General features: G+C 66.3%; 96 protein-coding genes, 3 tRNA genes and 2 pseudogenes (2 of these 101 running past the window's edge). 45 read left to right on the forward strand and 56 right to left on the reverse strand.

Going from position 1 to position 115,343, the window contains the following annotated elements; genetic code table 11:
* Positions 1 to 239, reverse strand: the 5' portion of a protein-coding gene (locus tag SROT_RS13700) for a DUF3052 domain-containing protein (protein WP_013139616.1). 184 nt of this gene lie to the left of the window's left edge; only the first 239 of its 423 coding nucleotides appear in the window; it begins with the start codon at positions 237 to 239; its stop codon lies off the left edge, out of view.
* A gap of 392 nt (positions 240 to 631) precedes the next feature.
* Between SROT_RS13700 and aceE the strand changes: the two genes are divergently transcribed.
* The 5 genes from aceE to SROT_RS13725 all read left to right on the forward strand — a co-directional run bounded on the left by aceE (position 632) and on the right by SROT_RS13725 (position 7,436).
* Positions 632 to 3,358, forward strand: coding sequence for a pyruvate dehydrogenase (acetyl-transferring), homodimeric type (gene aceE / locus SROT_RS13705; RefSeq protein ID WP_013139617.1), 2,727 nt, complete (start codon positions 632 to 634; stop codon positions 3,356 to 3,358).
* Between the two features lie 21 nt (positions 3,359 to 3,379).
* Complete coding sequence (locus tag SROT_RS13710) at positions 3,380 to 4,708, forward strand: PucR family transcriptional regulator (RefSeq protein WP_013139618.1); 1,329 nt, start codon at positions 3,380 to 3,382, stop codon at positions 4,706 to 4,708.
* A 78-nt stretch (positions 4,709 to 4,786) separates the two neighbouring features.
* Positions 4,787 to 5,698, forward strand: a complete 912-nt coding sequence (locus SROT_RS13715) for an ACP S-malonyltransferase (RefSeq protein ID WP_013139619.1) — start codon at positions 4,787 to 4,789, stop codon at positions 5,696 to 5,698.
* Between the two features lie 84 nt (positions 5,699 to 5,782).
* On the forward strand, positions 5,783 to 6,169 hold the full coding sequence (gene acpM, locus SROT_RS13720) for a meromycolate extension acyl carrier protein AcpM (protein WP_013139620.1): 387 nt from the start codon (positions 5,783 to 5,785) through the stop codon (positions 6,167 to 6,169).
* Positions 6,170 to 6,176: 7 nt separating this feature from the next.
* Positions 6,177 to 7,436, forward strand: coding sequence for a KasA/KasB family beta-ketoacyl-ACP synthase (locus tag SROT_RS13725; RefSeq protein ID WP_013139621.1), 1,260 nt, complete (start codon positions 6,177 to 6,179; stop codon positions 7,434 to 7,436).
* A gap of 93 nt (positions 7,437 to 7,529) precedes the next feature.
* Here SROT_RS13725 and SROT_RS13730 read toward each other — a convergent pair whose 3' ends face one another.
* The 3 genes from SROT_RS13730 to SROT_RS13740 form a co-directional block, all read right to left on the reverse strand.
* Complete coding sequence (locus tag SROT_RS13730; protein WP_013139622.1) at positions 7,530 to 7,958, reverse strand: nitroreductase family deazaflavin-dependent oxidoreductase; 429 nt, start codon at positions 7,956 to 7,958, stop codon at positions 7,530 to 7,532.
* 130 nt (positions 7,959 to 8,088) lie between these two features.
* The gene (locus SROT_RS13735) at positions 8,089 to 8,622 is read right to left on the reverse strand and encodes a DUF3145 domain-containing protein (RefSeq protein WP_013139623.1); all 534 of its coding nucleotides are present in this window, start codon (positions 8,620 to 8,622) and stop codon (positions 8,089 to 8,091) included.
* Between the two features lie 114 nt (positions 8,623 to 8,736).
* Positions 8,737 to 9,573, reverse strand: a complete 837-nt coding sequence (locus SROT_RS13740) for a serine hydrolase domain-containing protein (RefSeq protein ID WP_013139624.1) — start codon at positions 9,571 to 9,573, stop codon at positions 8,737 to 8,739.
* Positions 9,574 to 9,602: 29 nt separating this feature from the next.
* On the opposite strand from SROT_RS13740, the gene SROT_RS13745 reads away from it, so the two are divergent.
* On the forward strand, positions 9,603 to 10,127 hold the full coding sequence (locus SROT_RS13745; RefSeq protein ID WP_013139625.1) for a hypothetical protein: 525 nt from the start codon (positions 9,603 to 9,605) through the stop codon (positions 10,125 to 10,127).
* 257 nt (positions 10,128 to 10,384) lie between these two features.
* Here SROT_RS13745 and SROT_RS13750 read toward each other — a convergent pair whose 3' ends face one another.
* Positions 10,385 to 10,768, reverse strand: coding sequence for a hypothetical protein (locus tag SROT_RS13750; RefSeq protein ID WP_041408072.1), 384 nt, complete (start codon positions 10,766 to 10,768; stop codon positions 10,385 to 10,387).
* Positions 10,769 to 11,746: 978 nt separating this feature from the next.
* Between SROT_RS13750 and SROT_RS13755 the strand changes: the two genes are divergently transcribed.
* Positions 11,747 to 14,206 (forward strand): N-6 DNA methylase, encoded by a 2,460-nt coding sequence (locus SROT_RS13755; RefSeq protein ID WP_013139627.1) that lies wholly within the window; start codon positions 11,747 to 11,749, stop codon positions 14,204 to 14,206.
* A 1,653-nt stretch (positions 14,207 to 15,859) separates the two neighbouring features.
* Here the strand turns inward: SROT_RS13755 and SROT_RS13760 are convergent.
* The 3 genes from SROT_RS13760 to SROT_RS13770 are packed head-to-tail and all read right to left on the reverse strand — an operon-like array spanning position 15,860 to position 17,901.
* The gene (locus SROT_RS13760) at positions 15,860 to 16,273 is read right to left on the reverse strand and encodes a hypothetical protein (RefSeq protein WP_013139629.1); all 414 of its coding nucleotides are present in this window, start codon (positions 16,271 to 16,273) and stop codon (positions 15,860 to 15,862) included.
* Positions 16,267 to 17,556: an amidase domain-containing protein gene (locus SROT_RS13765; RefSeq protein WP_013139630.1), complete on the reverse strand. Its 1,290-nt coding sequence runs from the start codon at positions 17,554 to 17,556 to the stop codon at positions 16,267 to 16,269. Before SROT_RS13765 ends, SROT_RS13760 begins: the two co-directional genes overlap by 7 nt.
* A gap of 18 nt (positions 17,557 to 17,574) precedes the next feature.
* The gene (locus SROT_RS13770; protein WP_013139631.1) at positions 17,575 to 17,901 is read right to left on the reverse strand and encodes a hypothetical protein; all 327 of its coding nucleotides are present in this window, start codon (positions 17,899 to 17,901) and stop codon (positions 17,575 to 17,577) included.
* A gap of 455 nt (positions 17,902 to 18,356) precedes the next feature.
* Here SROT_RS13770 and SROT_RS13775 point away from each other — a divergent pair.
* Positions 18,357 to 18,430: transfer RNA gene (locus SROT_RS13775), tRNA-Ile, on the forward strand.
* A gap of 74 nt (positions 18,431 to 18,504) precedes the next feature.
* Here the strand turns inward: SROT_RS13775 and SROT_RS13780 are convergent.
* Positions 18,505 to 19,128 carry an LGFP repeat-containing protein gene (locus SROT_RS13780; RefSeq protein WP_013139632.1) on the reverse strand — a complete coding sequence of 208 codons (624 nt, stop codon included), beginning with the start codon at positions 19,126 to 19,128 and terminating at the stop codon, positions 18,505 to 18,507.
* A gap of 728 nt (positions 19,129 to 19,856) precedes the next feature.
* Here SROT_RS13780 and SROT_RS13790 point away from each other — a divergent pair.
* The 4 genes from SROT_RS13790 to SROT_RS13805 all read left to right on the forward strand — a co-directional run bounded on the left by SROT_RS13790 (position 19,857) and on the right by SROT_RS13805 (position 22,978).
* A complete protein-coding gene (locus tag SROT_RS13790) occupies positions 19,857 to 20,234 on the forward strand; it encodes a DUF2599 domain-containing protein (RefSeq protein ID WP_013139634.1) in 378 nt (125 codons plus the stop codon).
* Between the two features lie 197 nt (positions 20,235 to 20,431).
* The gene (locus SROT_RS13795; protein WP_148223455.1) at positions 20,432 to 20,746 is read left to right on the forward strand and encodes a hypothetical protein; all 315 of its coding nucleotides are present in this window, start codon (positions 20,432 to 20,434) and stop codon (positions 20,744 to 20,746) included.
* 2 nt (positions 20,747 to 20,748) lie between these two features.
* Positions 20,749 to 21,663, forward strand: coding sequence for a 1,4-dihydroxy-2-naphthoyl-CoA synthase (locus SROT_RS13800; RefSeq protein WP_013139636.1), 915 nt, complete (start codon positions 20,749 to 20,751; stop codon positions 21,661 to 21,663).
* Between the two features lie 70 nt (positions 21,664 to 21,733).
* Positions 21,734 to 22,978, forward strand: coding sequence for a serine hydrolase domain-containing protein (locus SROT_RS13805; RefSeq protein WP_083777933.1), 1,245 nt, complete (start codon positions 21,734 to 21,736; stop codon positions 22,976 to 22,978).
* Here SROT_RS13805 and SROT_RS13810 read toward each other — a convergent pair.
* Genes SROT_RS13810 through SROT_RS13820 form a run of 3 tightly spaced genes read right to left on the reverse strand, consistent with a single transcriptional unit; the run spans position 22,965 to position 25,911 of the window.
* A complete protein-coding gene (locus tag SROT_RS13810) occupies positions 22,965 to 23,624 on the reverse strand; it encodes a histidine phosphatase family protein (protein WP_013139638.1) in 660 nt (219 codons plus the stop codon). The genes SROT_RS13805 and SROT_RS13810 overlap by 14 nt on opposite strands.
* 12 nt (positions 23,625 to 23,636) lie before the next feature.
* Positions 23,637 to 24,692, reverse strand: a complete 1,056-nt coding sequence (locus SROT_RS13815; protein ID WP_013139639.1) for a phosphotransferase family protein — start codon at positions 24,690 to 24,692, stop codon at positions 23,637 to 23,639.
* Complete coding sequence (locus SROT_RS13820; RefSeq protein WP_013139640.1) at positions 24,682 to 25,911, reverse strand: acyl-CoA dehydrogenase family protein; 1,230 nt, start codon at positions 25,909 to 25,911, stop codon at positions 24,682 to 24,684. The genes SROT_RS13815 and SROT_RS13820 overlap by 11 nt, the downstream gene beginning before the upstream one ends.
* 74 nt (positions 25,912 to 25,985) lie before the next feature.
* Between SROT_RS13820 and SROT_RS13825 the strand changes: the two genes are divergently transcribed.
* Positions 25,986 to 26,741 (forward strand): SDR family oxidoreductase, encoded by a 756-nt coding sequence (locus SROT_RS13825; protein ID WP_013139641.1) that lies wholly within the window; start codon positions 25,986 to 25,988, stop codon positions 26,739 to 26,741.
* Between the two features lie 43 nt (positions 26,742 to 26,784).
* On the opposite strand, the gene SROT_RS13830 is transcribed toward SROT_RS13825, so the two are convergent.
* Positions 26,785 to 29,877: a bifunctional [glutamine synthetase] adenylyltransferase/[glutamine synthetase]-adenylyl-L-tyrosine phosphorylase gene (locus SROT_RS13830; RefSeq protein WP_013139642.1), complete on the reverse strand. Its 3,093-nt coding sequence runs from the start codon at positions 29,875 to 29,877 to the stop codon at positions 26,785 to 26,787.
* Positions 29,878 to 29,978: 101 nt separating this feature from the next.
* On the opposite strand from SROT_RS13830, the gene SROT_RS13835 reads away from it, so the two are divergent.
* Entirely contained in the window at positions 29,979 to 30,893 is a 915-nt protein-coding gene (locus SROT_RS13835; RefSeq protein WP_013139643.1) for a D-alanyl-D-alanine carboxypeptidase family protein, read from the forward strand.
* 39 nt (positions 30,894 to 30,932) lie between these two features.
* Here the strand turns inward: SROT_RS13835 and SROT_RS13840 are convergent, their stop codons facing one another.
* Positions 30,933 to 31,409 carry a DUF4334 domain-containing protein gene (locus SROT_RS13840; protein WP_013139644.1) on the reverse strand — a complete coding sequence of 159 codons (477 nt, stop codon included), beginning with the start codon at positions 31,407 to 31,409 and terminating at the stop codon, positions 30,933 to 30,935.
* 134 nt (positions 31,410 to 31,543) lie between these two features.
* On the opposite strand from SROT_RS13840, the gene SROT_RS13845 reads away from it, so the two are divergent.
* Together SROT_RS13845 and SROT_RS13850 are read left to right on the forward strand one after the other, a co-directional pair.
* Complete coding sequence (locus tag SROT_RS13845; protein WP_013139645.1) at positions 31,544 to 33,307, forward strand: hypothetical protein; 1,764 nt, start codon at positions 31,544 to 31,546, stop codon at positions 33,305 to 33,307.
* Positions 33,308 to 33,907: 600 nt separating this feature from the next.
* Positions 33,908 to 35,188 (forward strand): glycoside hydrolase family 27 protein, encoded by a 1,281-nt coding sequence (locus tag SROT_RS13850; protein WP_245535312.1) that lies wholly within the window; start codon positions 33,908 to 33,910, stop codon positions 35,186 to 35,188.
* Between the two features lie 1,549 nt (positions 35,189 to 36,737).
* Here the strand turns inward: SROT_RS13850 and SROT_RS13860 are convergent.
* The 10 genes from SROT_RS13860 to SROT_RS13905 form a co-directional block, all read right to left on the reverse strand.
* A complete protein-coding gene (locus SROT_RS13860; RefSeq protein ID WP_013139647.1) occupies positions 36,738 to 38,324 on the reverse strand; it encodes an acyl-CoA carboxylase subunit beta in 1,587 nt (528 codons plus the stop codon).
* A 50-nt stretch (positions 38,325 to 38,374) separates the two neighbouring features.
* A complete protein-coding gene (gene pks13, locus SROT_RS13865) occupies positions 38,375 to 43,774 on the reverse strand; it encodes a polyketide synthase Pks13 (protein ID WP_013139648.1) in 5,400 nt (1,799 codons plus the stop codon).
* A 53-nt stretch (positions 43,775 to 43,827) separates the two neighbouring features.
* Positions 43,828 to 45,744, reverse strand: a complete 1,917-nt coding sequence (fadD32, locus tag SROT_RS13870) for a long-chain-fatty-acid--AMP ligase FadD32 (RefSeq protein WP_013139649.1) — start codon at positions 45,742 to 45,744, stop codon at positions 43,828 to 43,830.
* A 289-nt stretch (positions 45,745 to 46,033) separates the two neighbouring features.
* A complete protein-coding gene (locus SROT_RS13875; RefSeq protein ID WP_013139650.1) occupies positions 46,034 to 47,071 on the reverse strand; it encodes a TIGR03621 family F420-dependent LLM class oxidoreductase in 1,038 nt (345 codons plus the stop codon).
* 102 nt (positions 47,072 to 47,173) lie between these two features.
* A complete protein-coding gene (locus SROT_RS13880) occupies positions 47,174 to 48,217 on the reverse strand; it encodes a cutinase family protein (protein WP_013139651.1) in 1,044 nt (347 codons plus the stop codon).
* 140 nt (positions 48,218 to 48,357) lie between these two features.
* Complete coding sequence (locus SROT_RS13885) at positions 48,358 to 48,810, reverse strand: hypothetical protein (protein ID WP_013139652.1); 453 nt, start codon at positions 48,808 to 48,810, stop codon at positions 48,358 to 48,360.
* Positions 48,807 to 50,756, reverse strand: coding sequence for an alpha/beta hydrolase-fold protein (locus tag SROT_RS13890; RefSeq protein ID WP_148223456.1), 1,950 nt, complete (start codon positions 50,754 to 50,756; stop codon positions 48,807 to 48,809). Before SROT_RS13890 ends, SROT_RS13885 begins: the two co-directional genes overlap by 4 nt.
* A gap of 104 nt (positions 50,757 to 50,860) precedes the next feature.
* Positions 50,861 to 51,919: a polyprenyl synthetase family protein gene (locus SROT_RS13895; protein WP_013139654.1), complete on the reverse strand. Its 1,059-nt coding sequence runs from the start codon at positions 51,917 to 51,919 to the stop codon at positions 50,861 to 50,863.
* A complete protein-coding gene (locus tag SROT_RS13900; protein WP_041407367.1) occupies positions 51,919 to 52,611 on the reverse strand; it encodes a demethylmenaquinone methyltransferase in 693 nt (230 codons plus the stop codon). Before SROT_RS13900 ends, SROT_RS13895 begins: the two co-directional genes overlap by 1 nt.
* Before the next feature lie 87 nt (positions 52,612 to 52,698).
* The gene (locus SROT_RS13905) at positions 52,699 to 53,880 is read right to left on the reverse strand and encodes a glycosyltransferase family 4 protein (protein ID WP_049773463.1); all 1,182 of its coding nucleotides are present in this window, start codon (positions 53,878 to 53,880) and stop codon (positions 52,699 to 52,701) included.
* A 137-nt stretch (positions 53,881 to 54,017) separates the two neighbouring features.
* Here SROT_RS13905 and SROT_RS13910 point away from each other — a divergent pair, with 137 nt between their 5' ends.
* The 3 genes from SROT_RS13910 (at position 54,018) to SROT_RS13920 (ending at position 61,881) form a co-directional block, all read left to right on the forward strand.
* Complete coding sequence (locus tag SROT_RS13910) at positions 54,018 to 57,260, forward strand: arabinosyltransferase C-terminal domain-containing protein (RefSeq protein WP_013139657.1); 3,243 nt, start codon at positions 54,018 to 54,020, stop codon at positions 57,258 to 57,260.
* Positions 57,260 to 60,559, forward strand: coding sequence for an arabinosyltransferase domain-containing protein (locus SROT_RS13915; protein WP_013139658.1), 3,300 nt, complete (start codon positions 57,260 to 57,262; stop codon positions 60,557 to 60,559). Before SROT_RS13910 ends, SROT_RS13915 begins: the two co-directional genes overlap by 1 nt.
* 395 nt (positions 60,560 to 60,954) lie before the next feature.
* Positions 60,955 to 61,881: an aldo/keto reductase gene (locus tag SROT_RS13920; RefSeq protein ID WP_013139659.1), complete on the forward strand. Its 927-nt coding sequence runs from the start codon at positions 60,955 to 60,957 to the stop codon at positions 61,879 to 61,881.
* 196 nt (positions 61,882 to 62,077) lie between these two features.
* On the opposite strand, the gene SROT_RS13925 is transcribed toward SROT_RS13920, so the two are convergent.
* The 4 genes from SROT_RS13925 to SROT_RS13940 all read right to left on the reverse strand — a co-directional run bounded on the left by SROT_RS13925 (position 62,078) and on the right by SROT_RS13940 (position 66,166).
* Positions 62,078 to 63,175 (reverse strand): YhjD/YihY/BrkB family envelope integrity protein, encoded by a 1,098-nt coding sequence (locus SROT_RS13925; protein ID WP_013139660.1) that lies wholly within the window; start codon positions 63,173 to 63,175, stop codon positions 62,078 to 62,080.
* A 3-nt stretch (positions 63,176 to 63,178) separates the two neighbouring features.
* Positions 63,179 to 64,198 carry a tryptophan--tRNA ligase gene (gene trpS / locus SROT_RS13930; protein ID WP_013139661.1) on the reverse strand — a complete coding sequence of 340 codons (1,020 nt, stop codon included), beginning with the start codon at positions 64,196 to 64,198 and terminating at the stop codon, positions 63,179 to 63,181.
* Positions 64,195 to 64,998: an exodeoxyribonuclease III gene (locus SROT_RS13935; protein WP_013139662.1), complete on the reverse strand. Its 804-nt coding sequence runs from the start codon at positions 64,996 to 64,998 to the stop codon at positions 64,195 to 64,197. The genes trpS and SROT_RS13935 overlap by 4 nt, the downstream gene beginning before the upstream one ends.
* 61 nt (positions 64,999 to 65,059) lie before the next feature.
* Positions 65,060 to 66,166: an EamA family transporter gene (locus SROT_RS13940; RefSeq protein WP_245535313.1), complete on the reverse strand. Its 1,107-nt coding sequence runs from the start codon at positions 66,164 to 66,166 to the stop codon at positions 65,060 to 65,062.
* Between the two features lie 126 nt (positions 66,167 to 66,292).
* Here SROT_RS13940 and SROT_RS13945 point away from each other — a divergent pair, with 126 nt between their 5' ends.
* Positions 66,293 to 66,868, forward strand: coding sequence for a CGNR zinc finger domain-containing protein (locus SROT_RS13945; RefSeq protein ID WP_013139664.1), 576 nt, complete (start codon positions 66,293 to 66,295; stop codon positions 66,866 to 66,868).
* Between the two features lie 65 nt (positions 66,869 to 66,933).
* Here the strand turns inward: SROT_RS13945 and coaD are convergent, their stop codons facing one another.
* From coaD to SROT_RS13960, 3 genes are all read right to left on the reverse strand, one after another.
* A complete protein-coding gene (coaD, locus tag SROT_RS13950) occupies positions 66,934 to 67,416 on the reverse strand; it encodes a pantetheine-phosphate adenylyltransferase (protein ID WP_013139665.1) in 483 nt (160 codons plus the stop codon).
* Between the two features lie 129 nt (positions 67,417 to 67,545).
* Entirely contained in the window at positions 67,546 to 68,733 is a 1,188-nt protein-coding gene (locus SROT_RS13955) for a PDR/VanB family oxidoreductase (protein ID WP_013139666.1), read from the reverse strand.
* Entirely contained in the window at positions 68,726 to 69,637 is a 912-nt protein-coding gene (locus SROT_RS13960; RefSeq protein WP_013139667.1) for a metal-dependent hydrolase, read from the reverse strand. The genes SROT_RS13955 and SROT_RS13960 overlap by 8 nt, the downstream gene beginning before the upstream one ends.
* A gap of 163 nt (positions 69,638 to 69,800) precedes the next feature.
* Here SROT_RS13960 and SROT_RS15815 point away from each other — a divergent pair, with 163 nt between their 5' ends.
* The 5 genes from SROT_RS15815 (at position 69,801) to SROT_RS13985 (ending at position 72,113) form a co-directional block, all read left to right on the forward strand.
* Positions 69,801 to 70,334: a hypothetical protein gene (locus SROT_RS15815; RefSeq protein ID WP_148223457.1), complete on the forward strand. Its 534-nt coding sequence runs from the start codon at positions 69,801 to 69,803 to the stop codon at positions 70,332 to 70,334.
* Between the two features lie 198 nt (positions 70,335 to 70,532).
* Positions 70,533 to 70,886, forward strand: a complete 354-nt coding sequence (locus SROT_RS13970) for an MmpS family transport accessory protein (protein WP_013139669.1) — start codon at positions 70,533 to 70,535, stop codon at positions 70,884 to 70,886.
* A gap of 177 nt (positions 70,887 to 71,063) precedes the next feature.
* Entirely contained in the window at positions 71,064 to 71,354 is a 291-nt protein-coding gene (locus tag SROT_RS13975) for a metal-sensitive transcriptional regulator (protein WP_041408088.1), read from the forward strand.
* Between the two features lie 8 nt (positions 71,355 to 71,362).
* The gene (locus tag SROT_RS13980; protein ID WP_013139671.1) at positions 71,363 to 71,566 is read left to right on the forward strand and encodes a heavy-metal-associated domain-containing protein; all 204 of its coding nucleotides are present in this window, start codon (positions 71,363 to 71,365) and stop codon (positions 71,564 to 71,566) included.
* Positions 71,567 to 71,681: 115 nt separating this feature from the next.
* Entirely contained in the window at positions 71,682 to 72,113 is a 432-nt protein-coding gene (locus SROT_RS13985; RefSeq protein ID WP_013139672.1) for a hypothetical protein, read from the forward strand.
* On the opposite strand, the gene rsmD is transcribed toward SROT_RS13985, so the two are convergent.
* The 4 genes from rsmD to ettA all read right to left on the reverse strand — a co-directional run bounded on the left by rsmD (position 72,110) and on the right by ettA (position 77,062).
* Positions 72,110 to 72,670, reverse strand: a complete 561-nt coding sequence (gene rsmD, locus SROT_RS13990; protein WP_013139673.1) for a 16S rRNA (guanine(966)-N(2))-methyltransferase RsmD — start codon at positions 72,668 to 72,670, stop codon at positions 72,110 to 72,112. The genes SROT_RS13985 and rsmD overlap by 4 nt on opposite strands.
* A 7-nt stretch (positions 72,671 to 72,677) precedes the next feature.
* Positions 72,678 to 73,667: a proline dehydrogenase family protein gene (locus tag SROT_RS13995; protein ID WP_013139674.1), complete on the reverse strand. Its 990-nt coding sequence runs from the start codon at positions 73,665 to 73,667 to the stop codon at positions 72,678 to 72,680.
* Positions 73,664 to 75,292 carry an L-glutamate gamma-semialdehyde dehydrogenase gene (pruA, locus tag SROT_RS14000; RefSeq protein ID WP_013139675.1) on the reverse strand — a complete coding sequence of 543 codons (1,629 nt, stop codon included), beginning with the start codon at positions 75,290 to 75,292 and terminating at the stop codon, positions 73,664 to 73,666. Before pruA ends, SROT_RS13995 begins: the two co-directional genes overlap by 4 nt.
* A 93-nt stretch (positions 75,293 to 75,385) precedes the next feature.
* Positions 75,386 to 77,062 (reverse strand): energy-dependent translational throttle protein EttA, encoded by a 1,677-nt coding sequence (gene ettA, locus SROT_RS14005; protein ID WP_013139676.1) that lies wholly within the window; start codon positions 77,060 to 77,062, stop codon positions 75,386 to 75,388.
* 116 nt (positions 77,063 to 77,178) lie between these two features.
* On the opposite strand from ettA, the gene SROT_RS14010 reads away from it, so the two are divergent.
* Both SROT_RS14010 and SROT_RS14015 read left to right on the forward strand, forming a co-directional pair.
* The gene (locus SROT_RS14010) at positions 77,179 to 78,393 is read left to right on the forward strand and encodes an FAD-dependent monooxygenase (RefSeq protein WP_013139677.1); all 1,215 of its coding nucleotides are present in this window, start codon (positions 77,179 to 77,181) and stop codon (positions 78,391 to 78,393) included.
* Positions 78,394 to 78,529: 136 nt separating this feature from the next.
* A complete protein-coding gene (locus SROT_RS14015; RefSeq protein ID WP_013139678.1) occupies positions 78,530 to 79,927 on the forward strand; it encodes a DUF2252 domain-containing protein in 1,398 nt (465 codons plus the stop codon).
* 140 nt (positions 79,928 to 80,067) lie between these two features.
* Here SROT_RS14015 and SROT_RS14020 read toward each other — a convergent pair whose 3' ends face one another.
* Entirely contained in the window at positions 80,068 to 80,304 is a 237-nt protein-coding gene (locus SROT_RS14020; RefSeq protein WP_013139679.1) for a hypothetical protein, read from the reverse strand.
* A 633-nt stretch (positions 80,305 to 80,937) separates the two neighbouring features.
* Here SROT_RS14020 and SROT_RS14030 point away from each other — a divergent pair.
* Positions 80,938 to 81,486, forward strand: coding sequence for a recombinase family protein (locus SROT_RS14030; protein ID WP_013139680.1), 549 nt, complete (start codon positions 80,938 to 80,940; stop codon positions 81,484 to 81,486).
* A gap of 168 nt (positions 81,487 to 81,654) precedes the next feature.
* Here SROT_RS14030 and SROT_RS15820 read toward each other — a convergent pair whose 3' ends face one another.
* The 9 genes from SROT_RS15820 to SROT_RS14075 all read right to left on the reverse strand — a co-directional run bounded on the left by SROT_RS15820 (position 81,655) and on the right by SROT_RS14075 (position 88,015).
* Entirely contained in the window at positions 81,655 to 82,104 is a 450-nt protein-coding gene (locus SROT_RS15820; protein ID WP_049773374.1) for a ParB N-terminal domain-containing protein, read from the reverse strand.
* Positions 82,105 to 82,198: 94 nt separating this feature from the next.
* Entirely contained in the window at positions 82,199 to 82,633 is a 435-nt protein-coding gene (locus SROT_RS14040; RefSeq protein WP_013139682.1) for a YbaB/EbfC family nucleoid-associated protein, read from the reverse strand.
* Positions 82,630 to 83,523, reverse strand: a complete 894-nt coding sequence (locus SROT_RS14045) for a hypothetical protein (RefSeq protein ID WP_148223459.1) — start codon at positions 83,521 to 83,523, stop codon at positions 82,630 to 82,632. Before SROT_RS14045 ends, SROT_RS14040 begins: the two co-directional genes overlap by 4 nt.
* Before the next feature lie 20 nt (positions 83,524 to 83,543).
* Positions 83,544 to 84,056, reverse strand: coding sequence for an ankyrin repeat domain-containing protein (locus tag SROT_RS14050; protein WP_013139684.1), 513 nt, complete (start codon positions 84,054 to 84,056; stop codon positions 83,544 to 83,546).
* Positions 84,057 to 84,062: 6 nt separating this feature from the next.
* Complete coding sequence (locus tag SROT_RS14055; protein ID WP_013139685.1) at positions 84,063 to 85,544, reverse strand: HNH/ENDO VII family nuclease; 1,482 nt, start codon at positions 85,542 to 85,544, stop codon at positions 84,063 to 84,065.
* Entirely contained in the window at positions 85,541 to 85,831 is a 291-nt protein-coding gene (locus SROT_RS14060; RefSeq protein ID WP_041408094.1) for a WXG100 family type VII secretion target, read from the reverse strand. The genes SROT_RS14055 and SROT_RS14060 overlap by 4 nt, the downstream gene beginning before the upstream one ends.
* Before the next feature lie 5 nt (positions 85,832 to 85,836).
* Positions 85,837 to 86,151 (reverse strand): WXG100 family type VII secretion target, encoded by a 315-nt coding sequence (locus tag SROT_RS14065; protein ID WP_013139687.1) that lies wholly within the window; start codon positions 86,149 to 86,151, stop codon positions 85,837 to 85,839.
* A 544-nt stretch (positions 86,152 to 86,695) separates the two neighbouring features.
* Entirely contained in the window at positions 86,696 to 87,568 is an 873-nt protein-coding gene (locus SROT_RS14070) for a hypothetical protein (protein ID WP_013139688.1), read from the reverse strand.
* A 207-nt stretch (positions 87,569 to 87,775) separates the two neighbouring features.
* Positions 87,776 to 88,015 carry a helix-turn-helix transcriptional regulator gene (locus tag SROT_RS14075; RefSeq protein ID WP_013139689.1) on the reverse strand — a complete coding sequence of 80 codons (240 nt, stop codon included), beginning with the start codon at positions 88,013 to 88,015 and terminating at the stop codon, positions 87,776 to 87,778.
* Positions 88,016 to 88,151: 136 nt separating this feature from the next.
* Between SROT_RS14075 and SROT_RS15825 the strand changes: the two genes are divergently transcribed.
* Positions 88,152 to 88,766, forward strand: a complete 615-nt coding sequence (locus SROT_RS15825; protein WP_013139690.1) for a helix-turn-helix domain-containing protein — start codon at positions 88,152 to 88,154, stop codon at positions 88,764 to 88,766.
* Between the two features lie 47 nt (positions 88,767 to 88,813).
* The gene (locus tag SROT_RS14085) at positions 88,814 to 90,088 is read left to right on the forward strand and encodes a site-specific integrase (RefSeq protein ID WP_013139691.1); all 1,275 of its coding nucleotides are present in this window, start codon (positions 88,814 to 88,816) and stop codon (positions 90,086 to 90,088) included.
* Between the two features lie 90 nt (positions 90,089 to 90,178).
* On the opposite strand, the gene SROT_RS14090 is transcribed toward SROT_RS14085, so the two are convergent.
* A tRNA-Arg gene (locus SROT_RS14090) sits at positions 90,179 to 90,255 on the reverse strand.
* Positions 90,256 to 90,343: 88 nt separating this feature from the next.
* Here SROT_RS14090 and SROT_RS14095 point away from each other — a divergent pair.
* Positions 90,344 to 91,174: an SDR family NAD(P)-dependent oxidoreductase gene (locus tag SROT_RS14095; RefSeq protein WP_013139692.1), complete on the forward strand. Its 831-nt coding sequence runs from the start codon at positions 90,344 to 90,346 to the stop codon at positions 91,172 to 91,174.
* Positions 91,175 to 91,295: 121 nt separating this feature from the next.
* Positions 91,296 to 91,493, forward strand: coding sequence for a CsbD family protein (locus SROT_RS14100; protein ID WP_013139693.1), 198 nt, complete (start codon positions 91,296 to 91,298; stop codon positions 91,491 to 91,493).
* A 166-nt stretch (positions 91,494 to 91,659) separates the two neighbouring features.
* Here SROT_RS14100 and polA read toward each other — a convergent pair whose 3' ends face one another.
* The 4 genes from polA to SROT_RS14120 all read right to left on the reverse strand — a co-directional run bounded on the left by polA (position 91,660) and on the right by SROT_RS14120 (position 96,642).
* Positions 91,660 to 94,371 (reverse strand): DNA polymerase I, encoded by a 2,712-nt coding sequence (gene polA, locus SROT_RS14105; protein ID WP_013139694.1) that lies wholly within the window; start codon positions 94,369 to 94,371, stop codon positions 91,660 to 91,662.
* Positions 94,372 to 94,390: 19 nt separating this feature from the next.
* Positions 94,391 to 95,062, reverse strand: a complete 672-nt coding sequence (locus SROT_RS14110; RefSeq protein WP_245535314.1) for an ANTAR domain-containing response regulator — start codon at positions 95,060 to 95,062, stop codon at positions 94,391 to 94,393.
* 138 nt (positions 95,063 to 95,200) lie between these two features.
* A complete protein-coding gene (locus SROT_RS14115; protein WP_013139696.1) occupies positions 95,201 to 96,088 on the reverse strand; it encodes a hypothetical protein in 888 nt (295 codons plus the stop codon).
* Between the two features lie 481 nt (positions 96,089 to 96,569).
* Positions 96,570 to 96,642: transfer RNA gene (locus tag SROT_RS14120), tRNA-Leu, on the reverse strand.
* 127 nt (positions 96,643 to 96,769) lie between these two features.
* Between SROT_RS14120 and dprE1 the strand changes: the two genes are divergently transcribed.
* The 9 genes and pseudogenes from dprE1 (at position 96,770) to SROT_RS17315 (ending at position 105,887) form a co-directional block, all read left to right on the forward strand.
* Positions 96,770 to 98,176: a decaprenylphosphoryl-beta-D-ribose oxidase gene (dprE1, locus tag SROT_RS14125; RefSeq protein WP_013139697.1), complete on the forward strand. Its 1,407-nt coding sequence runs from the start codon at positions 96,770 to 96,772 to the stop codon at positions 98,174 to 98,176.
* Between the two features lies 1 nt (position 98,177).
* Entirely contained in the window at positions 98,178 to 98,933 is a 756-nt protein-coding gene (gene dprE2, locus SROT_RS14130) for a decaprenylphospho-beta-D-erythro-pentofuranosid-2-ulose 2-reductase (protein WP_013139698.1), read from the forward strand.
* Positions 98,930 to 100,789 carry an arabinofuranosyltransferase gene (locus SROT_RS14135; protein WP_013139699.1) on the forward strand — a complete coding sequence of 620 codons (1,860 nt, stop codon included), beginning with the start codon at positions 98,930 to 98,932 and terminating at the stop codon, positions 100,787 to 100,789. Before dprE2 ends, SROT_RS14135 begins: the two co-directional genes overlap by 4 nt.
* A gap of 125 nt (positions 100,790 to 100,914) precedes the next feature.
* Positions 100,915 to 101,730 (forward strand): annotated as a pseudogene (locus tag SROT_RS17465) (SAM-dependent methyltransferase); the annotation flags it as partial.
* 132 nt (positions 101,731 to 101,862) lie between these two features.
* Positions 101,863 to 102,765: an SAM-dependent methyltransferase gene (locus SROT_RS17470; RefSeq protein ID WP_041408102.1), complete on the forward strand. Its 903-nt coding sequence runs from the start codon at positions 101,863 to 101,865 to the stop codon at positions 102,763 to 102,765.
* A 26-nt stretch (positions 102,766 to 102,791) separates the two neighbouring features.
* Positions 102,792 to 103,694 (forward strand): SAM-dependent methyltransferase, encoded by a 903-nt coding sequence (locus tag SROT_RS14150; RefSeq protein WP_013139701.1) that lies wholly within the window; start codon positions 102,792 to 102,794, stop codon positions 103,692 to 103,694.
* Positions 103,695 to 103,745: 51 nt separating this feature from the next.
* Positions 103,746 to 104,990 carry a glycoside hydrolase family 3 N-terminal domain-containing protein gene (locus SROT_RS14155; protein ID WP_013139702.1) on the forward strand — a complete coding sequence of 415 codons (1,245 nt, stop codon included), beginning with the start codon at positions 103,746 to 103,748 and terminating at the stop codon, positions 104,988 to 104,990.
* A 49-nt stretch (positions 104,991 to 105,039) separates the two neighbouring features.
* Positions 105,040 to 105,459 (forward strand): annotated as a pseudogene (locus SROT_RS17310) (oxidoreductase); the annotation flags it as partial.
* A 110-nt stretch (positions 105,460 to 105,569) separates the two neighbouring features.
* Positions 105,570 to 105,887 (forward strand): oxidoreductase, encoded by a 318-nt coding sequence (locus tag SROT_RS17315; RefSeq protein WP_281042099.1) that lies wholly within the window; start codon positions 105,570 to 105,572, stop codon positions 105,885 to 105,887.
* A gap of 64 nt (positions 105,888 to 105,951) precedes the next feature.
* Here SROT_RS17315 and SROT_RS14165 read toward each other — a convergent pair whose 3' ends face one another.
* Complete coding sequence (locus SROT_RS14165; RefSeq protein ID WP_013139703.1) at positions 105,952 to 107,100, reverse strand: MBL fold metallo-hydrolase; 1,149 nt, start codon at positions 107,098 to 107,100, stop codon at positions 105,952 to 105,954.
* Positions 107,100 to 107,828, reverse strand: a complete 729-nt coding sequence (locus SROT_RS14170; protein ID WP_013139704.1) for an enoyl-CoA hydratase — start codon at positions 107,826 to 107,828, stop codon at positions 107,100 to 107,102. The genes SROT_RS14165 and SROT_RS14170 overlap by 1 nt, the downstream gene beginning before the upstream one ends.
* Positions 107,829 to 108,079: 251 nt before the next feature.
* On the opposite strand from SROT_RS14170, the gene SROT_RS14175 reads away from it, so the two are divergent.
* The 4 genes from SROT_RS14175 to SROT_RS14190 all read left to right on the forward strand — a co-directional run bounded on the left by SROT_RS14175 (position 108,080) and on the right by SROT_RS14190 (position 110,083).
* Positions 108,080 to 108,481 (forward strand): hypothetical protein, encoded by a 402-nt coding sequence (locus SROT_RS14175; protein WP_013139705.1) that lies wholly within the window; start codon positions 108,080 to 108,082, stop codon positions 108,479 to 108,481.
* A gap of 97 nt (positions 108,482 to 108,578) precedes the next feature.
* On the forward strand, positions 108,579 to 108,941 hold the full coding sequence (locus SROT_RS14180) for a hypothetical protein (RefSeq protein WP_013139706.1): 363 nt from the start codon (positions 108,579 to 108,581) through the stop codon (positions 108,939 to 108,941).
* Positions 108,942 to 109,089: 148 nt separating this feature from the next.
* Positions 109,090 to 109,461 (forward strand): hypothetical protein, encoded by a 372-nt coding sequence (locus SROT_RS14185; protein WP_041407373.1) that lies wholly within the window; start codon positions 109,090 to 109,092, stop codon positions 109,459 to 109,461.
* Positions 109,462 to 109,693: 232 nt separating this feature from the next.
* A complete protein-coding gene (locus SROT_RS14190; protein ID WP_013139708.1) occupies positions 109,694 to 110,083 on the forward strand; it encodes a hypothetical protein in 390 nt (129 codons plus the stop codon).
* Positions 110,084 to 110,332: 249 nt separating this feature from the next.
* On the opposite strand, the gene SROT_RS14195 is transcribed toward SROT_RS14190, so the two are convergent.
* The 4 genes from SROT_RS14195 to SROT_RS14210 form a co-directional block, all read right to left on the reverse strand.
* A complete protein-coding gene (locus tag SROT_RS14195; protein WP_041408104.1) occupies positions 110,333 to 112,141 on the reverse strand; it encodes a phosphoenolpyruvate carboxykinase (GTP) in 1,809 nt (602 codons plus the stop codon).
* A gap of 89 nt (positions 112,142 to 112,230) precedes the next feature.
* Entirely contained in the window at positions 112,231 to 112,602 is a 372-nt protein-coding gene (locus SROT_RS14200; RefSeq protein ID WP_013139710.1) for a DUF6802 family protein, read from the reverse strand.
* A gap of 70 nt (positions 112,603 to 112,672) precedes the next feature.
* Positions 112,673 to 114,214 carry a hypothetical protein gene (locus SROT_RS14205; protein WP_013139711.1) on the reverse strand — a complete coding sequence of 514 codons (1,542 nt, stop codon included), beginning with the start codon at positions 114,212 to 114,214 and terminating at the stop codon, positions 112,673 to 112,675.
* Positions 114,211 to 115,343, reverse strand: the 3' portion of a protein-coding gene (locus SROT_RS14210; protein WP_013139712.1) for a hypothetical protein. The gene runs 25 nt beyond the window's last position; 1,133 of the gene's 1,158 nt are visible here — the last part of the coding sequence; its start codon lies off the right edge, out of view; its stop codon occupies positions 114,211 to 114,213. Before SROT_RS14210 ends, SROT_RS14205 begins: the two co-directional genes overlap by 4 nt.

Raw genomic sequence — 115,343 nt, forward strand, 5'->3', positions numbered from 1 at the left:
AGCTCGATCGCGTCCACCAGCGCGTCCACGAGATCGCCGTCCCCTTCGCGCCACCACAGCAGCACCACGTCGACGACTTCCCCCGCGTCCTCGTCCAACAGGTCCGCCCCCAAAGCGTCCTGGATGTCCGTCCGGATTTGCTCGTCGACGTCCTCGTCCCAACCGAACTCTTGCACCACCATGTCCGGAGCAATGCCCAGCTTCTGGGCGGCGTGCTCGTTCGTCTGCGCCGCGCTCACGGCAGTGTGTCTCCTTCTGTTCGGCGTTGCAGTCTCCCTTGATCGTGCTCTATCAACGCCCAGTGGTCAACTGGGGCAAAAGTGACGTACATCAAATTTCACCCTTCGGCACAGGTCAACGCCGCAACGGCAAGCATGCGCGCAGCGCGCGCAACAGCAGAGCGCCGATTGTGCATGCAGTTTTTCACCGCGCTTGCGCAATTTTTTCGCCTCGCTTGCACACACCGCCGCCCGCCAGAACACCCGGCCTGCATAATCCCCGGCCCGAGCCTCGGGGCTCTTGCGCCCGCGCCGAGACAACGCGGGCGAGGCGCCCGATCCGCTGTTCCCAGCGACGGCCCGGCGAACCTGCCACTAGAGGCCCGGCGAACCTGCCACTAGAATTGTGATCTGTGACAGACAAGCACCACGTCATCCGAGAAGGCGTCGCCTCATACCTCGCCGACCACGACCTGCAAGAGACCGAAGAGTGGCTGGAGTCCCTTGACGAGCTGGTCGAGCGCGAGGGCCATGAGCGCGCGCGGTTCGTGATCTTGCGCCTGTTGGAGCGCGCCCATGAAAAAGGCGTGGCGGTCCCCTCGCTCACCTCGACCGACTACGTCAACACCATTCCGACCGAGCTGGAGCCGACGTTCCCCGGCGACGAGGAAATCGAGCGCCGCTACCGGGCTTGGATCCGGTGGAACGCCGCAGTGATGGTGCACCGCGCCCAGGCTCCGGGGATCGGCGTCGGCGGCCACATCTCCACCTACGCCTCCGCGGCTTCGCTGTACGAAGTGGGGTTCAACTGGTTCTGGCGCGGCAAGTCCCACCCATCGGGCGGCGATCAGGTGTTCATCCAAGGCCACGGCTCCCCCGGCGTGTACGCCAGGGCTTTCCTGGAAGGGCGCATCCCCGCGGAACAGCTCGACGGCTTCCGCCAGGAGCGCAGCCATCAGAGCAGGGGCGGGGGGCTGCCCTCGTACCCGCACCCTCGCCTGTTGCCCGGGTTCTGGGAATTCCCGACCGTCTCGATGGGCCTCGGACCCGCCAACGCGATCATGCAGGCGCGGTTCAACCATTATCTGCACGACCGGGGCATCAAAGACACCTCGGAACAGCATGTGTGGGCGTTCCTCGGCGACGGCGAGATGGACGAGCCCGAGTCGCGCGGCCTGTTGCAGATCGCGGCGACCGAGGGCCTGGACAACCTCACCTTCGTGGTCAACTGCAACTTGCAGCGCCTCGACGGCCCGGTCCGGGGCAACGGGAAGATCGTCCAGGAGCTCGAAGGCTTTTTCCGGGGCGCGGGCTGGAACGTCGTCAAAGTCGTGTGGGGCCGCGAGTGGGACGACCTCTTGCGCGCCGACGAGGACGGCGCGCTGGTCAAGATCATGAACGAGACTCCGGACGGGGACTACCAGACATACAAGGCCAATGACGGCGCCTACGTGCGCGAGCACTTCTTCGGGCGCGATCCGCGCACCAAAGAGCTGGTGAAGAACTACAGCGACGAACAGATCTGGAACCTCAAACGAGGCGGGCACGACTACCGCAAGATCTACGCCGCCTACCAGCGGGCGCTGGCCCACAAAGGCCAGCCGACCGTTGTGCTCGCCCACACGATCAAGGGCTACGGCCTCGGCACGAACTTCGCGGGCCGCAACGCCACCCATCAGATGAAGAAACTGGCCCTTGACGACCTGAAACAATTCCGCGACTCGTTGCGCATCCCGATCTCGGACGAAGCCCTCGAGCGCAACCCGTACCTGCCTCCGTACTACCACCCCGGCCCGGACGCTCCGGAGATCCAGTACCTCGTCGAGCGCCGCCGCGAGCTCGGGGGATTCCTGCCGCACCGGCGGACCAGCTCGAAAGCGCTCGCCCTGCCGGACGACAAGCCATACGCGACGCTGAAAACCGGCTCCGGGAAACAGCAGGTCGCGACGACCATGGCCCTGGTGCGCCTGTTCCGCGAGCTGCTCAAAGACAAGGAAATCGGCCACCGGATCGTCCCGATCATCCCCGACGAGGCCCGGACTTTCGGCATGGACTCGTGGTTCCCGTCGCTGAAGATCTACAACCGGCTGGGGCAGCTCTACACATCGGTGGACGCGGAACTCATGCTCGCCTACAAAGAGAGCCCGACCGGCCAAATCCTGCACGAGGGCATCAACGAGTGCGGATCGACCTCGTCGTTCACCGCGGTCGGCACCTCGTACGCGACGCACGACGAGCCGATGATCCCGATTTACATCTTCTACTCGATGTTCGGCTTCCAACGCACCGCCGACAGCATCTGGGCGGCCTCTGACCAAATGGCCAGAGGCTTCCTGCTCGGCGCGACAGCGGGGCGGACCACCCTCACCGGCGAAGGGTTGCAGCACGCGGACGGGCACTCCCTGCTCATCGCGCACACCAACCCGGCCGTGGTCGCCTACGACCCCGCGTTCGCGTACGAGATCGCGCACATCGTCCAATCGGGGCTGAGCCGCATGTACGGGCCGCACCCAGAGGACCTGATCTACTACATCACGCTGTACAACGAGCCGATCCATCAGCCGCAGGAGCCCGCCGACCTCGACGTCGACGGCCTCATCAAGGGCATGTACCTGTTCCGCCACCCCGAGTCGGACACCGGCCTGCAAGCGAACATCCTCGCTTCGGGCGTCATCCTCCCGGAGGCGCTGCGGGCGCAGGAGCTGCTCCGCGAGCATTGGCAGGTCGGGGCCACCGTCTGGTCGGTGACCTCCTGGGGCCAGCTCGCCCGCGACGGGGAGCTGAGCGACCAAGGCGCGCTGCGCCACCCCGACCAGCCGCACCACACACCGCACGTCACCAGCGCGCTCAAATCCGCCGTCGGGCCCGTGGTCGCGGTCTCGGACTGGGCCCGAGCGGTCCCGAACCTCATCCGCCCCTGGGTGCCGAACCGGTTCACCGCGCTCGGCGCGGATGGTTTCGGCTTCTCCGACACCCGCAAGGCCGCGCGCCGCGTGTTCAACATCGACGCCGAGTCCATCGTGGTGGCCGTGCTGCTCTCGCTGGCCGAGGACGGGAACTTGGACCGCTCGGTCGCAGTCCAGGCGGCGGAGCAGTACCACATCGACGACGTTCTCGCTGTGGTCGGCGATGAGCATTAGCGAACACGTCGGAAGCGGCGCATGAGCCCGGCCGCGCGGGGGGGCCCTCGGCCGAGGCGGTCGAAAAAACGCAACCGCGAGCCGCTTCCGGAGAATTTGCTTCGCAGGATTAAGCACTTCTCCGGGCATTTGGCCACCGACGCGGTCCGGTCTATGGATGTGCAACTGCCGTACTTCGCCGAGCTGGACACGAACCAGCGGGCCAATGTGCAGCTCGTGGTGCAGACCGCCGTGGTGAACTTTGTGGAGTGGCTGCAAAACCCCTCCACACAGGTGGGTTTGGCCCTGCAGCCCTTCGAGGTCGTGCCCCAAGACCTCGCCAGACACATCACCCTGTCCCAGACCGTGGATATGATCCGGGTTTCGCTGGAGCATTTCGAGCTGTATCTGCCAGCGCTCGCCAAGGACGAGGCACAGCTCGTCAACCTCACCGAGTCCGTGCTGCGCTACGGCAGGGAGATCGGCTTCGCCGCCGCCGCCGCGTACGCAGAGGCCGCGGAAGCCCGAGGCTCCTGGGACAACCGGCTCGAAGCCGTCCTGGTCGACGCCGTGATCCGAGGCGACGCGAGCGGCGAGCTGCAATCCAGGGCGGCGACCTTGAACTGGGACGCGAACGCGCCCGCGACCGTGATCGTCGGGGAGGCCCGGACCGACTCTCCGACGAGCATCCCCGTGCTCATCCACAACATCGCCCAACGCCACTCGGGGGCCGCGCTCTCGGCGGTGCACGGGCGCAAGCTCATCACGGTCGTCTCTGGCGCGCTGCCGTCCAATCAAGCGTTCCTCGCCGAATTGCTCAAAGTCTTCGAAGACTCGCCGGTGGTGATCGGGCCGACCGCGCCGTCGCTCGCCGAGGCCAGGATCTCCGCCACGGATGCCCTCTCCGCGCTCGAAGCGGTGGCCGGATGGCGCGGAGCGCCTCGGCCGGCCCACGCCGACGAGCTGCTGCCGGAGCGTGTGCTCAACGGAGACATTTCGGCGGCGCGCGCGCTGACCGAACAAGTGGTGTCGCCGTTGCTCGCCGCAGGGGCGAGCCTCTTGACCACGCTCGAATCCTATTTGGACACCGGCGGCGGCGTGGACGCCTGCGCGCGGGAGCTCTTTGTGCACCCGAACACCGTCCGCTACCGGCTCCGGCGGATCGCGGCGGTCACCGGGCTCGACCCCACCGATCCTCGGGACGGGTTCGTGTTGCGCGTGGCCAGCATCATCGGCAGGATCAGCGCGAGCCCGGGGCCGAGGGACGTCGGTTTCACATCGACATGGGCCGTGGAGCACAGCGACTCCCTCGGGTCCAGCGAGCAGAGAGCTTCCGCTGATTCGTCGTCGAACAGCACAAGCGATTTGTAGAAATCTACAAATTACTCGGCAGGATTTCGTCATGTCGCACACCGCAAACCAAGCCGACTTTAGTGTTCTCTTAAATTCATGCGCTCATTAGTTGCCCCCGGGCAAGGATCCCAGTCCGCCGGGATGCTCACGCCGTGGCTCGCCATCCCCGGCGCCGCAGAACGTGTCGCGACCTGGTCTGAGCAAACCGGGCTCGACCTGGAGCACCTGGGGACCTCCGCCTCCGCCGAGGAGGTCACCGACACCGCGGTGGCCCAGCCGCTCATTGTCGCAGTGGGCCTGCTCGCTTGGGAGAAACTCCGCCAGGACGGCTTCGGGATAGAAGCCGACACCCTCGTGGCGGGCCACTCCATCGGCGAGCTCACCGCGGCGGCCGTCGCCGGCGTCATCACCGCGGACGAGGCCGTGCAACTCGCCGCCGTCCGGGGCCGCGAAATGGCGAAGGCCTGCGCGATCGCCCCGAGCGGCATGTCCGCGTTGCTCGGCGGCGACGAGGAGGACGTGCTCGCTCGGCTTGATGAGCTAGACTTAGTCCCGGCGAACCGCAATGCCAAGGGACAGATCGTCGCCGCGGGATCCCTTGCGGCACTTGAGGAGCTGAAGGCGAACCCGCCGCACGGCGCCCGGGTCCGTCCCTTGTCGGTCGCCGGAGCGTTCCACACGGAGCACATGGCCACTGCGCGGGAGGCGGTCGCGGCGGCGGTCGCCGAGCTCACGCCGAGCGACCCGCTCGTGGCATTGCTGTCCAACGCAGACGGCGAGGTCGTGCGATCGGGAGCCGACGCGCTCACGAGGATCGTCAACCAGGTCACGTCCCCTGTGCGCTGGGACCTTTGCCAAGCGAAGATGCGCGAACTCGGCGTGGACACGCTCACCGAGCTGCCACCAGCCGGTACGCTCACTGCGATCGCGAAGCGGGAGCTGGCGGAAGTGCAAACGCACGCCGTGAAAAAAGTAGAAGATTTGGCGCTCGTCGCCGAGCTCGGGTGACGCGTTCGCGTCATCCCTGACCAAAGCGGCAACGGGCAAAGCGCCCGACAAACCTGCCGCGAAAAGAAAGAAGGAGACGGCCAAGTGCCTACCAGTGAAGCCGAAATCATCGCCGGAATCGCCGACATCATCGAAGAAGTGACCGGCATCGAGCCCTCGGAGATCACCCCGGAGAAGTCCTTTATCGACGACCTCGACATCGACTCCCTCTCCATGGTGGAGATCGCGGTGCAGACCGAGGACAAGTACGGTGTCACCATCCCCGACGAGGACCTGACCTCCCTGCGCACCGTTGGCGACGTCGTCGCCTACATCCAGAAGCTGGAAGAAGACAACTCCGAGGTCGCCGAGAAGATCCGCGCGTCGCTGCAGTCCGGCGGCAAGGACTCCGACGAGGCCAAGGAAGCCATCCGCCAAGCCGCGGCTGAGATCGAGGCCAAGAAGAAGGCCGAAGCCGCCGAGGCTAAGTGAGGCAGCGATGAGTTCTGCAACCACCCTCAACGGCGGTTATCCCAGTATCGTCATCACCGGCATGCACGCTGTGTCGGGGCTCGGCCACGATGTCGACACGACATGGAACAACCTGCTCGCGGGCAAGAGCGGTGTCGAGAAGCTGGAAACCGCTCGGCTGACCGGGCTCTCCTTGGAGGGCCTGCCGGCGCAAATCGGCTCTCAGCTGAAGTTCGACCCGACTGAGACTCTCAGCAGGGTGGAAAAGCGCCGGATGAGCTACACCCAGCAGCTCGGCGTGGTCGTCGCCCGCCAGCTCTGGGAAGAGGCCGGCAAGCCCGAGGTGGACGGCGACCGGCTCGCCGTCATCGTCGGCAGCGGCCTCGGCGGCGGCGACGCGATGCTCGACACCATCGACCGGATGCGCGACGGCGGGTACAAAAAAGTGTCCCCGCTGTCCGTGCAAATGATCATGGCGAACGGCACTGCGGCTGTGATCGGGCTCGAGCTCGGCGCGCGCGCTGGCGTGGTCACCCCGATCTCGGCCTGCGCCACCGGCACCGAAGCGCTGGTGCACGCATGGCAGATGATCGCCATGGGCGATGCCGACATGGTCATCGCCGGTGGTGTGGAGAGCACGATCGACGCGATCCCGATCGCATGCTTCTCGATGATGCGCGCGCTCTCCACCCAGAACGATGATCCGAAAGCGGCCTCCCGCCCGTTCGACAAAGACCGCAAGGGCTTCGTCTTCGGCGAGGGCGGCGCGTTGCTCATCATCGAGCGGGAAGAGCACGCCAAAGCGCGTGGCGCGAAGATCCTTGCCCGTCTCATGGGCGTTGGCCTCACCTCGGACGCCTTCCACATGGTCGCCCCCGACCTTGAGGGCAAGGGAGCCGAGCGGGCCATGCGGCGCGCCATCGAGCGAGCCGGTGTCACCGCCTCCGACATCACGTATGTCAACGCGCATGCCACCGGCACCGACGTCGGCGACCCGGCGGAGGCAATGGCGATCAACCGGGCCATCGGCGACCACCCCGCGGTGTACGCTCCGAAGTCCGCTCTCGGCCACTCCATTGGCGCGACCGGCGCTCTCGAGACGATCCTCACCGTCAAGGCTCTGGAGGAAGGGATTTCCCCGCCGACGCTGAACCTCGACAACAAGGATCCGGAGATCAACCTGGACGTCATTCATGGCGAGAACCGCAAGGGCGACTTCCAATTCGCGATCAACAACTCCTTCGGGTTCGGCGGCCACAACGCCGCCGTCGTGTTGGGCAAGGCCTGATCCTCACGGACCAGGGCTCGCCCTGAACAGGGCGTGGCTTGCATATGCGAATCCCCCCGGCAGCTGCCGGGGGGATTCGCATATGCGCGTTCCTTAGGAGGTCGGCCTGAGCTCGACAATCGGAATCGGGCGGCTGGTTTTCTTCTGGTACTCGGTGTACCGATTCTTGTTGGCCGCGTTCACGATCCGCCAGCGCCGCGCGTAGTCCGGATCGTCCGGAAGGGTCGCCTTCGCAGTCACAGCGCGCGTGCGGCGGCCGATCTGGATCTCACAATCCGGTTTCGCGCGCAAATTGGCCAACCACCCAGGGGGCCGGTCCGCCCCTCCGTTCGAAGCGACGACAAGATACACGCCTGCGTCTTCGGCGTACGTCAACGCGTTGGTTCTGGACAGGCCGCTCTTCCTGCCGGTCGTGCGCAACAACAGGCAGGGCACTCCCAAGAGTTTGTGGCCGACCAAGCCACCGCTTTTCTCATACACCCACTGATGCGCCTGCAGGACGCGGTGCAACACAGTCGTCATGGGACTTCTTTCTGACGGTTCGGCTCTTGCTCCTTGCAAGTAGCATGCGGGCAATCCGGCGGACCGTGCCGCGCCCAACCAGGTTGCGCTCGAAGAGCAGTTCGGCCTGATCCCGCGAACGAGAAGAGACCTAGCCCGCCGAACGTTCCCGGCCAGCAGAAACGGCGCCGCCTTCACGGTAGGGCTCCAGCGCCCGGTCCCATGCCGCGCCCAACGCCTCGTCCAATTGCGCCGCGAACCACATGCCATCGCGCCGCCCATGCTCCATGAGCGCGCGCAGATACGATTCCCCGAGGATGACATCGCCGTTCGCGCCGGTCTCGCCATGCCACAGGCCGATGCCGGGGACATAGCTGAACCGTTCGCCGTTGACACCGGGGCTGGGGTCTTCCGTCACTTCGAAACGAAGCATGGGCCATTGGCGCAAGGCGTTGACAAGCCGAGCGCCGGTTCCCACCGGACCACGCCAATCCACAACAGCGCGCTGTGCTCCGGGAGCAGCCGCCTGGTCTCGCCAGACGAGGTCTGCTGGCGAGCCAAGGGCAGTGGTGAGCGCCCATTCCACGTGTGGACAGACCGCCGCAGGAGCGTAGTGGATGTACACGACACCACTCGCCGACTGCGCGGACGTATTGAGCGCTGCATTATGAAGTTGATTGCGCACACGTACCTCCTGCATCGACGAGCTTCGTCTTCCCCAACGAACTCTGCGGCGGTACATCGCGTGCGCGTAATTCCAGTATTGCACGAAACACGCGCAGGCGCTAGGGCCAATCCTTCAAGCAGGCACGCTGGTTCCGGCGAATTCCGCGAGGACAGCATCAGAGAAGCCCGGCCACAAAGGCTTCGCCCATCCCCCGTCCTGGAACGGCCGGTCGGTCAACACCACACAAGCAAGCTGCGCGTTCGGGTCCACCCACAGGAATGTGCCGGAGGCCCCGAAATGCCCGAACGTCTTCGGAGAATTTCCGGCGCCCGTCCAATGCGGGCTCTTCGCCCCACGCAGCTCGAAACCCAGCCCCCAATCGTTGGGCTTCATATTGCCGTACCCGACAAGCACGCCGTCCAATCCCGTGAACTGGACGTTCGTCGCCTCCACGAGCAATTCTGGCGCGAGAAGCCTCGGCGCGAGCAGCTCACCGGCGAACCGGGCGAGATCCCGGCAATGCGCCCCCGCCCCCCACGCCGCCGAACCGGTGAAAGACACATCGCGCATGCCCAAGGGGTCGAAAACCGCTTCGGCGGTGTATTCGTGGAAACCTATGCCGGTTTCCCGCGCAACCTGTTCCGCCAACATCTCGACACCCGCGTTCGAGTAGATCCTTCGAGAGCCAGGCCGAGCGAACGGCACCCGGCTGTCAAACGGCAGACCCGAAGCATGGGCGAGCAGATGACGCAGCGTCGACCCCGGCGGACCCGCCGGATCGTCAAGCCCCAACGCGCCCTCTTGCACAGCAAGAAGCGCCGCGTAGCCACTGAGGATCTTGGTCACCGAGGCAAGCGGGAAAACCCGCTCCACCTCGCCGTGCTCGGCGACCACCCCCGAAGGGGCGATCACCGTCGCGGCCACGTGGTCGACAGGCCACGCGTCGAGCAACGAAAGGGCGGTCGTCACGTCCGGCGCCCGATCAATTGATCGGAGGGATGTCCTCGATCGGCGGCGGGAAGGCCGGTCCGGACTGCGTGGTCGGAGCGGCCGATGTGCTCGGCGCGGGCGTGTCCGGACGGACAGGGGCCGTTGCCACCGGAGGCTGCGGCGGGCGAGGCACACTCGTGGTCCGGGGCGGAACCGGAACCGCAGGGACCGGCGGCGGCGTGTACACCGGCGGCGCGGCGCTGGTCTCCGGCGCGGGCGGCGTCTCAGCAGGAGGCACGGGAGACGGGGCCTCGTTCAAAGGCGACGTCTCCGGGTTCTCCGGAGGCGGAGGAAGCTCCGACTCGTCCGAGGGCACGGGAAGAACGTCCGACTCCTCCGAAGACGGAGCGGCAGGAGCCTCAGACGCGGGGGTCTCGGGCACCTTCTTGTCGTCCGTGGAGCATCCGAGCACAGCGATCCCCGCAAAAGTCGCAGCCGCGACCGCTTGCAACGTCAGCTTCGAGATCGACTTCTGCGTCGACTCTGAATCAGGTCCGATCACCCAGCACCTCACTTTTCATCCTGAATGTTGACCACCGCACGCCCCACATGTGCGCAGACACGCCCGGTTAAGGACACATCCTAACCATGCATGATCGAAACAGTCCGCAGGGGGGTGTTCGCGGAGCCGCGCGCCGGAGCGCGACGGGGCTGCCGCCGCCGAGCTTCAACGCCCGCAGAACTCGCCGGAGATCAAACGACGCCCTGTTCAGGACGCACGCGGTGGAGAGCAACAAGAGATTTTTTGGAACGCCGCGCCCTCATGGAACAGCGAGAAAACGTGTGAAAATCAGACGTTTTCCTTCCCCCCGCGCAGAGCCGCCAGGAACGCGTCCGGCTTTTCGAGGCTGACGAGCACACAACGAACCGGCCATGCGCCCAGCGGGGCTTTCACTGGTTTGACCGGGGTGGCGAACCGGACGATCACGACACCGTCCCGCGACCCGTTGACGAGCCAACCGTCTTCGGCCCCATGAACTCCCCAAGCCAAAGGGCGCTTGCCGTACAGGCGCGCTGATGCGATGTTCCCCAGCGGCACGTCGATCTGGAACGCCCAGCCGTGCTTGACGCGGAGCATGTTGTCATCGACGCGGATGACGGCGCGCTTCGGACCCATCCCGAACACAGTCGAGAGCGGTCTGCACCACCGGTCGTATCGCATTGCGAAGTCCATAGGAGCATTGTCGTCCTCATCGGCACTGCTCGCCGCGGAGCCCTTCGCGACCCGCGCGGGCGCGCGACGGAGCAAGAAAATTCCAGCCTTGTCGCACACAGCGCACACAGACCCGCGCACGACGCGATCCTAGGATTTCGGAACGCCCGACCAGGGGCACGCTGCGGGAACGCAAGGAATTCGATGTGTTCTGCTGGTGCTCGTCAATAACTCGCTTGGCCCAGCACCGGCTACGCCACGTCACAGTGTTCTTCATGAGCGTCATGAACGGTTCTTCATGAGCGTCATGAACGAAAGGGCTCGGCCCCATGCGGGCTCGTGAACCCGCACCGCCCACCGCGACGAGCCGCCGTCACCGCGCTCGATGACCGCTCCCGGGCCGTGACCCTGGAACGACGAGACTGGCGCGTCACGACATGGTGGAACAGCCGCACCCCTTAGGCGTGAAACCGAACGGCGGCGAGAAGCCTCCATCAACGGCGAAAACCACCCGCCTGAGCCTGTAGAATCCTGCCCTGGGCGACTGGCTTCGCATTTCCAGCCAGTCCCAGGGGCTGTGGGACTGGCTGGAAATTGATCCGGCCCTGTTCAGGGGGCACGGCCCGGAACGCACGGGAACGTGATCATGGGGTTTTTGGAACGCCTGACGGGGATTGAGCTGCGACAATGGGCGCAAAACCCCGCTGGAACACGCCTTGCCACGACACATCCGACCCGTCGCTCCGCGAGACGACCCCCGGACAGCCAGGAACAGATCAACTCGTACAGAGAACCGAGAACATACCAAGTCGGGGCGCGAAGCACGGCTATATTGGACCAACTGGGTCATGCCCCCAACGTGTGCCAAGATAGAGTGGCACCGCCGCTTGCGATGGCTTGACGCAGCGTTTCTTGCACTGTGTGTCTCGCAGGGCCGCCAGATTGGTACCTGGCAGACGCAATATACTATCCGACGCTTGCTGAGACGAGAGGAGTCCGTTGCCCGCGAAGCCCAAGGCCCCGAAAACTGACTTCGCCGAGAACGGTAGTGCCTGCCATCGATCAGGATCGCTGATCTGGCAACCGCTTCGCTCGACCTGGGTCGATATCACCCACCGCCCGGAAGAGGTGGTCCGACAGGAATGGGTCCGCCGTTTAGCCGTAGACGGCCGATTCGATCTGGCACAGATGGATCAGGAACGCCGAACGCTGTCACACGGTCTGGGCAGCCCGCGCGCCGACATCGTGGTGTGGCCATCTGCGGATGCCAAAGCTGACGGCGCGGGTGCAATTCTAGTGGTTGAGACCAAAGCTGCTGCGGGACCTGTGATCCTTACCGATTTCCGGCAGGGTGAATCCTATGCGCGGGCAGGGGGTAGTTCCTTTCTGATCGCCGCGACAGCCAATGCGCACGCGGTGTACGAGTTGACACCTGGCTTCCCCGGCAAGGCGCGTCAGATCAATGACTGGCCCACCCGTGCAGATTTCACTGACGAGAAGAAACTCGCAGCCCTTAGGGATTCGCTGCGGTCCTTCGACCGCGAAGAGTTTCAGAAGCTGCTGTTCGATTGTCATTCATTGCTACGTGATCACCATGCCATGACACCGGACCGGGCATTCGACACGATCTCGAAAGTCCTGTTCATAAAACTCCACATCGAACGGTCGGGCGCCCATGGAACGTTCACAACCAATTTTCTCGATGATCGAGAAAAGACACGACTCACTGGCGATGCACCGGTTCATGAACTCTTATTTGAGGCTACTAAGGATGCCTACAAGACCGATGAATTGTTCGATTTCACTGACGTGCTGGACATATCTGATGCCACATTCCGCGCCTTGGTGCAACGACTCCAACGGTTTAACTTATCTAAAACCGGCGACGATATCAAGGGGATTGCCTTCGAGCGGTTCCTTGGTCGCACATTCCGTGGTGAACTTGGACAATTCTTCACGCCTCGTCCTGTTGTAGACTTTATGATTGAAGCGCTCGACCCTCAAGAGGGTGAACTAATCTGCGACCCGGCAGCTGGATCGGGCGGGTTCTTGATCCGAGCGTTCGACCATGTACGCTCATCGATTGCCTCCGATATAGAGCGGCAGAAGAACGATGCTTATGCGACTATTACTGCCGAGTACGCCCAGTCCAGCACCGAGGAGCAATTGGAGCAGCGAGATCGGCAGATCGACGCCGCTTTCGCCAAACTAAATGAAGAGCTTTCCCCGACCGACTCGACTGGCGCACCAGCGCGCACACGTGTCGGCCTCCTTTCCTGGGATTGCATCTACGGCACCGACAAGGAGCCGCGCGCGGCACGCACCGCGAAGATGAATATGATCATGCATGGCGACGGCCACGGTGGCATCCATTGGCACGACGGGCTAGTCAACATCAATGGGATATTCCCCGGCCGATTCCATGTAGTAGTGACCAACCCGCCGTTCGGAGCATCGGTCACTAGTGCACAACGGATCGGTGCCACCACCGAGTCCGACGTGCCCAATGATCCGGCCTACGCCCGCAGGCAATTTAAGCGTTATGGCGATGACTGGAAGATCAGCCACGATGCCGTCGTTAACGCTCGGGGCACACCGATCCTCGATCAGTTTGAAATTGGACGAGGCAAGAACAGCAGACAGACCGAGACGCTCTTTGTGGAGCGCTGTCTGAATCTTCTGAAACCAGGAGGCCGACTGGCGATCGTGCTGCCCAACGGCAACCTTAACGCCATGTCGTTGGACTGGCTGCGTCGATGGGTGGAAGGAAAAGCGTTCTTGCGTGGCGTAGTCGCACTGCCGCCAGAGACCTTTAAGTTTTCCAAGGCCAGCGTCTCGGCCTCTATCGTCTTCCTCGATAAGTTCACTGATGTCGACGCTGCCGCCTGGCAAGCAGCCTGGATGGATGCCGAGAAGTCTACAACACCGCAATTCGATGCACAGCGAAGTGCAACCGTACAGTCGCACGAACAGCAGGTCGTTACGGCATTCGGCGATGATGCCCTCACCAAGATTCTTACCCAGCTCGATGAACTAGGGATAACTCGCGCTCTCCCACCTTATGTCCGGAGCCCAGCGGCTGGTCTCGACTACGGCGCAGGGCGCACCACGATTGGGGTACCTCGTTGGACTGATTCATCCAATCGCAGCCGTATCGTCATCGATCTCAAGAAAGAGTACACTGATCGCGCACGGAGCCTAAGTTCTGTAATAACCAGAGCAGTAACCGATTTACGAGCCTCCCTAAAAGGGATCGATGATGCCCACACTGCAGCCATGTGGGAATTCGTGCGCGTGGCGTTTGATTACCCGGTTTTTATGGCCACTCCAACCAACGTCGGGATCACCGCTACGGGTGAAACTGGAGAGCGTGTCGCTAACGATCTTCCCGACATTTTGAAAGAATGGCACCGTTTCCGGATCTGGTGCAATAATGGCTTCCCCGATGTGGGGTTCTAATGCCTGTCACACAAATTACCAGGTGGAGAAAACTGAACGTTTGGTCACCGCAGTTAACTCCGGTTACAGGTTCGTGGCCCATGATCGCATTTGCAGACTTTGCTACCGAGGTTCACCCCGATCCCCATCGCCCAGCACCCAGCGAACATGTCAAATTAGCAGGCGTTCGCTGGTACGGGCGAGGGCTCTTTGTGCGTGAAGAACGGTTGGGCTCGGAGATCAAGGGGCGCTGTTATCCGCTGCAACCTGGAATGCTCGTTTACAATCGGTTGTTCGCATGGAAATCAGCATTCGCAGTAGTAACACCTGAATTCTGCGGGGTGCATGTATCTAACGAGTTCCCACAGTTCCAACTTGACGAGCTTACCGTCGATGCAGGGTTCATCCAGGTCCTTTGCGCCTCTGAACCATTCGCCGCGATGGCGGCAGGCAAGTCAACCGGCACTACCGCAGTTAGCCGGAACAGGCTTAGGCAAATCGACCTGATGTCGCTGACTATTCCGCTGCCACCACTGAACGAGCAACGGGTAATGCTGCGCGCATATCAGATCAAGATCGATAGAGCTGATGCCCTGAGCAGGCGTGCAACACGAATACGCTCCGCCGCGTGGATGGCGTTCGAAGAGGTGCTCGGTGCAACTTCGTCACCAGTTGCAGTTAGCCGTGCAGTGTCTATCTCACGATTCGCCAGTATGTCTCGATGGGATGATGCTCGTGTCGATTCCGGTCCTGCTTTGCGCTGGCCCGTAGTATCCTTGGGGGACTACGCGGATATCCGTCTAGGTTGCCAAGTCCCACGCCGAGGAACGCATGGGCCTGGCGTTTCCCGCCCCTACTTGCGGGCAGCTAACGTCCAACGGGGCAGATTCGACCTCTCTGATGTAAAAAATATGCGTGTCACTGAGCGCATCGCTACTGCACTTACAATCAGACATGATGATCTGTTATTTGTAGAGGGAAACTCCCAGGAGGAAGTTGGACGTGCAGCTGTGTGGAATAGGCAGGGCGAGTACATCTTCCAGAACAGCCTCATCCGGGCGCGAACAAACCGCTCGATGCTAGACCCTTGGTTCACATGCGCGTGGTTCAACTGTGAGGCAGGTCGGCGCTACTTTCAGACCAGCGCTACCACAACCACCGGCACCCTCTGGCATATCGGAGCAGGAAAGACCGCGAACGCGCCAGTGCCTTTACCGCCCATCAGTATCCAGCGCAAACTCGCGAAAGACTTGTGGTCAGCGCTTGACGATGCTGCCGACAACGAGCAGCAAGCTCACGCATTACGAACCCACGCGTCAGCGGAGCTTGCCAACAGTGTATTCGGTCAAGCGGCGCCTGGACCAGCATAGAGACTGGTGGCAACTAGTGTTCTGAACCGTAAGCAACGGCTATAAGGGCTATCGTTCCGATAGGTTTGCTACCACCCGATTTCCAGTTCGCTGGCAGATACCCTAAGGTGAAGAAGACTCGCGCCCAAGCAGAACTTTCGCTGCCCTCTACCACTGTGTTCGAAGCACAGCCCTATCTTTCCTAGCATCAGTTCCCGTGACCGGTCATGCCAGAACACATCAACCCTGGCCGATAAGGGGGAGTCAGCGGCGAGGAAGATGCGCAACACCCACTGCTTGGGGATTCCCATACAAGCGATCTCATTTAAGGGCTGGCGACGCGTCCGCCGACGCATTCGTTGGGGCCATCGGGTCCGCCGAGGTAGCCCTGCCCGTAGACGTCCGCGAGGAAGACGAGGGGCAGTGCCGCGACGAGCGCCCAGAACACGCAGAGCACGGTGAGGGTTTTCTGCGACGACCACGCGAAGAACCCCGTGGCGACGATGGCGATTATCGCGGCTGTGAACAGCCCGAAGGCGAGGAACCATGTCGCCTGGACTGTCCACGGCACGGGCGGCGTCGGGCACGGATGCTTCACGTACTCTTTGCCAGCAGTATCGGCTGCGAACATGTAGAGGACGAGGCTGGCGATGCCCGCGAGGCAGAGCGCGAGCGCGGCCTTCCCCCATCCCCGGCGCTTGCGGGCCTTCGGCTCGGATGCCTCAGTTTGGTTCACCATGTGCGTTTCGGCCTCACTGCGACGACTTCCGCGCCGCCGACGTCGTTCTGCTCGTAGTAGTGCTCGCGGTCTTGGAGGCTGCGGTTGTAGCCGTCCGCGTCATGCTGCGTGTAGAGGACTTCGCCATCGGGGAGCACGCCCGTGGCGATGGCGGCGTGGAACGCCTTTCCCTCTTCGTGGTTGCCGCCGTGCCCGTTCCAGTAGAGAACGTCGCCGGGGAGCGCCTGCGAGACAGGGTGCTGCTCGCCGCCGTGCTGGAGCCAGAACTGTTTGTTGTTCTCCGCTCCGGCCCATGTGTGGGTCATGGCGTACTGCTCACCGAGCCAGTGATTCTCGGCTGCGCCGGAGAGCATCCAGTTGTCCGTGTCATCGAGGTCGCCCAGCCAGCTCGTTTTATACGGCAGCCCGCCGCCGAAGTGCAGCACGTTGGACACGAAGTCCGTGCACCGACTGTTGTCCACATGATCAATGGAGTCGTCGTTCCAATGGTCCCGCGCGTACCGCAACGCGTTGATATTGCTGTAGCCCCGACTCCTATCGTCCAGGGCGTCTTTGACTTGTTGGGGAACACCAGGCAGATCGAAGAGTTCGATGGGGCAAGCCTTCTTGAACATGTCCTGATCGGCTTGGCTGAGCGAGCCCCACCATTTCGCCACGTCCTCGGGCGGGAGCCCATCGGGGAGCAGGTCGCGTATCTGGTTGAGCGATTTCGTCACCGCGTCGGCTTGACGATCACGGATATCGTTCACGAACTCATCGACTTTGTTCGGGTCGGTCGATGGTGGGACCACATCGACATCGAGTTCCTTCAACCCGTCTTTGGCGAGGCCGTCCGCCTGAGTCGCGGCTTCCACGGCCTCGCTGATGAGCCGCTGCGCCTCCTGCTGGTAGTGGACGAGCTGATCGTATTCCGTGTACGGGGCGTTCGCGGGAATGCTCACCTGCCCCGAGTCCGAGACCTCCAACCCCTTGCCCTTCGCGAACTCGACGTACGAGCGCAGTTCGCCCTGCGCGGTCGTGATCGCATGGGAGAGAGTGTCGAGGACGGTGGCGGCGCCCCGGTCCTCGACACTGATCGCCGTGAGTTCGGCCGTCCCGATGATCAGCTTGTCTTTCGCCATCGCACCGAGGTGGTCGGCCCAATGCTCCTCGACCTTCTTCGTGCCGTTGTCGTGAATCTCGTCCACAGCCCGCTCCAACTTGTCCGCCGCTGAGCGCAGATCGTTGGCTGTGGTCATCCACTTCTCGGGCTTCGCGTCCCGTAACTCCGCGAAACTCACCATCAGGCAACCCCCGCAAGGTCAGTGCCCGAGGTCATCGAGGCCGCTCGCAGTCCTGCTCAACCCGTCCGCGCTCCCCTGATCGGTCGCGTGGATCAGCTGGGCGCTCTCCACGATCTTCTGCCCGGTGTCCCGCAGCAGGGTGATCGCCGTCGTGGTCTTCTCTCGCTTGTTCGTCGCGAACGACACCAATGCGTTCCCGGTGGCGAAACCCGCGTTGCCGTCCTTCGCAGTCAGCCCGGACTCGTATAGGCTCGACATCTGCGTGTTCGCCTCGTCCGCCTTCTGTTGCACGAGACCGCCAGCGTCCTTAACCTGCTCGACGTTGATCTTGATGTGCGGAGGCATCAGAGCACAACTGACCAGCCCGCCACCCGCGAGGAGCGGTCAGGCGCTGTGGGGAATCCGCTGCGCATCAGGCTATTAAAACACGAGCGCCAAGGCCCCGCGAGCTGGTGCCATAGAATCCGGCAACTGCTCCCATCGGGCCTGCCGAAACACACAGAACGCCTCCCATCCTGCGCGATCTGCACATTTCGCAGTCTGATCAGTATCCGAGGCGGCACATCGAGTGATCTTGCCTCATTCCGGGTAAAGCACTTGCGACACTTTGCGTCCCTCGTAAGCGGCGACCGTTCCCGCTGGGTAGCATCCCAGATAGTAGTAGCGGGTCCATAAGGTCCGAAGACCGTTCGCACACCCGATTTTTGGCCGGAACCGGGCGAACGAGGAGGTGAAAACCGCCCTCACGACCCTGTACACTCGCAACCCGGCGACTGGCTTCGCATTTCCAGCCAGTCCCAGGGGCTGTAGCTCAGTCGGTTAGAGCCGGGGACTCATAATCCCTTGGTCGCGGGTTCGAGCCCCGCCGGCCCCACACCTCGCTTTCGGGCCTTCACAACGAAGCAAGCCGCCCCGCGTGCGCGGGGCGGCTTGCTTCGGAAAACCGGTTTATTTCTGGGTTACGTTCCCCTTGAACATGCCGTCGCCCTGGTTGAGCCAGGTGACCGTGCCGTGCTGGAATTCGCTGATCCAGCCGCCGTGGGCCGCATGCGGGCCGCCTGCGGTCTCAGCCTCGTCGGCTGTCGGGAACCCCAACGCTCCGGCAGGACCGCCGTGGGCCTTGTAGATCTTCAAGATTTCGCCCCGCACGAGGCGCGCTCCGGTCTCCTTCGACCAATAGATGGCGTTGCCGTGTTCGAAGGCTTGCACAGTGCCGTCGCCGACCTTCTCCGGCTGGGCCGTGGGCAGTCCGAGCTTCTCTTTGCCGCCCGCCTTCGCGTAGGCGGAGGCGATCGGGCCGTCCAGCACGACGTTGCCGACACCCGGCGCGTCGATGGTCGTCGGCGAGGAGAGCGCCGACGACACCACGCTCGACACCGAGCTTCCTGCGGACGACACTGCGCTCGATGCGCTGGTGAGGGCGTTCGTCGCGCTCGTCATGGCTCCGCTCGCCTTGTCAGCGGCTTGTTTGTTGTCGGAACAGCCGACAACCACACCGACGCCTGCCGCGAGCGCGGCGAACGCGCCGACGGCACGAAGAACTGTCTTTCGAGTCATTGTGTTCTTGATCATACTTTTCACCCTAACCCGAACTGGAAGATATTGAAACCCCTTTGGCAATATTTATATTTTTCTTCGCGGCGCGTACGAGGATACGGTCATGCGCGCGTTCGCAGTTCTGCCTTCCTGTGTGGCTCTGGGCGCCGGCACGGAGCTCGTCGACACAGACCAAATGACCAGAGATTTCTCATGGCGGCTTCAAGAGCTCACACTCAAAGACGGGTTCAAACCCGAACGGGAGTCGAAGCGTGCCCCTGTCTGCGTTTGATCTGCCTATTGGCCACAAGTGCCGTCCCATCTGGCGAACAGCTTGCCTTGCGCCTGCCAAGACGAGAACAAATCTCCTCTTGCCGCTCATCCCCGAACTTGGCGCGCAGCTTCAAGCTTAGACGGAGCGAACACCGAGAGGGATGGGCGGTTTGATCTTTTGCAGGCCAAACGGCAAGCCGATCCGGCCGGAACATGACGGCGGCGCCTGGCGTGAAAGATTCGCTGCGGCGCGGGTGCGGCATGCGGGAACACAACTCAACAGGCACACGGCAAAGACGTTGTTGCAGCAACACGGCGTGCCAGAAGACGTGCGAATGATGATTCTTGGACACTCCACTGCGGCAGCGAACAAGATCTAGACCCACCGCGACCGTGAGCACGCGCGAAGAACACTGGCGAAGCTCGGCGATCTGCTGCCGTCATCACATGGGTGATGGCGGTGCGCACCCCGGTCATGGGATGATAGAGACGTGCGCGCGCTGTTTTCGGCCTTGATTGTTTGCGCGTTCGGCGGCGAGGCGGCCTGGGCGGACCCCGCTGATCGTGGGGGACGTTGGATCGAGCATGTGGTTTGGGCGCGCGCTTCGGACGGGCCGAGTTTGCATGTTTTCCCGACGCGGGCGGGACGGGACGCGCCAGCTGAGCTGCAGGGCGCGGAGTGGGATGAGGTGCTGTCGCTCGCGCCGGAGGCGGACTCCCCCGGTATGCGGGAGCAGTTCGACTGCCACCAGAGTTTTGCGAAATCCAAGGAGAGCTGGAATCTCGAGCCGTGGCGGCCCGCGGTCGGGGGCGTGGAAATGTTGGCTTCTGGCTGCAATCCCGGCAAAAGGGAGAACCCGGCGACCTGAACCGCGATCGGTCCAGTACGATATTGGCGACTGGGAGGACGCCGCTGAGGGAATTGTTGCCTGCGGCGGAAGAGACAGGGGGATGCATGATGCGGTCGGGGGAGAACGCGCAAGGACAGGCAGGTGCGCGGCGTCCGGCGTTGCGCTGCCCGGCGGATGGGTTGCGCAAGGAGGCGGATGCTTTCGTCTTTTTTCTGATGCGGCGGCTGCGGGAGACTCTGAATCACGGCCGTCCGAGGAGTCAGCTGCTCGGCCTGTGCGCCAAACCAGCCCAGGCGGAGGTGGCGAGGCTGGTCCGTTCGCTCGACGCCCGGCTGTTCATCACGAATGTCGCCTCGCGTTCTTTCGCGTTGGAAGGACAGGCGGCTGTCCATGACTTCGTGTGCAGATTGGACTGCGCGCGCGATGTGGTGCGCGTGCTGTTGGGCCGGGTCCAGCTGGGCCCGCAAGGCTGGCGGCTGCTCTCGCTGCACCAGTTGCCTGCTGTGGTTCGCGCTCGAACTAGAGTCTGAGCATGCCCGATTCGACTGCACCGAGCCCGTTCGACCCGACGCAATGGCGGGACGTCCCCGATTTCCCGGACCTCACGGACATCACGTACCACAGGCATGCGGAAATCGGCGCGGTGCGCATCGCGTTCGACCGGCCCGAGGTCCGCAATGCGTTCCGGCCGCACACGGTGGACGAGCTGATCGCCGTGCTGGACCACGCCCGGACCAGCCCGGATGTCGGGGTGGTGTTGCTGACGGGCAATGGGCCGAGCCCGAAGGACGGCGGGTGGGCGTTTTGCAGCGGGGGGGACCAACGTATCCGAGGCCGGACGGGGTACCAGTACGCGAGCGGCGAAGACTCGTCGACTGTGGAGAAGGGTCGCGCGGGGCGTTTGCACATTTTGGAGGCGCAACGTTTGATCCGGTTCATGCCGAAGGTGGTGATCGCGCTGGTGAACGGATGGGCGGCGGGCGGCGGGCACAGCTTGCACGTGGTGTGCGACCTCACGCTCGCGAGCCGCGAGCACGCCAGGTTCAAACAGACTGACGCGGACGTCGGCAGTTTCGACGGCGGTTACGGCAGCGCCTATTTCGCCAAGCAGGTCGGACAGAAGTTCGCCCGCGAGATCTTTTTCCTCGCCCGCCCCTACAGCGCCGAGGAGATGCGCGGTATGGGCGCGGTGAACGCCGTGGTCGAGCATGGGCGGCTCGAAGCCGAGGGCATTCAGTGGGCTCGGGAGATCCTCGGCAAATCCCCGCAGGCGATCCGCATGCTGAAGTACGCGTTCAACCTCGCCGACGACGGTTTGGTGGGGCAGCAGCTTTTCGCGGGAGAGGCGACGCGCTTGGCCTATCAAACAGACGAGGCGGTGGAGGGCAGGGACCAATTCCTTGAGAAACGCGCCCCCGACTGGTCCCCGTATCCGTGGCATTACTGAGCCGAAGCCGCTGCGCGCCCACGACCCCGAAAATGGGTAATGCACGTCACTGCTGCTAAAATTTATGACCATGGTCACTGTCATGTCTGCCCCCGACGCCCAACAGGGCCTCCCGGAAGGGGTGCAGGGGACGGCGGACCGGCATTTCGATCCAGTCGTCAAGGCTTTCGCGAAGCTGTACACAGGACGACGGGCCGGCGGCGGCGCGTTGACGGTGCGCTTGCACGGGGAAACGGTGCTCGACATTTGGGCGGGGCACTCGGACCGGGCCGGGCGCGCGGCGTGGACGCGCGACACCGCTCCGATCGTGTTCTCGGTGTCCAAGGGGCTGTCCAGCACGATCATCCACCGGTTGGCCGACAGGGGCCTGATCGAATACGACAAGCCGGTGGCCGAGTATTGGCCCGCGTTCGGGAAAAGCGGCAAGCACGCCGTCACGGTCCGCAAGGTCATGGCGCACGAGGCGGGCCTGTCCCAGCTGGGCGGAATCATCAATGAGTACGCGGACTACTTCGACCACGAGCTGATTGAGGACCGGCTGGCGTCGGCATGGGCGGACCGGTTCGCGGGCAAGCCTGCCTATCACGCTTTCACATATGGCTGGATCTTGTCGGGGCTGGCTCGCGCAGTCACCGGCAAAGGGATGCGCGATCTGTTCCGCCAGGAGTTGGCCGAGCCGCTCGGCGTGGAGCACATTCACCTGGGCCGACCGCCCGAAAGCTCGCCGACGCAGTTGGCCGCGTTCGTCGGGGCGCGGATTCCTTCCACCTCCCCGGCCCAACAAGTGATCCAATTCGGCAGAAAGTGGACTCCATTCAAAAGGCTGATAGAAGCCTGCATCCCAGAGCCGGGGATGGAGAAAATCCTGCACGGGGACCACCCGCCGATCTTGGACGGCGAGATGCCCGCGGCCAGCGTTGTGGTCACCGCGCCCGTGCTGGCCACGGTGTACGCGGCCCTGGCGGGGGGCGGCAGCGTGGACGGGACCCAGCTGTTGCAACCGGAGACTGTGCGGCAGCTGTCGGCGCGGCGAGATCCCCGCAATCGCGCCACCTACCAGCCGGACCGCGTGCTCGGCGTGCCGATGATGTGGCATCTGGGCTATCACTCGCTCCTCACGCCGGTGACGCTCACCGGTTTCGGCCACATCGGCATCGGCGGTTCGGCCGGCTGGGCGGACCCGAGCAACGGGATCGCCGTCGGCTACGTCCACAACCGGACTCCGGTGACCATGCTCACCGACCAGGCGAGCTTCCCTTTGCTCTGGCCTTTGATCCTTCGCGCGGCCAAACGGCGCGACGCTAGCGGTAGGTGAGCAGCCCGGAGGATTCCCCTTCGAGATGGGCGTGCTCGTTGAACGAGACCATGCTGACCCCGGAGCGCCCGACGATGAGTTTCGTGATCCCCGTATTGCACACCACGCGGTGCAGCGGCAAGAAGACACGGCCCCAGTCCGGCTCCGCGCCCCCAGAGAGCGCCAGCGCGGCCAACGCGCCGATCACTCCTCCTGAGGTGAAGACGACCGCGTCCTCCCCTTGGCCGAGGCTTGCGACGAGTTCGCCCAAGGCGCTTCGCGTGCGCGCGGCGAATGCGGCCCAGCTCTCCTGGCAGGGGCTCGACGCGCCAGCCTCGACCCAACGCGCGAGGGCGCTGTCCAATCCGCGTTGGAAGGAGCGCGGATCGGCGCCGGTCCCGTCGGCGGCAATCCCGTGGCCTGCGAGCACGTCATGGACGTCGTACTCGTCCCAGCGGATGTCGTGCTGGGGCGAGAATCCGGCGGCCTGCGCGGTGCCGCGCTGACGCGCGAACGTCCCGCACCACGCCTCGCCCGAACCGGCGCCTCGCCTGCGCAACTCGTCGCCGACGACATGGGACTGCCGGACCCCGAGCTCGGAGAGCTGGTCGTAATCCGCGGAGCCGAACGAGGCCTGGCCGTGGCGAACGAGGTACACGACTCCCATGCGGCGGCCGCCTCAGATCCCGAGCAGGTTTTCGCAGCGGCGTTCGAGGTAGTTCACGAACAACCAAAAATCTTTGAACGCCGGGTTGGTCGTCTGGCCGTTGTGGTACCGGAAGTAGATCTGCTGCACAATGCCAGCCAGCCGGAAGAGGCCGAAGACCTCGTAGAATGTCCAGTTCGCCGGGGCGAAACCGGTCCTCTCGACATAATAGTCGAGCACTTGCGCGCGAGTCAGCATCCCCGGCAGATGCGTGGGCTGGCGCCGGTGGCGCAGGGCCGTGTCGTCATCGTCGGCCTGGGTCCAGTAGGCGAGCGCCCCGCCAAGGTCCATGAGCGGATCGCCAAGGGTGGACATTTCCCAGTCGAGCACCCCGATCACGTTGAGGGACACAAGGTCGTCGATCACCAGATTGTCCAACCGGAAGTCGTTGTGGAGGACCACTGTCGCCACGTCCTCGGGCTGGTTGCGGTCAAGCCACCGCATGACCTTCTCGAAATCGCCGACGTTCTCGGTGCGCGCCGCAGGGTAGCGCCGCGACCAGCCGGAGACCTGGCGGCTGACGTAGCCGTCGCCTTTGCCGAGGCTTCGCACACCGGCCTGCTCGGGATCGACCTTGTGCAGCTCGATCAGGCTGTCCACCGCGCGCACGGAGAGCGCGCGGGCTTCGGCCTCGGCGAGCGACGCCCCTGCGGGAAGGTCCCGGCGCAGGATGACGCCGCGCAGGCGCTCCATCACATAGAACTGCGAGCCGAGCACCGTGTCGTCCTCGCAGAGCGCGAGGACCTCGGGCACGTACCGGTACACCGGCTTCAGGCGCTGTTGGACGAAAAACTCGCGCTTCATGTCGTGCGCGGAAGCGGCTTTGCGCCCTGCCGGGGGGCGGCGCAGGATGAGATCGCGGCCGGGGTAGCGCAAAAGGTACGTGAGGTTCGAGGCCCCGCCAGGGTATTGCCGCACTTCGGGGATGCCGCCGAGCCCGGGAAGGCGTTCGTGGAGCCAGGCGGCGACCGCCTCGACGTCGAAGCGGTCCTCGTCGCGCAGCTCCGCCGGCTGATCCTCAACGCCCATCGGCGGCGCTCCCTTCGTAGCGTTTGAGCTCTTGCCGGGCGACCACGCCCAAATGCACTTCGTCCGGGCCGTCGACGAACCGCAGGGCGCGGGTCCAGGCGTACGCCTCGGCGAGCGGGAAGTCCCCGCTGAGGCCCGCCGCACCGTGCAATTGCAGCGCGGTGTCCACGACCGAGTGCATGGCTTTGGGGACGACGGCTTTGATTTGGGAGACTTCGCTGCGCGCCCAGTGGACGCCCTTGGTGTCGATGAGCCACGCGGTGCGCAGCACCAAGAGCCTGGCCTGCTCGATGGCGAGGCGCGCCTCGGCGATGCGCTCCCGGTTGCCGCCGAGGTCGACGAGCGGCTTGCCGAAGGCGCTGCGCGCGCTCGCGCGTTTGCAGCCGAGCTCCAAAGCATGCTCGGCGAGCCCGATGGTGCGCATGCAGTGGTGGATGCGCCCCGGCCCGAGGCGGCCCTGGGCGATTTCGAAACCCCGCCCAAGCCCGGCGATCACGTTCGCCAGGGGCACGCGCACGTCGGTGTAGCTGACCTCCGCATGGCCGACGGGGGCCTCGTCGTAGCCGAACACGGTGAGCATGCGCTCGACCTTCACCCCCGGGGAGCCGACGGGGACGAGCACCATGGAATGCCGCTGGTAGGGCTGCGCGTTCGGATCGGTCAAACCCATGAAAATGATGACTTCGCAGTCCGGATGCCCGATCCCGGTGCTCCACCATTTACGCCCGTTGAGCACGACCTCGTCGCCGTCCAGGACGGCAGTGGCCTCCATAGTCGTGGCGTCGGAGGACGCGACCTGCGGCTCGGTCATGCCGAACGCGGAGCGGATCTGTCCCGCGAAGAGCGGTTCGAGCCACTGTTCCTGTTGTTCGGGGCTGCCGTAGCGCAGCAGCACTTCCATATTGCCGCTGTCGGGGGCGCTGCAGTTGAAGATCTCGGAAGCCCAGCTCCACCGGCCCATGATCTCGGCGAGCGGCGCGTACTCCACATTGCTGAGGCCTGCGCCCCGGCCGTCGCCCGCGTCCGGGGGGAGGAACAAATTCCACAGTCCGGCGGCTTTGGCCTTGGCTTTGAGCTCCACGATCATCGGGGGCACGGACCAGGGCTGCTCGGCGACGGCTTCGTAGTACTCCCGCTGGCGGGGTTCGACCTCCTCGCGCAGAAAGCTGTCCAGTTCGGCGATGTAACGCTCCGCCAGCTTCGAGTGGCCGAAGTCCATGATGTCTCCAATACGATGCCTGTTATGTTGTCCCCATCACCGTAACAAGACGGCTGTCGCGTAGTCTCCCACGTATGGACCTCGACGGACGCAGCGCGCTCATCACAGGCGGCAGCAGAGGCATCGGCAGAGCCATCGCGGCAGAGCTGCTTCGGCGGGGGGCGGCCGTGACGATCACCGCGCGCAAGACCGAGCAGCTGACGCAGACCGCGCAGGAGCTGCGCGACGAGTTCCCCGAAGGAAAGGTCCACGCCGTTGTGGCGAACGCCGGCCGGGACGAGGACCGCGCCCAGGCCGTCAAGGAAGCCGTGTCCGAGCACGGCTCGCTGGACATCCTGGTCAACAACGCCGCGACCAACCCGGCCTTCGGTTCGCTCATGGAGGCGGATTTGAACGCGGTGCGCAAGATCTTCGACACGAACGTCGTCGCGGCGCTCGGTTTCATCCAGGAGGCGCACCGGGCCTGGCTCGGCGAGCACGGCGGGACGGTGGTGAACCTCGCGAGCGTCGGGGGTCTGCGCTCCACCGGGGTCATCGCGGCGTACGGGGCTTCCAAAGCCGCGCTCATCCGCCTCACCGAGGAGCTGGCCTGGCAGCTCGGCCCGAAGATCCGGGTCAACGCGGTCGCCCCGGCGGTGGTGAAGACCGACTTCTCGGCGCTGCTCTACGAGGACGAGGCCGCGCGCGCGGCGGGCTACCCATTGGGCAGGCTCGGCGTTGCGCAGGACGTGGCGAGCCTGGTGGGCTTCCTCGTCTCCGACGAATCCTCGTGGATCACCGGGGAGACCATCCGGATCGACGGCGGCCTGCTGGCGACCGGGAGCCTGTGAGGCTGAGACCGCAACCCCCGGTGTTGCGGCGAGAAGCCGGGGGTTAGGCGGTCTCGCTCTCCAGGACGCGCACGACGACGTTGTGCGCGCGGCGCGTCACGCGCAGATAGTTGTCCAGGAACGCGCCGGAGTCCTCCCAATCCGCCCAGCCCGCCGCGGACGCGACTGCGGCGAGCACCGGCCCCGGGCCCGGCAGTTGGTCGATGGATTTGCCTTTGACCAAGACAAGCGCGTTGCGCGCTTTGGTCGCGGTGACCCAGGCTTCGCGCAGCTGGGCGACGTCCTCGGCGGGCAGAAGGTTCTCGGCCTCGATCGCGGCCAGGGTCTGCATCGTCGAGGTGTTGTGCAGCGACGGCACGGCTCCGGCGTGGCGCAGCTGGATCAGCTGCACCGCCCACTCCACGTCGGCGAGGCCGCCCCGGCCGAGCTTGGTGTGCGTCGTGGGATCGGCGCCTCTGGGGAGCCGTTCGGTGTCCACCCTCGCTTTGATCCTGCGGATTTCGCGCACCGCCTCGCTGCCGATGCCGCCCGGCGGATAGCGCACGGGGTCGACCAGATGCAGGAATTTGACTCCGAGCTCCTGGTCGCCCGCGATCTGGTGTGCCCGCAGCAACGCCTGAGCCTCCCAGGCCTGCGCCCGCGTCTTGTAATACCTGTCGTACGCGGCGAGGGTGCAGACCAGCGGGCCGCCTCTGCCTTCGGGACGCAGGTCCACGTCGACGTGCAGCGAGGGGTCCGGGCTCGGAGCCGCCAACAGGGAACGGACGCGCTCGGCCACGCCGGTGGCCCATTTGATCGCCTCGTGCTCGTCGGCTCCCGCACGCGGCTCGCAGACGAACAAGACGTCGGCGTCCGAGCCGTAGCCGAGCTCGCCGCCGCCAAGGCGGCCCATGCCGATGACCGCGATCTGCGCGGGGGGCGCCTCGCCCTCGGGCGTGGTCGCGCGGACGGCGGCGGCGAGGGCGGCGTTGATCGTCGCGGCCCACGCCCTGGAGAGCGCCCAGCACACCGATGGGAGCTCCATGACACCCAGGAGGTCCGCCGAAGCGACCCTGGCGAGCTCGTAGCGGCGCGCGCCGCGCGCCGCGGAGACCGCCGCGTGCAGATCCTTGTGTTTGGCCGACGAGGTGAGCAGCGCGCTGGTGACCTCGTCGGTGTTCGTGGACAACAAGCGGGGGCCGTGCGGGCCGTCGGCGTACAGCCGCAGCACCTCCGGGGCGCGCAGCATCAGCTCTGGCACGAAGGCCGACACGCCGAGCACCCGCATCAGCCGCTTGGCGGCGGCGGTCTCGTCCCGCAGCGTGCGCAAATACCAGGGGTGGTCGGCGAACGCCTCGGAAATTTTGCGGTACGACAACAAGCCGCCGTCCGGGTCCGGGGTCTCGCCCAGCCATTCCAGCAGGGTCGGCAGCAGGACCCCTTGGATTTGATTCGCCCGCCGATGCCCAGTCGTAAGGGCCTTGAGGTGCCCGAAGGCGGCTTCTGGGCGGGCATAGCCGAGGGCGCGCAGCTGCCGCACCGCTCCTTGTTCGGAAAGACCGAGCTGGGGGCGGTGCGAGACGGCGGCGAGCAACGGCTGGTAGAAGAACTTGCTGTGCAGGCGCAGCACCCGGCGGCGTTCGTGCCGGACGCATTCCCGGAGCACGCCGAGCGCGTCGTGTTGGCCGTCGGGGCGCAGGTGCGCCGCGCGGGCGAGCCAGCGCATCGCCTCCTCGTCGGAATCTTCCGGCAAGGTGTGCGTGCGTTGCATCTGTTTCATCTGCAAACGGTGCTCCAGCAAGCGCAGGAACTCGTAGGACGCGGTGAGGTTCGCGGCGTCGTCGCGGCTGATGTAGCCGCCCGCGGCGAGCGCGGCGAGGGCGGGAATGGTCGCCCGCAGCCTCAAATTGGGGTCGGGTCCGCCGTGGACGAGTTGGAGGAGCTGGACGGCGAATTCCACGTCCCGCAAAGAACCCCGGCCGAGCTTGATCTCGCGCTCGCGCAGCGGCGGCGGCACCGACTCCTCGACCCGCCGTCGCATGGCCCGGACCTCGTCCACGAAGTCCTCGTGCTCGGCGACCTTCCACACCATCGGGCTCAGCGCGTCGAACCACGCTTGGCCGAGCGCCATGTCGCCGACGGCTGGCCTCGCCTTGAGCAGCGCTTGGAACTCCCACGGCTTCGCCCAGTTGGTGTAGTACTTGCGGTGGGACTCCAGCGTGCGGGTGAGGGCGCCGTGCCTGCCTTCCGGGCGCAGCCCCGCGTCCACCACAAAGCTCACATAGGAGCAGGCCCGCATGAGTTCCGCCGCGATCCGGTCGGAGATTTGGCCCGCGGGCTCGGCGACGAAGATGACGTCCACGTCGCTCACATAGTTGAGCTCGCGGGCACCGTGCTTGCCCATCGCGATCACCGCGATCTTCGGCGCTTGCTCATGCGGGGGGACGATTTTGCGTTTGGCGAATTCCAACAAGGCCGCGAGCGCCGCGTCCGCCATGTCGGAGAGGTGCTCGGCGACGGCCATGAGCGGCAGCACGGGCTCGTCCTCCACGGTGGCCGCCACGTCTCGGGCCGCCAGTCGCAGCTGCCAGTCCCGGTACACGCCCCGCAGCCGCGTCTGCAGCAATCGCTCGTCCGTGTGGGCGTCGAGCACCGCGAACAGCTCCTCGGCGAGTTCCTGCCCGGTGGGCAACGGTTCCGGTTTGCGCCGCGCGGGGGCGTCCGGGACGACCCCGTCCGAACGCCGCAAGAGGCGCCAGCGCGACGGGTTGGCGATCAGATGGTCGGCGAGCGCGGGCGAGGCCCCGAGCACGCCCAACAGCCGCCCGCGCAGCGTGGAGTCCTGGGCCAGCTCACGGCCGAGCTCCGCCCAGCCTGTCGGCGACTGAGACCCAGCACAGCCTGTCGGCGACTGAGACCCAGCACAGCCTGTCGGCGACCCAGGCCCAGCGGGACCCTCGGCTTCGGCGCTGTCGAGGGCGTCCGCGAGTCGGCTCAACGCGCGGAGCGCGCAATCCGGATTGGCCGCTCGCGAAAGCGCCCACAGCAGGCCCACGCTGGCTTCGTCGGCCCAGCCGAGCCGCGCCACGTCTTCCTGGGCGCTCGTGGCGACCAGGCCCAGCCGTGCAAGCGTGGGCACACCGGTTCGCTCTGGCACAAAGCCAGCCTAGCCCTCTCGTCGCCGGGCTCCCTCTGGGCGGGCACCAGCCGGGTCCTTGCGTCTTGTCCGACAGCGCGGCGGGATATACGCTGGTGCCGATGCGATCCTTGTCACCGTTGGGCACGAGTTGCCTCCTGCTGCTCGTCGCCCTCCTCCCGTGCCCGCCCGCGCAGGCGAGCCCCGCGCTCAGCGGCTTGAGCGTGCCGTCCTGCGACGGCGCCCCGTGCAGTCCCGCCGGGTCGCCCGAGGTGCCGGACGGCCCCGCCGAAGCGTGGCTGCTCGCCGACATGGACAGCGGGGAAATCCTCGCCGCGAAAAACCCGTACGCCTACCATGCCCCGGCGAGCACCATTAAGACGCTGCTCGCTCTGACGGTCATCGACGAGGTCCCGTTGGATTCCACTGTGCTGGCCAACCGATCCGACCTCGCGGAATGCTCCTGCGTGGGCGTCACAACGGGCCGCGAGTACAGTGTCCGCCAGCTCTTGGACGGGCTGCTGCTGGTCTCGGGCAACGATGCGGCGAACACCTTGGCGGAAGCGCTCGGCGGGTTTGACGCGGCCGTGGCGAAGATGAACGAGAAGGCCGCAGAGATCGGGGCGAGCGACACCCGCACCGGTTCGCCCTCTGGGCTTGACTGGCCGGGGATGGAAATGCACACCACCCCGCGGGACCTCGCCGTCATCTTCCGCGAGGCGCTCAGCCGGCCTGTTTTCGCCGAGATCACAGCCGAGCCGACGGCGCTGTTCCCCGGCGATTCGGGGGAGGACGAAATTCGCAATCAAGACGAGTTGCTCACCCTCTACCCTGGTGCGCTCGGCGGTAAAACCGGTTTCACCAACGCCGCGAGGAAAACGTTCGTCGGGGCTGCCGAGCGGGACGGGCGCCGCCTGGTGGTGTCCATGATGCACGGACTGAACGCACCGGGCGGCCCCACTTATTGGGACCAGGCGCAAGCGCTGTTGGACTGGGGCTTCGCGCTCGGCCCTGACCAGAACGTCGGCCAACTGTAAAAGAACGCGCGAAGCATCGGGCGCGCAGGGCCAGCGCGGTCAGTTCTTGTCGTCGCGTTCGAGGACGAAATAGACGAACGGGCCCTCGTCGTGGATGTGTTTCCCGTTCATGATGCCGAAGAGCGTGCTCTCGTCCACTTTCTTGAAATGGTCGAAGATGGGTTGGCCGTCGTAGACCATCGTCGCGGTGGTCTCGCCCCGGAATTCCACCATCCAAAGGCTGGCTTCGCCCTTGCCGATCGCGGCGTTGGAGTACAGTGCGCCCTTGGCGTCCATGCAGACCAAAGGTTTCGCGTCCTTGGGCGACACGAAAGACTTGCCATGCCATTTGATGAGCCGGAGCTGGTCGACCAGCGGATGGTCGGTGTGGAACACGTCGCCTTTCCAGTGCCCGAGGATTTCCTCCGTCCGCACGGTCGGCAGGGCCGCCCAGATCTCGTCGAGCTCTTCGGCGGACACCTCGTCGGCTTGCTCGCGGAGTTCTTGAAAACGAAGCTGAGCTTTTTCGAGGTCCATGGCGTCTCCTATCATCATTGTGCCTGTCATCTATGAATCACATTACCCTTATTCAAGGTATGTGTATCACATCTCACCGACGAACGCGGTTCGACCATGCGCCCGCGCGCTGTTCTCGTATTCTTGCTCAGACTATGGGTCCGACGTCTGCGTCCGAGGAGCCGCGCGCGCGGCTGGCGCAGCTGGCCGCGGCGTTGCTCGTCGCCCAGCTCGCGGTGCGCGGCTGGGTCGCTTGGCGGGGCGGTTTCTACTGGGACGACCTGGTGCTCGCAGGCCGTGCCAGCACGTCCGCGATCTGGTCACAGGGGTATCTGCTCGCAAGCCACGACGGGCATGTCATGCCGGGCGCGTTCCTCGTCGCCGGGGTCACCACCAAGCTCGCGCCCTTGCAGTGGGCTCCTGCGTTCATCGAGCTGCTCGTGCTGCAAGCCCTCGCCTCGCTCGCCGTGCTGCGCCTTGTGCGGCTGGTCCTCGGGTGGCGACCGGTCACAGTCGCCCTTTTCGCCTGGTACCTGTTCACCCCGCTCACGCTGCCCTCGTTCGTGTGGTGGTCCGCCGCGCTCAACGCGTTGCCGTTGCACGCCGGGCTCGCGTGGGTCGCAGGCGAAACGCTGCTGCTGGTCCGCACGCAGCGCCCGCGCCACGCGATGAGGGCCGTGCTCGGTTTTGCCGCCGCGTTGGCATTTTTCGAAAAAGCTCTGCTCATCCCGTTTGCCGCGACGGCTATCGCCGTGCTCGACATGCGGATCGCCGGCCGCCACCGCCCGATCCGGACAACACTGCGCCGCAGCCGCCAACTGTGGGCGGGCCACGCGGCTGTCATGTCCCTGTGGGCTGCGGCGGTGTGCTGCTGGGCGAGCCCGCCCCGCAGCGGGCTGGCGCCCCTGCGGATCATCACTGAGACGTTCTGGGAGGCGAACGTTCGAGGCCTGCTTCCCGCGGTGTTCGGCGGGCCGTTGTCCTGGAAGCGCCAGCAACCGATCGTCGCGGTCGCAGAGCCCCCCTCCGCCTTCGCCGCGGCAGCCCTGATCGCGACCGTCCTCGTCGTCGCGGTTTCCGCGCGGCGCGCGGCGCGCGGCGGCGCGGCGTGGCTGGTGTTCTTCGGGTACGCCGCTGCATGCGAGACCGTGATGCTGCTGTGGCGGATCAACCTGGACCCCGACCCTGAAGTGGGTTTGTCCCTGCGCTACGTCGCCGACTGCGCGGTCGTCCTCGTCGCGTCGCTCGCGATGCTCGCGCGGGCGAGCAGCCAACGCCGCGGGCAGCGGCGGGCGCTCGCGGCCGCTGGGGCGCTCTGTTGCGTCGGCCTCGTTTCCACTGCCGCGTTCGACGACATATGGTCGCAGAACCCCACCAACGCGTACCTCGCCACTGTTCGCCGCGAGCTGGCGGCGAACCGCGCAACCCCGCTGCTCGACCAACCGGTCCCCTACACCGTGCTCAGTTGGATGAGTTACCCCGACAATCTCATGAGCCACGTTTTCGCGGCAGTGCGCGAGCGCCCGCCGTTCGCCACCTCGACCACGGTGTTGCATTTCGTCGACGACCAGGGGCGCTTCGTTCCTGGGCAAGTCAGCTCGGTGCGCACGATCCAGCAGGGCCCAGTCCCTGGCTGCGGCGCGCGCGTGGAGCCGCAAACCGCCCGAGCGCTGCCGCTCGACGGGCCGCTGCTCGACTGGCAGTGGACGGCGCAGCTCAATTATTTCGCCAGCGTGGACGGCGACGTCGAAGTCCGTCTGCCCACTGGCGCCGCGCAACGGGTCCCCGTCGCGTCGGGCCTGCACACCGTGTTCGTGCGATTGGACGGCGCAGGATCGGCAGTGATAGTGCGCCCGATCACGCCAGGGCTCTCGCTCTGTGTCGGGTCCGGCCCAGTCGGGGCGGTCTGGCCGCGATAAAGCGACCGCGCAACCCTGGGAGGCAGGCGCGGACCAAGGACATCCCGCAGTCCGCCTCCGTGTTTGCGCCGCCCGGCCCTGGGTGTTTCTCATAGCAAGTTCATAGCCAAAAAGGCCAGTTCCGTTGGTAGTTTCGAATCATGTCACCACAGAACAGCGGCGAGGCGGCGATTGCCTCCATGCCCCGGGGCGGCCCCGACGCCGGCGACGGCGCCGACGACCTCGCGCTGTGTGGTCAAGCGGGACAGTCCTCTTGGGCAGGCTGACGGAGAAGCTGGGACAGGCCGTCACCGGGAAGCCGGCGCGCGCGGCCGACGACAAGCGGGGTCAGACGGTGCCGCAGACAACGCAGACAGACCTGGAGACAATCCTGCGGGAGCTGCTGGGAATCCGCGCCAACGACCCTGGTGCGCGCATTGAACCCGTGGGCATGGCGTTCAGCCGTCCGACCGAAAACCGCGGCGGCCGAGCGCCCCGCCGAACCAGGAGATCGAAGCCTTGCGCCGACTGCTCTGCGCGCTGAGCATGGTGGCCGCTGTTGCCAGCTGCGCGAATCCCACTCATGTCACGGTTGCCGCGCCCCAGGGGATCCTTCCCCCGATGGGGTGGAACTCATGGAACTCGGGAATCGACATCAACGACCAGTCCATCCGGGGGACCATCGACGCGATGGTCTCCTCCGGCATGCGCGACGCCGGATACTCCTATGTCAACCTGGACGCCGGATGGGCAGCGCCCGAACGCAGTTCCACCGGTGAACTGGCCGCCGACCCGCAACGCTTTCCGTTCGGCCTCAAGCCGTTGGCCGACTACGCGCACGAGAGGGGGCTGCGGTTCGGCTTGTACTCGAGCCCGTTCAATCAGACCTGCGGGCAAAGCGTGGGCGCTGCGAGCCTCGGCCACGAAACCCAAGACGCCGCGACGTTTGCCGCGTGGGGAATCGACTTCCTCAAGTACGATTGGTGCGGCCCAAAAGCCAGCCACGACGAGCAAACGCGGATTTTCGGCGCGATGGGTTCGGCACTGCGCAAAAGCGGTCGGCGGATCGTCTACAGCATCAACCCCAACAGTGCCGACGATCCAGCAGCAGGCGCCCGCTTCGACTGGTCCGGCGTCGCCGACATGGTGCGCGTTTGCGGCGACCTGGTCCCGTTGTGGCGCAATGCCCTGCCGCCGCTGGGCTCGCCAGACCCCTTTGCCGCACGCGTCTTCAACGCTCTGCCCGACCAGCTCGCGGACGCCGTCAACAGCGCCGCCCGGCCCGCGTATCGCAACGACCCGGACATGCTGGTGGTCGGTGTGACATGGAGCGAGTTCTTCCTCAACCACCGAGAGCTCGTGCTCCGCAGCGCCCGGAACAGGCTCCTGACAGCCGATCAACGCGTCCAGCTCGAACCTCTTTTATCCATGTCGGCGCAGACCGCGCAATGGATGGCCGCCGCGCAACCCGGCTTGACCGAGGACGAGCAGCGCAGCCATTTCTCGCTGTGGGCGATGCTCGGCGCGCCGCTGCTCGCCGGCAACGACCTGCGGTCGATGTCGGCGGCCACATCGTCGATGCTCACCAACCGCGAGGTCATCGCCGTCGATCAGGACCCGCTCCTGGCAACAGCCCATCAGGTTGGCGGCGATGGGCGAATCTTCGCCAAACCGCTCGCGGATTCCTCGGTGGCGGTCGCGCTGTTCAATTCGTCCAACGCGGTGGCCGATATCGCAACCACAGCTCACGCTGTCGGGCTGCCCCCGGCGTCCTGCTACACCCTGCGCGACCTGTGGACCGGTCAGAGCGTCGGCACCGCCGGCGGCATCGTCGCGCGATCCGTTGCCCCGCACGCTGTCCAGCTCCTACGAGCCGTGCAAGCGGCGAGATGCTCCCCGTGAACGAAATCCCGCCGCTCGCACCCGGGCCTGCGCTGTTCTTGGGGCTGGCGTTGACCGTCTTCGGTTCCTGGTGCCGGTCTTCAGCGTCGTGGCCGCCGCCAAACCCATCCTGACGGGGGCATTCTGGCGACCAACGACATGCTGCCCGCCCCGTTCTTGCTCGCGTCCACGCTCGGGGCAGCTGTCCTTGGCGACTCGCCGAGCTATGGCTCGGCCGGACGCTCGGCCCGAAACTGCTCAAGACGACGGCTGTGCGCCGCTCCCGCAAGCACGTCGGCGATGCTCAGAGCAACGTTCGCCGCCGGGGCGCTGTGGGCGCAAGAGCCATGCAGCGCTGGGAGCAGCGAGGAGGCCACAGCCATCTGCCTGAGATCACATCGCCGCGCAACCACGGAGCCGCCCCCTCGACAACCCCCTTGAGCCCTGTCGTCTGAGCCTTCAGCCATCCCGTCAACGCGGCCAAAAAGAGCTCGGCCAAAGGGCGAGCAGATGTGATGATTGCGCAAAGCATGGCGCAGAGCGCCGACAACTCCGCCTCCGGACGCGGCAGGATGAGACCGCGTCCATGCATGACGAGCGAACCGAGGCTGTGGCGTGTCGAAGACATGAAAACCTGATCCATGCAACCTCTGGTGCGTGGTGTTGGCGGGATCCGCTCGAAGAGTTCGGAGCGCAGCAGTCCCACACGCCGTCTCTCCTGCGGCGGAGAACAAGGAGCCAGGCTGCGGCATCGGGCGAATGGCCGTGGCGCCCCATCGGAATGGGAGCCACGGCCATAAGCCCGACACCGAGAATTATGCTGACATCGTCGTCAGAACGGATGCGGGCCCGGCGGCGGTGGCGGACCCGGTGGCGGGGGCGGTGGCGGGAACTCCGCCGCCGACATCGCTGTGGCGGCGGGGGCGGGGGACGCAACGGCGAAGCTCACCGCTCCGAGGCCGAGCCCCATGGCCAATGCTGTGCTGGCGATTACCTTTTTGGCATTCACTCGGATCACTCCTTCACTGTTTCGGCGGATCGCATAAGGTCCACCGACTTCGACGGTAGTGGCTGATTTTTTGCTCCCACTATGGCCAAGCTTTGAACCTTCTATGAAGCGCTCCACCGCGCCGACAACGCTGTATCGCAGGTTTTTGGACCGTCGTGCCGCGCTTGACGGCGGCGCGGTCGCTCCGGGCGGCCCCACCCGCGATTTTGTCGGACTCGGCCCGGTCGAGTCCCCGATCGACCGCCTTCTGCGCGGCATCGGCGACCTGCGGCACAGGGACCCACTGCCGACGGACGATCCGTGTCCCCGCGCCGCCAACACGACCCGGATCGGCTCCCCTCCGGCACGGCGTATCGGCCGTTCCCCGGCGTGGGAACCCCACTGTTCTGAGGTGGACGCATGGGGCATGCTCCGGACCGGAGCCGCGCATGAGCAATATGCGAGCTCCGCGCGAGAAGCCACACCCGCCCCAGGACGGCGCGAAGTCCGCCGTGCGGGGAACCGGCTGCCCCTTCGACCAGCGCGCCCCGGCGGGCCGCCGCGACAGCGGGGAGACACGCCCTAAATGGCGAAGGGGTAGGCCCCGTCCGGGCGAGGGATGTGGATCGTCGACTTGTCCCGCAGCTGGCGCAACGCGCCGCGCAAGAGCAGACGGGTGTCGTGCGGCTCGATGAGCGCGTCGATGTACCCTCGCTCGGCCGCGATGTACGGCGTCGCGATGTAGTCGTTGTAGAAGTCGATGTAGTTCTTGCGCAACTCTGGGCCTTTTTCGCCAGCGGCTTCGATCTCCGCGTGGCGGATGAGGTCGATGGCGGGCTCAGCGCCGAGCACCGCGATTTTCGCGGTCGGCCAGGCGAAGTTCAAGTCCGCGCCGAGCTGTTTGCAGCCCATCACCGCGTACGCGCCGCCGTACGCTTTGCGGATCACGATGGTGACCTTGGGGACCTGGGCCTCGACGTAGGCGAAGAACATCCGGCCGGAACGCCGGATGGTGCCGTTCTTCTCCTCGTCCACGCCCGGCAGCAGACCAGGGGTGTCCACCAGGAAGACGAGCGGGAGCCCGAAGACGTAACAGAGCCGGATGAACCGGGTCGCCTTCTCGCCGGAGTGGATGTCGAGCACGCCGGACATGAAGTTCGGCTGGTTCGCGACCACGCCCACCGGGCGCCCGTCCACTCGCGCGAAGCCGGTGATGATGTTCTGCGCCTCCAGCTCGTAGAGTTCGAGGAAATCGCCGTCGTCGAAGATCCGCATGATGATCTCGTGCATGTCGTACGGCGCGTTGGCGTCGTCCGGGATGATGGCGTCGAGCTCGAGGTCGGTGTCGGTGATCTCCGGTTCAAGGCCGGGGTTGATGAGCGGGGCTTTCTCGTAGGTGCTCGACGGCAGGAACGAGAGGAAGCTGCGCACGTAGGCGAACGCGTCCGCCTCGCTCTCGGCGACGTGGTGGACGTTGCCGTACCGGCCTTGGTTCTCGGCGCTGCCCAGCTCGTCCATCGTGGTCTCTTCGCCGGTGGCGGCTTTGATGACCTCGGGGCCCGTGACGAACATGTACCCCTGGTCGCGCACCGCGACCACAAGGTCCGTGTTGATCGGGCCGTACACCGCGCCGCCCGCGCACTTGCCGAAAATGAGCGAGACGTGCGCGACGATGCCCGCAAGGTGCTCGGCGTAGCCCGCCATCTTGGCGTACCAGGACAGGGAGGTCACCGCGTCCTGCACCCTGGCGCCGCCGGAGTCGTTGATGCCGATGGCCGGGCAGCCCATCTTCGAGGCCCATTGCAGGGCGGTGAGCACTTTGCGGCCGAACATCTCGCCGACACTGCCGCCTTGGACGGTCATGTCGTGCGCGTAGACGACGACCGGGCGGGAGTCGATGAGGCCGTATCCGGTGACCACGCCGTCGCCATACGGGCTCGCCGGGTCGTTGGGGTCTTTGCAGAGCGCGCCGAACTCGACGAAACTGCCCGCGTCCAGCAGGGTGTCGATCCGCTGCCGGGGGCTCGGCAGGCCTTTCGCCTCCCGTTTGGCGATCGCCCTCGGCGAACCGGGCTCTTTGGCGAGTTCCAGTCTGCGCTTGAGGTCCGCGACCTTCTCAGCGGTCGTGACCAGCTTGCCTTCCGCAGCCTCCACAGCAGGTGCGCTCATAGAGCCGAACTCCCTTTCCTTGAGATCAACACTGTTCTCCGGCGTCCGTCTTACTTCTTGGCCAGCACGTCGGCTTCGATGGCGGCCAAGCGGTGGGACAGGTCGGCCCCGACCACGCTGATCCTCGGCTCGTCAATGATGCTGATGTGGTCGCCTCCGCACTGCACGATGTCCAGGTTCTGCACATATGGGGCCCAGCCGCCGTCCGGATCGATGTTCGCGTACGCGGGCTCCAGCTCGACCCCGCCGTCATGCATACGGTCAGCCCGGTAGAGCACCACCGGGCTGTCGTACGCACGCAGCTCGCCTTTGATGATAGCCAAATTGTCGAGGTACGAGGCGCGCTGATGCTCGATCATCCCGCCGGGGATCTGCACCCCCGCGAGTTTCATCATGTCCAGCACCAGTTTGATCTGGTCCTCTTCGCTGGCCCCGATGAGCTTCTCGTACGGCGGCTCGATGTCCGTCGCCACGCCGTAGTTGCGCTTGGCGAAGGCGAAGTACCGGTCGATCCGCGCCCGTTGCTCCTCCGGGGTGTCCTTGGGGGTCTCGGAGGGGCGCACCGAGTCGATGAGCGCCAAGAGCGGCACGTCGGCCCCCTCTTGTTTCAGGGCCAACGCCACCGCGTAGGCGAGGTAGCCGCCAAAGGACCAACCGCCGAGCACATACGGCCCGTCGCCTTGGATCTCCTTGAGCAGCGGCACATAATGCCACGCCCGCTCCTCGATGGTTTTCGCCTCGTGGCGTTCCATGCCGAAGATCGGCGTGGTGGCCGGCAGGCGTTTGGCGAGCGGCTCGTAGACGATGCTGGAGCCGCCAGCGGGGTGGAAGAGGAAAACCGGGACGCCGCCCGTCTCGTCGGTGCGGGCGCGCAAGAGACGCACCGGGCCGACATTGCCGCCTTCGAGCGGCACACGGACAATGTTCGCCAGCTGCTCGATGTTCTCGCAGTCGAAAATGTCGTCCACGGTGATCTCGCCCTTGGCGCGGTCGGAGAGGCGCGCGGCGAGTTTCTCGGCAGTCTCCTCGTCCGGCACCGGCAGCGTGTTGAACACCCCGCCCGGCGAGGCTCCGACAACTGCGATCCAGGCCGCGAAGGTGAGCCGTTCGGCGGCGTCGCGCGGGGGCACGTCCGCGCCAGCGGCCTCGGCCACGGCGCGCTGGTCGCTCAGGTCCACATCGGGCGTTGGCTGCGCCGCGTCAGCGGGCTGCGCCGTGTCAGCGGGCTCGGGAGCGGCGGCCTCGGCGGAAGCCTCCTCAGCAGGGGCGGCTGAGACGTGGTCCTGCGCCGCCGCTGGCTCGTCGTCGAGCAAACCTTCCGGGACCGGCTCGCCCTTCTGCGTCTTCAACTGCGCGATGTACTGGCGCACAGTCGCACGGGTGACCACGAAGTCTTCCTGGCCCTCGGCGGTGAGCTGGGCTTTGATCTGCCCGATGGGGTCGGTGGACAAATCAATGTCTTCGGGGTCGAGATTGCCCTTCTGCTGCTGCTCGTAGATCTCGGCGACCACTTCGCGGTTGTCCACGGCGTACTGCACGTAGGTCTCCACGTCCACGGCGTTCGCGTTGCGCACCGCCTGCAGCTGCACCGGCGGGATGTCGAAGTCGTACTCGACCCGGTGCTTGATCCGGATGGCCGAGAGCGAGTCCAGGCCCAGCTCGATGAGCGGCACTTCGAGCGGCAGGTCCTCGGCGTCGAAGCCCATCGCGCCCGCGATGATGCTGCGCAAGCGGTGCGAGAGGGTCTCCGACCCGTTGGGGTCCCACCGGTCCTCGAAGCCCAAACCGCCGACCGCGGGAATGGCGTCGTACAGTTCGGCCGCCTGGCCGACAGTGCCGCCGAGGTCGAACTTCTCTTTCGCGTCCTGGCCAACAGGTTCGAGCACCTTGATCTCGCCAGCGGGAGCGGCGTCCGCGCTGGCGCTGACCACTGCCTCGACCAAGACGTCGAAGCTGCCTTGGCGCTGCACCCGCACCGACGCACCGCCAAGGTGCGGGGTGAGGGTCGTGGTGAGCAGGACGTCCGGCTCTTCGCTCGGAATGGGGGCCAACTGGTTCAAAGCGGTGACCGTTGCCTCGGGGAAGACCGCCTTCGCGGACAACGACACCAATTCCTGCACGTCCTTGACCACATCGGCGCGGACTTCCCAAACGTGGCGGCCGTCCGGGAGCAGCACATGCGCGCCCGGCAGGATGCCGGAGCCGGCTGAGGAGCTGATCTTGGCGTCGACCCACAGCCGCTTGCGCTGCCACGCGGTGAGCGGGATGTCGGCGTAATCGCCAGGCCCGAACAGGGAAGACACATCGAGGCTGCCGCCGTGGACCCACAACTGGACCATGGCCGCGACGACGCTCGCGCTCTCGTCCTCTTTGCGCTTGAGCGTGTGCAGCAGGGTCGCGTCGTGGACGCCCGCCGCGAACGTGGTCGCGGCGACCGGCACGAGGCTCACCGGATTCGGCGAGAGCTCCAAGAACACGGTGTGCCCCGCGTCCACGGCCTTGCGGACAGCCTGGGCGAACCACACCGCGTGACGCAGGTTCGTGATCCAGTAGTCCGTGCCGTGGATGGGGCCCGCGCCCGGCGGGAAGTAGGAATCCGCGATCACCGAGGAGTAGAAGCCGACCTTCAGCGGCTGCGGCTCAAGGTCGGACAGCTCGGCGGAAAGCTCGCCGAGCAGGGGGTCCATTTGCGAGCAGTGGCTCGAACCCCGGGTCGGCAGGAGCCTCGCGAGCTTGCCAGCCGCCTCGGCTTTGGCGACCACGGCCTCGACCTGCGCCTGCGGGCCGCCGATGACGGTGTGGGTGGGCGCCGCGTAGACGCAGATCTCGACCTCGGGGAAGTCCTTGACGAGCTCTTTCACATCTTCGGCGCTGTACTCCACGAGCGCCATCGGCCAGATGATCTGCACGCCCGCGTAGTTGTCGCCGCCGAGCATGCGCTCGCCCTCGCCCATCAGACGGGCACGAGCGCAAATCACGCGGACCGCCTGGTCCAGCGGGAGGCCGCCGGTCAGGTACGCGCACGTCGCCTCGGCCATGGAGTGGCCGATGATCGCGGCGGGCTGGGCGCCGTGGTGGCGCAGCAGGGCGGCAAGGCCGATCTGCACGGCGAAAATGCCGATCTGGGCGGTGCCGACCGAATAGTCGACCGAGTCGTCGGTGATCATCTCAACGACGGATTCGCCGTATTCGAACTCGATGAGCTCGTTGACCTCGTCGATCGCCTTCGCGAAGACCGGGTTCTCCTCGTACAGCTGCTTGGCCATCTTGCGGTGCTGGGCTCCGAAGCCGGAGACCACCCAGGCGGGGCCGAGCGCGGCGGGCTGGTCGGCGCTGAAGACCAGCGGGCCGGACCCGTCCTGGGACGGAGGCAGGCTCGCCTTGCCGTCCGCTATCGCGCGCAGGCCTTGGATCGCCTCTTCGACAGTGGACGCGAGCACGACCGCGCGGGCGCGGGCGTGGTTGCGTTTGGCCAGGGACCGCCCGACCGCTTCCAGGTCGACGTCCTTCGGGTCTTGGGACTCCAGCCAGTTCACGAGGTCCTGCGCGGCCTTGCGCCGACGGGACGGCACGAACGCGGAGAGCACGAGCGGCACCTGCTTTAACGCAGGGCTCAAACGGCGATCTCCGGCGTTGCTCCTCGCCTCGTGTACCGGCGCTCGTTCCTCGCCGCCTTCTCGTACACCACGGCTCGGTGCGCCTTGGATCTCATCCGTTTGATCCCCTGCTTGTTGCTGGTCATCGCCTTCCGACTGCGGCTGCTCGATCCCGAGGTCTTTCGGCAGCACCTCGCGCAACACGACGTGCGCGTTCGTGCCGCTGAAACCGAAGCCGGAGACGCCCGCGACAGCGTGGCCGGAGTACCTCGGCCATTCCGTCGGCTCGGTGACGACCTTCTGGTGGTAGAAGTCGAAGGGGATGTAGGGGCTCGGGCCCGCGTAGTTGATCTGGGGCGGAATCTGGTTGTTCTTCAGGGCCAGCACTGTCTTGATGAGGCCGACCGCGCCCGCGGCGGACTCAAGGTGGCCGAAGTTGGACTTGGCCGATCCCATGAGCAGCGGCTGCTCGTCCGTGTGCCGCGAGGAGACCGCCGCATTGAGGCCCTCAGCCTCGATGGGGTCGCCGATGGGCGTGCCGGTGCCGTGCGCCTCGACGTAGTCGACGTCCTTCGGGTGCACGCCCGCGTCCCGGTAGGCGGCTCGGATCACCTCGGCCTGGGCGATGGGGTTCGGCGCGATGAGGCCGTTGGAGCGGCCGTCGGAGTTCACGGCGCTTCCGGAGATCACCGCGAGGATTTGGTCGCCGTCCCGCTTCGCGTCCGCGAGGCGTTTGAGGATCAGCACACCGCCGCCCTCGGAGCGGTTGAAGCCGTTCGAGTCCGATGAGAACGGCTTGATCTTCCCGTCCGGCGCGAGCGCGCCCGGCAGCGAGCCGAAGCCCACATGCACAAGCGGGGTGAGCAGCATGTTCACTCCGCCCGCAATGGCCACGGACGACTCGCCGGCGCGCAGTGAGCGCACGGCCTGGTGCACCGCGACGAGCGCGGAGGAACAGGCGGTGTCGAGCGAGATGGCAGGCCCGTGGAAGTCGAAGTAGTACGAGACGCGGCCCGCGATGACGGAGGTCGCGGTGCCGGTGATGGCGTAGGGGTGCGTCTTGGTGGGGTCCGCGAGGACGACGAAGGTGTAGTCGTTGGTGGAAGAGCCGAGGAAGACGCCGACGTCCTTGCCCTTCAGCTCGCTGGCCGGAATCCGGGCGTTCTCCAAGCCCTCCCAGGTCAGCTCCATGGCGAGGCGCTGCTGCGGGTCGATCATGACGGCTTCGGTCGGGGAGATGGAGAAGAACTCGCAGTCGAAGGACTGCACGTCGTCCAGGTAGCCGCCCCTGGTCGGGATTTTCGAGAGCATGTCGGCGATGCGAGGCTCGGCGGTGAACTCGTCCCAGCGGCCCTCGGGGCGCTCGCTCGTGGCGTCGCGCCCTTCGAGGAGGATGTCCCACATCTCGCGGGGGGAGTTCGCCCCGCCGGGGAAGCGGGCCGCGACGCCGACGACAGCGACGTCGAGCCAGTCGGAAAGGCCGCCGCGCTGGTAGGCGGACGCGTCGTCGTCAAGGGCGACGCCCTCCGGCGGGCCGTTGATGATGTACTCGGCGAGAGTGGCGATGGTCGGGTGCATGAAGGCCACGGTCGCGGTGAGCTTGACGTCGGTCTTGTCCTCGATGTCGCCGGACAGGGCCACCGCGTCGCGAGAGGAGAGCCCGAACTCCTCCATCGGGCGGTCTTCGGTGACTTGGTCGAGCGGGAGCTTCGTCGCGTTCGAAACCCATTCGCGCAGCCACTGCTTGAGTTCCGCTTCGCTGATATCCGGCCTGACGTGCTTGGACGGGTCCGGCCGTTCCTGCAAGGCCGCCAAAAGGGCAGGGTCGACCTCGGCGTTCTGATTCTCGCTCATGTCACCAACTTTAATAAAACTCTAAGAAACTGGCAAAATGCCAGTTCGGCGTGTCAGGAAGCCGACGACTGCTGTTCTTTCGCCTCGGCGTCCGGGAAGCTCTCCTGACGGCTGCCTCGGCGCAATGTGCCGTCCAAGTACTCCTTGCGGGCCGCGCGGTGGGCGATCTTGCCGCTGGAGGTCCGAGGCACCGAGCCCGCGGGCACCAAGAGGATCTCCCTCGGGGTCACGCCGTGGTGCAAAGCCACCGCCGCGCGGACGGAGTCGAGGATCGGCTGCAGCTCGTCCTTGTGGTGGCCCGCGGCGCGCTCGGCGACGATGACCAGCTGCTCGGAGCGGTCGTCTTTGTCGAACGAGATGCCCGAGTGGGCGTCGTCGAAGACCACCGCCGGGAGCTCGTTGGCCGGCACCGAGAAGGCCGCGACGTAGCCCGAGCGCAAGGCGGGGTTCGCGGTCCACGCGGTGCGCTCGATGTCCTGCGGGTAGTGGTTGCGCCCGTCCACGATAATCATGTCTTTCATGCGGCCCGTGATGTACAGCTCGCCGTCGACGTAGACGCCGTAGTCGCCGGTGCGCATCCACTGGTCGTTCTCGTCGGTGCCCTCCGAGTGGCTGCCCTGCGGCAGAGTCTTGCCCAGCTGGTTCTGGAAAGTCGCCTTGGTCTCCTCCGGGCGGTTCCAGTAGCCCGAGCCGATGTTCGGCCCGCTCAGCCAGATCTCGCCGACGTGGTTGTCCTCACGCTCGTCGCCCGTCTCCGGGTCGACGATCACTGCCCACTCGCTTCGGGCGACCTTGCCGCAGGAGACCTGCGGCACCGCGCCGGGGGCGGTCTGGGGAACCCGCACGACGCGGCCAGCGCCAAGCTCTTCGCGGTCCACGTAGATGACCCTGGCCTCGTTGTCGAAGGGGGTGGTGGAGACGAAAAGCGTCGCCTCGGCCATGCCGTAGGAAGGTTTGATCGCCTCCTTGCGCAGACCGTACGGCGCGAACGCGTTGTAGAACTTGCGCATCGAGGAGACCTGCACCGGCTCAGACCCGTTGACGAGGCCGATCACATTGGACAGGTCCAGGCTCTCGCCCTCTTTCGGCAGACCGCGGGCGGCGGCGTGCTCGAAGGCGAAGTTCGGCGCGGCGGCGAATGTCTTCATGCCGGTGCCGTCCTCGGCGAGCAGCCTGATCCAACGGTAAGGGCGCTGGACGAAAGCGGCGGGGCTCATGATGGTGATCTCGCCGCCGACCAGAGCGGGGATGATGATGTGCAGCAGGCCCATGTCGTGGAACATCGGCAACCAGGTGATGGCCCTGGTGTTCGTGGAGAGCTCGATCGCGTCGATCATCTGGAGCACGTTGCTCATCGCGGCGCGATAGCTGATCTCCACGCCCGCCGGGGTGCGGGTGGAGCCCGACGTGTACTGCAGGTAGGCGATGTCCTCCTGGTCCGGCTCGACCGGGGTGTACATTTCCCCGACCGCGTCCGGGATCGCGTCGATGGCGATGATCCGGGGGCGCTGGTTGGCCGGGACGTCCTTGAAGAGGTTGCGGGCGCGGGCGGCGCCCGCGGTGGTGGTCAGGATCGTCTTCGGGTGGCAGTCGCCCATGATGAGGTGCAGCCGCTCGCCAAGGCCCGGGGCTTCGGGGTCGAAGAGCGGAACGGAGATCTGCCCGGCGTAGCCGATGCCGAAGAAGGCGAGCACGTACTCGATGCTCTGCGGCGCGAGAATCGCGACGCGGTCGCCGGGCTCGCCGACCTGTTGCAGTCGCGCGGCGATCGCCTTGACCTTGACCCCCACCTCTCTCCAGAGGATCTCCGTCGCCTCGCCCTCCCTGACGCGCGAGTAGTTCATGAAGCGGTAAGCGACCTTCTCGCCCGCGCGCTCCAAGGTCCAGTCCACGAAGTTCTGCATCCTGGCGTCCGGTGGGAGGTGGATACGGCCCCGCTCGTCCAGAGCCTCATGCCACTCAGATATCACTGTCTCTCCTTATTCCGTATGCAGGTTATTCCGTATGCAGGCGTGGCCCGTCCGCGGCCCGAGGCGGGCGGCGGATCCGCAAGAACTGGCGCTTTGCAGCAGCACCTGGGTCCGTGGCACGCCGACCGATCTTAATCCTTTCTTAGAAAGGAACAAAACACGCAGCTCACGAACTCTTAGAACTTGCACAACGCCAGGGATCTTACAGCGGCGGCCGAGCGAAGCGGACGAAGACGCGCAAGCGTCCGGCCGACTCAGTTGCTCCCCTCGCCGCAACGGCGGTCGCGCGTCACTCGCCTTTGAGGATCTCCACCACCGGCGAGAAGGCCTCCATCTGCGTCGGGAACACCCCGGCGAAGGACAGCCCGGTCTCCGCGCGCGTCTTGCGGAGCTGGTCGGCGATCTCCTCGGCGGTGCCGATCGCCAGGTAGGGGGAATTCAAGAACTCCTCCTTCGTGAGCGGCCGGTCCACCTCGATCTTGTCCGCGAAATCGGCGTTCTTGGAAGCCTCGCCCTGTTCGAGCATGGAGATGGCCATGTCGGCGATGGACTCCCGGTCGTCGGTGAGGACCACCGCCGCCAGCGCCCAGTTCAACGTGATGTCCTTGAAACGCTCGCCAGCGGCCTCTTTGACGATCTGCACCCGCCGCTGGGTCGCCTCCAACGTGAAGTCGGACATGAGCATCTTGCCCGCCGGGGTGGAGCGGGTCGCGATGGAGACGGTGTCCGCGTACTTCGCGGCGAGCTTGAGGATCTTCGGGCCGCCGCCGCCGACGGCGATGGGCGGCCGCGGTCCCTGCCGGGGCCTCGGCGTGCCTTTGATGCCGTCGACCTGGTAGTACTTGCCCTTGAAATGGACCTCCTGCCCGCGCAGCAGGACGTCGAGGACGATCAGCGCCTCTTCGAGCTGGGCGAGGCGCTCCGGGCCGGAGAGGAACTCGATGCCCGCCTGGTCGAACTCGCTCTTGATCCAACCGGCGCCGATGCCGAGCTCGAAGCGCCCGCCGGAGAGCACGTCCACCGTGGTGGACTCTTTGGCCACCACCACCGGGTGGCGAAGCGGGTTCGCGAGGACCGAGGTGCCCAGGCGGATTTTCTTGGTCGACGCGGCGAGCGCGCCGAGCGCGGCGAACGGCCCCGCCTGATTGCCGAGGTGGTCGGGGACCACCACGCCGTCATAGCCGTACTCCTCGGCGAGTTGCGCGTTTTTGACGAGGCGGCGCACGCCGCCTTCATGCTGGTTGCCCTCAATGGCGGCAGCGAACGTGAAAGGCTTCACACCCGGCGCTTGCGTCTCCGTCGCAGACGGGCTTGGTTGTGTGGTCATAGCTCTTCTCCTGGCTCCTTGGCAGTGCCGGTGTTCTGAGCGCCGCCCACCAGGTCTGCGTGTGGGGACGCTCGCCGACGCGCTCTGTTCCGGCGCGCCAGTCTAGTGGGTGTTCGGCGCTGCTTGGATCAGGCTCAGTGCTTTGTGCTTGATCCAGTCCACCGCCGACTTGCCGTCGTCGGACTTCCAGTATGTCGTGTTGCCGTAGCCGGTGTGCACTTCGAGATGGCGCCCGCTCGCCCCCAAAAGCTCGCCGGGGAGCTGGGCTTGCGCGGAGGCGTTCTGCGCGATCGCGGGGTCCACATCGCAAATCTGGTCCCCGGTGCCGCAGATCTCGAAGACCTGGTCTTGCAGTTTGCCGAAGCCGCCCTCGCGCGGCCCTTGCATGGTGAATCCGCCGAAGGCGCTGACGAGCGGCAAGAACGGGGAGTTTTTCAGCGCGACCTCGATGCCGACGCCGTCCACCTTGGTCCCGATGTCCTGGCCCACGCCCGGCTGGCGGCGCGCGTCCGAGAGCAGGACCACGCCGAGCATCCGGTCAGCGGGCACAGCGGCCTGGTCGCCGTTGCCGATAGCGCTCGCGACGTCGCCCGCGACCACCGCCCCCTGCGAGTACCCGACGAGCAAGTATTTGGTCGCCGGGCATTCCTCGGCAGTTCGTTTCATCACATCCTGCAGGGCCTGCGTGCCCTGCGCGACGGACTGGTCGAACGACTTCTCTTTGGGGTTGTTGCTGACGAGCACCCGGAACCCGGAGTTGTACGGGAGGGTGTACGCGTCCGCCCGCTTGTCCGCGCTCTGGGTGTTGTTGTATTGCTCGTTGATCGGCTGGGTGATCGCCCAGAGCATCGCGGGAGCGCCGGGGAGCGCCGTGGTGGTCGGGTTGAACGGGTCGTCGTCCTCTTTGGACTCGTGCGTCCCGCCGACCGCGAACACGCGCACGTCGGGGCACTGCGGCCCTTGGCCCTTCCGCGCCGTGGGCGGCTTGCCCTCTTCGGTCGGGAGCGCCATATGCCCGCTTTTGCCCTGCCACCAGAGCACGCCGCCGAACACCAGGCCGAGCGCGACGAGGACGACCGCGGCGATCACCAGTGCTTTGTTCAGCCATCCTGAGCCGGATTTGCTCCCACGAGCTTTCTTCACCATGGCTTCGACCCTACTGGATGAGCCTGTGAAGCGCCGCCACCAAGCAGGTCCCGTCGGCGACGGCGGCGAGCGCGCCGACGCGGCCCTGGCGGGCTGGGCGCGCGTTCAACGAAACGAGATCGAGGCCCGCGCCGGGGACGTCACGGCGCGCAGTAAGACTGCTCCGCGGTTTTGATCCAGACGTCGGCGAGCTTCTGCGGGTCCTGGGCGCCGGTGAGCCCGGCGGCGGCGAGCACTTGGGTGCGGATGTCCGGGTCCGACCTGCCTGCTTTTTTGGACCGGCAGATGAGGTCGGCCACCGGCAGCTCGGTCTCGCCGTTCGGGGAGACCGCCACACCGGCTTTGCGGAGCTCTTCGAGGTAGCGCTGCTCCTTGGTGCCCCCCGGCGGCGGGGTCGGGGTCGCCGGGCCGGGAAAGCCGGAGGGCGGCGGCGCGGACTGCGAAGCGGGATCGACGTCCGGCAGCTTGGTCGGCCCGAGGATCGGGCTTGTCGTCGTCTTCGCCGCCCGTTCGGTGCTCGGCCCGCCGCAGGCAGCCACACCGAAACCCACGCTCACGAGGGCGAAAGCGGCGGCGAGGCGCAGGCGGGTCATCTGGGCACGACCTTCGTCTGACCGTCCACGACCAGGATCGCCGCGCGCTCGAAGTCTTGGCCGACGCCGTTCTCGACCGGGGCTTGGTCGTGGACCGGGAAGCCGACCGGGCTGTTCTCGTACCCGCCCTTGGCCCATTCGGCCATGATCGGGCCGTTGAGCACCACCACCGCGCCCAAGTCCGGGCGCCAATAGACATTGCCTCCCGAGAACTTCTGCACCCTGCCGTCGCCGTCCGGCCCGAGCGGGATCTCGTCCGAGATCGGGAACCCGAGCGGGCCCTGCTCGTACCCTGAGGCCGCGTATTTCTCCAGGACAGCCCCGCCGACCGGATGCGCCCCGGTCGGCGCGGCCCAGTACCACATGCCGTTCTGGAAGCCTTGGACGACCCCAGCGCCGCCCGGCGTCGGGCGCTCGGCCTCGACCGGGTACCCGGTCGGCCCGGCCTCGTAGCCCGCAGCGGCCCACGCCTTGAGGATTTCGCCGTGGACGGCCTGCGCCCCCGTTTGCGGGCTCCAATAGACCGAGCCGTTGGCGAACTTCACGAACTTGCCTTGGCCGTCCTGGGTGTCGGCCTCGTCCGACAGCGGCAGGCCGAGCGGGCCGGACGGACCGCCGGAGGCGGCGTATTGCGCGCCGATGGCCCCGACTGTCTCATGCGCCCCACCGGCCTCGGACCAGAACACCCTGCCGCCTGTGAAGTCTTGCTCCTTGCCGCCCGGAACATCGAACTCTCCGGTCAAACAGCCGCCGAGCTCTGCGTGCTGCGCGGCGAACTCGCCGATCACGCCGCCGGGGCTGCACGCGGCCGCCTCCTGGGGCACCCCCAGGCCCATGGCGAGCTGCGGCCACAACTGCGTGTTCTCGAACTGCCAATAGGGCCAGCTGTGGGTGCCGGAAGGCCGGTAGACCGCTTGCGCCGGGATGCCGAGCTGGGCGAGCCTGGCGGCGAAACTTTGCGACGAGAGCCGGGACAGCAACTCCAGCGCCGAACCGGAGACCCCTGCCGCGATCTGCCGCGGGTCTGGTTGCCCGCCCGCCTGCGCGGCAGTCGCCATATCGGCGGCGGCCTCTTCAGCGCCCACGCCGTTCCCGCTCGAAATGTACAAACTCGTCCCCCGCAACTTGTCCGCCAACGCGTACGGGTCGTGCGCGGCCCATTCCGGGTTCGACGGATCGCCCCACATCTTCGCGGAGTCGAAACCGCCCGCGTCTTTCATCGCGTAGTCGATGGCTTGGGGCATGCCGATGGACGTGGTCTGCAAGATGCCGGAGAACGAGGCGACCACCCGGAAAAAACCGGGGTTGCGCGCGGCGAGCGCCATCGCGCCGGTGCCGCCCATCGAGGCCCCGATCACCCCGCGCTGGTCATTGCACCGCCAGCCCTGCTCCAACAGCGGCGGCAGCTCTTTGGTGAGGAAGGTTTCCCACTTGTACGTCTTCCCGTTGTCCGAGTCCAGCCAGTCCGAGTAGAAACTCGCCTCGCCGCCGACCGGGGCGATCACGTTGATGTCCTTGTCGGCGTAGAAATCAGCGATCTGCGTGTTCTTGAGCCACCCGTTGTCCTCGTCCCCGGCTTTCATGCTGTCGAGGAGGAACACCTGCGGGAAGGTCTTGTCCGGTTCGGAGAACCAGCTGCGCGCGAGCAGAATGTGGACCGGCACGTCCACCCCCATCGCCGGGGAGTGCGCCCAAATCTCCACATGCCGGTCGCTCAACCAGGCCGTTTTGGTGATCGAGGGCTCGTCGTCGGCGCGGGCGGGCGGGGCCGTCCTGCTCGCGACGACGGCGACCAGTCCGAGGACGAGCAGGAACGCGGCGGCCGTGGCCACTCCTGCGCGCGAGACGCGCGCCCGCCCCGCGGGAATTTTTCGACGACCCCGAAGAACAGCCCGGCGCACAGGCGCGACCCGTGGAGCCCAAACATTCCAAAGGGTGGATCTCATGTGTCCCAGTCTTACCGTGACACCACCGAGATCAGGCGCTCCCACGCCGTGCCCCGGTGAAATATTGAGCGCTCTAGCACAGCAAATAGGGCAAACGCGCAGGTTCAGCGGACGCGCTCGACCGCAGCGCGCACCACGGCGCGCATCGCCTCGCGGACCTCGTCCGTCTGCGGGCCCAGATCCGGGAGCTGGGCGATTTCTCCTTCCGCGCGGGAGGCGTACTCCTGCACCACACCGCGGGCCTTGTCCATCGCGGGCGAAGCGGACAGCAACGCCAAAGCCTCCGCGACCAGCGTCTCGTCGGTGAGCGGTCCCAAGCCGACAAGCTCTTTGAGCCTGCTGGGGCCTTCCTCTTCGAGCGCGTAGAGGACCGGCAGGGTCATCACGCCTTCGCGCAGGTCCGTGCCGGGGGTCTTGCCCGAATCCGCCGAACCGGAGCCGATGTCGATGATGTCGTCCGCGATCTGGAAGGCCATGCCGGTGAGCACCCCGATGGAAGCGAGCCGGTCCTGCACGTCCTGGTCGGCCCGGACGGCAAGACCGGCGAGCCTGCCGCACGCCCCGATCAAGGAGGCCGTCTTGCCGTGGATCGTGGCGAGATAGTGCTCGATCTTCGCTGCGTTGCCTTGGTCGGCTCCCGCGCCGACCACATCGCGGAACTGACCGGTGACGAGTTCGGCGAACGTGTGGGCGACGATCGCGGTGGCCTCCGAGCCGAGCTGCGCGATCAGGCCGCACGCCCGCGCGAACAGGTAGTCTCCGGCGAGGATCGCCACCTGGTTGCCCCAGCGCACATTCGCGGCGGGCACCCCTCGGCGCATCGTCGCCTCGTCCATGACGTCGTCGTGGTAGAGCGTGGCGAGGTGGATCAGCTCCAACGCCGCCGCGGCCACCTCGACGGCCCCTTGCTGGTCGGGTTGGCCGAGCTTGCCCGCGACCACGGCGAACAGCGGGCGGAACCGCTTGCCGCCCGCCTTGACCAAATGCTCGGCCACCGCCGACATCGCTTCGATCCCCGAATCGACCTCGGCGCGGATGATGTCCTCGACACGGTCCAGAGACACCTGGACGGCATCGGCGAACGCGGCGGACCCGAGCGCAAAGCCCGCGACTGCGCTCATGACGCTGTCTTTCTTGGCCGTCGCGCCGTCGTGCCCGCCCATCAGGCCGTCGCCTTCGCGCCGGAGTGCAGCGCCACCGTCCCGAGCGTGAGGTTCTTCCACCGCACCTGGGCGAACCCCGCGTCGCGGAGCATCCCGGCGAGAGCGGCCTGGTCCGGCCACGCCTTGATCGACTCCTCCAAATAGTCGTAGGCCGCGTCATTGCTGGACACCAGCCGAGAAGCTTTCAAATGCGCCGGCATCACCCAGTTGCGGTACACATACCGGACCACCGCCGGCGTCGGCGTGGAGAACTCGCAGATCACAACCCTGCCACCGGGCACGAGGACCCGCAACATCTCGCTCAGGGCCTTCGGCACGGGATTGACATTGCGCAAGCCGAAGGAGATGCAGACCGCGTCGAACACCCCGTCGGGGAACGGCAGCCGGGTCGCGTCGGCGACCACCATCGGCTGCCCGCGCCACGCGCCCGCGGCCAGCATCTTGGGCGAGAAGTCCGCCGCGACGCACCAAGCGCCCGACTTGCCGAGCTCGACCGTGGACACCGCCGTGCCCGCCGCGAGGTCGAGCACCTTCTCGCCGGGCTCCAACGCCAAGAGCTTGCGGGTCGCTGTGCGCCAGAGCCGGTCCAGACCCATCGTCAGCAGCGTGTTCGTGCGGTCGTATCCCTCGGCCACTTCGTCGAACATCGCCGCCACTTCGTGCGGCTGCTTGTCTAAGGAAGCGCGGGACACGGCTCTCACACTACGCGGTCGCGGGCGTGCGCCTTCGCACCACCGGCTGGTTTCCCGCCCGCCGAAACCGCCGGCGCGGCGGACCGCTCACGCCAGCCGCCTATCCCTGCTGTTGAAACCGGCATTCTCGACGGAGGTTGTTTGCACATCCCAATAGTGCGCCAAAAGCTCGTCACAAACCCTCGGCCAGGTGCGCGCCAAAACCCCTCGACGGGCGGCGGCGGAGAACCTCGCCCGAACCTCGCCGTCCGCCAGGGAGCCGACCGCCGAGGGCAACGCGCGCTCGAAATCCGCCACCGGCAGGAGGTACCCGGTGCGGCAATGCGCGACAAAGTCGCGGGGGCCGCCTTCGTCCGGCGCGATGACCGGAAGGCCGCTGGCAAGGGCCTCCTGGGCCGCTTGGCAGAAGGTCTCGTGCTCGCCGGTGTGGACGAACACGTCCAAACTCGCGTACGCGCGGGCGAGCTCCTCACCGCGCAATTCGCCGGTGAAAACTGCCTTCGGGAGCTTCTTGCGAAGCTTCTCCCGGGACACGCCGTCGCCGACGACCACGACTGTGACGTTCGGCTCGCGCATCAACGGGGCGAGCCGCTCGACGTGCTTCTCCGGAGCCAGCCGGCCGACATAGCCGACGACCAGCTCGCCGTTCGGGGCCCATGCGCGACGCAACGCGTCGTCACGGCGCCTCGGGTGGAACCCGTCGACGTCGACGCCGCGCGCCCATCGGCGCACCCGCGGGACGCCGTGCTCTTCGAGCTGGCGGATGGCGTCGCTCGACGGCGCGAGGGTCCGATCCGCCTGGACATGGATCTTCCTGGTCCACCACCATGCCATCCGAGCGAGCAGGCGCAGCCCGTAGCTTGCCGCGAACCCTGCCACATCGGTCTGGAACACCGCCACCGTGGGGACGCCGAGCCTGCGCGCCGCCGCGAGGCCCCCGGCTCCGAGCAGGTACGGGGACGCGAGGTGCACCACGTCCGGGTCGAATTGGGCCATTTTCTTGTAGACGCCCATATGCGGGAGCCCCACCGGCAAGGAGCTCACCTTGGGGATCATGGCAGCGGGCACCCGGTAGACCTCGAAGCCGCTGTGCTCGTCCCCGCCGCTGGGCTCGCCCGACGAGGCCTCCTGTTGCCCGTCCACCGCGCCCGGCGCGATGACGAGCGCCTCGTGCCCCTTGGCCCGCAGATGCTCCAAAACGCGGACGACTGAATTGCTCACGCCGTTGACGTGCGGAAGGAAGGACTCTGCAACGATGGCCACTCGCACATGCACCATTGTCCTCAGCGATCTTGCAGAAGATGGAGCGCGGCTTGTCGCTTCGGTGAACGCAGGGCGAACTTCGTGCGGCGGCCCCGCCCCGGCCGGGAGAGCGCCCTGGGCTTGGCGCCTTAGGATGTGCTTCCGTGCGATCTAACGAGAGGCCGAAGCCGACCATCGGCCACAGGCCCGGCTCTGCGGGTCGCGGACCGCTCGTGATCCCGGCATTGGCGCTGCTGAGCATTCTGTGCTCGCTGCTCGTGCCTTTTCTGCCGGTCTCGCAGAAGACCGCCTCGCTCGACTGGGGCGGTCACAGCTGGAAAACCGGCGCCAGCAACGACGTCACGGCGCCCCTGGTCGCGCTCATGCCGTTGGACCTGCGCGCCTCGATCCCCTGTTCTGCCGTGGCGCAGCTGCCGCCGAGCGGCGGCGTGCTGCTGTCGACCAGCCCGAAAGACTGGGCGGGTTCGGTGGGGCGGGGCTTGTTCGTGCAAGCATTCCCCGACCAAGTGCAGGTGACCTCCCACGGGCAGCTGTTGGCTTCGGTCCCGCGCGCGGCGGGCGCGGCGCCGCGCTGCCAAAAGATCGACGTCTGGGCGACTCCCGTGAATGTAGGCGTCGCGTTCGACGGGCTCGCGCCCCAGGACGGTCCGGCGCAGAACGTCGTCTCACCGCATTTCCGGCCCGAGTTCAGCGGTGTGTTCACCGACCTGAAAGGCCCCCTGTACACGCCGCCGTCGCTGAACGCCACGGTGGACACGAGGTTCGACGTGACGGCGACGGCGCTCAAAACCGCGGCGATCCTGTTGTCGGCGGGGGCGCTCGTCGCGGCGCTGCTGCTCCGTTGGGGACCGCCGCGGCCGCGGCTGCGCCTGCCGAAAGCCACCGCGCTCGACGCGGTCGTCGCGGGCGTGCTGCTGGTGTGGAACTGGCTCGGCGCGTACAGCGCGGACGACGGCTACCTCATCGTCATGGGCCGCGCGGCGCGCGGCTCGGGGTACATGGCGAACTACTACCGCTATTTCGGCGCGGCCGAGGCCCCGTTCGACTGGTACGACCGGATTCTCGCGCTCGCTGTCTCGGTGACCGACCGCGGGGTGTGGCTGCGCCTCATTTCGGTCGCCGCCGGGCTCGGCGTGTGGTGGCTGCTCTCGCGGATCGTGCTGCCGAGGCTGGGGCGCGCTGTTGCCCGCCACGCGTTGGCGCTTCCCGCCGCAGCGGCGGCGTTGCTCGCGTTCTGGCTGCCGTTTTGCTCGGGCCTGCGCCCGGAGGCGCTCATCGTCTTGGGCGCGACAAGCACCTGGTGCCTGGCCGAGGCGGCCATCACGAGCCGGGGCCGTGTTGTTGCGCTCGCGGCGCTGGCGGTGCTGGTCGCCGCGTTCACACAGGCCCTCGCGCCGCAAGGGGTCGCGGCGACGGCGGCGCTGCTCGCCGCGACACCTGCCGTCCTGCGCAAACTGCGCCCGTTCAAACTCGCCGACCTGGTTGTGCTGCTGGCCTCCGGGCTGGCAGTGCTGTCGGTGGTCTTCGCCCAGCAGACCTTCGCCGGGGTCCTCGAAGCGGTCCGCCTGCGCTACGCCGTGGACACGACCAACAGTTGGGCGCAGGAGTTCCTGCGCTGGAACTCGCTGCTCAACTACAGCCCGGAAGGGTCCATCGCGAGGCGTTGGCCGCTGCTCGCCATGCTGCTGTGCCTCGGCGTGGTCGTGTTCGCGCTCTCGCTGCGCCGGATCGCCGGTGTCCGTCAGGGCTCCGCGTGGCGGATCGTCTCCGCGACGTTCCTCACCATGCTGCTGCTGAGCTTCGTGCCGTACAAATGGCCCGAGCACTTCGGGGTGTTCGCCGGGTTCGGGGCCGCGCTTGCCGCGTCGGCGACCGCGCTCGCGGCGCACTACGCCAAACGCAGCTCTTTCGTTTCCGCTTTAGTCGCCTCTGCCGCGTTCTTCTTGGCGGCGCTCACGGCGGCAGGGAAGAACGGCTGGTTCTGGGTCCAATCCTTCAGCATCCCCTCCTTCTTCGCGCGCCCCGTCCTGGGCACGCACGCGGTGAGCTCGCTGCTGCTGCTCGGCTTCCTCCTGTTCGGAGCCATCGCCGGATTCCTCTACCTGCGCAGGGACTACGCGCCAGCGCCCAAGCCCGGCCAAACCGAAACCAGGTGGCGCAAGGCTCGGCATCGTCTCGCGCAGGGCCCGATCCTGTGGATCAGCCTGGGCCTGGTCGCAATCGAATTCGTGGACTTCGCCGCAGCGGCCTACAGCCGGTACCCCGCGTACAGCCTGGCCCTTGGCAATGTCCGCGCCGCGGCCGGCGGGTGCGGCCTCGCCGACGCGGTGCTCGCGGAGGCCGACCCGAACGCGGGGTTCTTGCGGCCCGCGGACGGCATGGACCCCAAGAGCGCGCTCGGCGCCGTCCAGTCCGTCGGCTTCACCGCGACCGGGCTGCCCGAGGAGGCGGCCGCGCTCGGCGACGGCACGCCGCCAGGCATCGCGCACGTCAACCACTCCGGTTCCGAACCGGTGCCCGTGGACGGCCAAGAGGCGGGCACAAGCGCAGGCTACAGCCAGAGCACCCACACCCTTTCGCTGCCCTTCGGCCTCGCGCAGGACACGCCCGTGCTCGGCAGCTACGGCTACAACACCGGCGAAGCCCGCCTCGTGAGCGGCTGGTACGAACTCGGCCCGATCAGCAAAGACACCCCGCTGATCGTGATGAGCGCCGCCGGGCACATCGCGTCGGCCTATCTCGACGGGACGGGGATCTACGGCCAAGACGTCGCGTTCGAATTCGGCGCGCGGCGCGACGGGGGCGTCGCGGCGACCGGGTCCGTGCCCGCGATCGACCCCGGCGACCCGCAGACGAGCTACCCGTGGCGGAATCTGCGCCTGCCGACCTCGGCCGTCCCGACCGGCTCCACGCTCGTGCGCGTCGTCGTCAACGACCACGACCTGCAGCAGGACCAATGGGTCGCGGTGACCCCGCCCCGGCTGCCGCACCTCGTCACACTGCAACAGCTCATCGGCTCCACAGACCCCGTGTTCCTCGACTTCGCCGTCGCCGAGCAGTTCCCCTGCCAGCGCCCCTTCGGCGCGCAGGACGGCGTCGCCCAATTGCCGAAATGGCGCATCCTGCCGGATCACCGGCTCGCCGGAACGGCTTCGCTGAGCTGGCTCGGCGATCCGGGCGGCGGACTGCTCGGCATCGTCGAGCCGCTGCTCGACCCGACCACAGTGCCCACGTACCTCACGGGCGACTGGCGACGGGATTGGGGTTCGGCGCAAAGGTACGCGCTGATCCCGAAGAACGCCGTGCCCTCGGCCATCACGACCGGCGAGAAAACTCGCCCAGGCTGGTGGCGGCCAGGGCCAAGCCAAGCACTGGAGCCCGCCTGATGACAAACTCGTGGTCCGGACGCGTCCCGCACGGCTGGCAGCCCCCTGCCTGGCTGCCGACGTGGCGGCTCGTCGCCGTTGTCGCGGGGCTGATCGCCTTCGTCTGCGCGGTCCTCTCGCCGATCCTCCCGCTGAACCAGAAAACCGTCACCATCGACTGGCCGCAAAACGGCACGTTGGGCAGCGTCACCGCGCCATTGGACTCCTTCGTCGCCGAGTCGATGCGCGCCGAAGTCCCCTGTTCGCTCGCGAAGTCCCTGCCCGAGGAGGGCGGCAACCTCTTGTCCACGGCGCCCGCGCGCGGCAAGGACAACCGGGTCAACGCCTTGTTCATCACCGCGGACAAAGACTTCATCACCGCCGCGGTGCGCGCCCAGCCGCTCAAGGTTGTGCCGCGCGCCGAACAGGACAACCCGAACTGCCGCATCGAGGTCCACGCCGATTCCCAGCGCACAGTCGTGCAGGTTCTGGGCACCGACGACCCGCATCCGGCGCACGAAGTGCCCGACCCCCTGCTGCGCCCGCAAGTCGTCGGCGTGTTCACCGATCTCGACCTTGCCAAGGCGGGCGGGCGGCTGCCGGAGCACTACGGCGCGCACATCGTGGTGGACACCCGGTTCAACACGGTCGCCACCCCCGCGCGGTTCTGGACCGCGATCCTCGGCTTCGCCGCCACTGCGCTCGCCCTCGTCGCGCTCGCCCGCTTCGACGGGCTCGACCGGCGCCGACACCGGCGGTTCCTGCCGCCGGGGTGGTGGAAGGTCGGCCTCGTCGACGTCGTGGCCGTCGGCGTGCTGGCGCTCTGGCTCGTGATCGGGTCGAACACTTCTGACGACGGCTACCAGCTGACGTGGGAGGTCGTGGCCCCCGACGCCGGGTACATGGTGAGCTACCACCGCTGGTTCGGGGTGGCGGAGAATCCGGTGACCTGGTATTACCAGGTCTGTTCCTGGCTGGCGCAGATTTCTACGGCTGCGCCGGTCTTGCGCCTCCCGCAGCTGCTCGTCGCGCTCGCCTGCTGGTTCACGATCAGCAAAGAGGTGATCCCCCGCCTCGGCAGGCTCGCCCGGCGCACCCCCGCCGCGCCGTGGGCCGCCGCGGGCGTCTTCCTGGCGCTGTGGCTCGCGTACGCGAACGGGCTGCGCCCAGAGCCTGTCGTCGCACTGGGCGCGCTGCTCACCTGGTGCTCCATCGAGCGGACCATCGCGACCGGTCGCCTCCTGCCCACCGCGGCCGCGGCCATCATCGCCTCGTTCTGCCTCGGAGCCGCCCCCGGCGGGCTCATCGCCGCCGCCGCGCTCCTCGTGGGGGTTCGCCAAAGCCTGCGCCGCTTCTCGTCGAGGGCGAAACTTGTCAGTGGTTCGAGCAAGGCCAGCGTCCTGGGCTGGTTGGCGGTGCTCGCACCGATTTTGGCCTCGGGGACGCTGGTGGTGCCCGTGGTGTTCTGGAATCAGGGCCTGGCCGGGATTGTCGAGGGCAACTTCCACGTCAAAACCACAATCGGCCCCAACCGCGCCTGGTACGAAGAGCTGCTGCGCTACTACTACTTGTTCCTGCCGACCGCGGACGGCTCGCTCGCCCGGCGCTTCGGCGTGCTGATCGCGTTCCTGTGCCTGGTCACCACGGCGTTGATCCTGCTGCGGCACAAGCACCTCGCCGGTCTTTCCCGAGGGCCTGCGGTGCGGTTGGTCGGGATCTTCATCGGGACGATCTTCTGCATGACCTTCACCCCGACGAAATGGACCCACCATTTCGGGATCTACGCGGGCATCGCCGGAGCCATCGCGGCGTTCACCGCCGCCGCCATCGGGCCCAAGGTCATCGCCCGCCGACAGGCCCGGACGTATTTCGCGGCGGCTGCCCTTTTCATGCTCGCCATCGCGCTGACCGGATGGAACATGTGGTGGTACGTCTCGTCCTGGGGCGTGCCGTGGTGGAACCTCCCGCCCGTGGTCCACGGCTACAAACTCGCCGACATCGTGCTCGTGCTCGCTGTCGCGGTCGCAGCGTTCGCGTTCTGGCAGCAACTTTTCGGCCGCGCCGACGAGCGGAGCCCACGCCCCGCGAACCAGAGGCCGGGCGGCGCGAAAACCCTGTGGGTCTGGAGCCTGCCCGCGGTCTCGTTCGCGATGGTGGCGTTCATCCTGCTGTCTTTCCTCAAAGGCGCGTGGACCCAGCGGAACAGCTTCTCGTGGGCGAAGTCGAACATCCACTACCTGACGACCGGCGACGGCTGCGCGCTCGCGAACGACGTGCTGGTGGAAGAAGACCCGAACCAGGGCGTGCTCGCCCCTCTGGGCGGGGAGGACCCGGCCTCGGCCCTCAAAGGGAAGGAGCCCAGCGCATTCGCGGCGGACAAGCTCTGGCGCAAGCTTTCCACCACCTACACGGACTACACCGACATCAACGCGGACCAGCCCGAACCGACGGCCCAGCCTGTCCAGCAAGGCCAAAAGCTTTTGCCCTTCGGCCTTGACCCGCAACGCGTCCCCGTCCTCGGCAGCTACGGGAACACGCAGCCGTCGAGCGTCACGACCAGTTGGTACGAGCTTCCCGCGCCTTCGGCGCAGAGGCCGATCATCGCGGTCGCCGCCGCCGGGCAGATGTCGGCGTTGGGCACGGGCGGCGTTTCGGTCGGGTCTCCCACCGGGCAGGTGGTGCTCGAATACGGCCGTATTGGCGCAGACGGGGCTGTCGAGGCGCTCGGGCAGAGCAAGCTCTACGACATCGGCGCGCTCAACCCCTTCGGCAACGGCCCTGGTTTCGCGTGGCGCAATCTGCGCCTGCCCCGCGCGGCGCTGCCCGCCGAAGCCAACGTGGTGCGACTGCAGGTGGCCGACCAGTCCGCCGCCGCGGACCAGTGGGTCGCGTTCACCCCGCCCCGGGCCCCCGTGCTGCGCACCTTGAACGAGGTCGTGGGCGAGGCCCCGTCGCTCATCGACTGGCAGGTGTTCTTCGAATTCCCCTGCCAGCACCCGATCCGAGTGCGCAACGGCATGTTCGAGATCCCGAAATGGCGCATCACCCCAGATCGCAACGGCAACGCGATGAACAGCGAGCGCTGGGCCTCGGGCCGTTACGGCGGACCGCTCGGGGTCACCCAGCGCCTCCTCTCCCCCACCACGGTGCCCACGTACCTCAAAGGGCGCCCGGACCTCGATTGGGGCTCGTTGCAGCGCTACACCCCGTACGCGCCCGAAGCCGTGCCCGCGCAGCTTGAGATCTCCGTCGCCGAGCACAGCGGTCTGTACACCCCCGGCCCCATGTACACGATGTACGGGAAAGACGAAGACGATTAAGCCCGTCTGAATCCGTGGCGCGCAGCCCGTCGGACGACGCCGAAGCGAAGAACGCCTACGACAGCCTTGCGAGGAGCATGGCCCGTCATCCGCATTCGCATATGCGCATACGGGATAAGGAAAATTCATCCGACGCATGAATGTCGAAAAGAGTGAGAGCGCCCACACTTCTCATTAAAATCTCGTTAGGTGAGGGACATTGACGAAACGATGCTCTACATTGGCGCACCCGAAAAACACCTGATCGGAGCATCGTGCGCTTCTTCACAGTGGCTAGATTTCAGGGCGCGGACTTCCATAGGCTCGAAAAGAACATTCGCACTGCCATCGCGAATGCGAAGAAGGACGAGCAGCAACGAACCACCGAATGAAGTAGCAGGAGCACGGAAGGACTCATGAAACTCATCAAGGAACACCAGCCCGCTCCCAAGGTCGAGCTTCACGATGGCGCGTCCATCCCGCAGGTCGGACTCGGCGTCGCCAAGATGTCGGACGCGGACACCAGCGAAGTCGTGAAAGACGCCCTCCAGATGGGATACCGGCACATTGACACCGCGGCCAAATACGGCAACGAGCGCGGTGTCGGCCAGGGAATCGCCCAGTCCGGCGTCGCCCGTGAAGACATTTTTGTGACCACCAAGCTCTGGTTCGAGGATTTCGACGACGTCACCGCGAGCTTCGCGCGCAGCCTCGACCAACTGCAAACCGACTATGTCGACCTGTTCCTGATCCACTGGCCGGTGCCGCAACTCGGGAAGTACGTCGACGCGTGGAAAGACATGGTGCAAATCCGGGAGTCCGGGGCCGCCCGCTCCATCGGCGTCTCGAACTTCGAGGCGGAGCACCTGGAGAACGTCATCGCAGCCAGCGGCGTCGTCCCGGCGGTGAACCAAGTCGAGCTGCACCCCTATTTCCAGCAGGCGGCGCTCAAACAGGCCAACGCGCGGCACGGCGTCACCACCCAGGCGTGGAGCCCGCTGGCCCAAGGCATCGGCCTGCTCGACAACCCAGAACTGTCCGATATAGCGCAGAAGCACGGCAAGAGCATCGCGCAGGTCATCCTGCGCTGGCATGTGCAGCTCGGCCATGTCGTCATCCCGAAAACGAGCTCATCGCGCCGCCTCGCCGAGAACTTCGACATCTTCGACTTCTCGCTCGACACGAACGACCTCGTTGCTTTCGAGTCGCTGGACGACCCCGAAGGCGGGCGCCTCGGCTGCCACCCCAACGAAGGCTACTCGGCCCATGTCTCGCCCCGGAGCAAACAGCGCGTGGCGGAGATCGAGAGCCAAGAGAAAAAGAGCAACAAGAGAGCGGCCTGAACTCCTCCTCCACGCACAAGGCCGCAAGGAGGCAGGTTTCCCGACAGGGAGCCTGCCTCCTTTTTTGCCCGAGTTTTGCCTGTCCGCGCCCAAGCAGAGCGCCCGCGGCGGACTCGCGAGAGGGGCTCGAACCCCCAGACCGGACAGTTCCTCAGGGCAGGCGGCGCGGAACGCGGCGCCCCTGACTGCGCCGCTCTTAGCGTCCGGTGTGCGCGTCCTTCCCCGGCCCGCCGCCTTCTGACTCGCCGCCCTCAGACTCCTCGCCCTGATCCTCGTCCGCCAGCCCGAACGTGCCCGCCAGCCACCCGGTGGCGGCCCCGGCGCGCGCCCTCGAAGCCTCCTCCAGTTGCGCGGAGCGGGCCTCAGCGCCTCGCTCCGTCGCAGCCCACGCCGTCGAGAAAAGAAGAATCCGCGCGGTGAAGAAGAGGAACACCATGAAGCCGAGGATCGGCCCGAAGGTCTTGCCAGCCGGGCCGTTCGTCACGCCCTTGAGCAGCAACCAGGCCAGCTCCAAGAAAATCTCGAACAGGACCGCGCCGATCAGCCCGGCCTCGAACGCGTCCCGCAACGCCACGGCCTTGCGCGGCAGCCGCGAGATCACAAAGGAGAACAACACCCATGCGGCAAGCGTCGCGAGCACGGTGGAGGCGATAGTGACGACGCTCTGCGCCCCGGACCAATCGCCGAGGCCGACCCTGCCGATAGCCTTGCTCAACCACGAGCTCTTGGACAAGGTGATGAGGCCGAAGACGACGACAAGCGCCAATCCGAAGCTCAACAGAGCGAACAGATCGCTGAATTTGGTCGCGAACCAGTTTTTATCGTCCTCTTCCTGCTGCCACAGCTGGGTGAGCGACTCGCGAATCGCCGCGATCCAACCCAAACCAGACCACAGGCCAAGCCCCAGACCCACCGTCCCGACCGTGCCCCGCGAGGCGATCGCGGCGTCGATGAGCTGGTTGAGCTGTTTGGCGAGGCCGCCCTGCGCCGTGGAGGTGATGCGGTCTTTGATGTGGTCGAGCATCTCGGGGTTCTGGATGAGCACCTGGCCGAGGATCGCGAAGCCGATCATGATGAGCGGGAACAGTGAGAGCACGCTGTAGTACGTCACCCCGGCGGCGAAGAAATCCGCCTTGCGGTCCTGATAGCGCTCGACCGCGCGCACAAGGTGGGCCAGCGGCGGCCATTTTTCTTGCAGCCCAGCGAACCAGCTCTGCAATCGGTCGAGAACGCCCTCTTTCTTGTCCTGCGCCTCTTCGTGCGCCGCGCCGGTCGCGGCCGCGCTTTCCGTCAACGGTCAGCTCCTTTCAGAACGCCCGTGATCGGGCAAAAACCCCACAGCGTCATAGACGCGGGCCAGCGTCGCGCCAGCGATCTCCCTGGCGCGCTCGCCGCCTTCGGCGACGATTCGGTGCAATGCCGCCCGATTGTCGAGCCACCCGAGGGTGCGCTCTCGAACTGGCGCGGCGAACTCCACGAACGCGTCCGCGAGGTCTGTTTTGAGCGCGCCGTACCCCCCGCCCTGGTATTTGCGGGCGACTTCCTCCGCCGTCGCGCCGGTGAGCGCGGCGAAGATCGCGAGCAGGTTCGACAGGCCCGGCTTCTGGGCTGGGTCGAAGCGAACCTCGCCGTCGTTGTCGGTCACAGCGGAGCGGAACTTCTTCGCCGAAACCTTCGGCTCGTCCATGAGCTGCACGATGCCGGACTCCGAGGAAGCCGATTTGCTCATCTTCTTCGTCGGCTCGCGCAGATCGTAGACTCGCGCCCCCGCCTTCACCAGGCGGGCCTTGGGCACGACGAACGTCTCGCCGAAGCGGTGGTTGAAGCGCTCGGCGAGGTTGCGGGTCAGTTCGAGGTGCTGGCTCTGGTCTTCGCCCACCGGGACCAGTTCGGCTTGGTAGGCGAGGATGTCCGCGGCCATGAGGCACGGGTAGGTGAACAGGCCCACCGAGGTCTGCTCCCCTTGCTTGTCCGATTTGTCCTTGAACTGCGTCATCCGGCTCGCCTCGCCGAATCCGGTGAGGCAGCTGAGCACCCAGGCGAGCTGGGCGTTCGCCGGGACGTGGCTCTGCACGAAGATCGTGCATTGCTCGGGGTCCAGGCCCAACGCCAGCAATTGCGCGACATAGCGGAGCGTGTTCTCCCGCAGTTGCGCGGGATCGATCGGCGTGGTGATGCTGTGCTGGTCCGGGATGAAGTACAGCGCCTCGTAGTCCTGTTGCAGCTGCACCCATTGTTTGATGGCTCCGAGATAGTTGCCCAGGTGGATGGAGGAGCCGGTGGCCTGGATGCCGGAAATCAGACGCGGCCGCGTCATGCCGCGTACTCCACGACGATCGGGGCGTGGTCGGACCAGCGCAGCTCGTAATGCTCCGCCCGCTGGGTGACGGCCTTGACCGCCCGGGCGGCGAGCGGCTTGTTCGCGACGTGGTAGTCGATGCGCCACCCAGCGTCGTTGTCGAAGGCTTGCCCCCGGTACGACCACCATGAATACGGGCCCGCCTCCCCCGGATGGAACGCGCGCTGCACGTCTGTCCATCCTGAGCCATCGGCGAAAACCTCCCCGATCCAGGCCCGCTCATGCGGGAGGAAACCAGAGGCTTTCAGGTTCCCCTTCCAGTTCTTGATGTCCAGCTCGGTGTGCGCGATGTTCCAGTCCCCGCAGATCAGCACGTCGCGCTTCGCGTGGGCAAGCGGCTTGAGGTATTCGCCGAAGGTTGTGAGGAATTGGTCCTTCTCGACTTGGCGCTCGGTCTGCGCCTCGCCCGAGGGCAGGTACAGGCTCGCGAGGGTGAGCTTCCCGAAATCGGCCTCGATGTAGCGGCCGGATTCCGCGAATTGCGGATCGCCGTGGCCGATCCGCACCGCGTCGGGCTCGCGCCGAGAAAGAATCGCGACGCCGCTGCGTCCTTTCTGGGCGGCCGGAGCCTGCACAAGCGTCCAACCGTCCGCGAGAGCAGGCGCGAGCGCCGCGCGGGTCTCCGGCTCAGTGGCCCGCACCTCCTGCAAGCAAACGTAGTCCGCCGGGGCGGCGCTCAGCCAGCCCAACAGCCCCGTGTTGGCCGCAGAGCGCGCTTTGACAGCCGCGCGGACGCCGTTCACGTTCACAGTGGCCACAGAGAATGCCTTGGACGCAGAACCGTTCGATTCGGACACAATACGGAACAGTAGCAGAGCCTCACCGCGCGGCGGACGGAAAATCCTGCTCAGAGGCGCCCTCGTGGTCCGAGGAGCGCAGCAGGGGCGGCTCGTGCCCCGCAGGGGAAGAGCCCGAGTCGTTCGTTGGCAGCTCGACGAGTTGCTCCGCCTGCCCGATGGGGGAAGCCTGCCAAAGATTTTCCTGGGGCACGTCCTGGGGAACCGGGGAATGGGGCGTCGGGGAACTCTGGCGCTGGGTGAGGACAACCCCGGCCAAAAGGACCACTGCGCCCACTCCCTGGAAAACGTTGAGGCATTCGCCGAGCAACAACCACGCCATGAGCACTGCGACGGGGATCTCCAAGAGCCCGAGGATGGACGCGACTGTGGGCCGGAGCCGGGAAATCGCCGCCACCCCGAACGGGTACGCCAATCCCGTCATGAACCCCAACGCGAGCAACGGCACCAACGCGCCCGTCTGACCGCCCGCCATCGTCACCGATTCGGAGCCTTTGACCGCTGGGGCGAAGCCGAGCGCCACAAAGACTCCCATGACCACCGCCCCGAAGAGCAGCCCGCCCGCCGCCAACGCGGTCGGGGCGACGCGGTCCGAGAAACGGTGCCCCAGGATGAAGTACGCCGCGTTGGCGCTCGCGGCGGCCAAGCCCCAGAACACCCCCGCACCGTCGATGCTCGCGCCAGAGAACACCCCGAGCACGGCAAGCGCGCCGACGAGCGCGACCGCCGCGCCCGTGAGCACCGTCGCCGACGGGCGCACCCTGGCGGAGACCCAGAGCCACCCGATCACCACCACGGGCGAGAGGTATTCGAGCATCAGCGCGATCCCGACCGACATATGCTGCGCCGCGCTGAAGAAGCAGAACGGCGAGACCGCCATCGAGATCAGCCCGTACAGGGCGACGCCGCGCTTGTGCCGCCACACCCCGCGCGCCCAATCGGGCTCGAACCACTGCGCCACGACCGCGGCCGCGACCGCCGCGACCGCGAGCCTGGTGAGCACGATGCCGCCCGTGGACCAACCGGCCTGGGTCAGCGTTTTCGCCAGCGGGCCGGACACGCCAAAACACACCGCCGCGCCGACAGCCAACGGCAAGCCGGCGAATTGGGCTTCACGCCTCGACTTCATGAACATGTCCTCACCTCCTGGGAGTGCGGAGCACATGGCGAGTCGCAGGAATTCGTCATGAGCTACTGGGAGTTTCACTCCTGAAAGTAGCAAAATTTTATGTCATGCGTCAAGATGTTTTGAGTCATGACAGAACTCAAGCGCGGTGCTCTCTTCAGCCAAGACACTCTCACCACCTTGCTGGCGCTCGCGCGCCTGGTGAACTCCGAATTCGGCGGGCCGGACGTGCTCGAAAGCGCCGAAACACTGTGCGCCTTCCTCGACGAGCACGGCTGGACCGGGCGGCGGGACGGGGACAAAGCCGAGCTCGAAGCGATGCGAGCCCTGCGGACGCGGATCAGCGCGCTCTGGGAGCTGCTCGAGAACGAAGAGGCCTTGGTCGCCGAAGTCAACTCGCTCCTCGCCACCACCAGGGCCAACCCTTGGCTCACCCGCCATAGCGAAGCCCCCTACTGGCATCTGCACTTCAACCAGCCCGACGACCCGCTCGCCGAACGCATCGGAGCCGAAATCGCCATGGCCTTCGCCGAAATCATCCGCTCGGACGAGATCAGCCGGCTCAAGCAGTGCGCCGCTCCGGACTGCTCCGCAGTCCTGGTGGACCTGTCCAGGAACCGTTCTCGGCTGTTCTGCGACATCGGCAACTGCGGCAACCGCATGCACGTCGCCGCGTACCGCGCCCGACTGCGCAAACTGGGGTAAGGGCGCACGGGCGCCTGACAGCGGCGAACCTGCGACGCCCGCCCAGGCAAACGCCTCGGCGCCGATCAGCCCCGCGCGGAAAGTTTCGCGAGGAGCTTCGCTCCCACGCACTCGGGCACGAACTCCCCGACCGCCCCGCCGTGCCCGGCGACCTCTTTGATGAGCGAGCTGGAGATGTACGAGAACTCCGGCGAGGTCGCCACGAAGAACGTGTCCACTTCGGCGAGATGGTGGTTCATCTGCGCCATAGCGATCTCATACTCGAAATCGATGCTCGTGCGCAGGCCCTTGACAATGGCCTTGACGCCTCGGCGTTTGGCCCCGGAGACCAGGAGCCCTTCCCACGCTTCGACATCCACATGCGCGAAGCTCGCCGTCGCCTCACGGATCAGCTCCATCCTCTCGTCCGAGCTGAAGAGAGTCTGTTTTTTCGGGTTCGTCATCACAACGACGGTGAGCCGGTCGAAATGCTTCGCGGCTCGGCCGATGACGTCGAGATGCCCCAATGTGATGGGATCGAATGTGCCGGGATAGATGGCGTGGCCCATACCGGTCAGCCTAATGCACCCGCCGGGCGTGTGCCACGAGCATCCTTTCGGCGTATTCCGGGGGCGCGCGCCGGCCGCCAGCCAGTGCACCAGCCGCACGAGGGCGGCTGGTGCAACAAGAGCAAAGGGTCAGAGGTCGAAGACCAACCGCCCGCCGTCTTTGGAGCGCGACACGCACACCAACATGTGCCCTTGCTCGCGCTGATGCTCGGTGAGGGTGTGCTCTCGATGGTCGACCTCGCCTTCGACGACCCGCTGCACGCACGTCCCGCAGAAACCTTGCTGACAGGAGTAGCCCACATTCGGTTTGACCCGGCGGATCGCCGCGAGCGGGCTCTCGTTCGCGCCGACCTGGACCGTTTCGCCGCTTCGCGCCAGAACCGCCTCGAACGCGACCCCGTTGACCACCGGCGGCGGGGAGAAACGCTCGAAATGCAGCTCCACCGAAGAGTCAGCGCCGATGCCCCGGCGAATCGTCTCGATCATCGGCGGCGGCCCGCACGCGTACACGGCGGTGTCCCCGTCCACCCCGGCGAGCAGATCTTGCGGACACGGCAGGCCGTGCTCGTCGTCGGTGCGCACCCGCGCCCCGGGCCCGAAGGCGAGCACTTCGTCCAGGAACGGCAGGCTGTCCCTGTGCCTGCCGGTGTAGAGCATGCTCCAGTCAAGGCCGAGCCGGCTGGCGAGACGCACCATCGGCAAGATCGGGGTGATCCCGATGCCGCCAGCGATGAAACAGAGCTTCTTCTTGAGCGAGGCGGAACCGGGCAGCGGCATCATGAACGCGTTGCGCGGCCTGCTGACCTCGACGAGGTCGCCGACCTTCAGACTGTGGGCCTCGACCGAACCGCCGTTGCCGTCTGGAATGCGCCGGATCGCGATCCGGTACTCGCGCTCCCGTCTCGGATCGCCGCACAACGAGTACTGCCGAACGCGGCCTGAGGGGAGGTACAGGTCGATATGCGCCCCGGCGTGCCACTGGCCCAGCTTGATCCCGTCCGGCGCGGCCAGTGTCAGCTGGCAGACGTTCTCGTCCTTCGCGACGATCCGCCGATCAATGAGGAGCATCTTCCTGCGGTTCGGCACCGCGGCGAGCCGGACCCGCTCCGCGTCGGCGCGTCCGACCAGAGTCACGGGCACGACGTAGTCGAGCGCCCCGCCGATACAGCGCATGAGGATGTCTTTGCGCCCAGCCCCGTACAAGCTCGGCGGCACGCTGTTGGCGTGCTCCTTCAACACGCCAACCCGCAGCAAGGACTCGCGCACCGCGCGGCGGACCGGACCAGTCGCCTCGGCTGCGGCGCCCGGTTCAGGCATGGAGCGCCCGCGCGGCCGGCGAGGTGGCGAGGTACGCGACGGCTTGCGCGGTGTTGCCCTCGGTGTCGGTGGTGTACTTCCAACGGAAAAGCCGCAGCGCCGAGCGGAGGAGGAAGCCCATCTGAGGGATGGAGCCGCGCCGCCATGAGGCGCGCAGTTTCCACATGAGCCGGAAATACCCGAGGTTGGGCAGCGACGGGTCGTGCCGCACCAAGAACTTCGTTCCGCGCAGGATCACAGTCAAGAAGCCGATACTCGCGATCAAGCTCATGACCGCGCGCTGGGCGTAGCCCATGCCGAGATACATGGCGAGGTTGTGCGCGACGTGCCGGTGCTCCACCTCTTCGGCGCCATGCCAGCGGAAGAGGTCCGCCATGACCGGGTCGACGTCGAGCTCGTCCCACCGGTTGTTCAGGACCCAGTCGCCCAGCACGGCGGTGAAGTGCTCGACCGCCGCGACCAGGGCGACACCGGCTTCCACCGTGTTCGCCTTGCGCTTGGGGTCGGCATAGTCGATGCGCTCCGAGAGGCGCTCGGCCACCCATTCCACTTGGCGCAAGAAGGGCTCGCAGTCGATGCCGTGGCGGGCGAGGTACTCCACTGTGGCCTTGTCGTGGCTCTTCGCGTGCACCGCCTCTTGCCCCATGAAGCCGATCACCTCCTCGCGGATGCGCTCGTCGTGGACATACTCCAAAGCGTCCGTGAAGACCTTGCAGAACCACCGTTCGCCGGTGGGCAGGAAAAGGTTGAGCGCGGTGATGAAATGCGAGCCGTACGGATCATTCCGTATCCAGCAGAGCGGAGCGTGCCCGAAGTCGAACTGAACGTCCCTGGCGTGCAAGGCGATCTCTTCGGGGGCGAACGTGTCCGGTGCCCCCGCTGCTGCGTGCAGTTCGGCAGCCATAGGCTTCTCCTTGCGTCCAAAATCAGGTGTTTTCGCTCAAGAGTATACGCCCGAGTATACACCTGCGCGAGCCGAACAAGCGGCGCCCAACAGGGCGCCCGCCCCCATGGCGAACCGTTACGATGAGCCTGCCGTCACCGCAGAACAACCCCGAAAAGAGCCCATGCGAAACGCGAAACTCCCGCTTCTGTTCGTCGTGGCCGTGGTCGGCGTTCTGATCCTCGGCGCGGTCTGCCTCGTCGCGCTGAGCGGCCGGGGCGGGATCGCCGTGGCGCCGACGGCAGGGCAGGGCGCCGACAGCCAGCCGGCCCCGACCGGGTCGAGCATCGCGGCCGCCCTCGCGGGACCACCGCCGCCCTGGGCGGGAAAACCGACCACGGCGCCCAGGAACAGCTCGTCGAGCCCGCCGCCGAGCCGGCCGAGCCCCGCGTCATCGGCGGTCCCGGCCGTCCAGGGCCCGCCGATGACGGTCTCCTACTCGGTCACAGGGTCCGGACCGGCGAGCATCTTGACGTATTGGCGGGGCGACCACGACATCGCGACGGAGCACGACGCCCCGCTGCCCTGGTCGCGCACCGTCACCCTGAACGAGCAGAGCAGCATCCGGCTCAGCGCCCAAGTCGGCGCGGGCGACGCGCACTGCCAAATCTCGGTCGACGGCCAGTTGCCGCCGAAGCGACCGGGGCTTATTTCGTGACGTGCCAAACCACCCCGCGCCCCGGTGTCCACGACCGCTGAGACGGTCGCCGCGCCACAGCGGATTCTCAGCTCTTTCCCAGCGCCGCAGGCTTGCACGAGGATTGCGCCAGAGCTAGCATCTGCGGGGAAGATCTGTTGACCAGGGGAGGCTTGGGCCCCTGGCAGTGAAACCGCATGGGAAAGGACCCCGACAACCATGTCCCTGACCGTTCTTGCCAGGACCGCGCTCTGCGGCGCGGCCGCCCTGCCCTTCGCCCTGCCCGCGAGCCTCGCCGCCGCAGCCCCGGTGACCGTCGCCTACCAGGTCGTCGGCTCGGGCAACGCCACCGAACTCGTCTACTGGGACGAGAACGGCGCGAAACAGACCTTGAACGCGGTGCCGCTGCCGTGGAGCAAGACGGTGTCGATCCCCAAAACGATCCCCATCCACCTGAACGTGGTCGTCCCCAACGGGGAAGTCACCTGCAAGATCGCCGTGGACGGCAAGCCGACCTCGGAAATCAAAGGGAAGTACTCCGCGCGGTGCAGCGCGGACATCACCGGGTCCTGAACCTGACCGACGAATACCCTCCTCGGGTATAATCGCGTCATGAGCGAAGGAGTTCCCGACCCCGCCCCGCCGAACGACGGCGGATGTTGCCGCACAACCGGCGGCAACACCGAGGGAGCCCCTTCAGCATTGCTGGCGCAGACCGAGCAACCGAGCGCTGGAAACCATGCGGCGAAAATCTCGACAGCCACACGGGGCTACAACGAAAGCAAAGACAACCACCTGCGCAGATTGCGCAGGATCGAAGGGCAAGTCCGAGGCCTGGCCCGGATGATCGAGCAAGACGAATACTGTATCGACGTGCTCACCCAGGTTTCGGCGACAACACGGGCCCTGCAATCGATGGCATTGGGGCTGCTGGACGAGCACCTGAAAGGGTGTGTCGCGTCAGCGATCCACCACGGGGACGACGCCGACGCGAAAGTCGCCGAAGCCGCCGCGGCCATCGCCCGCCTCGTCAAATCCTAAGGAGCCCCATGACCGTCCAGAGCTACTATGTCACAGGCATGACCTGCGGGCACTGCGTCAGCGCGGTGAGCAAGGAGCTGAGCGCGATCAGCGGCGTCTCGGACGTTTCAGTCAACCTGGAAACCGGCGAGGTCCGGGTCGCCTCGCACACGCCGCTCGGCGAGGGGCAGGTCCGCGACGCGGTCACCGAGGCAGGGTACGGGCTCGTGTAGGAGCTGCCCTCGGAAAATCCGCCGCGGCGCGCATGACGGCCGCCCCCATGCACTCCGCGAAGAGTTCTCGCGACCAGATCGAACACGCGCAAAACCAGTCGCCTAGCCTGGACGCATGGAGCCGAAAACACTGCTCTACAGCACCCAGGCCGTCCTCGCCATCGACGGACTGGTGTTCGCGTGGGCGCTCGCCCTCGGCGTGCTCAAATACCGCCAGATCCTCGCCTCGCCGGAGCACCGCGCGCACCCCTACACCGACATCGCGCACCGAGCCGCGCTGCTCTACTCCTTCGCCATCCTGCTCATCGCCGCATTCGTGCAACTGAGCGTCTGGCCCCCTGCAGTCAACCTCGCCGCCGCCCTCGTGGTGATCGTCTTTTTCGTCTCAGCGATCGCCGCATACGCCTACCACGGGGTGCGGCGGGACACCGAGAACCAGTTCGCCGGGGCTGGCTGGCTCCTCCGCGCGAACATGGCGCTGCTCGTCGTCGGCGAAATCGGCGGTTTCGCCGTTGTTTTCTCCGGGTTCCTGTGGGGTTTGCGCTAAACCCCAAGACAGGCGAACTCGACGCGGGTGTCGCCGTACTCATACGCCTTCACGAGGTCGAATGCCGCAGGCCACATCGTCTCGTTCGACCTTTTGGAGCGCTCAAGGACCAGGAGCGCGTCGTGGGCGAGCCAGCCCTGCGCGAGCAGCGCTTCGAGCAGCCGGGCGATTTCCTCGTCGCCGATGTCGTACGGCGGATCGGCGAACACCAGGTCGTACGGCTCCGGTGGCGGCGACGAGAGCACCGCGAGCACCGTCGCCGCACGCACGGAGACAACGCCTTGAACGTCGAGCTCCGCAATGTTCGCACGCAACGCGGCAACAGAAGAGCGCCCCGAGTCGACACAGAACGCATGTGCCGCGCCTCGGGAAATCGCCTCAAGGGCGAGCGCACCGGAGCCCGCGTACAAGTCCAGCACCCGCGCGCCGTCGAAGGCCATTTGATTGCCCAGGGCGCTGAACATCGCGGCCCGCACTCGCTCGGCGGTGGGGCGTGCGCCCGTCGCCGGGGTCCGAAGCCGCCTGCCCCGGTGCTCTCCCGCGACAATCCGGATCATCCCAGCTTCACCTGCCTGCCAGTGCCCGAAGGAAAAACCCCAGGTTCGCGGGGCGCTCGGCGAGACGGCGCACAAAGTAGCCGTACCATCGCCCGCCGTAGGGCACATAGGTGCGCACCCGCACGCGCGAGGCGGCCAAGCGCGCCTGCTCGTCCGCCCGCACCCCGTACAGCATCTGGTGCTCATAGCTCGACGCGACGCGACTGGTCGCCGCGGCAAGTCTGGTCGCCTCGGCGATCATCGCGGGGTCGTGCGAGGCCACCATCGGGTAGCCGTCGCCCTCGAAAAGCACCGCAAGGCAGCGCTTGTACGAGGAGTCGACCTGTTCTTTGTCCTGGTAGGCGACAGATTTTGGCTCCTGGTAGGCGCCCTTGCAGAGCCGGATCCGCGAACCTGGGCCCGCGAAATCGCGGCAGTCCGCCTCGGTGCGCTTGAGATAGCTTTGCAGCACCGCGCCGGTCCACGGGAAGTCCGACCGCAACGCCCGCACGACAGAAAGCGTGGCTTCGGTGGTGGTGTGGTCCTCCATGTCCACGGTGACCAGCGCGCCGACCTCGTCGGCCTTCGCGCACAGCGCCTGCGCGCCCGCCAGCGCGAGCGCCTGGCCGTCCGGCAAGAGCTGCCCGAAGGCAGAAAGCTTGATGGAGGCCTCGAGCGCGCCGTCGGGCAGGGGCTGCCCACGCGCGGCGAGCTCGTCGCGCACCCGTCCCAGGCCGTCCAGCAGATCGCGGTGCGCTTGGACAGCGGCCTCGGCTTGCGCGCGGTCGCGGACGTTCTCCCCCAGGTGATCCACTGAGACGAAGCGCGAGCCCAACAGATCCGCGACGACGCGCAACGCGTCGTCCAACTCGTACCCGGCGACGAAGCGCGACACCACGGCGCGGGTGAACGCGAAGCGTTGGGAAAGAGACTCGAGGCGCTGGCTCTTCGAAGCGGCGAGCAGCACCGGGCGCGCTGGGTGCCGCAATGCCGCGAGCAGCGGCGATCCCTTGTTCATTGGCCCATGTGGGGGTAGCTGTGGCTGACAGCGGGGACGAACGTCTCCTTGATCGACCGAGGCGAGGCCCAACGCGAGAGGTTGAGTTTGGAACCCGCTTTGTCGTTGGTGCCCGAGGCTCTGCCGCCGCCGAAGGGCTGCTGGCCGACCACGGCGCCTGTCGGCTTGTCGTTGACGTAGAAATTGCCTGCGGCGAAGCGCAGCGCCTGACAGGCTTGGGCGAGCGCTGCCCGGTCTTGGGCGAACACCGCGCCGGTGAGCGCGTACTTCGAGGTCGCGTCCACCAGTCGCAGCGTGTCCTCCCACGCGGCGTCCGGATAGATGTGGACGGAGAGGATCGGGCCGAAATACTCGGTCCGCATCGCCTCGTCCGCCGGATCCTCCACGAGCAGCACCGTGGGGCTCACGAAATAGCCTTCGCCGCAGTCCGCGACCCCGCCTGCGAGCACCCGCACGCCGGGCGCGCGCCGCGCCCGGTCCAGCGCGGCAGCGTGTTTGTCGAACGCGCGGCGGTCGATCACCGCGCCGCCGAAGTTCGCGAAATCCGCGACGTCGCCGTAGCGCAGCTCGTTCGCCGTCGCGGCAAGCTCTTCCCCGACGCGCGCCCAGAGGGACTGCGGGATGTAGGCGCGGGACGCGGCGGAGCACTTCTGGCCCTGGTAATCGAAGGCGCCGCGCACCAGGCCGGTCACCAGCGCCGCGGGGTCGGCGCTGGGGTGGGCGAGCACGAAATCCTTCCCCCCGGTCTCCCCGACAATCCTCGGGTAGCCCCGGTACTTCGCGATGTTGGCCCCGACCTGCGCCCAAAGCTTCTGAAAGGTCGCCGTCGAGCCGGTGAAATGGATCCCGGCGAGGCCAGGGTCGGCCAGGAGCACGTCGGAGACCGCGATGCCGTCGCCATGCAGCATATTGATGACCCCTGGCGGCAGTCCGGCCTCGGTCAAAAGCTCCAGAGTGAGTTGCGCGGCAAGGGCCTGCGACGGCGACGGCTTCCATATGACCGTATTGCCCAGGAGCGCGGGGGCGGTCGGCAGGTTGCCGCCGATCGCGGTGAAATTGAACGGGGTGATCGCGTAGACGAAGCCCTCCAACGGCCGGTATTCCACGCGGTTCCACACCCCAGGCGGGCTCACCGGCTGTTCGGCGAGCAGCTCGCGGGCGAACGCCGCGTTGAACCGCCAGAAATCCACGAGCTCGCACGCGGCGTCGATCTCGGCCTGGTACACCGACTTCGACTGGCCCAGCATCGTGGCCGCGACAAGCCGAGCCCGCCAGGGGCCGGAAAGCAGATCCGCCGCTTTGAGGAAGACTGCGGCGCGGTCGTCGAAGGAGAGCTCGCGCCACTGCGGCGCTGCCCGAGCCGCGGCCTCGACGGCCGCCTTGGCGTCCTCCTTCGTCGCGTTGCGAAGGGTTCCCAGGCGATGGGCGTGGCGATGGGGCGACACCACAGCAGCCGGCTCCCCGGACCCCGAGACCTGCTTTCCCCCGATGACATGGGGCAGATCTCGGACCTGCGAGCACAACTCCGCGAGCTGCGCCTGTGTCTCGGCCCGCTCGGGGGAGCCTGGCGCGTAGGAGCGCACCGGTTCGTTCGTCGGAGCCGGAAGAACGGTGACAGCGTCCATTCGAGCCTGCCTTTCCATCGCGGTGCCCGCTTCCCTCAGCTTAGGCCAGCGTGAGGCCTTCCGCAGCAACAGCGCCGAGCCGCTGGGCCAGCGTCAGTCGCGGGTGAGCTTGCGATGGGTGACGGAATGCGGTCGGGCCGCGTCCGGGCCGAGGCGTTCGATCTTGTTCGCCTCGTAGCCCTGGAAGTTGCCTTCGAACCAGAACCAGCTGGCCGGATTCTCGTCCGTGCCCTCCCACGCGAGGATGTGCGTGCAAGTGCGGTCGAGGAACCAACGGTCGTGGGAGATCACCACGGCGCAGCCGGGGAATTTGTCGAGCGCGTTCTCCAACGACGACAACGTTTCCACGTCCAGGTCGTTGGTCGGCTCGTCCAGCAGAATCAAGTTCCCGCCCTGTTTGAGCGTGAGCGCGAGGTTCAGCCGGTTGCGCTCTCCGCCAGAGAGCACGCCAGCAGGTTTCTGCTGATCGGGGCCTTTGAACCCGAACGCCGAGACATAGGCGCGGGACGGGATCTCGCTCTGCCCGACCTGGATGTAGTCCAGGCCTTCGGAGACCACCTGCCAGACCGTCTTCGCGGGGTCGATGCCCGCCCGGTTCTGGTCCACGTAGCTGAGCGTGACGGTCTCGCCGATTTTGACCGTGCCGGAATCGGGTTTCTCAAAACCGACGATCGTTTTGAACAGGGTTGATTTCCCGACGCCGTTCGGGCCGATCACACCGACGATGCCGTTGCGCGGCAAGGTGAACGAGAGGTCCTTGATGAGCGCGCGCCCGCCGAACCCCTTGTCCAGGTGCTCGACTTCGACCACCACATTGCCCAGGCGCGGGCCCGGCGGGATCTGGATCTCCTCGAAGTCGAGCTTGCGGGTCTTGTCCGCTTCCGCGGCCATCTCCTCGTAGCGGGTGAGGCGGGCCTTGTTCTTGGCCTGGCGGGCCTTCGCCCCCGACCGCACCCACGCGAGCTCCTCTTGCAGGCGCTTTTGCAGTTTCTGGTCCTTTTTGCCCTGGACTTCCAAACGCTCGGCCTTCTTCTCCAGGTATGTGGAGTAGTTGCCCTCGTACGGGTACGCGCGGCCACGGTCGAGCTCAAGAATCCACTGCGCCACGTTGTCGAGGAAGTAACGGTCGTGGGTGACGGCGAGGACGGCGCCGGGGTAGCTCGCGAGGAACTGCTCCAGCCACAGCACGCTCTCCGCGTCGAGGTGGTTGGTGGGCTCGTCGAGGAGCAAAAGGTCCGGTTTGGAGAGGAGCAGTTTGCACAGCGCCACCCGGCGGCGCTCCCCGCCGGACAGGTGGGCGACGGGCTCGTCGGCGGGCGGGCAGCGCAACGCGTCCATCGCCTGCTCCAGCTGCGAGTCGAGGTCCCACGCGTCGGCGTGGTCCAGCTCCTCTTGCAGGAGCCCCATCTCCTCCATGAGCTCGTCGGTGTAGTCCGTGGCCATCAGCTCGGCGACCTCGTTGTATCGGTCGAGTTTGACTTTGATCTCCCCGAGGCCGGCCTCGACGTTCTGTTTGACGGTCTTGTCCTCGTCCAGCTCGGGCTCCTGCATGAGGATGCCGACCGTCGCCTCCGGCGCGAGGAACGCGTCCCCGTTGCCCGGCTGGTCGAGCCCGGCCATGATCTTCAGGACGCTGGACTTGCCCGCGCCGTTCGGGCCGACAACGCCGATCTTCGCCCCGGGGAGGAACGCGAGGGTCACGTTGTCCAGAATGACTTTGTCGCCGTGCGCTTTGCGCACATTGCGCATGGTGTAGATGTAATCCGCCACCGGGACATCTTAGGCCAAGCGGGCGCAGGCCCCGCAAAGGCCGTCCGCCGCGGCGGGCAACGCTCTTGAAAAGAACACGGCCCGTCAAAAAGAAGAAGCTCGATACTCTGGAAGTCATGCCAAAGCACATCATTGTCTCGGGCGCCGGTATCGCCGGAACCGCTCTCGCCCATGAGCTCGCCGCGCGCGGCTGGCGCGCCACAGTGCTGGAACGGTTCCCCGAACACCGCAGCGAAGGCCAAAACGTCGACATACGCGGCGCAGCCCGCGCAGTCATCCAGAAAATGGGCGTCGAAGCCGCCGTCCGCGCCGCCAACACGACCGAGGTCGGCATCCGCTTCGTCAGAGCCGACGGCTCGACCGCCGCCGCGTTTCCCGTCTCACGGCACGGCGGAGCCGACGGCCCGACCGCCGAACTGGAGATCTTGCGCAGCGAACTTTCCCGCATCCTCTTCGAGCGCAGCAGCGAGCACGCCGACTACCGCTACGGCGTCAGCATCGCCGACGTGGCCGACCATGGCGACCGCGTCACGGCCACGCTCGACGACGGCAGCGCCCTCGACGGGGACGCGCTGGTCATCGCCGAGGGGCTGCGCTCCCGCTCGCGCCGGTTCGTCACCAGCGCGGCGGTGCGCGATTTCAGCATGTACTTCGCGTACGCGACCCTGCCTCGCCGCGACAGCGACGAGAAGTGGTGGCTGTGGCAGAGGGCGACGCGATCACGCGCCGTGCACCTTCGCCCCGACAACGTCGGGACGACACGCGCCATCCTGACGTTCTTCTCCGACGCGCGAGGCTTCGAAGACCTCGACCGCGAAAGCCAGGTCACCATTCTGCGGCGGACATTCGCCGACGTCGGGGGGATCGCCCCCCGCGTGCTCGGCGACCTCGAAGCCGGCGCGCCCCTCTACTTCTCGGTCGTCGGCCAGGTGCGAAGCCCCACCTGGAGCAAGGGGCGGATAGCGCTCCTCGGCGACACCGCGTTCTGCAACGCGACATTCGGCGGAGCCGGCACCAGCTTGGCGCTCATCGGAGCGTACGTCTTGGCTGGCGAACTGGCCGGAGCCGAGCGCATCAGCACAGCGTTCGCGCAGTACGAGCGAGTGATGAAACCGTTCGCCGGCGCCGCCCCGAAAGTCAGCGAACGGGCGCTGCGGCTCGCCAATCCTCGTTCGCGCAATGGCGTCCGCGCCCTGGACGCCGCCCTGGGCCTCGCCGCCAATCCGATCGTCAAGAAAGTGTCCGCGCTCGCCAGCCGCGCCATGACGAACACCGGCGAGGAGCTGCTGCCCGCCTACCCCGACGCCCCGCACAGAGCCCGCCTGGGATGACTGGGCCGTTCCCGCGCCGACCCTTGTCGCGGAGACGGCGAACACGCCTGGGCTTGCTGTGCGCGCGGCGCTTGCCCTCGTGTCAGGGCGTTCGCTTCGCTTTGAGCGATCTTCTTCGCAAGGCTAAGGTGACTCCGTGATCAACGATACGACGGCGATCCCAGCTGCCGAGGAACGCGCCAGCGCCGAGTCGGCGCAGGACAGCCCCAAAAAAGCGGGGAAGCGGGCTCGTCAACGCGCCCCCCGGAAAGCCAGCGGGCACTGGAGCCCCGCCAAGCGGGCCATGCCCGCGATCGCGCGCCTGCGCGCACAGGAGGGGGTCCGCGACGAGTCGCTGCTCGGGGTGCGTTATGCCCGCATGGCGTCGTCTTCGTGGGCGTATCTGCGCGGAGCCGCGGCAGTGATGGCCGCCGACCTCGCGGCGGCTCCGCACTCTGGGCTCATCGTGCAGATGTGCGGGGACGCCCATATCCTGAACTTCGGCTTGTGGGCCTCGCCTGAGCGGCAGCTGCTGTTCGACGCCAGGGATTTCGACGAAACCCTGCCCGGTCCCTTCGAATGGGACTTGAAACGATTGGCGACCAGCGCCCACGTGCTCGCCGCCGCCGAAAAACTCGACCGAGCCGCGGGCGAGGAGGCGGCCGCGGCGGCGGTCGGCAGCTACATCGAGAGCATGCGCCGCTACGCCAAACTCGGCGAACTCGACATCTGGTACGACGTGATCACCGCGGACGCGGCATTGGAGTACCTCTCCTCCGGCGATGCGGAACGCGCCCGCGAAAAAATCGAAGAAGAGTCCCAGAAGAAGTCCCACGAAGGCTCGGTCGAGAAACTGACGACCGGCGACGACGAGCAAAAACGGATCACCTCAGACCCGGTGAAACGCCGCCGCCACGAGGCGGCCCACAGTCCGGAAAACCGCGTGTGGCGCACCGCGATGGGCACGTATCTCGATTCCATCCCCCCGCATTTGCAGCGGCTCGTCTCCAGATTCTCACTGGTCGACTCGGTGCGCCAAGTGGTCGGCGTGGGGAGCGTCGGCATGCGCATCTACCTCAACCTCATGGAGGGCGAGAGCGGCAAACAACCAGTGTTCTTCCAGATGAAGCAGGCAACCGCGTCCGTGTACGAGGAATTCCTCGGCCCCAGCGAATTCGACAACCACGGCCAACGCGTGGTCGCCGGTCAGCGGTTGATGCAATCGGCGAGCGACCTGTTTTTAGGCTGGGCGAAAGGAGGAGAGTTCGACTATTACGTCCGCCAGTTCCGGGATATGAAAGTGATCCCGGAAGGAGAGCACATCGCCGGGCGCCTCCCCGAGTTCGCCGCTTTATGCGGCGCAGCCCTCGCCAAATCGCATGCCCGCAGCGGCGAGCCCGCGGCGATCAGCGCCTACATCGGGAAAGGGCGCGCGTTCACCCGAGGGATCCTCGAATTCGCCCGCGCGTACGCCGCCCAAACCCACGAGGACCACGCGGAACTTGTCGCGGCAATCGCCGCTGGCGCCGTCCCGGCATCGGAGAACCCCTGGTGAACTGAGAACAGGACGCCGAGAACAAAACCTTTTTCGGCCGTGCCCCACAAGGCCGCGCGCCTCTCTGCGGCAATTGCGGAATCAGCAGGCCGATCCCGCATCAGTGCGCGGGAGGTCGGCCCCTGGCGCGTGATGACGGCTCAGATGTCGTGCGCGAAGCGGACGACGACACGCCCGTTCGGCCCCTCCAGCGCCGTGTCCGCGGCCAGCGGATCGTCGTCCATCACCAGTGACGATTGCCCCGGCGGGGACGGAGGCAACAGGGGCAGGATCGGCCCAGCCCCTCCGTGGGAATGACACAGCTCGGGCTGGAGCAAGCCTTCTGCCCCGAAATCCTTGTAGTCCCACTCTACTGGAATGGCGTCGTCCGAGCTCACACGGCAATCTTACCAAAGGGCGCAGGACCCCATAAGGGAAAACGTCCAGAGCGCACCGCAATCGGGCTTGGCTGAGGACGGGCGGCAGCCACGGGGCACACCGGCATAGGGGCACGCACGGGAAGCCTCGAATCGGCAGAAGCCGGATCGTTTCTGTTGGGAAGCTCTCTCCTCCGGCCTGAACCGGCATGGCGAAACACTGCCCGAGTAGGTGTTTCCTGGTGACGCCAGCAGGACTCGAACCTGCGACCTAGAGATTATGAGGTTCGGGGCGTTGACTCGCGCGGGTACTCGCTTAAAAACACCGTCTCAGCTGGCGTTGAGTTGGCCTGTGGCGTTTGTTCGCGAAGAGACGCGAGGGTCCGATTCGGGTGTTTTTGTCGGGTTTCTGTTGGGTTTTTGTTGGCGGTTCGAGCCGCCCAAGGCGACGATGGTCAAGTCGAACGGCTTTAACGCGCCCATGGCACGGGGGTCGCCCTTGCGGGTGTCCATTTGGGGTATACCCGTGTTGGGCACGGCGCGGCTTCGGTCGAAGTGTCTAAATAGAGTAGTGGATCGTATTGTTTGACATGTGTCTAGCGATATCTTAGACTCTATTTTGACATCAACACGTCGAGCGAAGGAATCGAGAACATGGGCCAGCGGGTCGGATACGTTAGAGTGAGCACTATGGCGCAGAACACCGAACGCCAGCTCGACGGCGTTGAGCTCGACAAGGTTTTCACCGACAAGCTCAGCGGCAAAGACACCGCCCGTCCCTCGCTCGACCAGGTTCTCGGCTACGTCCGCGAGGGCGATGTGCTGCTAGTGCATTCCATGGACCGCCTGGCGCGGAGCCTGGACGACTTGCGGCGGATCGTGCGCGGCCTGACCGCTAAGGGCGTGCGGGTCGAGTTCGTGAAAGAGGGCCTGGCCTTCACCGGGGACGACTCGCCCATGAACACCCTGCTGCTGTCGATGCTCGGCGCGGTCGCGGAGTTCGAGCGGTCCATGATCCTAGAGCGCCAGCGCGAGGGCATCGCCATCGCCAAGCGCGACGGCAAATACAAGGGCAGGAAAGCCGCTCTGGACACAGAGAGGGCCGACGAGCTGCGCGCGCGCCTCAAAGCGGGCGAGCCCGTCGCCAGCCTCGCCCGCGAGTACGGGGTTAGCCGACAGACTGTCTACAACTACGCCGCCTGACCCCACGGGGGTACCCCCTACCCCCGCCATGCCCGCACCTCGGCCGCATAGGCGAACGCCCTCCCCGGTCTTTTTTTCTTCAACCAAACGCCATGCGTTCGTCCTACCGCGCGCATCACCCTGTGGTGCGGACCCGCCACAGATCCCGCCGCGTCCATCCGCGACGATTTAGAAGATGGTGGGCAAATTGCCCACCATCTGTCCAAGGTCGGGGTCGTCGGCCAAGTCCTTGACCCTGCGGACCTTGCTGATGGTGTCGCGCCCGTAGCCGACCGCCTGCGCCGCGATGTCCCGAGTCTCGGGCTGCTTCGGCAAAACTGCCGCCGATTCGGCGGCAGTTTTCGGCCTGCCCTGAGTCTCTTTGCGCCGCTCTTGCGCCACGGGCCGCAGCGCCGCCTCTATCGCGCTGGCTATCGCCTCGGCCTCGGTGGGCGTGAACGGCTTGCGCTGCGTGTTCTCATCCGCCTCCGCGCGCAACAAGTCCGAAGCCTCCACCAGGGAGGCCACGAAGGTGACCGGCACCGTCTGCCAGCCCAACAACCGCGCCGCCTCCAAACGCCGCTGACCGGCCACCAGCCGCAAATCCGCCGTCACCGCCACCGGGTGGATCAACCCCACCTCGGGGACGAGGTGGAAACCGTCGCTGCCTGGCTCGGCATCAGTCCCGCCGATCTCATGTTTCCGCCGAACCTGAGGCGCCGTTACTGAACGCTCACGCTCGTTCGAGCCAGGACGCGGGAGGCTCGTAGTCGTCCTCCCCCGGACCAGGCGCAGCGGCGGTGTTCGGTCTCGACGGGCCGTCCTGCGGGGCGATCCCGAAATGCGATTGCAGCTCTTCCAAAGCCTGGGCCATCTCCGTGTCTGCCGTGAACTCGCCCAACGCCTGCCGAACCTGTTTCTCGGCGTCCTTGCGGGCGTCCGCGAACGCGCGGCGCACAGCGCTGGCGACTGAGGCCATGTCGTACTTCGACGCGGCCTCGTCGATTTCCAGGCGCAGCACTTCGCCCCTCGCGTCCAGCTCCACGACCACGGCGGCGTTCAAGCCGTAGCCCTTGCCCCGCACGAGGGCAAGCGCCTGCTGCGCCCGCCGCTGCTTCGCGCGCAGCTCTTCCACCTTCTCGACAAGCGCGTTCTCCGCAGTGTTCACAAAGCATCCTCGTCTTCCTCTTCGGGGCCCGCGGGCTGGTTGAGCCAGTCGCAGGCGCCGCTCAGCTCGGGCAAGTCGCCCATGGGCTCGATCATGAACAGTCCGAACAGGTCGTGCGCCAACTTGGGCAGCCTCCCCGCGATGTCCGACACAGGCGCACAGGTGGAGTCGAGCAGGGCAGTGGAGTCGTGCGCCATCTGCACCAGCTCCGCGAGCGGCAATTGCGGGCTCGTCGCCGCGTCGAGATACACCGAGCACGCCTTTCCAAGCGTTTCGAAACAGTCGCCCACAGTCCTCATGTCCTCATGCGCCGAACCGAGCATCCGCGCCATCTCGGCACGCTCCGGCGATGCGCGTTGCGCGACGAGATCGAGCACAAGCGGGACACGGTTCGCCGTCGCCCGTAATGCCGTCGCGGCTTGCGACCACGCCGCAGCGGCGTTACTCAGCGCGTACCCCCGCCACATCTTCCGCGACACGCGCAGCATGGCCCGCTCGCCCCACGTCGCCCTCAACGGCTCCTCGCCGTACGCCCTCGGGATCTTCGGCACTTTGAAGACCTCCACCGAGCCGGGAGGGAACGCGGGGTGATCCGTGCGCCCCAACGCCCGGTACTGGTGTAACACGTCCACCGAAAGCACCAGATCATGCAATTGGCCGACCACGACAACAATGTCTGAGGCCGCTTCCACCACGCCGCAATCCGGCGAACGCCCACCGCACGCCCGGTCGTACCCCGCAGCCCACCCCTGATCCACAGAACCCGGCCCAGCCATCCATCCGCACCGTTTGAGCTTCCCCGCCAAATCCCCCACAACCGCCGCCAGCTCAACATGCAGAACTCGAAGCTGGCGCACCAGCTCAGAAGGAGGACTCGCGTACTGGCTCACACCCACACGGACACCTTCGGTCAACCATCAAGCAGATCAGCGAACACGGCTTTGCGCTCAAGGAAGTTACCGCCACCTTCAATGCTGCGAGCATATTTCAGGGGGGTATCGCCATCTACGGTCTTGTGATGCACATCTGCCCCTCTGTCGCGCAAGAGCCGCACAACTTCGGGTGAACTCCAAGTAGCTCGAAGCGCGATGTACAGCGGGGTTTCCCCCTTGGTGTTCTCCGCGTCGATCTCGGAACCAGCGTCAAGCAAGAGGTTCACCACCGCTGCATCGCTGTTTTGCGCGGCGCTATGCAACGGGGTTCTTCCATCTTGATCACGGGCGTTCACGTCTGCGCCAGCGTCGATCAAGTGTTTCGTGTTCGTCAGCTTGTACTCAGTAATTTTGCGGCGCGCCTCGTCAGCTTGGGCCGGGTCTTTGATCATCACAGGGTTTTTGATATCACGCGGGCCGTCCGCGACTGCGTAATGTAGTGGCGTTCGTCCAGCGCGGTCGCGGTGATGCGGATCGATGTTCTGGGTCATGACCTCTCACTCTCTCGGGCGTTCATGCGCGTGGCTCACGTTCCCAGGCGCGTCTTCAATGCGGAAGATTTCCGGGTGGTCGTTGACGTAGTCGTTCATCTGCTTCTGTGTCCAAGGCGGATTAGCTGATCTGGCCTCTTCCTGGAGCCGCCACCACTCGCGATCATACTCATGCCCGTAGTGCCACACCGGGTCAACAGGATACTTGCGTCCCTCTGCGTCCACGTAGTACTTGCCGGTAGAGTCCTTCTCAAGAGAGGTAATGGGCTTGCCGTCAACAGTCTTGCCCGCCCACGTCTTATCTTGCGGCATATATACATTACGATCAGTCGCGCTCCTATAGAATGGCTGACCGTCAACTGTTGCCTTCTCGGTGTTGGCATCAATGAATTCTTTTGTGCTTTTCCGCAGGTAGGGTCTGCGGTATTGGATTATTTTTTCGAGGTCCGCGAGGTCGCCAGCCACTGCTGCGTCTTCGGCTGCGAACCCGCCGTAGAGCACGGCGCGGGCCGTGAGCAGCGGGCGCAAGTCCATGCTGACACGCGCCAGGGCTCCGACTTCTGCGACGAGGGGCAGGCCGGATACTTCGGCGGCGGCCACGAATGCCCGACAGATCTCGGCGATGCGCTTGCCGATGGCCGCGAGCCGCGACGCCTCCAGGACTTGCGCGCCGCCTTCGCCCAGCCCGCCTGAGAGAAAGCCCAGCACCGCGCCGCCGCCTTCGATGAGCACGCTCTGCCACGCGAGGTCTATGGCCGCGTCTTTGATCTTCTCGTGCGCCTCATGGATCTGATGCGCGTACTCCTCACACGCCTTCCCAAGCTCCGCGAAGGTGTCCGCGAGCGTGTTCACCTCGCTTTGCAGCCTGTTGCACCACCCGACGATGGTCGCAGCCTCGGGGATGTTCTGCTGGTTGACCCGAGAGATGATCTCCGGGATGTGCGTCTCAGCCGCGCGCGCCCCGTCAGCCGCCGTTTTATAGGCGTCGGCGGCTTCCTTGAGCTTGTCCTCATGCCCGTTCGGCCACACCGCCCCCTCGACGTATTTCGCGATGAACGTCCACCAACCAGGCTCGCCCCCTGAACCGCCGCCGAACGCCTGCGGGACGGCTGGCACTTTGAAGACCGGCGGGGAGCCTGGCGGGTAGACCGGCGCGTCGGGGTTGTCGGCGTTGCTGTGGTTCGCCCCGGTGTAGTAAAGCAGGTCGTGCATCATCCCCGCGCCATTGATGATGTCGGACGCCACTTCCATAGCCCCCTCGGCGCCGCCCCGCCCGCCGCAGGCGGGGTCGTAGTTGTGCGCCCACTTCTCAGCTCCCGAGTCAGACCCGGCCATGCCGCCGCAGCCCTTGAGCACCCCCGCCAGCCTGGTCACCACCGCCGCGAGGTCGTCGCGGAACTTCGACGCGCTCTGCGCCCCCTGCGCGCAATCCTCCGGGCTGCACGCGAGCGTCCCGCCAGCGCCTCCCGCGCCGCCATGATCGCTCACGGCCACATCCCCCTTTGGTGCTCGATCAAGCCGCTGTAGGAGTCGTGGTTCGTCTGCGCCCGGTCACGCAACTTGCCCAAACTGTCTTTCATCTCCTGAGCGCCCTGAACCCAGTGGTCGTGGTAATCGCGCTGCGCCGCAGCGGCGTCGCCCGACCAGCTCACATGCAATCGGGTAATGGCCTGCTCGATCTGGTCAAGCCAGTCCTCGACTTTCTTGTCGAACTCCTCGCACCGCTCGACATGCTCTAAGAGCTGGTCGAGGTCCACGCGGTAGTCTTCGCCCATCCCGCTCACCAGTTGAACCTCATATCCACTTGGGACAGGCTGTCGCGGTTCGCGCCCTCCTGCTGTTCGTAGTCATCGGCGGACTCGCCCAACAGCCCGGACTCGGCCTCCAAAGCGTCCACCACCGCTGCGCAGCCCTGCTTCCACTCATCCCACGGCGGACGGAACTTCTTCGCCGAAGCCCCTAACCAGCCCTCCGCGAGCTGGTCGCCGTGCTGCGCCAACCTGTCAGACTCCGCGCGCAGCTCGTCCACAATGCCGCTCACGAGCTGCTGCACGGCGCGAAGCTCCGCCGAGTCCGAGCGAAGCGAACCGCCCATGTGATTCCTCCAAAACCGTCGCTACCGCCGCCTATTTTGTGTCGAGCATATCCAGACGCCATGAAACCCGCAACCAAGCAGGGGGATGATTTTTGAAAACCTGGCGCCGCGCGAGGAAGGCTGGCCGAGCGGTCGGCATGATCGCCTTCAGTGATTCCGGCACCCCCTGGGGGGTGGACCCTGACAGGGCGGGATGTGCCCACGGGCCGCATCATGCCTCGGAATCCGTACGGGTTCCAGCATTCGCCGTCTCGCCCGAAAGGGCTTCGCGCGTTCGGGGGGGTACCGGGAACAGCGCCGGGTATGGTGCCGGGGTTGTTCAAGGGGGACTCCCCCCAGGGCGATGGATGAAGTGCTGGATGTGCCTCAGTCTGGCAAGCGCGGCGGTGCGCTCTTGAAACGGGTGAGCCGCTTGGGGTCCGCAGCCCCCGTCTTGAACGCCTTGGCTTTCCGCATCTAAGGGGCCTTCGGCCATGCTCCGAGCATAAGCGTCAGCGCACCGGAACGGCCTCGGCAAGAGCTCACGCCGTGTTTGGCGCCGCGATCAACCTGACAATGCCTCTTCTAGGGACATTGCGGGTTCCACCCCAAGGCGGTCCATCTCGTCCATGACTGACTGACACCAGGTCTTGCCCCAATCATGAAGGGAGTGCCTGATGTCGTCGCGTCCGTCGTGCTTGTGATGGAAGGCCCGCAGTCCGGCGTGCAGGTTCGCGTCGGGGTAGAGGCGGCGCATGATCGCCCAATCGCCCTCGGGCTGCCAGTCCCGAGGCAACGGCACTGCGACCTCGCTGCCTCCCTTGCTTGGGGCAAACCGAGAAATGACGGCCCCAATGCTCTGCGGCTCTCTCGAAGCATCCTCCCTCGCCTGCGGGTGAAACCCGATCCCTCTGTGCTCATCGGCGCTCTCCGGGGCATCTCTTTGGTTGTGCTGCGAGTTCGAAGAGCGAGCAGGTTCCTCCCCCGGACCCCCACCTCCTAAGCGACTATGAGAGGTCTTGTCTCCGTCTGGTCTGGTCTCTGTCTTGTCTAGTGCGCGAACATCCGGCCCGTCTTGGGGCTCTCCCGCCTCGGCGGCACGCAGACGGCGCCTCCGCTCGCGGGCCTTGTCCCGCCTGCTCTGCGCGGCTTCGAACACGCTGAACGCCTCGTCCATCGTGGGGAACGCCCACCCTTTGCCGTCCTCGGTCTCGATCACGAAACCGGCGCCAATCAGACGCCGAATGTGCGCTTTCTCGCTGCCGGACTCACGCCCTTCGCGCACATACCTCATCGCGGCCTTCGGCAAAACCCGATCACCGTCATGACGCGCGGTGGCCATCACCATCCGCACGAACAAGTTCTGCGCCGCAGCGGGCACGCCCGCGAAACCCAGCTCCTCGTACACGTCCACCGGCAAGGGGAACCACAGGCTCATGCCGCGCCACCTTCCCTCAACCGGGGCGCAACGCCCCCTGTTATGGCGCGCGGAAACTTCGATACAATCAAAACGCGTCTCCCCTTCGGAGTACGTAGGAATGCCGACAAAACCCAAAACCCGGCCTTCCGGCCGCGCCCCCCGCCTCTGAGTTCGTCCCGCCAAGAACCATCTCAGAGCAGGGCGCGCGACCATCCAGCCCCCGTTTCACGCGATGATGCCGCCCTTGGAGGAGGCGGCTTCTTGTGCCTGTAACCACGCGATCAGCTCAGATTTCCTGTATTTCGTGAGCCGACCGCAGATGAATGATTTCGGGCCACGGCCCTTGTGGCGGTAGTAGCGGAGCGTTCCAGGCGTCAGCCCGAGAAGCTTTGCCGCCTCTTTCGCTGAGAGGATTTCATCGAATTCGTGGGCGGTGTCCGTCGCCCCGATCTTGCCGATAGGCATTGTTCTCCTTAAGTCGTCGGGATGCCCGCTGCCGCGAGGCTTACCGACGCTCTGATGCGGGTTGGTAGCCGCCGGATAGCGACTACTCGATAATAGCGTGTTGTCAACCCGATTGAAAGCTGATACAGTCGGTGTCGTGCCAGAGGACGAAGAAACAGGCTCCGAGCCCCTGGTGGGGATGACATTCGATCGGATGATCGGGAGTCGCATCAAGGAGTTGCGCGAAGCGCGCGGCCTGCCTCAGTCGGCGCTAGCAGACGCGGTGAACACACGTGGGGAACGATTCACGCAGCAGATCGTCGGCAAGATCGAGAACGGCCAGCGCTCGCTCAAATACCAAGAGGCAATCTTGATCGCGCACATCCTGCGCGTGCCGGTCGGAGTGTTTTGGATGACAGGCGAGTCGGCAACAGACGAATACGCCGAACTGGACGTGAAGTTCGACAACCTGAACCGAGTGGCCAGCCGAGCCGACCGCGCCTTGTGGGAGCTGCTTGAGGCCATCGCAGAAGTCGAAGTGGTGGAGAAGAGCTATTGGAAGGTGGCCGGAGGGTCTGACACGGACCCCAATCGTCAGGACGCCTACAGCATCGCGCAGTCGTGGATGGTCGCGCTCATGTCGGTAAATGTCCAAGTCCAATACGCCCACAAACGCATGGGTGACAAGTTCACGCATCTGTCGCCAGCCTACCCGGACCTGAAGCGCCTGCTTCACCTGTACGACAACGAGATGGACGACGAGCCGCTGTAGAACGCGCTCCTCCCCTACGAACACAGCCCATCAGGATTGGAGACACCATGCCCAGACCGATCAAGCCGCTTGGCACTTGGGGGGAGGTCTCCGCGAACGAGGTCGCCCCCGGTAAATGGGTGGCGAAGGGGCGGTACCGGGACTGGGACGGCGTGAGTCGCCTCGCTGAGGCGGTCGGGCCGACCGAGACGCAGGCCAAGCACAACCTCAAAGCGAGGTTCGCCACCCGCAAGGCGCCGAACACCGGGCCGATCAGCAGAGAGACGACCGTTGCCGAGCTGTGGGAGAAGTTCCGCGAGTCCTTGGCGATGCGGGGCGGTTCGGTGAGGACCATCGACACCTACAGCGGCGCCGCGAAGAAGATCACTGCGGCGCTCGGCGGGGTGCGCTTGCACGAGTGCGACCCGCTGACCCTCTACAACTTCCTGCTCGCTCTCACACCCGACGCGGCGCACACCTGCCGGTCGGTGCTCTCGGGCATGTTCGAGCTCGCGATAGCCGGTAGGGCGATAGAGCGCAATCCGGTCAAAGACACGCCCAGCACCGCGAAGACCGCGCGGGGCCGCAAAGGGCAGGGCAAAGCGCGCAAGCGCCCGCGAGCGCTGGAACCGGCGCAGTCCCAAGACCTCATCCGGCAACTCAGGGAGTCCGAACTGCCTTGTCCTCCGGTGTCTAAGGGCGGCAAGCAGGTCAAGCCCAAGGGCTACTGTCCGACCGTGAAGGACTACGCGGCGGGCGCCGACCTGGCAGACGTGTTCGTGATGTTCGCCGGAACCGGGCTGCGGATCGGGGAACTGCTCGGACTGCTCTGGTCCGACATCGACCTCAAAGAGAAGACGCTGACCCTTAGCGGCAAGGTGACGCGCGGCAACGGTGTCGGCCTCATTCGTGAGGAGTTCACCAAGAGCGAGGCTGGCGATGAGCGGATCTTTGCCCTGCCGCCCAAAGCGGTCGCCATGCTCGCTGAGCGCAAAAAGCGCCAGGCCCTCACAGCTCCGCACGGCTTCGTCTCTGCCACAAAGATTCAGAAAGACGCGGAACTGTTGCCGCTCGTCTTCCCCGCCGCCAACGGGGCGCTTCGCGACCCCTGCAACACGCAGCGCCAGTGGCGACGGGTCCGTGTGGCGCTCGGATTGGAATGGGTCACCTCGCACACCTACCGCAAGACCACGGCCACCAGCATCAAAGAGGCCGGATTCGACGACCTGGCCGCGTCCGACCAGCTCGGCCACGCCCACGTCTCTGTGACGCAGAACGTCTACTACGGCAGGAACAAACTGCGCCGCGAAGTGGCCGACGTCCTCGACAAAAACATAGGGTGAGCCGAATCGTTTCTGTTGGGTTTCTGTTGGGAAGTTCCATTTTCCCAGGCCGGACCAGCATGGCGAAACACTGCCTGAGCAGGCGTTTCCTGGTGACGCCAGCAGGACTCGAACCTGCGACCTAGAGATTAGAAGGCTCTTGCTCTATCCAACTGAGCTATGGCGCCATGCGAAAGAAGATTCTACCCGCCCGGCCCCGCGCAGCGCGGTCGGCGCGGGCGCAAGCGCCTCCAGTTGCCCTGTTACCGTGAGCGTGTGCATTATTTCGCTGGCAAAGTGGTTGTGGTCACCGGCGCGGCTTCAGGCATCGGCCGGGCGTTGAGCATGGAATTGGCCCGTAGGGGCGCGAAGCTCGCGATCAGCGATGTCGACGCCGATGGGCTTGCCGAGACCAAGCGCCTGCTTGAAGCCGAAGGCGCGCATGTCCAGGCCGACCGGCTCGACGTCGCGGAGGAGCAAGCGGTGTTCCTCTACGCCGACAAGGTCAAGGAGCATTTCGGGGTGGTGCACCAGGTGTACAACAACGCGGGCGTCACTTTTCTGGGGAATTTCGAGAAAAGTTCCATCAAGGACATCGAGCGCGTCGTCGACATCGACTTTTGGGGCGTGGTCTACGGCTCCAAGGCGTTCCTGCCGCATCTCATCGAATCCGGCGCGGGGCACATCGTGAATGTGTCGAGCGTTTTCGGGCTTTTCTCCGTGCCGAGCCAAACCGCGTACAACGCGGCGAAGTTCGCGGTGCGCGGGTTCACTGAGTCGCTGCGCCAGGAGCTGCGCGCCGCGCGCCGTCCGGTGCGGGTGACCACCGTCCACCCCGGCGGCATCAAAACCAATATCGTCAACAACGCCGTGTTCGACGAGAACTACGACGGGGCAAGGTCGATGCGCCTGTTCCATAAGATCGCCCTCACCTCGCCCGAACGCGCCGCGAATATTATTCTCAACGCCGTCAGCAAAGGCCGCGCGCGCGTGCTCGTCGGCCCGGACGCCAAATTCCTCGACCTGTTCGTGCGGGCGACTGGTTCCTGGTACCAGGGCGTTATGGGCTTTGTTGTCGACCGGATGATTCCCAAGAGCACATCCTGAACCCGTGGGCCTGCGTTCGTCAGCGAATAGGCCCGACAAAACCATCGCGAGCTCAAATCGGCTAGAATAGACAAGATCCCGACAGATGTTCGGGCGACGCTCAAACGCGAAGGAGAACGCCATGAGCTTTTCTGACAAAGCAGAAGAATTCGGCGGCAAGGCCAAAGAGGCCGTCGGCGACTTGACCGACGACGACAAACTCAAGGCCGAGGGGAAAGCGGACCAGGCTTCCTCGAAAATCAAGCAGGCAGCCGAGGAAGTGGCCGACAAGGCCAAGGACGCCGTCGAGAACATCAAGGACAAACTGAGCGGCAAGTAAACCCTCCCTCTCTGTGTTTGTGCTGTTTCTGTGTTCGCCCTTATTTCTGCGCCCGGCCTGTTTCTGCGCCGGGCATATTTCTGTGCGCGGCCAGGACCGGCGGGCGCGAGGGCCCGCTCATGGGCGGCGCAGTCCCAGCCGCTCATGGGCGGCGCAGTCCCAGCCGCTAATGGGCGGCGCAGTCCCAGTTCGGCCCGAAACCGACCGAAACGTCCATGGGGACCGACAACTCGATCGCCGAGCCCATCTGCTCCGCCACCAGGGCGGCGAGCTCGTCCTGCTCGCCCTCCGCGACTTCGAGCACCAGCTCGTCATGCACCTGCAAAAGCATCCGCGAGCGCATGTTCCGCGCCGCGAGGGCTTCTGCCACATGGATCATCGCGACCTTGATGATGTCCGCCGCGCTGCCCTGGATCGGGGCGTTGAGCGCGGCCCGCTCCGCCACCGCGCGCTGCTGCTGGTTGTCGCTCGTCAGATCCGGCAGATAGCGCCGTCGCCCGAACAGGGTCTCCGTGTAGCCTTTGCGCCGCGCCTCCTCGACCACTTCGCGCAGATAGTCGCGGACCCCGCCGAATCGGGCGAAATAAGCCTCCATTTGGGCTTTGGCCTCTTCGCCTGAGACGCCGAGCTGCTGGGCGAGGCCGAAGGCGGACAAGCCGTAGGCAAGGCCGTAGCTCATTGCCTTCACCCGTCGCCGCAGCTCCGCCCCCACCTGGTCGATCGGCACGCCGAACGCGCGCGAGGCGACGAAATTGTGCAGGTCCTCGCCGGTGCGGAAGGCTTCGATGAGCCCTTCGTCCCCGGAGAGGTGCGCCATGATCCGCATCTCGATCTGCGAGTAGTCGGCGGTCATCAGGGCCTCGTGCCCCTCGCCGACCACGAACACGCCTCGGATGCGCCGCGCTTCCTCGGTGCGGACGGGAATGTTCTGCAAATTGGGGTCCGTGGAGGACAACCGGCCGGTGGCCGCCACATCCTGGCGGAACGTGGTGTGGATGCGGCCGTCGGGGCCGACCGCCTTGATGAGGCCCTGCGCCGTGGTCATCAGCCGTGTCGCGTCGCGGTGCTCCAGCAGATGCGAGAGGAACGGGTGCTCGGTGCGCTCGAAGAGCCACTGCAAGGCGTCCGCGTCCGTGGTGTGCCCGGTCTTGGTCTTCTTCGTCTTCGGCATGCCGAGCTCGTCGAAGAGCACCACTTGCAGCTGCTTGGGCGAGCCAAGGTTGATCTCTTTGCCGATCACCGCGTACGCGGATTCAGCCGCTTGTTGCACCCGTGCGCTGAAGTCCGCGTGCAGACCGGCCAACGCGTCCTGGTCCACCGCGATCCCGGCTTCCTCCATCGCCCCGAGGACAAAGGTGAGCGGCAGTTCCATCGTGTGCAACAAGTCGGCGGAACCGGCTTTGGCGAGCACGTCGTCCAATGCCTCGCCGAGTTCCCGGATGGCGGCCGCCTCACTGACCGCGCCGTTGGCCTCCGCGTTGTCATCCTGCTCCGCGTCCAGGAGCGAGAGCTGCTTCTGCCCGCTGTCGTCCGGGCCGAGCTGGCGGCGCAGATAACGCACAGCGAGGTCGGGAAGCTGGAAGCTGCGCTGCCCCGGACGGGCGATGTACGCGGCGAGCCCGATGTCCGTCGTGACCCCGGCGATGGAGAATCCTTGGCCCCTGAGCGCGTGCGCCGCCCATTTCGCCTCGTGGAACGCTTTCGGCGCAGCGGGATCGGCCAGCCACGCCCCGAGCGCCGCCGTGTCGTGCGCAGTGAGCGCTTCGGTCTTGATCGCCGCCCCGGACCCGTCGGGGCTGGCGACCGCGATGAGCCACGCCCGTCCGCCGTCTTTGAGCGGCGTGCCGCCGCCCCCCGAGGGCACCGCGTCGCCGTGCACCGCCACCCCGCAGCGCTCCCCCGTCCTGGCGTGCTCGTCGAGCCACGCGCCCACCTGCCCGGGGGCGAGCAGCTCCCCGGCAATGTCAAAACCTTCTTCGGCCTCTGGCTCCACGGCGCTGAGCGTCGCGAACAACCGGTCGCGAAGCACCCGGAACTCCAACTGGTCGAAGAGCGCGTGGACTTGGTCCCGGTCCCATTGCCGGCGCTCGAGCTCGGCGAGCGAATGCCCCAACGGCATATCGCGGACCAACTCGGTGAGCTGGCGGTTCTGCCGCACCTGGTCGAGGTGCTCGCGCAACGCCTGGCCGGTTTTCCCGGGCACCTCGTCGGCCCGCTCCAAAAGCTCGTCGAGCGAATTGTAGGCGCGCACCCAGCTCGCCGCGGTTTTCTCGCCGACTCCGGGGATCTTGGGCAAGTTGTCGCTCGGGTCGCCGCGCAGCGCCGCGAAGTCCGGGTATTGCGCGGGCGTGAGACCGTACTTCTCCTGCACCTGCTCCGGGGTGTAGCGGACCAGGTCCGAAACCCCCCGATTCGGGTACAGCACAGTGACGTCCGGGGTCACGAGCTGCAGCGCGTCGCGGTCTCCCGTCATGATGAGCACCTGGTAGCCCTGCTCTTGGGCTTTGGTGGCGTACGTGGCGATGACGTCGTCGGCCTCATAGCCCTCATGGGCCTCCACCACGATCCCCAGCGCGCCGAGCACCTCCTTGATGAGCTCCACTTGCGCGGGGAAGGACTCCGGCGACTTCGACCGGTTCGCCTTGTACTCGGGGTACATCTTGGCGCGGAAGGTCTTGCGGGACACGTCGAACGCGACGGCGAGGTGCGTGGGGTCTTCATCGCGCAACAGATTGATGAGCATCGAGACGAAGCCGTACACGGCGTTCGTCGTCTGCCCGGCGGCCGTCTGGAAATTCTCCTCCGGCAAAGCGTAGAACGCGCGGAAAGCGAGCGAATGCCCGTCGAGCAGGAGGAGTTTATGCTTCGCCGAGGTCACTGGGCCAGTCTATGCGCAGCTATTGATCGGACGAAGGGCGTGGGGCGTCCGCGGGGAACCGTTTGCGCGGCCGCTGTTTGCGCGCAGCCTGCTCCCCGAGCTCCGCGAGCGGCTCCGCGCCGTCCGGGTTCTTGTTGTTGAGCGTTGCGATGACTGTTTCCGCCACGGCTTTCATCGACTCGCGGCGGTCCATCGCCGAACGCTGCAGCCACTTGAAGGCTTGGGCCTCGGTGAGCTTGTGCGTCTCCATGAGCAAGCCCTTGGCCTGGTCGACTATTTTGCGGGCTTCCAGACGTTCATGCAGGGTCAGCACTTCTTTTTCCAGCGCGACAAGTTCCTCGAACCGGCTCACCGCGAGTTCGATCGCAGGAGCGAGGTCCGCCTGGGTGAAGGGCTTGAGCAGATACGCCAAGGCGCCCGCGTCCCGCGCGCGCTCCACCATTTCCCGTTGGCTGAATGCGGTCAAAATCACCACGGGCGCGATCCGGCCCTTGGCGATCTCCCACGCGGCGTCAATGCCGTCGCGCACCGGCATCTTCACATCCATGATCACCAAATTGGGGCGCAACGAGACGGCCAAGTCGACCGCGGACTGACCGTCGGCGGCCTCTCCGACCACCTCATAGCCCTCTGCTGTGAGCATCTCGACAAGGTCGAGGCGGATGAGCGCCTCGTCTTCGGCGACCAACACCTTCAGTGGCCCAGCTTGGGTTGCAGCTCCCTCGCCCAATGTTCTCGCCTCTCTCAAAATAGATCACGGCAGCTCCTTGTCGGCGCCGCCGCGATTGCGATACGCACCCTACTCTATGACAGAAGAAGCTATGCCGTGTCAAGCCCACCGTTTGAGAAGAGAAACCCCTTCACGAAGGCGTTCGACATATTCGGCGAGCGGCTGATGGGTGAACTCCACGCAACTGCTCGGAGACTGCGAGGCCGAGGAGACGGAGATGATGCGGGGGTCCGCGCCCGGGGCGAGCTCGACGTAGATCATCAGGTCCCGGCTGAACGCCGTGGCGGTGCCCAGGCGGATGCGCTGGCTGCCGTACGCGGGCCAGGAAGCCTGACGGTCGTACCAGTTCCCGATGACCCGCAGCCCCTCCTTGAACAGCGCGAGCACTTCCTGGGCGGTGTCCTGCGTGAACCACACATCGGTGCGAGCGCCGTCGTCCGCGACGAATTTGGAGAGGACCAGCGGCTCGTGCCCCTCAGCGTGCTCCGCGCAGAGGACGAGCTCCCCGCCCCGCACCCGCACGGAGGCGAGCTCCCGATGGTCGATCTGCGGTTCCTGCTCTTCGAAAAGCTCCTGCGCCGTCTCAGGCAATTCCGAGAGAGCATCCGCGGGACCGGCTTCTGCCCTGCGGTAAAACTCGGCGGCCAGCTCGTTGCTCGGAATCGACGCGAGACAAGCGCGCTGGGCGAGCCTGCCCATGTCCGCTTCGTCGATGTAGCCGCAGAGCACGAGGAGATCGCCGTATTCCGAGCCAGTGACCTCGGCCATGAGCCGCAGCTCTTCGAGACTGGGCAGGTCCCCGTCCTCGGCCCACCGGACTTGCCGGTACAGGCTGATCCCGGTGAGGTCGGCGATCCGCTGCTGCGTGAGGTCGCACTTGCACTTGGCGCGCGCGAACCACGTCGCCCATTCCGTCCGCTGCTGCGGCCGCTTGACCACGACCTGGCCATGGTGCAACGTCCTGATATCGGCTTTGCGCCTTGTCATCTCTCGATACTACGACCAGGGCGCGGATACCGCATGTCAGAGAAAGAAATGCGGTGAGCGGTTCTGAGGCGGCCATGGCGCGCCGCCCTCGAGCAGGGGACCGAAAAACCCAGGTTCCGCAAGGGCCTTCCTCTATGTCGTCCGTATGCGGAGGGAACAATCTGAACGTTGCCCGCCCCATCAGGAGCAGGGCCGTGGTCGCGGCAGACCGTCCAGCGGGGCCGTGCGGGCAAGGACGGCCACACCGGGAACAAGGTCCGCGGGGCGACGGCGGCGGGCCTTGGACCCACGTCCGCGAACTGCGGCGAATCCTCCTAGCCGCCCTTGCTTCTGCTGAGGCCTCTGGCCCGCTGACGGCTCGGGCGGATACGGACGGGACACCCCGAGAAACTGCTGCAACGACCCCAGAATTCACCCAGAACAGCAGAAATCCCCACGCGAAATCATTTTCACGCAAGGATTCCCGCAGCGATCGTCGAAGTGCCTCGGGTGGGATTCGAACCCACACTGTACGGGTTTTGAGTCCGTCGCCTCTACCGTTGGGCTACCAAGGCCTGTGCGACGTTCGAGTTTAGCGGAAGACGTGGCTTTTGGCGAACAGGTCGCGCAAGGCGCCGGACGGGACGGGCAAGGCGGTGACGAGCAGGGGATGACAAGCAGGGTGTAGTAGCCTCGATCCTGATGTCTACACCTTTCGGTCTTGCGACCACGCCGAGGCTGCTCACTGGCTGGGCGCGCACCGCCGCGACAAAAGCGGATGTCCTGCAGGTTGTCGACCCGCAGCAAGCGGTCGACGCTGTCGTCGCCGTCGCCAAGCACAACGCCGAGGCTCCGAAGCACAGCCGACGCGGGGTCCTGGCCAGGGGGCTGGGGCGCTCCTATGGCGACCACGCGCTGAACGGCGGCGGGGTCGTGCTGGACATGACGCGCCTGAACCGGGTGCATTCGATCAGCGCTCAAACCCGGATCGCCGATGTGGACGCCGGCGTGAGCCTGGATTTGCTCATGAAAGCGGCCTTGCCGCTGGGGCTGTGGGTGCCGGTGCTGCCGGGCACGCGCCAGGTGACGGTGGGCGGGGCCATCGGCAGCGACATCCACGGCAAGAACCACCACAGCGCGGGCAGTTTCGGGAACCATGTGCGGTCGATGGATCTTCTGCTCGCGTCCGGGGAGGTCCGAACGATCACGCCGGACGGCCCGGACTCGGCTCTGTTCTGGGCGACGGTCGGCGGTTGCGGCCTCACGGGCGTGGTGCTGCGCGCGAAGATCGCGATGACGCCGACCGAGACCGCGTATTTCATCGCGGACGGCGACACCCCTGCCACGCTGGCGGAGACCATCGAGTTGCACAGCGACGGCTCGGAGGCGAACTACACGTATTCTTCGGCGTGGTTCGACGCGATTTCTCCGATGCCGAAGCTGGGCCGTTCGGTGGTGTCGCGCGGCTCGCTGGCGACAGTGGACCAGTTGCCGCTCGCGTTGCAGAAGAACCCTCTGGCGTTCGACGCGCCGCAGTTCTTCACCGCGCCGGACGTCTTCCCGAACGGGCTGGCGAACAAATTCACTTTCGGGACGCTGACCAATGTGTGGTACAAGCTGGGCAAGAGCTATCGGGGCAAGGTGCAGAACCTGACGCAGTTCTACCACCCTCTGGACATGATCGGGGAGTGGAACCGGGCCTACGGCAGCAAGGGGTTCCTGCAATACCAGTTCATCGTCCCGCCGGAGGCGGTGGACGAGTTCCAGCGGATCATTCAGGACATCCAAAAATCCGGGCATGTCTCGTTCCTGAACGTGTTCAAGCTTTTCGGCCCGGGCAACAACGCGCCGTTGTCCTTCCCGATCGCCGGTTGGAACATTTGCGTGGACTTCCCGATCAAGCCGGGGCTGCACGAGTTTTTGAGCGGGCTGGACGCCCGGATCCTGAAATTCGGCGGCCGGGTCTACACGGCGAAGGATTCGCGCGTGGCCCCGGAGACTTTCCACGCGATGTACCCGAGGATCGGCGAATGGCTGGGCGTGCGGCGCAACGTGGACCCGGACGGGGTGTTCGCCTCAGATCTCGGCAGAAGATTGGAGCTTGTCTGACATGATGAACGCTGTTGGGGTCCCCAAGTCCGTGTTGCTGCTCGGCGGCGCCTCGGAGATCGCGCTCGCCATCGCCGAGGAGCTGCTCGACTCCGGCCCGTTGGTGGTCACGATCGCCGCGCGCGACACGCCCGCCCGCGCCGCCGCGGCCAAACGCCTCGAACGGCACAATGCGACGGTCCGGGTGGTGGATTTCGAGGCGACGGATTTCGCGAGCCACCCGAAGATCATGGACGCGGTGTTCGAGGCGGGCGACGTGGATGTGAGCGTCGTGGCTTTCGCCGTGCTCGGCGACGCCGAGGAGAACTGGCAGAACCAGGCAAAAGCGGTCGAACTCGCCCAGGTCAACTACACGGCGGCCGTGTCCGTGGGCGTGCTGCTCGGCGAGAAGATCAAGACGCAGGGGCACGGCCGCGTCATCGCGCTGTCCACGGTCGCGGGCGAGCGCGTCCGGCGGGCCAATTTCGTGTACGGCTCCTCCAAAGCCGGTTTTGACGGCTTCTACCTGTGCTTGGGCGAGGCCCTGGCGGAGCACGGCGGCAAAGTCACCGTGGTGCGCCCCGGCCAGGTGCGCACCAAATTGAGCGCCGGGCACCCCCCGGCTCCGCTCACCGTGGACGCGCAGGACGTGGCAAAGGCGGCAGTCGCCGGCATGCGCGCGGGCAAGGAGATCGTGTGGGTCCCGTGGCCGTTCCGCTTCGTGATGTTCGCGTTCCGGCACATACCGCGCGCAATCTTCCGTAAACTTCCAGTGTGATCGACGGGCGGCTCCGGGCTCTGCGGCCAGTGCTTGCGCTTACGACAGCGGCATTGGTCAGCCTCGTGGGCTTCAAGGCCGTGGCCACGGTCCATTGGCCCGCGTACAACAACTCGTACGTGCCGTACGCCGCCACCACCGCAGGGCAGCTCGTCTGCCTCGCGGTCGCTTTTCAGGCCGCGCTCTGGTTGCGCCAAGGCAAGCGGCGCGGGGAGCTGCTCGCGTGGCTGTCGGTCTCTGGTTTCGTCACCGCGACGCTGGCCCTGCCGCTGGGCTCCACCCGGCTTTTCCTGTTCGGGATCACCATCGACCCGCAATTCCGCACGTCGTATTTGACGAGGTTCACAGACTCCCCCGCGCTCGCGGACATGACGTACTCCGGGCTGCCGCCGTACTACCCGCCTGCGTGGTTTTGGGTGGGCGGGCGGCTGGCGAGCCTGGCGGGGTGGCCGGGCTGGGCCGCGTACAAGCCGTATTCGATTTTGAGCATCGCGGTCGCGGCGACGGGGACGTATGTGTTGTGGTCCAAGCTGGTGCGCAAGGACCGCGCCCTGCTCGCGACGCTGGCCGAGACCGCGGTGGTTATCGTGCACGGGTCGCCGGAGCCGTACGGAGCGGTCCTCGCCCTGCCGCTGCCCGCTGTGCTGGTCATCGCGTACCGCGCGCTGCGGCGCGGTGGCCGAGGCGTGTGGGGGACGGGCGTGTACCTGGGCCTGTCCGCGCTCACGTACACGCTGTACGCCGGGTATGCGGCGTTCGCGGTTTTCTTGCTCGCCTTGTCCGCGGGCTGGGGCGGGGACCGGCGCGTGGTGGCCAAACGGCTCGCGGCCATGGCCGCTGTCTCGGTCCCCGTCGCATTGGTCAGTTGGGGGCCGTACCTGCTCGCCGTGCTGCGCCATGGGGCGGGCGCCGATATGGCGCCGAGGTTCATGATGCGCAACGGGGCGACGTTGTCGCTGCCGATGACGTGGACGTTGATCTCGGGTTTGTGCTGCCTGACCGGAACGTTGTGGATCATCGGCTGGTTCCGCCGCAACCACATCGCCCATGCGCTCGGGGTCGCGGTCGTGGCGGTGTACCTTGTGACGTTCGCGTCGTTCTTGCTCTCCCTCGAAGGGACGACGCTGCTCGCGTTCCGGTTGCTGGTGCCGCTCCTCGCGATGCTGAGCTCCGCGGGCGTCCTCGCGTTCTTGCTGGGGGCCAGGGTCCTCGCCGTGCGCCTGCGCGGCGTCGGCGGGCGCCGGTTCAGCGTCCGGGCCATCGCGGCCGGGCTCGCGGCCATCGTTGCCGTCTCCTACGCCCAATCCATGCTGAACCTGATGGTCGAGCCGTTCACTGTGGCGAACACCGACACGGACGGCGACGGGCGGCGGGGGGACGGGCGCGCGCCCGACGAAGGCCAGTACTACCGGGACGTCGATCACGCGATTCGCGAGTTCACCGGGAAAAAACCGGACCAGCTGGAGGTGCTCACCAGCGATTACGGGTTCCTCGCGATTTATCCTTACTGGGGTTTCCAAGCCCTCACCCCCCATTACGCCAACCCGCTCGCGCACTTCGAGGAACGTTCCGAAGCGATCAAGTCCTGGGCGAAGCTCGCCAATCCCGATGATCTCCTCGCGGCGTGGCGCGCGCTGCCGTGGCGCGCGCCCGATGTGATCCTCTTCCGTCGAGGCGCGGACGGGAAATACCTCCTGCGGCTTTCGGCCGACATCTTCCCGAACCAGCCCAACGTGGTTCGCGAAGACGTGGCGTTCGACCCGAGGCTCTTCCCGGCGGGCTCGTTCGCCACCCGGGAGTTCGGCCCGTTCGTGGTTGTGATGCAAAAGTCTGGAGCCCTTGGCCGGTATCCCTGAACTGGGCTCCGTCCGCTCGGGGAATTCCCAGGGCGGCTGGTTCGTTCCACGGGTACCGTTCCACGCAGACATCCAGGGTATATATTGCCTAGAGCTAAGTAATTCTGATTCGAAGGGGCTCGCAAGTGGCCAGAACGGACGACGACACATGGTCGATCACCGAGTCTGTCGGGGCGACCGCGCTGCTTGTGGCCACCGCGCGAGCCTTTGAGGCACGCAAGGCCGACCCGCTTGCCACCGACCCGTTCGCGGAGCTGCTGGTGAGCGCCGCAGGCGGGAAATGGGCAGCGGCCTTGCGCGGCGAAGGCCCCGTCTTCGAAGCTTTCGGCACGAGCTGGTTCGGCATGAGTTTTCAACGCTACCAGGGCGCGCGGACGCAGTTTTTCGACGCGGTCTTCGCGGCGGCCGAGGCCGCTGGCGTGCGGCAGTACGTCATCCTTGCCGCCGGTTTGGACGCGCGGGCCTACCGGCTCAGCTACCCCGAGGGCAGCCGGGTGTTCGAGCTCGACCAGCCGCACGTGCTCGATTTCAAGACGCAAACCCTGGCCGGGATCGGCGTCGCCCCGGCAGCGGGCAGAGTGACCGTGCCGATCGACCTGCGCCAGGACTGGCCGACGGCTCTGGTCAAAGCGGGGTTCGCCCCGGCGAAACCGTCCGCGTGGCTCGTCGAAGGGCTCCTGATGTATTTGTCCGCGAAAGCGGAGACTCTCCTGCTGGAGCGGTTGCTCTCGCTGTCCGCGCCGGGGAGCTGGGCCGGGATCGAGCATATGCAGCCGATGGACGCCGAAGGGATGCAGCAGGAGGTGCGCCGGCTCGCGCCGCAAATCACCGACGGCGCCGCGAACTGGTCTTCGAACTTCGCCGAACTCATCTATAACGAGCCGCGACCCGACTTGGTCGAACGGCTGACCGCAGAGGGCTGGGCCGCCCAGGGGGTCTCCTCGGCCAAGCACATGGCGCAGCTCGGCCACCCGGTCGACTCGCCGGCCCTCGGGCAAACAGCTCTGGCGACCACGTTCAGCACGACCACATTGGTCACCGCGACCCTGCAGCAAGAGCGACGAAGGAGCATCATGCCAAGAAACGACAACGACACCTGGTCCATCGCCGAGTCCGTCGGCGTCACTGCTGTCATGGTCGCCGCAGCCCGCGCCCATGAGACCGCGAAACCAGACGGGCTTATCAACGACCCGCACGCCGCCACATTGGTGCGGGCCTCCGGGGTGCCTTTTTTCGTCAGGTCGCTCGACGGCGAGGTCGAGCTGGGCGATGATCCGCTCATCAGCGCTTACGTCGAAGCCTTGGTCTCCTACCAGGCGGCTCGGACCACAGTGTTCGACCGCTTCTTCCAGGAAGCGGCCGAGGCGGGGGTGCGGCAAGCGGTGATCCTCGCCTCCGGCCTGGACTCGCGCGCCTACCGCCTGCCCTGGCCGGACGGCACGACCGTCTACGAGATCGACCAGCCCCAGGTGCTCGCGTTCAAAGCAGAGACCTTGGCGGACGTCGTTCCGACCGCCCGACGCGTCGCCGTGCCGGTGGACCTGCGCGAGGACTGGCCGAAGTCACTGGCCGAAGCTGGTCTGGACCCGGCCGAACCCGTCGCGTGGCTCGCCGAGGGGCTCCTGCCGTATTTGCCCGCGGAGGCGGAGCGCCTGCTGTTCGAGCGAATCGACTCGCTCGCCGCGCCAGGCAGCCGCATCGCGGTGGAGAACTGGCCCGCGCGCGCCGTGACGGCAGAGCGCCAACAATTACAGCGGCGGGTCTTCTCGACTGTCGCCCCCGATCTCGATCTCGACATCGAAGACCTCGTCTTCCAAGGCGAAGACCGCCTCGACGTGCCCGGTTGGCTGGCAGAACATGGCTTCGCCGTGCAGAACACCCCGAGCCAGGAAGTGCTCGCCGCGCTCGGCCGCACCCCCGATCCCCGTGTCGCGGACGCTCGTCCGCAAAGCTACTTCGTGATAGCGAATCGCTGATCGCGACAAACAGAACCGGAGGCCTCATGGCGAGAACTGACAACGACTCGTGGTCCATCGCCGAATCCGTCGGCGCGACCGCGGTCATGGTGGCGGCCGCGCGGGCGATCGCCACGAAAGCGGAAAACCCCATTATCACCGACCAGTTCGCAGAACCGCTGGTCCAGGCCGTTGGCGTGGACTTTTGGAGCAAATTCGCAGCTGGCGAGATCACGGTGGGCGAGGAAGACGAGAAACAGTTCGGCTCCCCCTCGGTCATGGCGAACTCCATGGCGGTGCGCACGAAGTTCTTCGACGAGTTCTTCATGGCGGCTGGGGCGGCCGGGGCGCTGCAAGCGGTGATCCTCGCCTCCGGCCTGGACTCGCGCGCCTACCGCCTGTCTTGGCCGGACGGCACGACCGTCTACGAGCTCGACCAACCACAGGTGATCGAGTTCAAAACGACCACGCTCAGCAGGCTCGGCGCGACGCCTGCCACGACGCGGGTCGCGATTCCGGTGGATTTGCGCCACGACTGGCCGAAGACACTGGTGGATCATGGCTTCGATCCGTCGAAGCCAAGCGCGTGGAGCGTCGAGGGCCTCACCCCGTATTTGCCGGGCGAGTCAGAAAGGCTGCTGTACGAGCGGATCGACGCGCTCTCGCCCCAGGGCAGCTGGGCTGCGGTGGAGTACATCAAAAACATCCACGAGCTCGACACCAGCCAGTACACGCACGCGGCGCAGCGGTTCAAAGAGCTCGGCTTGGACCTTGACATGGACAATCTTTTCTACCGTGAACCGGGCCGCAGCGACGCGGCCGAATGGTTCGCCGAGCACAATTGGGCGACGGAGACGGTCACGACGGACGACCTGTTGAACGCGTCGGGCCTGCCGAGGCCCGAGCAGCGCCAGTTCAACAACGCGACCTACCTCACCAGCCGCAAGTGACTTCCCTTGCGCCTGTCTTCTCGCACGGGACGGGCGAGTAGGGTTTTGCTCATGCCCGCTTTGGCCCACAAGTTCCACGCGTTGGCGGCTTCGGCTGCGCTCGCCGCCGCCGCGCTCGTGCCGCTGCCTGCCCACGCCGACCCTGCCGGCTCCTGCGCGCTCGGCGGGATGACGACCCGGCAAAAGCTCGCGCAGCTGCTCATGCCTGGCGTGACCGGGGCGCAGGACATGCGCGATGTGGTGGCCCGAGAACAGGTCGGCGGGGTGTTCATCGGCAGCATGACCAGTCACGCGCTGCTTTCCTCCGGCCAGATCGGCGAGATCTCCGCATCCGCTGGGGCGCCGCTGCTCGTGTCCATCGACGAGGAAGGCGGGCGGGTGTCCCGCATCCCGGACCTGATCGGCCAGGCACCCTCGGCTCGGACGCTCGCCCAGACGAAAACACCCGAGCAGGTGCGCGCCTTCGCCGCCGACCGTGGCCGTCAGCTGCGGGCTCTTGGGGTCACAGCCGACTTCGCGCCCGACGCGGACGTGTTCGCCGGGGACGCGGACACCGTCATCGGGGACCGCTCGTTCAGCGGCGACCCGCACACCGCCGCCGAATACGCCGAGGCGTACGCGCAGGGCCTGCGCGACGGCGGGGTCCTGCCGGTGGTCAAACACTTCCCCGGCCACGGCCGGGCTTCCGGCGACTCGCACCAAGGCTCAGTCACCACTCCCGACCTGGCGGATCTGCAAGACTTCGACCTGGTGCCGTTCCGTGAGATCGTCGGGCGGCTCGGGTCTGGGACGGCAGTGATGGTCGGGCATCTGACGGTGCCGGGGCTCACGGAGCCGGGTCTGCCGACAAGCCTGTCCCCGGCCACGTACCGTTTGCTCCGGGAGGGTTCCGGCTACGGGGCGGCTGGGTTTGACGGCCTTGTGTTCACCGACGATCTTTCCGGTATGAAAGCCGTCTCGTCCCGGTACGATGTGCCGCACGCGGTGGCGGCCGCGTTGGAGGCGGGGGCGGATGTGGCGTTGTGGCTGTCCACCTCGCAGGTGTCCGCTGTCCTGGACACCCTTGAGCACGAGGTGGCCTCGGGGGCGTTCCCCATCGCCAGGGTCGAAGCTTCGGTCGGCAGAGTCCTTGCCGCCAAGGGCGTGCGGGCGGGAACCTGCGGCGTGGGGCAAGCCCGGCCGGCTGCTCCTGAGGAGCCTGGGCACGACCCTGAGCTGACGGACGAGCCGACCGAGGACGAGGACGCGCCAGCGGCGGACGAAGCGCCAGCAGAGGACGCGCGGCCCGTCGAATGATGGATTGAGCGGCGGGGAATTCCGGGGCGGGATCGGCATTGTGAGATGTATGCCGACTGCGCCAAAACTGCTCCAGCCCTACACGCTTCGCGGCGTGACGTTCCGCAACCGCATATGGCTCTCGCCGATGTGCCAGTACTCGGTCTTCAACGAGGACGGCGTGCCGCGCACATGGCATCTCGCGCATCTCGGGGCCCGAGCGGCAGGCGGCTTCGGGCTGGTCATGACGGAGGCCGCGGCAGTGTCGCCGCAAGGTCGCATCTCCCCGCAGGACGCGGGGAGATGGAACGACGAACAACGCGACGCGTGGGCGAAGATCGTGGCGTTTCTGCACAACCAAGGCGCGAAAGCCGGTGTGCAGCTGGCGCACGCCGGTCGCAAAGGATCGCAATACGGCGAGTTCCCCGCCGACCCGAAAGAGAGCATCGCACCCGACCAGGGCGGTTGGGAGACCATCGCGCCGTCCCCGATCCCGTTCGCAGACCACCTCCCGCCCCGCGAGATGACCGGGGACGACATCGCGCGAACAAAGCAGGCGTCGTGGAAGCCGCCCGCCGCGCCGACGAGGCAGGATTTGACGTGGCCGAACTGCATGCGGCGCACGGCTCCCTGTTGCACGAGTTTCTCTCGCCGCTGTCGAACCAGCGCGCAGACGAGCATGGCGGCGACTTCGCCGGACGGACGAAATTCCTCATCGAAACCGCAGAAGCGGTGCGCGCGGTGTGGCCCGAGAGCAAGCCGCTGTTTGTGCGCGTCTCTGGCACAGACTGGATCGAAGGCGGGTGGGACGTCGAGCAATCCGGTCGTCTCGCCGAACTCGGCGTCGCATGGCGGGACGCCCCCTATCCGCCGCAGTACACGAGGGGGAAATGGGACGATGTCGTGAACACGGCGTGAGCCGGACGGTTTCCGGCGCGAAGGCGACGGCGCGCGCCGCATGTCGAGGAGTTCCGGGCGGGCCCTATGGCGCCGGCTCCCACCAGCGGGACATTTCCGGGTGTGGGCGTTGCGCGTCGACGCGCTGGCCGGGGGCCGGGTGCAGCACCTGGAGCCCGGTGTGGCGCTCGCGCTCTCGGAGCAGCCATTCGACAGGTTCGGCCCAGGGGTGCGGGGCGAGCCGGAACGTGGCCCAATGGATCGGCAGCATCGGCGCGGTCGGCTTCGCGAGGCAGAAGTGCGCCCGCACCGCCTCGTGAGGGTTCATGTGGATCTCACGCCACAGGTCGCTGTAGGCCCCGATCGGGAGCAGAGTGAGATCGTGGCGGCCAAGACGCTCGCCGATCTCCTCGAATGACCGGGTGAAGCCGGAATCTCCGCCGAAGTACACCTTGTGCCGGGGCCCGGCGATACTCCAAGAAGCCCACAGACTGGTGTTGCGCCGCAACCCCCGCCCGGAGAAGTGCCGTGCTGGCGCGCAGGTGAAGGCGAGGCCGCCGACTGCCGCCTCTTGCCACCAATGCCGTTCGAGGATCCGGCCGGCCGGGACGCCCCAGTGGCGCAGATGCGCGCCCACGCCGACCGGGACCACGAACAATGCGCCGGTGCGCTCGGCGAGCGCGCGGACCGTGCCCACGTCGAGATGGTCGTAATGGTCGTGGGACAGCAGCACGACGTCCAACTCCGGCAGCTGCTCCACCGGCAGCGGCGGCGGATGCGAACGCGCGGGGCCGACGAGTTGGCTCGGCGAGCAACGCTTGCTCCACACCGGGTCCGTGAGCACCCGTCTGCCGTCGATCTCCACGAGCACGCTGGCATGCCCGAACCATGTCACCGCGAGTTCGCCCGGCTCCGCTGGGAACACCGGTCGGATCGCCGGGACAGCGAGGCCCGGCCGCCCCGACAGCAGTTGCCGGGCGAGGAGCCGGGCCGTCTGCGCCGGGGAGCGCGCGCCTGACGCGCGTGCTGGCGCATCGGGGACCGGGGCCAACGGCGGCTCTGGAAGGTTCTGGAACGCCTGGCCCGGCGCAGGACGGCGCCCCATCGCGAACAACACGGCACGGGCGTGCGCCGCCGTCGCAGCGGCCAAAGCCGCCGCGACGACCGGGACAAGGCCCGCCGCCGCTCGGCCCAGGCGCGGCGCCCCTTGGCCGACCGACGGAGCGGAAGCCATCACTTGCCTTGGAAAACCGGGGGCCGTTTTTCGAGCTTCGCCATGAACCCCTCTTTCACGTCTTCGGTGAACAGCAGCGCTCCCGCGGCGTCCGACAGCTCCTGCGCCACCGGGCGCTCGAAGTCTTCGCGCAGGATCCGCTTGGTGAGCTTGAGCGAAAGCGGGGCAAGCCCCCCGATGTGCTTGGCCCATGCGAGCGCCGCGTCCCGGTCCCCGATCTTATTGGCGAACCCGCAGGCAAGCGCCTGTTCTGCGGTGATTTTTTCCGCGGAGTACAACAAGGTGCGCGCCGTCGTGCCGCCCGCAACGGCGACGAGTCTGCGGATCGACTCGGGGTCGTACGCGACGCCCATCCGGGCCGTCGGGATCTGGACGAACGCTTCCGGGTCGAGGACACGCAGGTCGCAAGCCAGGGCGATCTGCACCCCGGCGCCGATGACCGGGCCGTTGACCGCGGCCAGCACGGGGACTGGGGTCTGCGTGATCGCGCGCAGCAGCTTCATCTGGACTTTGGGCCCTTCGACCGGGTCGGAGTTGGAGAGGTCCGCGCCGGAGCAGAACGTGCTGCCTTGCCCGGTGACCACGACGACCCGCACGTCTTCGTCCGCGGCGGCCTCTTCGAACGCCTGGGTCAGAGCTTTGATGGTGGGCACGTCGATCGCATTGCGCTTCTGCGGGCGCTGCAACTCGATCACAGCCGCATGTCCGTCGCGGGTCACTCCGATCATCAGCAAAAACTCCTCAGTCCGATGCTTTTCGACCCTGAGCGTACTCGACTGGCGCTGATACCGTCAGCGCGGCAGAACCTTCTGTGTGCGGCGCGCATTCCCCTCCCCCGGAACCATAATTCCCGGCTATCTCCCAGCAAACCCCAGGCTTGCTCACAAGTAAGCTCGTTAGAGTCAGCAGGGAAGCCAGGCGGTATCCACGCCTGAGGCTGACCCACCGAGAATGCTCATCCGTTTAGGAGATGATCCGCATGACCGTCACCCCTCGCACCACGACGTTCGCCGCGAGCGCTGTCGCGCTCGCGGCAGGCGCGTCGTTCCTCTTCTGCGGCTCCGCGTCGGCGGACCCGCAAGAGCAGGACAGCTCGCCGCTGGTGAACACCACCTGTTCCGTCGAACAGATCGACGCCGCGACCCAGAAAGAAGCGCCGGAGTTCTGGGAGCACATCAGCGCGGACCCCGAGAAATTGCAGAAGGCCCACGAGCGGATGCAGGAATTCCTGGACAAATCGCCCGAGGAGCGCCAAGCCGCCATTGACGAGTTCACCTCGCACGCCAAAGACCGCGCGGGTAAGGAAAAGTGGACCAAGGAGCACGAGAAAGAGGTCCAAGACACCATGGACCGCGTCTTCAGCACCTGTGAACAGTACTGATCGCCCATCACTGAGACGGACGGGGCGAAAAGCCCCGCCAGCCGGTAGCTTTTTTGCTACTCTGAATACCAACCTTCGACATCTCTAAGGAGAATCCATGCCTCGCATTCGTTCCTTCGCCCCTGTTCTCATCGCCGCCGCCGCTGGTCTGGCTTTCCCCGCCGCCGCGAACGCCGACGTCGAGGCGGACATCGTGAACACCAGCTGTTCCGCCGAGCAGATCGAGGCGGCTCTTCAGCAGGCTTCGCCGATCGCGTACGGGTTCCTCACCTCTGACCCGCAGCGCAAGGCGGAAACCGATCAGCAGCTCTCGAAATTCCTCTCCCAGCCAGCCGCGGGCCGCAAAGCCGCGCTGCACAAGCCTTCGGAGGATGGAAAGCCGACCATGCTGGCCACGCTGACCAGCCCGCAGTACGCCCCCGTCACCCAGCAGGTCTTGAGCACTTGCGACCAGTTCTGAGCAGACAAGCGTGAGCATCGCGGGGCCCATCGGGGTTTTCAGCCCACACAGACGCCGCCGACGCGCCGAGCTTCGGCCGTCCGGCCGTCAACCCCGATGGGCGCCCGGTGCCCGCAGCCTCCTTCTGGGGGCTGCGGGCGTTCTCGTTTTGCTCGGGCCTGCGCCCGCCTGGGCGGACCACGGCGACCCGCCGCATCCGGTTCCCTCTTGGTATCCCGATCCCGGTCCGCTCGCATCGACTTCCTGCACGGCGGACCAGGTTTTGAACGCCGTCCAACAGGTCGCCCCGGATGTGTGGGCGAAACTCAACGCCGAGGACGAGCGCGGCGGCAAGTCGATGATCCAAGCGCGAAATTGGCTGCTCGTCTACTTGAAGAATCTTCCGGGGAACCGAGAAGTGAAAACCAAAGCCCCGAACTCGCACGAGTACCGGCCTTATTGGATCAACGACATCGGCGATCGGATGGGTTCGGTCACGGCAGCGTGCGGCAAATACCCCGCAGGCGGCAGGCAGCGCTGAGGCGCTGCGCCCTCGCGGCGGCCCTTTGTCGGCCGAGTTTCACCTCTCGATGACTCCAACACGCACTGGCTTCCTCGCCGGCGGCGAACTGCGGCGCACGCCCTTGTAACCCGATGTTTTCACAACGCAGAACCACAAAAGCATCTGCACTTGATATTCTGGTGATCCTGAGTAGATGGAAAACCCAGGGGATAGAAAACGCAAACTCAAGGATTCTTCCTTCAGGAGTGACATGACTCGATCTTCTCTCGCCCGCACGAGCCGGAACACCGGCCTTGGCCTGCTCGCCGCAGTTGTCATCGGGTTGAGCCCGCATGCCGCCGCAGACGACGCGCTCGACCTGAGTTTCTTCAAGAACAGCAAATGCTCCGCGACCCAGATCTATCACGCGATGGAGCGGGTGGCTCCTGCGGAAATCGCACAGATAAAATCTGGCCCGATCGGCAGCCGTCGACAAAAATGGCTGATGAACTGGCTGATCCGCACACGTGAAGCTGTGGACGCGGGGTCGATGATCCCCAACTTCGAATCCAGCAGCGGCGGCCAGTTCGGCGATGTGGACTGGCGCAAAATATTCGCGCCCCACCAGGATCAGATCGCTGCGGACTGCCCCAACGAGTAGCGGCGCACCGCGACCAGTTCCTGGGGAGGCACTGTTTTCCTGGGGGCACTGCGCGGATATGGCACTGCGCGGATGCGGCGCTGCGCGCACGAGCAACTCCGTCGATGAGACGCAAGCGCTCACGAGCAACAGGGACCGACCCGGCGTTGGGCCCGAGCAGCGGGGCCGCCCAGGAGCAGCTCGGAACAAACACAGGAGCAACAGGCAGGGCGCCGCATGGGCGCGCAGGGTCGTCTGGACCCAGAGAACCTAGGCGAGCCTACCCCGCAGAGCCTCTAACTCCTCTCGCAGACCTTGCGGAAGCCGCTCGCCGATGAAGGCGAACCACTGCTCGATACCGTCCAACTCGGCCTTCCACTCGTCTGGGCGGACCGCGATCGCCTGCTCGACGTCGGAGCGGGCCACGTCGAGCCCGTCGAGTTCGATTTCTTCGATCTTCGGCGCGATGCCGATCGGCGTGTGCACGCCCTGCGCCTTGCCCGACACGCGCTCGACGATCCACTTCAGAACACGGGTGTTCTCGCCGAAACCCGGCCACAAGAATCGGCCGTCATCCCCCCTGCGGAACCAGTTCACATAAAAGATCTTCGGCAGCTTCGAGGCGTCGGTTTTCTCACCGAGTTCGATCCAATGCTGGAGGTAGTCGCCAACGTGGTACCCGAGGAACGGCAGCATGGCCATCGGGTCGCGCCGAATCATGCCGACCTGGCCTTCCGCCGCGGCGGTCTGCTCCGAGGAGAGGGTGCTCGCGTAGAAAACCCCGTGGCGCCAGTCGTACGACTGGGCGACGAGCGGCACCGTGGTCTTGCGCCGCCCGCCGAAGAGGATTGCCGAAAGCGGCACGCCCTTCGGGTCCTGCCATTCGGGGGCCACCGTCGGGCATTGGCCGATCGGGGAGCAGTAGCGCGAGTTCGGGTGCGCGGCGCGCGTCCCCGAATCGGGGCGCCAGTCCTTGCCCTCCCAATCGATGAGGTGCGCCGGTTTGCTGCTCATCCCTTCCCACCACACGTCGCCGTCGTCGGTGAGCGCCACGTTGGTGAAAACCGAATTGCCACCGGCGAAAGTCGACATCGCGTTGGGGTTCGAGTTCTCGCCCGTGCCTGGGGCCACACCGAAGAAACCGGTCTCCGGGTTCGTCGCGTAGAGCCTGCCGTCCTCGCCGAAGCGCAGCCACGCGATGTCGTCGCCGATTGTCTCAGCCTTCCATCCGGGAATGGTGGGCTGCAACATCGCGAGGTTGGTCTTCCCGCAGGCGCTGGGGAACGCGGCCGCGATGTAATGCGACTCGCCCTGAGGCGAGGTCAGTTTGAGGATGAGCATGTGCTCGGCGAGCCAGCCTTCGTCCCTGCCGAGGACCGAGGCGATGCGCAGCGCGTAGCACTTCTTGCCGAGCAGGGCGTTGCCGCCGTAGCCGGAGCCGTAGCTCCAAATCTCCCTGCTCTCCGGGAAGTGGGTGATGTACTTGGTCTCGTTGCAGGGCCATGGAACGTCCTTCTGGCCCGGCTCCAGCGGCGCGCCGACGGAGTGCAGGCCCTTCACGTACGGGCCGTCCGAGCCCAACAGCTCCCACACCGAGGAGCCCATACGGCTCATGATCCGCATGGAGAGCACCACGTACTCCGAATCGGTGAGCTCGACGCCGAGCTTGGGCTCGGGCGCGTCGAGCGGTCCCATGCAGTACGGGAGCACGTACAGGGTGCGCCCACGCATGCTGCCCTTGTACAGGCCGGTCATGATGGCCCGCATTTCGTCCGGGTCCATCCAGTTGTTCGTGGGACCGGCGTCGGACTCGTTCTTCGAGCAGATGAAGGTCCGCGACTCCACGCGCGCGACGTCGGCCACGTCCGAGCGGGCGAGGAAGGAGTTGGCTTTGATGTCAGGGTTGAGCTGGGTGAAGGTTCCAGCGGCGACAAGCTTGGCGGCGAGGCGGTCCCATTCCTCGTCGGAACCGTCAACGAAGACGATCTCGTCCGGCTGGGCGAGCTCGGCGAACTCACGGACCCAGGAGAGCAGTTCCCGATGCTGGGTCGGCGCCTGAGCCAAGGCCTTTTCTCTCAAACCAGACTGCTCGGTCGGCGTGTTCTCGACAAGATTGTGGCTCACTAGTCGCCCTTCCTGGATTTTTTTGGAGCAGTTGTCTGGGTTCTTTAGAGCAGCTGTCCGCTGTCCATCATCTCCCAATGCCCATGCACGCCCTGGTGGTCGCCATTGGCCTGCGCGGCAGACTCCGCGTCCGCTGCGAAATGCCAGCGCTCGTAGTGTCCCTCGTGGTCCACCCGGTACGCGTAGTCAGCGACGCCATCGTGATCGGCATCGGTGTACACCGTGATGTCGTGGTCTGTCGCCACGGTGCATGTGTCCATTATCCCGTCCCCGTTGGCGGAGACCGTCGGGGGGCCGAGGTCCACCATGCCCGCGCCTTGCTCCGCCCACATGTGCCCTCCGCCGCCGTGCCCGTCCGCGATGCCTTCCGGGGCAGAGGACAAGCCTGCGAACGCTGAGAAGAATTCATCGGCCATCCTGAAACTTTATCCTCTCTCGACGAACAGGGCAACCGCAGCTTCGATCTCCCCTTCGCGATCCCGGCCACTAGTGCTGATCTGCGGCATTCGCGAGCGCCACCAACCCCTTGCGCACTGTGAAGATCTCCGAGCGCACTCGTTCGCGCCGCGTGCGCAGCTGGGTCAATTGCGTGGCGATGTCTTTGGCTTGTTGCTCCAGCTCGTCAACGCGCGACTCGCTTCGAATCCGCTGCCGCAAAAAGAGGTCGTCCAACACCTGTGTGAGTTCAGTCTCCGCGTGGAGCAGCCCGGCGGTGATCGTCTGCTCCAACTGGCCCCTGCGGTACGAAACAGCCTCAGAGACCCAGGCCACAGCCTTTTGCCGCCCTGATGAGAGCCTGCGCACCGAGACGATCGCGATCGCGATCGCCAAACCCACCGCGGCGGCCAGCGGCATGCTCAACGCCGAAATGCCGGGAGCGTGCTGGAACGGGACCACGGCGATCCGCCCGAGGCCGAAGCCTGCCGAAGCCCCCAGGATCACCATGATGAAGTCGTCCATGCCCCAAGCGCCGAACTTCGGCGGGTCGAGATGCTCCGGCGGATGCAGCGCGGGCTGCGAGAGCAACGCGATGGAACGAAGATCCGCGCGGCCGAGCACCGCTGAGCTGATCGCGGCGATCCGCTCCTGGGACAGTCCGACCATCCGTTGGTCGAGTTCGAGGATTTTCGGTTTCACGACTTCGACGAGGTTCTTCAACTGCCGCCCCGACGCCTTGGAGACAAAGTCGCGCGCCTGGGCCGATGTGGAACGGGCGAGCGAGTTCAGCTCGACGGCGAGGTCCACCCGCGCCAACTGCAGCTGGTTTCGCAGCATGTCGCGGCGCTCGGCGCGGCCCGCGTCGAGGTTGCGGTGCTCGTGGGTGCGCTCGCGCAGAACTTGGCGGTGCTTTTGCGACAGCGCCTCCTCTTCGGCGGGGTCTTGCGAGCGCATCCCCGCCTCGGAGAGCTGCGCGTCCACGTAGCGCAGCCAGTTCTGGCGCGTCAACAGCTCCGGGTCCAGTTTTTCGATCCGGCTCAGGTCCGCTGCGAGTTCGCGCACGCCTGACGCGGCGCTCCACTGCCGCACTTGCAAAGGGTCGTGCGCGTTCATCGCCAGGTGGTGCAGCCGGGCGGAAACAGGGTGCAGCACCGCGGAGGCGAATCTCGGGCCGAGGTCTTCGAGCGCGTCCGCGGCCTTGGCCCGCGTCCCCCGCCAGTCCTCGTACGCGTCGATTTTCGTGATCGCGAAGACGATGTGGTGGACCCGGCCCGCAACGGCGCGCACCACGGCCAAGTCGGTGGCGTCCACCGGGGCGGCGGCGTCAAGGACGACCAGCGCGGCTTTCGCGCCGATCAACGCGAACGCGGCGAGGTCCGCCTCGTTGACTTCGCGCACTGCGACATCGGGGGCTTCCTCCGCCAGCGCGGCGATGAGCTCCGTTTTGCCGCTGCCCGGCGCGCCGACGACCACGATCGGCTGCGTCGCGGGCACAGGGCTCTCCAACACGAGGTCGGGCTGCAGTCTGCGCAGCAGGGAGCGGGCGCGCGCGGGCCAGTCCTCCTGAGAGCCCTCGTGTTCCGCGCTCACGCTGGGCGGCCTGGCTTCGAGCGCTCCGCCCAAGAACGCAGAAAACCGACATGCAAATCCCAGGCGAGGCCCGCCGCCCTCGGGTCGGCGCACTGCGCGCCCAGCTGGCGGAACCGAATCGCCTCCTGCAACGCCGCCTGTGGGTCGTCGAGCGCGTCAGGCCCCAGCGCCAAATCGGCCTCGTCCAGCACGCCGCTGCCCCAAGCCGCGTCCATGCGCAGCCGCGCGACCGGCCCGCCCGCCAGAATCGCCTCGATCTCGTCCCTGAGCACGCCAAGGCTGGCCGCCTGTTCCATCTTGGCGAGGAACTCGCTGATCCGCCGGGCGCGGGCGCGAACGGCGAGGCCCTGCAGACAGGGCAGGAACGCGCTGAACCCGCTCAGTTCGCGCAGCGTGTCGGTCAAGACTTGCGGATCGCGGTACGCCTCGATGCGCAGCGCCCCGAACGCGCAGTACAGCCCGTAGATCCCGATCTCGCGCAGCAGTCGCTCGCGCTCCGCGACGCCAACGGGGGAGTTGCGGCCGGCCTCAAGGAACAGCTCAGCGGACGGCGGCGTCGTCTCGTCGCCGTCCGCGATGGTTTCAAGCCACTGATACGTCTGCTCGTCCACAACCGCGTTCGCGAGGAGGGCGACTGCGGGGAAAACCGGGTACCCCAGCTCCGCCGAGGACCGTTCGGCGGCTTCGCTGGCCTGGTCCCACAGCCCGGGGTCGCCCGGAGTGGAAATGGCGTCGCACTTGTTGAGCAGCCCGCACGCCATGGTCGTGTCCACAGCCTTGCTGGCGTCTTTGTCCACGCTCCGAGCGGCGGCGGTGAGCACATGCAAGACGATTTCGCCGGGGCTTTGGCCGTGCCCGAGGTCCGACTCGACGAAATCCAGCTCGCCCTCCAAGGGCGGGGCCAGCGCCTGGACGACCCTGGACCGCCCGACCCCTTCCCTGCCCTTCACCGCGACCCGGATCGGGTCGGAGATCACACGGCCGAGCTCGTCCACGGCGGCGACCGCCCGGGGCCCCGCCTGCTCGGCCGAGGCGTGCAACGAGGAGACCAGAGCGATGGCCTCCCCGTACGAAGACCACCGATAGGCGCCCCACGACCCTTGTCCCCCGGCAGCGCCCGGATGGCCTC

Origin of the sequence: Segniliparus rotundus DSM 44985, from assembly GCF_000092825.1 — a bacterium.
Classification (GTDB): Bacteria; Actinomycetota; Actinomycetes; order Mycobacteriales; family Mycobacteriaceae; genus Segniliparus; species Segniliparus rotundus.

Coding starts and splice junctions, on each gene's coding strand:
- SROT_RS13710 (WP_013139618.1), top strand. CDS start 3,380: ATGAGCCCGGCCGCGCGGGGGGGCCCTCGGCCGAGGCGGTCGAAAAAA.
- SROT_RS13715 (WP_013139619.1), top strand. CDS start 4,787: ATGCGCTCATTAGTTGCCCCCGGGCAAGGATCCCAGTCCGCCGGGATG.
- SROT_RS13725 (WP_013139621.1), top strand. CDS start 6,177: ATGAGTTCTGCAACCACCCTCAACGGCGGTTATCCCAGTATCGTCATC.
- SROT_RS13730 (WP_013139622.1), bottom strand. CDS start 7,958: ATGACGACTGTGTTGCACCGCGTCCTGCAGGCGCATCAGTGGGTGTAT.
- SROT_RS13745 (WP_013139625.1), top strand. CDS start 9,603: ATGTCCTCGATCGGCGGCGGGAAGGCCGGTCCGGACTGCGTGGTCGGA.
- SROT_RS13750 (WP_041408072.1), bottom strand. CDS start 10,768: ATGGACTTCGCAATGCGATACGACCGGTGGTGCAGACCGCTCTCGACT.
- SROT_RS13760 (WP_013139629.1), bottom strand. CDS start 16,273: ATGGTGAACCAAACTGAGGCATCCGAGCCGAAGGCCCGCAAGCGCCGG.
- SROT_RS13765 (WP_013139630.1), bottom strand. CDS start 17,556: ATGGTGAGTTTCGCGGAGTTACGGGACGCGAAGCCCGAGAAGTGGATG.
- SROT_RS13770 (WP_013139631.1), bottom strand. CDS start 17,901: ATGCCTCCGCACATCAAGATCAACGTCGAGCAGGTTAAGGACGCTGGC.
- SROT_RS13780 (WP_013139632.1), bottom strand. CDS start 19,128: ATGATCAAGAACACAATGACTCGAAAGACAGTTCTTCGTGCCGTCGGC.
- SROT_RS13795 (WP_148223455.1), top strand. CDS start 20,432: ATGCGGCGGCTGCGGGAGACTCTGAATCACGGCCGTCCGAGGAGTCAG.
- SROT_RS13800 (WP_013139636.1), top strand. CDS start 20,749: ATGCCCGATTCGACTGCACCGAGCCCGTTCGACCCGACGCAATGGCGG.
- SROT_RS13805 (WP_083777933.1), top strand. CDS start 21,734: ATGGTCACTGTCATGTCTGCCCCCGACGCCCAACAGGGCCTCCCGGAA.
- SROT_RS13810 (WP_013139638.1), bottom strand. CDS start 23,624: ATGGGAGTCGTGTACCTCGTTCGCCACGGCCAGGCCTCGTTCGGCTCC.
- SROT_RS13815 (WP_013139639.1), bottom strand. CDS start 24,692: ATGGGCGTTGAGGATCAGCCGGCGGAGCTGCGCGACGAGGACCGCTTC.
- SROT_RS13820 (WP_013139640.1), bottom strand. CDS start 25,911: ATGGACTTCGGCCACTCGAAGCTGGCGGAGCGTTACATCGCCGAACTG.
- SROT_RS13825 (WP_013139641.1), top strand. CDS start 25,986: ATGGACCTCGACGGACGCAGCGCGCTCATCACAGGCGGCAGCAGAGGC.
- SROT_RS13835 (WP_013139643.1), top strand. CDS start 29,979: ATGCGATCCTTGTCACCGTTGGGCACGAGTTGCCTCCTGCTGCTCGTC.
- SROT_RS13840 (WP_013139644.1), bottom strand. CDS start 31,409: ATGGACCTCGAAAAAGCTCAGCTTCGTTTTCAAGAACTCCGCGAGCAA.
- SROT_RS13845 (WP_013139645.1), top strand. CDS start 31,544: ATGGGTCCGACGTCTGCGTCCGAGGAGCCGCGCGCGCGGCTGGCGCAG.
- SROT_RS13850 (WP_245535312.1), top strand. CDS start 33,908: ATGGGGTGGAACTCATGGAACTCGGGAATCGACATCAACGACCAGTCC.
- SROT_RS13860 (WP_013139647.1), bottom strand. CDS start 38,324: ATGAGCGCACCTGCTGTGGAGGCTGCGGAAGGCAAGCTGGTCACGACC.
- pks13 (WP_013139648.1), bottom strand. CDS start 43,774: ATGAGCGAGAATCAGAACGCCGAGGTCGACCCTGCCCTTTTGGCGGCC.
- SROT_RS13875 (WP_013139650.1), bottom strand. CDS start 47,071: ATGACCACACAACCAAGCCCGTCTGCGACGGAGACGCAAGCGCCGGGT.
- SROT_RS13880 (WP_013139651.1), bottom strand. CDS start 48,217: ATGGTGAAGAAAGCTCGTGGGAGCAAATCCGGCTCAGGATGGCTGAAC.
- SROT_RS13885 (WP_013139652.1), bottom strand. CDS start 48,810: ATGACCCGCCTGCGCCTCGCCGCCGCTTTCGCCCTCGTGAGCGTGGGT.
- SROT_RS13890 (WP_148223456.1), bottom strand. CDS start 50,756: ATGAGATCCACCCTTTGGAATGTTTGGGCTCCACGGGTCGCGCCTGTG.
- SROT_RS13895 (WP_013139654.1), bottom strand. CDS start 51,919: ATGGGCGGGCACGACGGCGCGACGGCCAAGAAAGACAGCGTCATGAGC.
- SROT_RS13915 (WP_013139658.1), top strand. CDS start 57,260: ATGACAAACTCGTGGTCCGGACGCGTCCCGCACGGCTGGCAGCCCCCT.
- SROT_RS13920 (WP_013139659.1), top strand. CDS start 60,955: ATGAAACTCATCAAGGAACACCAGCCCGCTCCCAAGGTCGAGCTTCAC.
- trpS (WP_013139661.1), bottom strand. CDS start 64,198: ATGACGCGGCCGCGTCTGATTTCCGGCATCCAGGCCACCGGCTCCTCC.
- SROT_RS13940 (WP_245535313.1), bottom strand. CDS start 66,166: ATGAAGTCGAGGCGTGAAGCCCAATTCGCCGGCTTGCCGTTGGCTGTC.
- SROT_RS13945 (WP_013139664.1), top strand. CDS start 66,293: ATGACAGAACTCAAGCGCGGTGCTCTCTTCAGCCAAGACACTCTCACC.
- coaD (WP_013139665.1), bottom strand. CDS start 67,416: ATGGGCCACGCCATCTATCCCGGCACATTCGATCCCATCACATTGGGG.
- SROT_RS13955 (WP_013139666.1), bottom strand. CDS start 68,733: ATGCCTGAACCGGGCGCCGCAGCCGAGGCGACTGGTCCGGTCCGCCGC.
- SROT_RS13960 (WP_013139667.1), bottom strand. CDS start 69,637: ATGGCTGCCGAACTGCACGCAGCAGCGGGGGCACCGGACACGTTCGCC.
- SROT_RS15815 (WP_148223457.1), top strand. CDS start 69,801: ATGCGAAACGCGAAACTCCCGCTTCTGTTCGTCGTGGCCGTGGTCGGC.
- SROT_RS13970 (WP_013139669.1), top strand. CDS start 70,533: ATGTCCCTGACCGTTCTTGCCAGGACCGCGCTCTGCGGCGCGGCCGCC.
- SROT_RS13980 (WP_013139671.1), top strand. CDS start 71,363: ATGACCGTCCAGAGCTACTATGTCACAGGCATGACCTGCGGGCACTGC.
- SROT_RS13985 (WP_013139672.1), top strand. CDS start 71,682: ATGGAGCCGAAAACACTGCTCTACAGCACCCAGGCCGTCCTCGCCATC.
- rsmD (WP_013139673.1), bottom strand. CDS start 72,670: ATGATCCGGATTGTCGCGGGAGAGCACCGGGGCAGGCGGCTTCGGACC.
- SROT_RS13995 (WP_013139674.1), bottom strand. CDS start 73,667: ATGAACAAGGGATCGCCGCTGCTCGCGGCATTGCGGCACCCAGCGCGC.
- pruA (WP_013139675.1), bottom strand. CDS start 75,292: ATGGACGCTGTCACCGTTCTTCCGGCTCCGACGAACGAACCGGTGCGC.
- SROT_RS14010 (WP_013139677.1), top strand. CDS start 77,179: ATGCCAAAGCACATCATTGTCTCGGGCGCCGGTATCGCCGGAACCGCT.
- SROT_RS14030 (WP_013139680.1), top strand. CDS start 80,938: ATGGGCCAGCGGGTCGGATACGTTAGAGTGAGCACTATGGCGCAGAAC.
- SROT_RS14050 (WP_013139684.1), bottom strand. CDS start 84,056: ATGACCCAGAACATCGATCCGCATCACCGCGACCGCGCTGGACGAACG.
- SROT_RS14060 (WP_041408094.1), bottom strand. CDS start 85,831: ATGGGCGAAGACTACCGCGTGGACCTCGACCAGCTCTTAGAGCATGTC.
- SROT_RS14065 (WP_013139687.1), bottom strand. CDS start 86,151: ATGGGCGGTTCGCTTCGCTCGGACTCGGCGGAGCTTCGCGCCGTGCAG.
- SROT_RS14070 (WP_013139688.1), bottom strand. CDS start 87,568: ATGAGCCTGTGGTTCCCCTTGCCGGTGGACGTGTACGAGGAGCTGGGT.
- SROT_RS14075 (WP_013139689.1), bottom strand. CDS start 88,015: ATGCCTATCGGCAAGATCGGGGCGACGGACACCGCCCACGAATTCGAT.
- SROT_RS14085 (WP_013139691.1), top strand. CDS start 88,814: ATGCCCAGACCGATCAAGCCGCTTGGCACTTGGGGGGAGGTCTCCGCG.
- SROT_RS14100 (WP_013139693.1), top strand. CDS start 91,296: ATGAGCTTTTCTGACAAAGCAGAAGAATTCGGCGGCAAGGCCAAAGAG.
- SROT_RS14115 (WP_013139696.1), bottom strand. CDS start 96,088: ATGACAAGGCGCAAAGCCGATATCAGGACGTTGCACCATGGCCAGGTC.
- dprE1 (WP_013139697.1), top strand. CDS start 96,770: ATGTCTACACCTTTCGGTCTTGCGACCACGCCGAGGCTGCTCACTGGC.
- dprE2 (WP_013139698.1), top strand. CDS start 98,178: ATGATGAACGCTGTTGGGGTCCCCAAGTCCGTGTTGCTGCTCGGCGGC.
- SROT_RS17470 (WP_041408102.1), top strand. CDS start 101,863: ATGCCAAGAAACGACAACGACACCTGGTCCATCGCCGAGTCCGTCGGC.
- SROT_RS14150 (WP_013139701.1), top strand. CDS start 102,792: ATGGCGAGAACTGACAACGACTCGTGGTCCATCGCCGAATCCGTCGGC.
- SROT_RS14155 (WP_013139702.1), top strand. CDS start 103,746: ATGCCCGCTTTGGCCCACAAGTTCCACGCGTTGGCGGCTTCGGCTGCG.
- SROT_RS14165 (WP_013139703.1), bottom strand. CDS start 107,100: ATGGCTTCCGCTCCGTCGGTCGGCCAAGGGGCGCCGCGCCTGGGCCGA.
- SROT_RS14170 (WP_013139704.1), bottom strand. CDS start 107,828: ATGATCGGAGTGACCCGCGACGGACATGCGGCTGTGATCGAGTTGCAG.
- SROT_RS14175 (WP_013139705.1), top strand. CDS start 108,080: ATGACCGTCACCCCTCGCACCACGACGTTCGCCGCGAGCGCTGTCGCG.
- SROT_RS14180 (WP_013139706.1), top strand. CDS start 108,579: ATGCCTCGCATTCGTTCCTTCGCCCCTGTTCTCATCGCCGCCGCCGCT.
- SROT_RS14190 (WP_013139708.1), top strand. CDS start 109,694: ATGACTCGATCTTCTCTCGCCCGCACGAGCCGGAACACCGGCCTTGGC.
- SROT_RS14200 (WP_013139710.1), bottom strand. CDS start 112,602: ATGGCCGATGAATTCTTCTCAGCGTTCGCAGGCTTGTCCTCTGCCCCG.